This is a genomic window from Polynucleobacter sp. TSB-Sco08W16, from assembly GCF_018687455.1.
Taxonomy (GTDB): Bacteria; Pseudomonadota; Gammaproteobacteria; order Burkholderiales; family Burkholderiaceae; genus Polynucleobacter.
Genome location: NZ_CP061291.1, coordinates 57,672 through 171,743, shown reverse-complemented (window position 1 = coordinate 171,743; position 114,072 = coordinate 57,672). Strand labels below are relative to the sequence as shown.

The following is a 114,072-nucleotide window of genomic DNA, read 5'->3' as shown; positions in this document are numbered from 1 at the left end:
ACCTTGAGTTTATCACCCGCACCCCCATTTTTTTATGAACTTCACCCCTAAATCATCCCGCAAGCAAACAGCTCATGACTGGCTTGATTACCTGCGCGAGTCCAATGGACTTGGGGGGATTTTGGCTAAAACCGAAGATTTAGCCAAGCTCAAATCCACTCTAGGGCTAGCCTTAGAAAAACTGGGGTTGGAGCACCTAAACCCCAAGATTGAGGCTGGCTGGCGCTCCGGGACCCAAAATGAACTCTTTTTGCTCGTCAGTAGTGCCAGCATTGCTAGCCGCCTACAACAAAATTTACCTAGTCTAATCAATGAGTTAGGAAAACTTGGGCTGACTTGCAGCGCCATAAAGGTAAAAGTTAAGCCTGCCCCAGCCCAATGGGAAGTAAAACCACGCGCAGGTGACAAAGAGCAGCGTAAACCTCAAGGTTTTAATGCGATTGCCAAAAAGTCGTGGGAAGAATTGCTCGATAAGTTAGCGCCAGATTCTGATCTTCGCAAAACAGTAGAACGACTACTTCGGCATAAACCGAAATAATTCGCAGCAAATCTTAAAAAGCCCAGTTAGAAAAAGAGTGGTTGGTTTTCTTGCGAATAGGCTTCGGGGGCCTTGTTTTCGGCAAAAGAGCTAATTTCATAAGAACTTGGGTCTTCCAAGAGCTTACGTAAAAGAGCATTGTTTAGAGCATGACCTGATTTTTCAGCTACATAGGCCCCAACAATTGGATGGCCCACTAAGAAGAGATCCCCAATCGCATCCAAAATTTTGTGACGTACAAACTCATCCTCATAACGCAACTCTTCGTTATTCAAGATGCGATGCTCATCTAAAACAATTGCATTATCTAGACTTCCACCACGGGCCAATCCCATTTCTCGCAGCGCCTCTACTTCATGGGCAAATCCAAATGTCCGAGCGCGACCAATTTCACTGCGATAGGCATGCTCTGCAAAATCGACTACAAATCGTTGCCCTGTCTTATCTACTGCAGGATGCTTAAAGTCAATTGTGAAATCCAACTTAAAACCAAAGAAAGGTTCTAGTCGAGCTAGCTTATCGCCCTCTCGCACTTCCACAGGTTTTTTAATAACTACAAATTGGCGCGGTGCATCTTGCTCAACAATGCCAGCGGATTCAATTAAGAATAAGAATGAAGCGGCGCTGCCATCCATGATGGGCACTTCTTCGCCGTCGAGTTCGATCAATAGATTATCTAATCCCAGGCCAGCACAAGCAGACAGTAGATGCTCAACCGTTGATACCCGCACACCATCTTTTTGAATAACTGATGCCAGCCTTGTATCACATACAGCTAGAGCAGTTGCAGGCACCACTGACTGCTCTGGTGTATCAACACGCACAAACTGAACTCCTGAATTCACAGGCGCAGGCTTAATAGAGATCGTCACCTTGCGGCCAGAATGCAAACCAATTCCCACAGTTTTCACCGGAGTGGCTATGGTTCTTTGCTTCATCATGATGACGTCTCTAAATTCAGTAGATATTTATTATTGAATTACAGTTTTTTCAAAATTGAAGCAGCATCACTCACTTCAAATTTACCTGGAGCTTCACGATCTAAAGTTTTAATCACGCCGTCTTCAACAATCATGGCATAGCGGTCTGAGCGAACTCCTAAACCACGGGCTATCAAATCCAATTCCAGGCCCATTTTCTTAGTGAACTCAGCACTACCATCACCCATCATGCGAATTTTGTTACCTACTTTTTGATCACGTCCCCATGCACCCATTACAAATGGGTCGTTCACAGAAATACACCAAATCTCATCAACACCCTTTGCTTTAATTGCATCGTAATGCTCAACATATCCGGGGACATGCTTAGCAGAGCAAGTTGGCGTAAATGCACCAGGCAATGCAAAGATCACAATTTTTTTGCCTGCTACAAGCTTCTCAACTTCAAAAGCATTAGGTCCCAAGGTACAGCCTTCTGTCTCTTCATTCAAAAATTCATAAAGAGTGGCATTTGGTAGTTTTTGTCCAACAGCAATCATGGTGTCTCCAATAAGTGATTGTTAGTAAGCATGCCAACGCAAGCGCGGGATTCGTCGTCCGGAGGGGCGCCGCGCTGGCATTTCGCAATAACCTATTGTATTAAGCAGTCAATTAATCTGCTTGTTTACGTAAAAACGCAGGGATTTCATAGTAATCAGCCCCTTTATCAAGCAAGGTCTTTGCTTGAGGTGAGCTGTCTGCACCTAAAGTTGGCGCAGGAGTCGCCTCACGAGAGCTACGAAATACACGCGGTAAATCATACTGACTGTAATCAACCCCAGTGCTTGCTGCTTGCGCTGCTGCTGGTGCACTTGCAGAGCCAGTCAAGGCCATACCTGCACTAGTACTCAATGCAGAATCCAAACTCACCTTGCTAATAGCTGCAGATGCACTAGCCGGAGCAAAGCTATTGAGATCAGCCATAGTTGGCATTGCATCATGAGTACCAGTAGCCTGTCTCCATACTACTTCTGGTTGATGATTTTGACGCGCTTGTGGATTATTTAAACCAGTAGCAACAACAGTGACACGCAAGGCATCGCCCAAGCTCTCGTCGTACACGGTACCAAAGATGACAGTTGCATCATCAGCAGCATAACCACGAATAGCAGCCATCACTTCACGCGTTTCAGACAACTTCAATGAACGGCTAGCAGTAATGTTGACTAATACGCCACGTGCTCCTGATAAATCTACACCTTCGAGCAATGGTGAAGCAACTGCAGCTTCGGCAGCCAAGCGTGCGCGATCCATACCAGAAACTGTTGCAGTTCCCATCATCGCCTTACCTTGCTCGCCCATTACAGTCTTCACGTCCTCAAAGTCAACGTTAATCAAACCTTGAACATTGATAATTTCTGCAATACCAGAAACCGCGTTATGCAATACATCATCAGCGCATGCAAAAGCTTTATCAAACTCTGCATCTTCGCCCATGACTTCAAAGAGCTTCTCATTGAGAACCACAATCAATGAATCCACATAAGACTCGAGCTCAGCGGCACCATTCTCAGCAACCTTCAAGCGCTTTACACCCTCAAAATCAAATGGCTTGCTAATAACGCCAACAGTCAAGATGCCCATTTCTTTAGCCACTTGAGCAACAATTGGAGCTGCACCAGTACCAGTGCCCCCACCCATACCAGCAGTAATGAACACCATATGGGCGCCTTGCAGTGTGTCCGCAATTCGTGCGCGGGCTTCTTCAGCAGAAGCAGCGCCGATTTCTGGTTTAGCGCCAGCACCTAATCCGCTAGAGCCCAGTTGCAAATTCACAGATGCCTCAGAACGCTGTAAAGCGCCAGCATCGGTGTTCATGCAAATAAACTCTACGCCATTCACTCCGCGACGGATCATGTGTTGAACAGCATTACCACCAGCGCCACCAACTCCAACTACTTTGATGATGGTCTTACCAGCTGTTTCTTGATCTAACATTTCAAATTCCATATACCCTCCTAGGTAAAAAACGTACTACATTGACGACGACGAAAAAACTTAAAAATTTCCTGCAAACCATTCCTTCATGCGCGAGATCACACCTTGTAAAGCGCCTGACTGAGAAACACGACGACCACGCAACAATTGCGCCTGGCCTTCCATTAACAAACCAATGCTGGTAGCAAAACGAGGGCTGCGAAGGACCTCATGTAAATGACCGCGATATTCAGGTGTACCAATTCGCGCAGGTCGCAAGAAGACTTGCTCGGCCAACTCAACCATGCCTGGCATTAAAGCTGTGCCACCAGTCAAAACTATTCCTGAAGAGACCATATCTTCATAGCCAGAGTCTCTTACTACCCCTCTTACTAAAGTAAATAGCTCTTCAACACGCGGTTCGATCACTGCCGCTAAGGCTTGTTTAGACATTGGACGTGGCTCACGATCCCCCACTCCAGGTACATCGATCATGGCAGTTGGATCTGCCATTTCTTGACGGGCGATACCGTGCGCAATCTTCAAATCTTCCGCATCAATTGTTGGGGTACGCAATGCCATCGCAATGTCATTGGTAATTTGATCGCCTGCAATTGGGATTACTGCTGTATGACGAATAGACCCTTGGCAATAGATGGCAATATCGGTAGTGCCCCCACCAATATCAACCAAGACCACGCCTAATTCTTTTTCATCTTCAGTTAGTACAGCAAGACTGGATGCTAGAGGTTGCAAAATAAGGTCATTAACCTCAAGACCACAGCGACGCACACATTTCACAATATTTTGTGCAGCACTAACAGCGCCAGTAACAATGTGTACCTTTACCTCAAGGCGCAAACCACTCATCCCAATCGGCTCACGGACATCTTCTTGACCATCAATGATGAATTCCTGAACGAGAATGTGCAAAATCTGTTGATCAGTAGGAATATTGATTGCTTTTGCAGTCTCTAGTACACGCTCCACATCTCCAGAGCTCACCTCTTTATCGCGAATCGCAACCATGCCACTCGAGTTAAAACTCACAATGTGATTACCAGCAATACCGGTAAAAACTTGAACGATTTGGCGATCAGCCATGATCTCAGCTTCTTCTAAGGCCTTCTGAATCGACTGAACGGTTGCTTCAATATTGACAACTACGCCCTTCTTCAGGCCTTTAGAAGCAGTTTGTCCAACACCAACCACATTGAATTGGCCATCAGGTGCTAATTCTGCGACCAAAGCGACCACCTTGGATGTTCCAATATCTAATCCAACTAATAGATCGCGATTATCTTTACTCATACCCGTTCCTTCATTGCTTCAGCTCGCTTTTCTTACCATCGACATCGTTCTTTTTCACACTTGCAGCAGCAAGATGAACCGCAAAACCATTTGCATAACGCAAATCCACTGCATCAATTCTGTTCGACCACTTCTCTTGAACTTGTGGCCAATATTTGAAGAGACGCGCAACACGCTCTTCCGTTAATGTTTTGTCAGAACTTTCTTCATCCCGGCCAAACTCCACCTTCATGCCATTTGAAAGTTTGATATGCCAGGCATAACGTTCAGTTAACGCCAGGCTAGTGACTTCTGCGCCCCAGGGCTTGAACCAGTTATTCGCTTTTTCATAAAGACTCATCACTTCTTGACCTGAATCCTCGGGTCCATGGAAATCAATTAAATGCACATCGTCACCAACCTCAGAAACACGGCCAGCAAAGATTTCTCCATGAGTATTCATTAAAGCGCGGCTATCAGCACCGCCCCAGGTGCCAAATGGCTTTTGTTCTTCAATGCTTACTATCAAGCCATTGGGCCAAACTCGTCGCACATTGGCATGACGAACCCACGGCATCGTTTCAAATCCACGCTTGACATCTTCTAAGCGAACACTAAAGAAGTTCCCTTGCACTGTCTCTGAAACTTGCTGCTTCACGAGTGATTTGTTGATGTGCTTTAAAGTTTGGCCTGCGACTGGTTCAATCTGAATTTGCTTTAGGGCAAATACTGGGCGCTGACTTAACCAGACCAGTACCCCAATCACAAGCATGACTACAAAACAACGCATCAAGAAACGGCTAAGCTTCTGCATCCGCTCTGGATGATTCCAAAGTGGAGACATCAGCATGGCGAAGATTTCGCCGAACCGGTCCATGAAGTTACTCATGCAGTGGCAACCTCTTTATCTTGGAGGGTTTGGCTTAATAACCACAGTACTAAATCAGCATATTCAACCCCAGCAGCTTTTGCAGCCATAGGTACCAATGAATGTGAAGTCATGCCAGGAGAAGTATTCATCTCTAGTAAATAAGGCTTACCTGTTTTTTGATCGAGCATCACATCAGCGCGACCCCAAGTCTGACAGCCAAGCGCTTTATACGCAGCTAAAGCCAACTCTTGAACTCGCTCATTCACCTCAGCAGTAAGGCCTGTTGGGCACAAATACTGAGTCTCATCAGAGAAATATTTATTATGGAAATCGTAATTGGCCTGTGGTGGAATAATTTTGATGACAGGCAATGCTTCAGCAGTCTCACCTTGACCAACTAATGGGCAAGTTAACTCATCACCCACGATGCATGTTTCTGCAATCACTTTTTTATCGAGCCCAGCAGCTAATTGATAAGCAGCAGGTAACTCTTCGACAGACTTCACCTTAGTTAAACCTAATGAAGATCCTTCATGCGCAGGCTTCACAATTAAGGGTAAGCCAAGATGCTTAACCACTCCATTCCAGTCGCTGTTTGCAGTTAACTCTTCAAATTCAGGAGTAGAAAGTCCATTACTAATCCAAACTTGCTTAGTAACAATCTTGTCAATTGCTAATGCAGAAGCTAATACACCGCTACCGGTGTAAGGCAATTCAAGCAACTCTAGTAAGCCTTGAATCGTGCCATCCTCACCATAGCGACCATGCAATGAAATGAAGATCCGATCGAATTTTTCAGCAGCCAATTCAGTTGGGCTCCGCAAGCCTGTATCAAAGCTATGGGCATCCACTCCTTTGGATAGAAGGGCCTGTAACACACCATTACCCGACATCAAAGAAATCTCACGCTCGCCAGAGCGGCCACCCAGCAAAACACCTACCCGACCAAATGTTTTCACATCTAAGTTCGCTAAGCGCAATTTGACGCGGTCACCCCATAAAGTAGGGTCTTGCTTAGACATTCTTTGCCTCCGACAAGGTGTGAGGCAAAGCAGAAATTGAACCTGCGCCCATCGTAATCAATACATCTCCATCTTTTAATACTTGACTTAACATTTCAGGCATCTCAGCAACATTAGCTGCAAAAACTACAGCATCCGTATTGAGTAATCCTTTGAAATTTTTATCTTCTACTAAGGCCGCCTTCATCAGACTTTTTCCATCTGCCCCAGGAATCTTTGCTTCACCCGCTGGATAAACCTCAGTTAATACCAAGGCATCAAAATTTCTGAGAACTTGAACAAATTCACCGAAACAATCGCGAGTTCTTGTAAAGCGATGAGGCTGGAATGCCAACACTAAACGGCGATCAGGGAAAGCGCCCCGTGCAGCGGCCAATGTTGCTGCCATCTCTACAGGGTGATGACCATAATCATCAATCAAGGTGTAACTACCGCCTGCTGCCAGTGGAATGTCACCATAGCGTTGAAAGCGACGGCCCACACCATCAAACTCAGATAAGGCTTTAGCAATCGCTTCATCGCCGACACCTAACTCAGTTGCAATACCAATTGCAGCCAGCGCATTACGAACGTTATGTAAGCCAGGAAGATTTAATGTCACATTGAGTGGGCCTGGCTTATTGCCATGCCGACGAACAGTACGACGCTCAACAGTAAAGTGCATACGCGTTCCATCGGCACGGATATTGCTTGCCCGAATGTCAGCATCCTCAGAGAGGCCGTAACGTAATACTGGTTGAGATACAAAAGGAATGATGTCACGTACGTTTGCATCATCAATACACAAAACTGCTACGCCATAGAAAGGCATACGCTGAATAAATTGCACAAAGGCTTGCTTCAATCTCGCCATATCATGCTGATACGTATCCATATGATCAGCATCAATATTGGTCACCACTTCCATAGCTGGGAAGAGTTGCAAGAATGATGCATCAGACTCATCGGCCTCAACCACAATGAAATCACCGCGACCTAAACGCGCATTTGCGCCAGCTGAATTGAGCTTACCGCCAATAACAAAGGTAGGATCTAGACCGCCTTCCGCCAGAACTGAAGCCACTAGACTGGTAGTGGTTGTTTTACCGTGAGTTCCAGCGATAGCAATGCCTTGCTTTAAACGCATTAATTCACCAAGCATCACAGCGCGTTGGATTACTGGAATTTTTGCCGCACGAGCAGCCAATACTTCAGGATTATTGCCTGCAACTGCGGTAGAAATCACAACTGCTTCTGCAGTCCCTATATTTTTAGGATCATGCCCAATATGAATGACCGCGCCTAAGTCTTTTAAGCGCTTAGTAGTCACGCTCTCGGCCAAATCAGAGCCGGAAACTTGGTAGCCTAAGTTCAAAAGTACCTCTGCAATGCCGCTCATACCTGCGCCACCGATACCAATGAAGTGAATCTGCTGAACAATATGTTTCATACGCCTACTCCTGCACAATCAGCACACACTTCAGCTGCTCGCTGAGTTGCATTTGGCTTGGCTAACGCGTGTGCACGCACAGCCATATCTTTAAGATCATCCCGATTAAAGTTTTGAATCATCAACGCTAAATCGTGAGGGTTAAGAGACTGCTGAGGCAATAAAACTGCTGCGTCCGCATCCGATAAGAATTTGGCATTCGCTGTTTGATGATCATCAATCGCATAGGGAAATGGAATCAAGCAAGAGGCCACACCACATGCAGCCAATTCGGATACAGTCATTGCACCTGCACGGCAAATGACTAGATCTGCCTGTGAATAAGCCGTTGGCATATCGTCAATAAACGGACGAATATCTGCTTCAACCCCCAGATCGGCATAGCGTTTCTGTAAATCTGCTAAATGCTTATCTCCGGCCTGATGAATTACTTTGGGTCGCAGATCCTTAGGTATCAAAGCTAAAGCAGCGGGAATGTTTTCATTCAGTGCCACAGCACCTAAACTACCACCGACAACCAAAATAGATAAAAGACCTTGACGCTGTTCGTAACGCAAAGCAGGTGCTGGCATATTCTCGAACTCTTGACGAATAGGATTACCAACCCACTCTGCATTTGCCATCGTGTTAGGAAAGCCAGTTAAGGTACGCATCGCAATCTTGGCAAGCGCACGATTGGCGCTACCAGCTACAGAATTGGATTCATGAAGCACTAATGGACGTTTTAAGAATTTTGTTACCAGGCCGCCAGGAAAAGTAATGTATCCGCCCATACCCAGAACAACGCTTGGTTTTAAGCGACGCATGATCTTCCAACTCTGAAAACATGCTCGCGCCAAATTGATTGGCAGCATGAGTTTTGCCTTGAGACCTTTTCCACGTAAGCCACCAAACTCAACGGCTTCAAAAGGAAAGTTGCAAGATTTAACTAAGCGATATTCCATACCGCTTTGATTGCCTAACCAAGAGACATTCCAACCGCAAAGTCGTAAATATTCGGCGACGGCAAGTCCTGGGAAGATATGCCCACCAGTACCACCAGCCATTACTAATATTGAGGGTTTTGTCACAACTTCCCTCCGCGCATCAGAATACGATTTTCGTAATCAATACGAAGCAGCATTGCAATCGCAACGGCATTCATCAAGATGCCCGACCCACCATAACTTACCAATGGAAGAGTTAAGCCTTTTGTTGGTAACAAACCTAGGTTCACACCCATATTGATAAATGCTTGCCAGCCAATCCAGATGGCAACGCCTTTTGCTGCCAAGCCTGCAAAACTTCGATCCAATTGCAAAGCGGTACGACCGATGATGAATGCACGACGCACAATCCAGTAAAACAAAAAGATCATCACAACAACGCCAACAAAGCCAAGCTCTTCCCCAATCACGGCCATGATGAAATCGGTATGGGCTTCAGGCAAGTAGTGCAGCTTTTCGACACTCCCTCCAAGACCAGTACCAAACCACTCGCCACGACCAAAGGCCATTAGAGAGTGTGTTAATTGATAGCCTTTATTAGCTGCGTTATCCACTTGCCATGGATCCATGAATGCCAACATACGACCACGGCGGAATGGTGAAAGCGCAATCATCGCGGCACCACTGAGCAAGCCAACCACAATCAATCCACCAAATAATTTGGCATTGATGCCGCCTAAAAACAAGATACCGAATGCAATCAAGGCAACCACTACGAATGCACCCATATCAGGCTCTTTCATTAAGAGGCCACCAACGAGAGCAACTGCAATACCCATGGGTAACATTCCTTTAGAGAAGGAATGCAAATACTCTTGACGTTGCACTGTATAGCTTGCTGCAAAAATAACGGCGGCAAATTTCATTAACTCAGAAGGCTGGAAGTTCATTAAGCCCAGTGGAATCCAACGTTTAGCACCATTTACACCCTTACCAATGCCCGGAATTAATACGGCAATCAGCAATAGAACAGTGAAACCAAAAATAACTGGTGAATAGCGATCCCATACTTTAGTAGGAATCTTAAAAGCCCAAAAACCTACGGCAATTGCAATAGCTAATGAGATCAGATGGCGAATCAAGAAGAAGTTGCTACTGTAGTTGGCATACTTAGGGCCATCAGCCAAAGTAATTGAGGCTGAATACACCATCACCAAACCAATTAAGGCCAAAGATAAAACTGCCCATACTAATAACTGGTCATATTCCATCATGCGTGAACGAGTCTGCTCCACGCCAGAAACAGCATCTCTTAATCCACTACGGAAGTTATCAATCCCACCTCTTGAGAAATTCCAAAAGCGATCAAAGCCGAGGCGGTTTTGCGGGAATAGTTTTTCTTTTAAGCTCACGCTTGAACTCCCTCAAAACGCATTCCCAGCTCTTCTACCTCTGCAACGAATGCCTGCGCTCGCTCTTTGTAATCTCGGAACTGATCTAGGCTTGCACAAGCAGGTGACAATAAAACTAAGTCGCCTGATACCGCCTTTGAAGCGGCGGCTTGGACGGCCGCTGATAGAGTGCCACTAATTACGCAAGGGACATCCCCCATTGATTCGGCTATTTTTTCACCGTCTTTGCCAATCAAGAAAGCACCCTTAACAAAACGTAATGCAGGTTCACTTAATGGACTAAAGTCTTGTCCTTTTCCATCTCCGCCAGCAATCAACCAAATTCTTTTACCTGATTCATTGCTGCCCAAACCATTCAAGGCGGCTACTGTCGCACCAACATTAGTGCCTTTACTGTCGTCTACATACTCAACATCATTCACAATCGCAATGCTTTGTACACGATGAGGTTCGCCATGGTAATCACGCAAACCATGGAGTAAAACATTCATTGGTAAACCAGCAGCACGGGCTAATGCAAGTGCTGCTAAAGCATTTAACGCATTGTGACGACCACGAATACGCAGTGCATCAGCTGGAATCAAGCGCTTCAAGCGCAATGGCTCATCTTCTTCAATTGCCATAGACTTACGGCGACGCTTAGGTTTGGGTTCAAGATCTTCATCCACCTCTGCCCATACCAACCAATCAATTCCACCTGCGCGTAAATCATGCTCAATGCCAAAAGCGCCTTGCTCATCTGGCCGATTAGAGCCAAAGGTAACGATTGCCTTTTCTGCTTTTTGTTCATCGCTTAGCAAACCCATGACCAAAGGATCATCCCGATTTAAAACACAAATCGTCTCACCTCCAAAGATCTTCGATTTCGCCTCAACATATGCAGACATATCACCATGCCAATCCAAGTGATCCTGAGTGATATTTAAAACTGTAGCTGCTGTTGCATTCAAAGAATAGGTATAAACCAATTGGAAGCTAGATAGCTCTAATACCCAAACATCTGGCATATCTTCTAATTGATCTGCACCATCCAAACAAGTCATAAGTTTGTCGAGAGCTGCGGGGCTGATGTTCCCGGCAACCGCCACTTTCTTTCCAGCACGTTCACATAACTGTCCAGTTAAGGCAGTTGTAGTCGTTTTTCCATTAGTTCCAGTAATTGCCAATACTGTAGAGGTATAGACAGATTCTTTTGTCGCTGACATACGAGTCAAAGCATCTACAGCACGAGCGAAGAACTCAATTTCACTCCAAACATCTACTCTCGCCTTGCGAGCCGCAATCAAGAATGATTCGGTTGGCTCTTGGAATGGCGATAAACCAGGGCTAATACCAATCACATCAATATCATTTAGCAACTGATCGTTTAGAGGTCCAAACTGAACGTCTTTTAAGCCAGCAAATTCCAACTCTGCGAGTGAAGCAAGCTGATGCTCTGAGAATTTGGAGCGATCGCGAGTGTCTACTAAGCGTACTGCTGCGCCATTGCGTAAGCACCACTTTGCCATAGCAATACCAGACTCACCCAATCCTAATATCAAAAAGCGATGAGGAGCTTCATAGCCTGAATCGGCTACAGAGCTAGGATTGGCAAAAGTATTTTCTAAAGTCAGCATATTTATTCTTCGGCTTACCGTAATTTCAAGCTTGATAAACCAACTAAAACTAATAAGATGGTGATAATCCAGAAACGAACAACGACCTGTGTTTCTTTCCAGCCACCCAATTCAAAGTGGTGATGCAAGGGTGCCATCCGGAAAATGCGACGCCCCTCACCAAAATGCTTCTTAGTGAACTTGAACCAAAACACTTGTAACATCACAGAAACCGTTTCAGCCACAAAGATTCCACCCATCACAAAGAGCACAATCTCTTGACGCACAATTACGGCAATCGTTCCAAGCGCGCCACCTAGAGCAAGAGCGCCAACATCACCCATAAACACTTGGGCTGGATGCGTGTTGTACCAAAGGAAAGCAAGGCCAGCACCACCCATAGCTCCACAGAAAATCATGAGCTCGCCAGCACCGGGAATGTAGGGAAACAGTAAGTACTTGGCGTAAATAGCATTACCCATCACATAAGCAAAGGCACCTAAAGCCGCGCCTACCAAAATCACTGGCATGATCACTAAACCATCAAGACCATCCGTTAAATTCACAGCATTACTGCTACCAACAATCACTAAGTAGCTCAAAATGATGAAGCCCATCATTCCCAATGGGTAGCTGACCTCTTTAATAAATGGCAGAAGTAAATTGGTCTTAGCAGGAAGGTCTAATGCAAAACCGCTCTTTAGCCACTCATAGAACAATTGCAAGACCTTAAGGTTATTGACTTCAGATACTGAGAATGCCAAGTAAATAGCAGCAAACAAACCAATCAAGGTTTGCCAGAAGAATTTTTCTCGTGAAGGCATACCCTTTGGATCCTTGTATGCAACCTTACGATAGTCATCGACCCAACCTACTGCACCGAACCCAAAGGTCACAATCATCACAATCCAAATAAAGCGATTACTCAAATCAGCCCAGAGCATGCAAGAAACAAAAATGCCAATCAATATCAGGATGCCGCCCATTGTTGGTGTGCCCGATTTAACTAAATGGGTTTGAGGTCCATCCGTACGAACAGCCTGCCCCATCTTGAGTTCAGCCAGCTTACGAATCACCCAAGGGCCGGCAGCCAATCCAATCAATAAGGCAGTGACCGTTGCCATCACCGCCCTAAAAGTGATGTAATTAAAGACGCGGAAGAATCCGAAATCATCTTGCAGCCATTGGGCTAACATTAAGAGCATGTTTTAGCCTCCTCTAACAAGGCTTGCACTACACGCTCCATGCGCATAAATCGTGAACCCTTAACTAAAATATTCAAATGCTGATTGCTCCCTGTTGATTGCGCATGCAACGCATCTCGCAATTGGGAAATCAAACTATCCATATCCGAAAAATGAATTCCTTGTGATGAAGTATTGGCTTGCTTAACCCCATCAAAGCCTTGAATTGCAAATTGACATTGATCGCCAAGCGCAAATAATTTTGTAACACCCTGCTCAGCTGCATAAGCGCCTACTTCGCGGTGAAACTCAGGCCCTTGATTGCCAACCTCGCCCATGTCCCCCAAAATTAACCAAGAACTATTGCCAGACTGCTTTAATGCATCGATTGCAGCCCGCACAGAATCAGGATTTGCGTTGTAACTATCATCAATTAAGGTGTGATTGGAGTCGATCTTTTTAGCCTGCATACGTCCGTTAACGGGAGCAAATGCCTCCAGACCTTGTTTAATCTTTTCCAGACTAATGCCTGCAGCCACAGCAACTGCACTCGCTGCTAATGCATTGCGTACATTGTGACTACCTAATGTATTCAATTGAATCTCAACAGAGCCAATTTCAGTACTTACTACTACTCGTCCGGTATTTGAAAGATGCCCTTTTACTGCAGCAGATGAGCTGGCTTGACCAGTCATTAATGCAAAGTCAACTACTTTGCGCTGCTCTGCTGCTTCACGCCAAACATTAGTGAACTCTGAGTCCGCCGGGAAAACTGCAATACCATCTTTTGACAAGGAGTGAATCACATCAGCATGCTCTTGGGCAACTGCAGCAACAGTTGCCATGAACTCTTGGTGCTCTCGTTGAGCATTATTAATCAAGGCAATATTTGCTTGTGCGATCGCCGCCAATTGTGCAGTTTCACCTGGATGATTCATGCCTAGTTCGACTACCGCCAGCTGATCAGAGGAACGTAATTTCAATATAGTCAGTGGCAAGCCAATATCATTATTGAGATTACCTTTCGTCACCAAGGTATGCGCCTCACCGACTGCTGCTTTAAATATGGAAGCAATCATTTCCTTGACTGTGGTCTTGCCATTACTACCAGTAACCAAAGCCAATGGGATGTCATAATTTGCACGCCAGGCCTTTGCGAGCTGGCCTAAGCCAATACGAGTATCGGCAATACAAATTGCGGGTAAATTTCCTGGGCACTTCTCTTTCTTGCTGACTAATGCAGCGCCTGCACCACTCTTAGTGACATCCACCAGGAAATCTTGTGCATCAAAACGTTCGCCAGCCAAAGCGACAAATAGTTCGCCAGCTTCAATTTGACGACTATCTGTTCCAACCCTAGAAAGCATTAAGGTTTTTGCTGACTCTACTGTGACATTAAGCAAAGTGCTTCCAGGCAACATTGCGTGTACTTGGGCGAGTGTTGTCATTCCAGACATCAGACCAAACCTCCAGCGGCCAGACGAATATGCTCTTGATCAGAAAAATCAAAGCTTTTACCGCTAATTTCTTGCGAAGTTTCATGGCCTTTACCAGCTACCAACACAACATCTTGGGCATTTGCATGACGAACTGCCGCCATGATTGCTGAAGCACGGTCAACAATCATCTGTACTTTTTCTGATGCGTTCATACCGCTACGAATCATTTCCATGATTTGCTGAGGATCTTCTGATCTTGGGTTATCGCTGGTGATAATGACCTGGTCAGCACATTTCTCGGCTACTGCACCCATTTGTGGACGCTTACCGCTATCGCGATCTCCGCCACAACCAAATACGCACCACAGTATTCCTCCACGCTGCTCCGCAATTGGGCGTAAAGCCTGCAAAGTCTTTTGCAATGCATCTGGAGTGTGTGCGTAATCGACGACTGCTAAAGGACCGGCTAACTTTGGGTTATGTCCAAGGGGAATGAGTTCCATGCGACCAAGCACTGGCTGTAATTGACTTACTCGCTTACTTGCCTCATCTCCAGTAAGCCCCTGTGTGAGCAACACCGTCCAAACGGCGAGCGCATTACTTAAATTAAATTCACCTAACAAAGGAATATGTAAGGAATTTTCACCTACCCCTTCATAAGTAAATACAGAATCATATCCAGTGCTATTGAAAGCATTGCCTACTGCATAAATGCGCTGCAGACGATCACCAAATTTTTCAAAGCCTTTAAAGGCGGATTGATTTAATGCGTATGCCCAAACCTTAACTTCATCCTTAGCTAGTAGATTCATAGCTAGCTCACGGCCAAAAGGATCATCTAAGTTAATAACAGCATGCTCAAGGCCCGGCTGACTAAACAGACTCGCCTTGGCTTCTGCGTAGTTCGCCATACTGCCGTGATAGTCCAAATGATCTTGCGTCAGGTTGGTGAAGACTGCGCAATTGATCAAAGTTCCAGAAATGCGGTATTGATGAAGCGCATGAGAAGACACTTCCATTGCAATTTGTTTTGCGCCAGCATCTAACAACTCTTTTAACTGAGTCTGTAGTTTGGGTGCATCTGGAGTGGTGTATCCCGTCTTTTCTAAAGCACCAGGAAAGCCAGTACCCAAGGTACCCAATACTGCTGTGCGATGGTTAGGCTGATCTAGGGCTTTAGCTAACCACTGGGTAATACTGGTTTTACCGTTCGTACCAGTAACACCTATTATTTGTAATTGCTTACTTGGTTCGCCATACCATTGAGCGCAGAGTTTGCCAGCTTTTTCTGCAAGCTTTTCAACTGCGATACATTGAGCATGATCTAAGTAACCAGCATCTACCCCGGCAGGATCAAATACCACCACTGCTGCTCCGTTTTGTAAAGCGGCATCAATAAATTCACGGCCATCACGCAATGCATTACCGTGTCCGACTGGATATGCAAAAAAGATATCCCCAGGTTGGATCTGACGACTATCTGCACTCACTTTTGCAGATGGGCTTACTAAGGCTTGTAAGTGGTCAATCAAATGATTGGGGTCCAGATTCATCGTCACCCTCATCTTTTTGAAACCACATGCTGCGTCTGTGCACTAGCTGTGCGAACATCCGCAGGAATCTTTTCATCAAGCGCCGTTTGCTTCACTTTACTATCAGGGAGAACATTAAGCGTTCTCAAGGTCTCCCCAACAATAGTTGAAAATACCGGCGCCGCTACATCACCACCGTAGTGACTTCCACCGGTAGGCTCATCAATCATGACTGCCACCACAATTCGTGGAGCACTAATAGGGGCAAGTCCTGCAAAGTAAGCACGATAAGAATTACCGTAACCTTTTCCTACTAATTTATGCGCTGTACCTGTCTTACCACCTACACGATAGCCTTCAGTCTGAGCCTTGACAGCAGTACCGCCAGGCTCAGTCACCGTCTCCATCATTTCCCGCATTTCGGAGGCGGTCTTTGCTGAGAGCACTCGTGTACCAGGCTTAAATTCTGGACTACGTTCGATAGTCAGCGGCACCAACTCACCATCGCGAGCAAAGATTGTGTAAGCACGGGCTACTTGGAATAAGGAAGCAGAAATACCGTAACCAAATGCAATGCGGGCTTGATCAGTTGGCATCCATTTTTTAAATGGATGCACCGTACCTGCGACTGCACCAGGGAAACCAATCTTTGGTGATTGACCTAAACCGACAGAAGTATAAAAATCCCACATCTCTTCTGGTGAAAGATTATTCATTGCAATTTTTGCTGTACCAATATTGCTAGACTTTTGAATAACCTGTGCAACTGTCAAATTACCATAGGGGTGAGTATCAGTAATGGGTTTTGGGCCCACAAGATAAGAGGCGCCGATCACCATATTGGTATTAGGCGTGACGGCTCCTTTTTCTAAAGCGATGGATATCGTCAAAGGCTTCATCGTTGAGCCTGGCTCAAAAGTATCGGTCATCACGCGATTGCGTAACTGCTCGCCACTCAGATTTCTTCGATCGTTGGGGTTATAGCTTGGGTAGTTTGCAAGCGCCAAAATTTCGCCAGTTTGGGTATCTAACACTACAGCACCACCTGCTTTTGCATGATGTTGCTCAACCGCGTTCTTTACAGCGTTATAAGCGAGGAATTGGATTTTGCTATCGATGGAGAGCTGCAAGTCTTTACCATTTTGTGGCAACTGCTCAATCGCTACGTCTTCAACCACGCGACCAAGACGATCAACAACAACGCGTCTTTGACCGGGATGGGCTGCCAGCTCATTCTCGCGGGAGAGTTCCATACCCTCCTGACCTTTATCGTTCACATTAGTAAAGCCAACAACGTGAGCCATTGCTTCGCCTTCAGGATAGAAGCGGCGATATTCATTGTTTAGACCGATGCCAGGAATCTCTAGCTGTTTAATCTGTTGGGCGACTTCTGGATCTACTTGGCGCTTCAAGAAAATTTGTTTGCGCTCTTCCTTTAACTTCCTACGCAAATCAGACTCGCTAATTTGTAACAAGCTGGCGAGCTTTTGGACTTTATCGGCAGCTAAGTCATCTGGGACAGTATCGTTATAGGCAATAACAGACTTGGCCTCAAGACTAGTAGCAATGACCTGGCCATTGCGATCTAAAATTTTTCCGCGACTTGCAGGTAACTCCAACTCACGCTGGGTACCACGCACACCCTTTGCTTCATAAAATGCATTACCTGGACCCTGAATCCAGAATGCACGTAATAGCAACATCATGAAGACAAAGAACAAAAGGAATAGCATTAAGCGCGACCGCCACATTGGCAAGCGCAAGACTAAATTCGGCGTTGTAGAAAACCCAACCGGCCTCATTGAGCCTCCTTCAAGTACAAAGTACGTTCGGGAGAAATTGGCACCATGCGTAATTGGTTGCGTGCTACATCACGAATACGCGCAGACTTAGAGAGATTGCGCTGTTCATACTCCAGACGTAACCAGTCTTGATTCAACTTGCGCTCCTCAATCTGAGCACGTTCTTGGGCAACGAATAATTTACGGGCACGCTGCTGTGCAGCTACAAGCGATAGAGCGCATATTAATAACAGAGCCAATAAGGTCAAGGTGGCACGATTCATACCAATGCCCCCATACGCTTTTCTGCCACTCGCATAATTGCTGAACGTGCACGAGGATTTTCTGCAACTTCTAAATCACTAGGCTTAACGCGACCAATAATTTCAAGCGCACTTTGTGGTAAATCTTTTTCACGTACAGGCAAACCACGAGGAATTTCTACTTTTGCATGTGCTTGCAAAAATTGCTTAACAATACGATCTTCCAGGGAGTGGAAACTAATAACTGCCAGCCTGGCACCTGGCTTTAATAATCCCAGCGCCGCTTTAAGGCCTAGCTCTAAATCTTCCAATTCACGATTGATAAAAATACGGAGCGCTTGAAAGGTTCTTGTAGCCGGGTCTTGTCCTGCTTCACGGGTGCGCACTACGCTAGCAACCAAACTGGCCAATTGCATAGTTGTTTTTGGGGACAATCCTTCTTCTCGCTTAGCCACAATAGCTTTAGCGATTTGGAATGCAAAACGCTCTTCTCCGTAGGTCTTAATCACGTGCGTGATTTCCTCCTGGGGCGCTTGCTCCAACCACTCTGCTGCTGTTTGACCTTGATCCGTATTCATCCGCATATCGAGCGGACCATCGCGACGAAATGAAAATCCCCGATGAGCTTCGTCCACTTGCGGCGAGCTGATACCAAGGTCCAACAAAATTCCATCGACTGATTCTGCTTGAGCGTACTGATCCATTTGCGCAAAACTGTCGTGCACAATCGATAAACGTGGATCGTTGATTTTTTCTGCTACGGCTATCGCATCCAAATCTTTGTCGAAGGAAATCATGCGCGCGGAAGTCGGCAACTCTTTGAGCAGCGCCTGTGTATGGCCACCACGCCCAAAGGTTCCATCGATGACTAAAATATTTTTTGCTGCGTTTTGATTCTGAATGAGCGGGCCATTGGTTAGCGCCGTCACCGCCTCGGCCAGTAACACTGGGCGATGAGTTATGTTCATAGCACCCTGTCATCAAAAATTAAATTGCTTGAGTGCTTCAGGCATGCCTTGCGCAATCGCAGCCTGTTCTTTTGCAGCGTATGTTGCCGCATCCCACAACTCCAAGTGACTACCCATACCAAGCAAGATCACTGTTTTTTCTATTCCTGCTGCAGCACGTAATTCTGGACTCACCAAAACACGGCCTGCACTATCAAGATCCATCTCCGCTGCATTGCCAAGAAAAATTCTGCGCCACCAATGGGCGTCCATTGGAAGTTGCGCAACTCTGGCTCGAAAGCTCTCCCACTCAGGCCTTGGGAACAATAAAAGGCAGCCATCAGGGTGTTTTGTCAGCGTGATTCGCCCCTCACCCTGAACTAACAGGGCGTCACGATGCTTTGCCGGAATCGACATCCGACCTTTTGCATCTAAATTGAGAGCTGACGCACCTTGAAACACCATTTACCCCACTTTTTCACACTTCCTCCCACTTTAGAGGATCGCAATAGGAGGGTCAAGTGTTTTTGGCTATTTTTTTGGGAATTTCTCTAGTGTTTACAAACACTTAGCGTCATGTGTTCACAAAATGGTGATAATAAAATAGCTACTTGAAACAATGGCTTGGAAAATACACTTAAGAATAGATCTTAGCTATAAGGCCAGATAATGGGTAAATATACTGTATTTAAAACCAGTATTTACAGAAATAAAACCAAAAAATATTTACATATCTTCAGGAAACGATCAAAAGCTTAGATTTTGTAAGCAGTACTCGTCATCACCTTAGATAAGCCCTTCATCACTTTTTGAATTGGCTCTGGCAATGTCACTCCACCTGCATGCAAAGCTGCTCGTCCATGCTCTATTTCATCGATACGCATTTGATCAACAATGGCTCGCGAACGATGGTCTTCTAGCGGTAATTTTTCTAGATGACTCTCAAGATGATTTTCAACTTGCTTTTCTGTTTCTGCAACAAAACCTAAGCTCCACTTGTCACCCGCTAGGCCCGCAGCCAATCCAATTGCAAAAGAACCTGCATACCACAATGGATTGAGATAACTGGTATGAGAGCCTAGCTCTTGAAGGCGTGTTTCACACCATGCTAGGTGATCCATTTCTTCTTGGCCAGAGTGCTCCAACATCTCTTGAATTTGTGCATTTCTAGCGACCAATTTTTGAGACTGATAAAGTGCTTGCGCGCACACTTCGCCAACGTGATTGACGCGCATCAATCCAGCAGCATGATTACGTTCTGCTGCATCTAAAGAGAAATTTGATGATGTCGAGCCTGGCGTTGGTCTTGTAGCATTTGCCCCGCCAACAACAGATCGAAGCGCAGTATCAAACTCAGTAATGAGACGATCAATGGGTGACATAAGAACTAAAAAGGCCTAGACCAAAACCTCAGCTTTACAGCTTTGCTTTGTCTTTAAGCCCAGCTCAGATAAGAGCTCACGGTCTTGTTCTGCCTCGGGATTACCGGTAGTGAGTAGTTGCTCACCATAGAAAATTGAATTGGCGCCAGCCAAGAAGCACATAGCTTGTACGGCCCTTCCGAGCTCTTGTCGACCAGCAGATAAACGTACGCGTGCTTTTGGCATCGTGATGCGTGCAACTGCAATTGTTCTCACAAATTCAAGGGGATCTAAAGGCTTTTGATCTGCTAATGGAGTGCCAGCAACAGGTACCAAATGATTGATTGGAACGGATTCAGGATAAGGACTTAAGTTTGCTAAGCGCGCCAAAAATGCTGCTCGTTGTTCGCGTGATTCACCCATGCCAACAATTCCACCACAGCAAACCGACATGCCTGCTGAGCGAACATTAGAAATCGTATCCAAACGATCTTGATATCCACGGGTAGAAATTACTGAGCGATAAAAATCTTCACTGGTATCGAGATTGTGGTTATAAAAATCTAAGCCTGCATCCGATAAGGCCTGCGCCTGATCCGCTTCTAGCATTCCTAATGTTGCACAAGTCTCTAGACCCAGAGCTTTAACACCCTTAATCATGGCAGTGACTTTTTCAATATCACGGTCCTTAGGTTCGCGCCATGCAGCACCCATACAGAAACGGTTAGAGCCTGCTGCTTTAGCCGCTTTCGCAGCCTCTAAAACCTCTTCGAGGCCCATTAACTTCTCGGCCTTGACATCTGTGTCATACCGAGCAGCTTGAGGACAATATCCACAGTCTTCAGGGCACCCACCGGTCTTGATAGACAACAAAGTAGCTAGCTCGACATCACCCTCAGGGAAATTCAGCTTATGGGACTCTTGGGCCCTGAGCATGAGCTCATTGAAAGGAAGGGCGAATAGAGCCTCAATCTGAGACACGGTCCACTCACCAGAGGCATCCACCTCTTTGCGCAAATTAGCCTTAGATTTGACTAAGGTAAGGGGTTTTTCAGTGGTTTGGGCGTCCAACATAGGCAAATTCCAGAAAATAAGTGAATTCAAGGCATAAACATAACAGATACACGCCGAAATTAGGAAAAACTAGTGGTCAAATATCAAACATGAAGGTTATTTCTGATCTAAATCAACCCACCCTCGTTGATCGCAGCTTGGCTGCCGTTTGGCACCCCTGTACTCAGATGAAACATCATGAATCACTCCCCTTGATTGCTATAGCTAAAGGCAAGGGTGCCTGGCTGTACGATGAACAGGGAAATGCACTACTTGATTGCATCAGCTCTTGGTGGACAAATCTATTTGGCCACTCCAATGAGCGCATCAATCAAGCTATTACAGCTCAACTAGACCAAATTGAGCATGTGATGCTCGCTGGATTTACACATGCGCCAGTAGTTCAACTCTCTGAAAAACTCTCTGCCCTTACCAATGGAAATCTAGGGCATGTGTTTTATGCATCAGATGGTGCTTCTGCAGTTGAGATCGCCTTGAAAATGAGTCATCACTTTTGGCAACTCCACAATAAACCCAAGAAGAAAAAGTTTGTTTGTCTTGAAAATGGCTATCACGGTGAAACCCTTGGTGCGCTTGCAGTAACTGACGTTGCTATTTTTCGTGAAGCCTACGGATCCCTCTTACAAGATGTTCATACAGTCATGTCACCCGATGCACGCAATGCTGAAAATGGTGAAAGCGCAGAAGATGTTGCAAGACGAGCAGCCGGCGAACTTGAGAAGCTATTTATCAGAGAGCATGAGCAGATTGCCGCGATGATTGTTGAGCCCTTAGTTCAGTGCGCTGGTCAAATGGCAATGTATTCGCCTGTCTATTTGCGCCTGGTAAGGGAACTATGCACTCGTTATGAAATCCACCTTATTGCCGATGAGATTGCAGTGGGATGCGGGCGCAGCGGCAAGTTCTTTGCCTGTGAGCACGCTGAAATCTGGCCTGATTTTCTGACTCTCTCTAAAGGAATTAGTGGGGGCTATTTACCCCTCTCCCTTTGCATGACTACTGACAAAATTTATCGCACGTTTTATAGCGATCAAACCAAACAAGGTTTTTTGCATTCACATTCATATACCGGCAATCCGCTTGCTTGCGCAGCGGCATTAGCTTGTCTAGATATTTTTGAAACAGAAAATATTCTTGAAAAAAATATTACTCGCTCACAAGATTTAAAACATGCATTTGCATGGGCAGGAACAGATTCTCGTATTGAACACCTGCGTCAACAAGGGATGATTCTTGCGTTTGATGTCAAACAATCCGCATTAAGAAATGCCAGTGCATTTCCTCGCGAGATGTTTTCCAAGAGTTTGGATGAAGGTATTTTGATTCGCCCGATTGGCAATACGATTTATGTCATGCCTCCATATATTTTGACTATGCAAGAGACCGAAAAAATGGGTCAAGCTGTACAACGTGCATTGAATCAGGTTTTACATGACTAAGTCTTTCAGCGCACTCAAACTAGCAGAAGACCAAATTGCAGATTTAGACTTGCAATTACTCAAGCGCAAGCTACGCGTTACCCAATCCCCTTGCGACACTAAGGCCTTAGTGGAGAATCGTGAGCTAAAAGCATTTTGTAGCAATGATTACTTAGGCCTTGCCAGTCATCCCGAGATTGCCAGTGCCCTAGCTGAGGGCGCGAGAAAATATGGGGCTGGAAGCGGCGCTTCGCACCTTATCAGTGGTCATAGTATTGCGCACGAGCTACTGGAAAAACGTTTAGCCTCTTTTCAGAGCTCTCACATCCCAAATGCTCAAGCGCTATTTTTTAGCACTGGTTACCTTGCAAACTTAACTGCGATTACTGGTTTGACTAGGCTAGCGCCAAAAAGCAATGCCAGCCTCTATTCAGCCAAACTCAATCATGCCTCTCTCATAGATGGTATACGCTTAGCGAGCGCCCAGACTAATGCAACAGTGACACTCTTTGATCACAAGCAACTAGAGTCATTAGTTGAAGCGTTAAAACAAGATGCCAAACCTTTAAAACTGATTGTGATTGACGGTGTTTTTAGTATGGATGGCGATGTAGCCCCCTTTAAAGAATTGCTTGCGATTGCCGAACAATACGATGCACTGCTCCTAGTTGATGATGCCCATGGCTTTGGCGTCTTAGGCGAACGAGGACATGGATTATTAGAGCAAGAAAATATTTACTCTAATCGAATCATCTACATTGGTACTTTGGGTAAAGCAGCTGGAGTAAGTGGCGCCTTTATCTGCGCCCAAAACGCTTTCATTGAGTGGCTGATACAAAAGGGGCGTCCTTATATTTACAGTACAGCGACACCCCCTGCAATTGCACATGCCCTACTTAAAAGTCTGGACATTATTGAATCTGATGAGGGCAAAAAACGTCGCACCCAATTAAAGAGCTTGATTGATATCTGGCAAAAAGAAATGAACTTCTCAAGCTGGGAAAAATTTTCCTCAAACACACCCATTCAACCAGTCATTTTGGGTAGTAATGCCAATGCCTTGTTAGCAGCTAAATTACTTGATGAGGCGGGGTATTGGATTCCGGCGATTCGGCCGCCCACCGTCCCTGTCGGAAGCTCTCGTTTACGCATTACTTTGTCAGCAAATCATAGCGAAGAGGACCTGCGCGGACTCATCACAACACTGCAGTCAATTGAAGAACTAGCAATGAAGAATGTGTGTGATGAGTAAAACCTCTGGATTTTTTGTTACCGGAACAGATACTGAAGTTGGCAAAACTTTAGTCAGCGGTGCCTTGATTCTCAAACTTCGAGAACAGGGTAAACAAGTGCTTGGTTTTAAGCCTGTGGTTGCTGGTACCTACCACAGCAAAGATGGTCGATCACTCAACGAAGATTTAGAAACTCTACGTATTGCCTCAAATTTAGCCCCTGGACAATTGAATTTATGTCCTTATGTTTTAGATAGCCCTGCAGCACCTCACTTAGTGGCTAAAGCCAACAGTCTTCGCCTTGAACTAAGCACCATGCTGCTAGCCTATGACGCTATTCTTAGAGAAAGTGATGATGTTGTAGTCGAAGGCGCTGGTGGTTTTTTAACCCCCATCAATGAACAAGAAAATTTGAGTGACTTTGCGCAAGAAATTAACTTACCTGTCATTCTGGTTGTGGGTATGAAATTGGGCTGCATTAATCATGCGCTTCTCACAATAGAGGCCCTGAAAGTGCGCAAGCTAAACATTGCTGGCTGGATCGGCAATACCCTATCCCAAGAGATGCCCTTACTGACGGAAAACATTCAGACGCTTCAATCTAAAATTGCTGCGCCTTTTTTAGGTCTCATTCCTGAGCTAACACAGGCACTTAAAAAGCCCGAAAACAGTCCTTATTCACTTGAAGCACTTCAATTTGCTGCAAAGTACATTCAACTACCTAGTAATAACACTTAATTCATCGCTGTAATTCCCCTGTAAACGCCAACTAGAGTGCGTCTCAGGTTACTTTCAGATAAGATGAAGGTATGCATTTACTTCCAGAAATTATTGAATCCACAGAAGCGATCCAAGATATTCGACGCAATATTCATGCTCATCCTGAATTGCGTTTCGAAGAAAACCGTACAGCTGATTTAGTTGCGGAAGCACTATCAAGTTGGGGGATCTCTGTTTTTCGTGGCATGGGTAAAACGGGAGTTGTTGGTCGCCTAGATGGAGATTTAGGACCAGGCAAGATGATTGGCTTGCGGGCTGACATGGATGCGCTACCACTTCAAGAACACAATAACTTCGCACACGCATCACTTAATCCCGGAAAAATGCATGCTTGCGGGCATGATGGTCACACCGCAATGCTCTTGGGAGCTGCGCAGTATTTATCAAATAATCGTGACTTCAAGGGTACGGTGATTTTTATTTTTCAACCAGCTGAAGAAGGTGGTGCTGGAGCTCGCGAAATGATTAAAGATGGCCTCTTCACACAGTTTCCTTGCGATGCCGTATTTGGGCTCCATAACTGGCCAGGCTTAGGAGAGGGTCATTTTGGTGTGACAGCAGGCCCGATGATGGCATCGAGCAATGCTTTTGAAATCACCATTACCGGTAGAGGTGGTCACGCCGCCCTTCCCCACAACAGTGCTGATCCCGTATTAACTGGAGCACAAGTGGTGCTGGCACTGCAGAGCATCATTACACGCAATAAGCGTCCCGTAGATGCAGCTGTTCTCTCTGTTACTCAATTTCATGCGGGGGAGACCAGTAATGTTATCCCCGATAGTGCTTTTATTGGCGGTACCGTACGTACATTTACGCTTGAAGTATTGGACTTGATTGAACAACGCTTAAGAGAAATTGCCCACAGTGTTGCCAGTGCATTTGATTGCCAAGCGGACATTCGCTTTTCCAGAAACTATCCACCATTAATCAATCATGAAACTGAAGTTGAATTTGCCAGTGAAGTAATGAGTGAATTAGTTGGCAAGCAAAATGTTGACACCTCTATTGATCCAACTATGGGTGCGGAAGACTTTGCATTCATGTTGCTTGAAAAGCCTGGTTGTTATGTCTTTTTAGGCAATGGGGATGGAGATCATCGCTCGGTAGGTCACGGTATGGGGCCATGCCACCTACACAACCCCTCCTATGACTTCAATGATGCCTTGATACCGGTAGGCGTGAGCTACTGGGTCAAACTAGCTCAACGCTACCTAGAAAAAAATTAGGCAAATTAAGAGTTCGTAAATTTGGCAGGGCGTTTTTCCATAAATGCTGCCATACCCTCTTTTTGATCATTTGTAGCAAAGCAAGCATGAAACAAACGACGCTCGAAATGAATTCCTTCTGAGAGCGTAGTTTCGTAAGCGGTATTTACCGCTTCTTTTGTCATCATGGTAGTCAGTAAAGGCATATCTGCAATATCCTTAGCAATTGCTTTTACTTCCTTCAATAAATCTGCCTTTGGAAATATTCGCGCCACCAAGCCTGCGCGCTCTGCTTCTAAGGCATCCATCATGCGGCCCGTTAAAGCCAAATCCATTGCCTTCGCTTTCGATACTGCACGTGGCAAACGTTGGGTGCCTCCTGCGCCGGGAATGATGCCTAACTTTATTTCTGGTTGCGCAAACTTTGCGTTATCAGCCGCCATGATGGTGTCACACATCATTGCCAACTCACAGCCACCACCCAACGCATATCCTGAGACCGCAGCAATCACGGGCTTACGAACTTGCCGCATATGCTCCCAATTGCGAGAAATAAAATTATGGCGGTATACATCTTGCAAGCTACGCTTTGCCATTGATGCTATGTCAGCGCCTGCTGCAAATGCTTTCTCACTACCAGTAACGATGATGCAACCGATATTGTCATCAGCATCAAACGCTAGCAAGGCCGCACCGAGCTCATCCATTAATTCATCATTAAGTGCATTGAGCACCTCAGGACGATTCAAAGTGATAGTGGCAACCTTGCCCTCAACTTCAGTCAAAATTGTTTTGTAGCTCATAGATTTCTTTCTAATGTGTCGTTCATTAACGGGGCAGTAATAGCCACATCTTGCCATTTTGTTTCATCCGCCCCGCCATTTCCCCGGCAGCCTCACCTGATCCCCAATAGTAATCAGCTCTGACACCCCCCACAATGGCCTTGCCAGTATCTTGCGCCATAACGAGTTTCTGTAATGGCTGAGTACTTAATGGCTTAGTTGTGGCTAAAAATACTGGGGCACCCAAGGGCATTGCCTGTAGATCAATCGCAATACTGCGTTCAGCAGTCAAGGGCACGCCTAGTGCACCATTAGGACCTAAATCTGCCTCCACATTACCCGGCAGCTCTTTAAAAAATACAAAGCGAGGGTTGGCATTGAGCATCTCGTTGACGCGATCGGGATTACGCCTTGCCCATTGCGAAATACCTTGCATCGTAGCTTCACTTCGGGTGATCTCTTTATGATCTAGAAGCCACTGAGCAAATGATTTAAATGGTTGATCATTAGTTCCTGCAAAGCCTAAACGCATTACGCGCCCATCTTCAAGACGAATTTTTCCTGAGCCTTGTATTTGCATAAATGCAGCAGCTACAGGGTCTTGCACCCAGGCGATTTCAGACCCTTTCAGCATGCCCGAAGCTATTAAGTCAGCTCGGGTTGGGCCTGGGTTCGGTTTCATTTTTTTCCAAGCGTTTGGATAAGCGTAAAGCGGTACGCTGTAAACGCTTGAACGCATTAATGATCCATTCATCACAGGCTCGTAATAACCAGTGACCAACCCTGTCTCACTTCTAGAGTTATTTCGAATTTCATATGCCTGAAAATAATTCTCAAAATATCGGCGAATAGCCTGCTCATCACGACCTGAGAGGCTTGTGGCCTGCGCGCAGACCTGACGCCAATTCACTTCGCTACTACGCCTACGCAAGGCATCGCAACTCTTGAGCCACGCTGGCCATGCTTGGGTTAGATCATCCTCCTGCCAACCAGGTAGTGCCTGCCATGAGACGGCACTAAAACTGGCAATCGATGAGCTATAGGTAGAAGGTGCAGCGCCCGAGCTATTAGATCGATACCCCGTTCCGCGCGTGGGAGGAGTGGAACAGGCAGCAAGCAAGTTGGCAAAGACAATAGCGAATACACTTACTTGAAACAATTTAAATTTAGAAATCATGATTGCCAATTTACTCGATGAATACCCAATGCTACTGTTTGTCATTGAAGGCGCTATTGCCTTGGGGCTCTTATTGTTTATTGTCTTGTGGACCGGTAAAGGCAAAAAATAATTTCCAGCGCTTTGTCCACCACGCTTAGTGCAGTGTGCGCGGCATGACCAAGGCAAATTCTGGAATTGGGGCCTGAAAGAACTGCGCCTCTTCCGTGACACAAAAATACTCACCACGCATCGTGCCAGCCGGCGTTGGGAGGGTAGCCCAACTGGTGTACTCAAAATGCTCCCCGGAACGCAATAGGGGCTGCTGTCCAACCACCCCCAGACCTTTTACCTCTTGGACATCGTTATCCCCATCCGTAATGAACCAATGGCGGGCAATCAGCTGAATGCTGGCCGATCCTGTATTGCGGATCGTTACCGTATAGGCAAAGGAAAATTGGCGATTATCTGGGTCAGATTGGTCTGGAAGATACTGGGTCTTAACCGTAATGCTGATTTCATGGGGGTTCATGCTCGAATTCTGCTCCATCCTAAGGTCAACTGCAAGCTAGAATCTAGGGATGGAAAGCCAAAAAACACCATCAAATCGTCAATTTCTGATTGCCCCCTCCATTTTGTCAGCTGACTTTGCCTGTTTGGGCAAGGAAGTGCAGGATGTTTTAGTGGCCGGCGCAGACTGGATTCACTTCGATGTGATGGATAACCATTACGTCCCTAACCTCACAATTGGCCCCTTGGTTTGTGAGGCTATTCGCCCTTACGCGAGTAAAGACGGAAAACCTGCCGTCATTGATGTTCACTTAATGATTGAACCGGTGGATCGCATCGTTCCTGACTTTGCAAAAGCTGGCGCTAATCTCATTAGCTTTCATCCAGAGGCGAGTCCTCACGTGAATCGCACATTAAATTTAATTCGTGATCAAGGCTGTCAAGCCGGGTTGGTTTTCAATCCAGCAACCCCTCTTGATCATTTAGATCACACTCTTGAGTTGCTTGATTTAGTTCTGCTGATGTCTGTCAATCCTGGCTTTGGTGGTCAATCATTTATTCCTAGCACCTTGCAAAAGATTGCTCAAGTACGCGCTCGCTTAGATCGTTATGAAGCTGAAACTGGCCGTCATATTCGTCTTGAAGTTGATGGCGGAATTAAGGTCGACAACATTGCACAAGTTGCTCAAGCAGGCGCAGATACTTTTGTTGCAGGCTCGGCTATTTTCGGAAAAGAAAATTACACTCAAGTCATTGACGCAATGCGCACAGAGTTGGGAAGGTCAGGAAAAGCCTAATGCAGCGCGAAGAATTTAATGCACTAGCCAAACAAGGTTTCAATCGCATTCCTCTAGTGAAAGAGGTATTGGCCGACTTAGAAACCCCGCTGTCACTCTATGTGAAGTTGAGTCAAGCTTTTGGCAAAAAAAATACCTACCTTTTGGAATCAGTTCTTGGAGGCGAGCGGTTTGGGCGCTTCTCCTTTATTGGCCTGCCTGCTAGGACCATTATTCGTACCGTAGGAACTCCTACTAACCCCATCAATGAAGTGGTAACGGATGAAAAAGTAGTTGAGACTAACAACGATAATCCGCTCGACTTTGTAGACGCCTATTTCAAGCGTTTTCAGGTTGCAGTTGAGTCTGGTCTACCGCGTTTTTGTGGTGGCTTAGCTGGTTATTTTGGCTACGATACCGTTCGCTATATCGAATCTCGCCTTGCCAAACATGATCTACCAGATGAGCTAGGTGTACCTGATATTCAGCTCATGCTCACTGAAGAGTTAGCCGTCATTGATAACGTTGCAGGCAAAATTTATTTTATTGTCTATGCTGATCCAAGCATCTCTGATGGCTTTGAAAAAGCACAGGCGCGCTTAAAAGAATTACTCACATGCCTTAGCAAACCAGTCAGCATGCCGCCTTCATTAGCTAGCACTAAGACAGAGCTGATTCGTAAGTTTAAATCGGTAGATTTTGAGGATGCAGTTCGCAGAACCAAGGAATACATTTTGGCTGGCGATTGTATGCAGGTAGTCATTGGGCAGCGCATTAGCAAGCCGTTTACTGATTCACCGCTCGCCTTATACCGGGCTTTACGATCTTTGAATCCATCGCCCTATATGTACTTCTATGATTTTGGCGACCTACAGATTGTGGGCTCCTCCCCAGAAATCTTGGTGCGCCAAGAAAAACGGGCTGCTGAGAAAATTGTGACTATTCGTCCGCTGGCTGGCACGCGTCCCCGCGGTAGCAACCCAGAGGAAGATGAGCGTCTAGCTAAAGAACTCTTAGCGGACCCGAAAGAGATTGCTGAACACGTAATGCTGATTGACCTTGCCCGTAATGATGTAGGGCGCATCGCTAAAACAGGATCCGTCAAAGTGACTGACTCAATGTCCATTGAGAAATACTCTCACGTGCAACACATCGTGAGTTCAGTAGAAGGCGATCTTTTAGATAATATGAGTAATATGGACGTGCTACGCGCCACCTTCCCCGCAGGAACCCTCTCCGGAGCTCCAAAAATTCGGGCAATGGAAATCATTGATGAGATGGAAATTGTGAAGCGTGGCGTCTATGGTGGTGCAGTAGGCTACCTCTCTTTCTCAGGCGACATGGATGTGGCGATTGCTATTCGTACCGGTGTCATACGTAATGGCATATTGCACTCTCAGGCTGGTGCTGGTGTTGTTGCAGACTCAGATCCGACCGCAGAATGGAAAGAGACTGAGGTAAAAGCACGTGCAGTCTTAACCGCAGCTGAGTTAGTACAAGGAGGACTCGATGCTCCTAATGATTGATAACTACGACTCCTTTACCTATAACCTCGTGCAATACTTTGCAGAACTAGGTGAAGAGGTCAAAGTATTCCGAAATGATGAAATTACAGTTGCAGAAATTGCAAAACTGAATCCTGCGCGTATTTGTATTTCACCAGGTCCATGTAGCCCAGCTGAAGCAGGAATTTCTGTAGCAACCATTAAACAATATGCTGGCAAGATTCCAATTCTAGGAGTGTGTCTTGGACATCAAGCTATTGGTGAGGCCTTTGGCGGTAAAGTCATTCGAGCCCAGAAAGTGATGCATGGCAAGACGGATAGCATTCATCACACTGGTGTCGGCGTATTTAAAAGCTTGCCTGACCCATTTAAGGTTACGCGCTATCACTCTCTAGCCATTGAGAAAAGTTCTTTGCCAGACTGCTTGGAAGTCACTGCGACCTCCTCTGATGGTGAAATCATGGGCGTGCGCCATAAAGAGCTGGCAGTTGAAGGCGTTCAGTTCCACCCCGAATCGATTCTCTCCGAGCATGGCCATGCCCTACTCAAGAATTTTTTACAAAATAAGTAGTCAAGCTACCTAAAGCCACATGTCAATCACTCCTCAAGAAGCGCTACAGCGCTGCATAGAACATCGCGAACTCTTTCATGATGAAATGACGTCTATGATGCGCCTCATCATGAGCGGTGAAATGTCACCTGAGTTGGTGGCCGGCCTCTTGGTGGCATTGCGCACCAAGAAAGAAACTGTTGGCGAAATCGCAGCTGCCGCACAAGTGATGCGCGAGTTCGCAACTACCGTAGACGTCGAAGACCGTACTCATTTAGTTGATGTAGTGGGTACCGGTGGCGATGGTGCCCATACTTTTAATATCTCTACTGCGGCGATGTTTGTTGCTGCAGCAGCTGGCGCAAAAATTGCCAAACATGGTAATCGCAGCGTTAGCAGCAAGTCCGGAAGTGCTGACGTACTGGAAGCGTTAGGCGTCAATCTTGCGCTTTCGGCAGAACAAGTTGCCCAGTGCATCTCTACAGTGGGTGCTGGGTTCATGTTTGCCCCTAACCACCACCCGGCAATGAAAAATGTTGTGCCTATACGCAAGCAGCTGGGTGTACGCACTATTTTTAATATCTTGGGACCACTAACCAATCCGGCTGACGCTAAGCGTATTTTGATGGGCGTATTTCATCCTGATTTAGTTGGTATTCAGGCCCGTGTATTACAAGCGCTAGGCATGGAGCATGCTTTAGTGGTTTATGGACGTGACGGCCTCGATGAAATTTCGCTCGAAGGCTCCACGCTTGTTGGGGAACTCAAGGACGGCGCTGTTCATGAGTATGAAATTCATCCGAAAGACTTTGGTTTAAATACTGCCCCGACCATCAGCTTCAAGGTTGCTAATGCAGAAGAATCCAAGCAGATTGTTTTAGATGTGATTGATAACAAGCCCAGCGCTGCAAGTGACATTGTCTGTTTAAATGCAGGCGCTACCCTATACGTAGCAGGCGTAACCCCTGATATTGCCAGCGGTATTGCTAAGGCTAAAGCAGCTATTGCATCTGGGGCTGCCCGTCAAAAATTAAACGCTTTCGTTACCGCAACACAATCTAAATAAATTACCATTCATGAGCGATATTCTCGAAAAAATTGTTGCAACCAAAAAGATTGAAATTGCGCATAACCTGAAACAACTTTCTCTTGCAAATCAACGTGAGAACGCACAAGTAAATAATCAAGATCCCGCTCTAAAGCCGAGAGGCTTCATTCGCTCGATTGAGCAAAAAATTGCGGAAGGTAAACCGGGGGTTATTACCGAAATCAAAAAAGCTAGTCCAAGTAAGGGCATTCTTCGCGAGAATTTCATTCCCGCAGAAATTGCACGGTCCTATGAAAAACATGGCGCTGCTTGCTTATCGGTTCTAACTGACGTCGATTACTTTCAAGGTAGCAATGCCTATCTGCAACAAGCACGCGCTGCTTGCAGCATTCCTGTTTTACGTAAAGACTTCACCATAGACCCTTATCAAATCTATGAAGCGCGCGCCATTGGTGCGGATGCAATTTTATTAATCGTAGCCTGCCTAGAGCTCAATCAAATGAAAGAGCTTGAGGCTTGTGCTGACGAACTGGGCCTAGATGTATTGGTAGAAGTACATGATGGTGCTGAGTTAGAGCAAGCACTCGAACTCAAAACATCATTACTAGGCATTAATAATCGTAATCTCAAGACGTTTGAGGTGACATTGCAAACAACTCTTTCACTTCTATCTGCGGTGCCAAACAATAAAACTTTGGTTACCGAATCTGGAATATTGAATCGTGCCGATGTTCAACTCATGCGAGACAATCAGATCAATGCGTTCCTAGTTGGTGAGGCGTTCATGCGCTCTGCTGACCCTGGTGCCGCTCTTGGTCAGCTGTTTTTCTAAAGTAATTTGAAATTTACCAATAAAAAAGCTCTTGAAAAAGAGCTTTTTTATTGAGTTGCTAGCGAATGTTTGCTTTGTTAAACGTTGAATAAGAAATTCAACACATCCCCATCCTTCACTACATACTCTTTGCCTTCGGCGCGCATCTTGCCAGCTTCTTTAGCGCCTGACTCACCCTTAAATTGAATGAAGTCATCATAAGAAATGGTTTGCGCACGAATAAAGCCGCGCTCAAAGTCTGTATGAATTACACCGGCTGCCTGTGGAGCTGTATCACCTTGGTGGATAGTCCAAGCACGAACCTCTTTTACACCTGCAGTGAAATAAGTATGCAAACCTAATAAGGCATAACCTGCCCTAATCACGCGATCTAATCCTGGTTCAGCCATCCCTAGATCGGCCAAGAATTCTGTTTTATCAGCATCATCTAAATCTGCAATTTCCGCTTCAATGGCGGCACATACTGCAACTACAGGCGCATTCTCTTTGGCAGCATGCTGCTTAACTGCATCAAGATGAGGATTATTTTCAAAACCATCTTCTTTAACATTGGCTACGTACATTGCAGGCTTAGCAGTAATTAAGCAAAGAGGCTTAATAAGTAATTTTTCATCGTCACTTAAATTTAAGCTTCGCACTGGTAGGGCTGAGTCTAGATGGGCTTGCACTTTAGTCAACACCGCAACTAAGGCAGCAGCCTCTTTATCGTTTCCAGACTTTGCGGCCTTGCTAGAACGATTAAGCGTTTTCTCAACTGTCGCTAAATCCGATAAAGCCAACTCGGTGTCAATAACACCAATATCTGCAATAGGATCAATCTTCCCAGCAACGTGGATCACGTTCGGATCCTCAAAACAGCGCACCACATGGGTAATTGCGTCCGTTTCCCGAATATTGGCTAGGAATTGATTTCCAAGCCCCTCTCCTTTGGAGGCGCCAGCCACCAAGCCCGCAATATCGACAAATTCGACTGCAGCTGGCAGGACGCGCTCAGGCTTCACAATCTCAGCCAAGGCGGCTAGACGGGGGTCAGGAACCTCAACAACGCCCACATTAGGCTCGATCGTGCAGAAAGGATAGTTTTCCGCTGCGATCCCAGCCTTGGTAAGCGCATTAAAGAGGGTAGATTTGCCGACGTTAGGCAGGCCGACGATGCCACATTTCAAAGACATAACGATATTGTAAAGGGGCTGGTTTCGATATCATCGAGTTATGGCAGAAGCTCATTCAAACCCCCGCTCCATAAACCCCAGAAATCCCTCGCAAACTCGTCCTGTAGATGTCGTTGTTGTAGGGGGAGGCATAGTTGGCAAGGCTTGCGCGCTTGGTTTAGCCCAGCTGGGCTTAAACACGGTTGAGATCGCCCCCGATTTAGGTCTGGCAGTTCCTAGCCCTCAAGGTCATCAATGGGGTCAAAGAATTTATGCTTTTTCACCAAGCACTCAAAAACTACTGGCCCATTTGCAAATTTGGGATGCTCTTGACCACAGCCGTCTTCAGGCAGTGCGAGATATGCGTATCTATGGGGATCGCGGCGAAAAAAATGATCAGCTCCATCTATCTGCATTCGAGGCTGGCACACATCAACTTGCTTGGATTGGAGAGTCGAATTTAATTGAACATACACTTGACCAAGCTGCACGCTTCCAAAATAAATTAGAGCGTATTGCCGATGCTGTTGAAAAAATTGATGTTGATGCCAATGGAAATACTCTGCACTTAAAAAGTGGTGGCGCTATTCACGCGCAGCTCGTGATTGCTGCTGATGGTGCGAACTCACCAATCCGCGATTCGATTGGGATTTCTTTTAGCGAAGAGAGCTATTTACAAAGCGCAGTAGTAGCTAACTGGATGTGTACTTACCCTCACCTTGAAACTGCCTTCCAGTGGTTTCTACCAGGTGGAGATATTGTTGCAATGTTGCCTTTACCAAACAAGCAAGTCTCGATGGTATGGTCAACTTCGACTGAGCATGCAGCAGAACTATTAAAGCTTAATCAGTCGCAGTGGTTAGACCGCCTCTCCTCTATTGCCAATGGCGCAATAGAAAAGCAACTTGGCGAGCTCACACTGAATTCCACGCCTGCTGCATTTCCTTTAAGAAAAATTCGAGCTGCTCGCTTCATTGGTCCCGAGGCTAACCCAAAGGTTGCACTCATTGGGGATGCGGCCCATGTAATGCATCCCTTAGCAGGGCAAGGCCTGAACTTGGGTCTTCGGGATGTGGCTGTGCTACTCAATATCTTGAGTAAGCGTGAATCCTTTCGCCCATTAAGTGATCTCACCTTATTGCGCCGCTATGAACGCCAGCGACAAGGTGACACTAGTGCGCTTTTATGGGTCACTGATAAGCTGAAGAAATTATTTTCAGGCGGTAGCAACACAGAAAAACAGTTGCGTAATTGGGGGCTTGGACTGGTTAATAAAAGTCACTTCATTAAACAGCGCCTTATTGAACGGGCATTAGGAGAAATTGATTTTGACTAAATTTTTATCAGTAGCCTCATTTGTAGTTGGATTACTCTGCACTACCCTTCTTTTTACTGAAGCTGCACAAGCGCAAGCAGATCAACAACTCAAATTAGATATACAGAAAAAATTAGGTGGCAGCGCAAAAGTACGCAGCGTTACTCCGGCGCCGGTATCAGGGCTGTATGAGGTGCTAGTTGGTAATGAAATTTTTTACACCGATAGTTCAGCAAAATACTTAATTCAAGGCGAAATTATTGAGCTTGCTACCGGTAAAAACATGACTGAACAAAGGCAGGCAGATCTCAACCGAATTAAATGGAGCGACCTCAATCAGGCCAATGCTTTCAAGACTGTCCGTGGCAATGGTAATCGTCAATTAGCCATCTTTTCTGATCCGAACTGCGGCTACTGCAAGCGCCTCGAAAAATCGCTTCAGCAATTGGATAATGTCACCATTTATACCTATCTCATCCCCATACTATCTGCCGACTCAAGCCTCAAAGCGAAACAAATTTGGTGCTCCTCTGATCCCAATAAAACCTATATAGATTGGATGGTCAACGGTGTAGTCCCTAGCGGAAAATCTGACTGCAGCAATCCCTTAGATAAAAACCTAGCATTTGCAAAAAGCTATGGCATTACTGGTACTCCTACTCTCTTTTTTACTGACGGTAGCCGCTTTCCTGGTGCCGCTCAGATCGCCGATATTGAAAAGAAATTTGCCTCACTGAAATAAGCATATGAACACTACAGACCTGCCAGCAATTCAATACACAGTATGGCCTGCAGACTTGCATGGTCATCGCTTTGAAGTAAAGCTGCATATTGCCAATCCAGATCCTAAGGGGCAGATTGTTCAAATGCCGGCATGGATACCTGGCAGCTATCTGATTCGTGACTTTTCAAAACAGATTGAAAAGATTGAGGCCTTTACTGCAGGATCAACAAAGAAAAAAATTGCTTTAGATCGAATTGATAACGATCACTGGCAACTACCGCCAATAGAAGGTGGTGTGGACATTCTCACAACAATTTACGCTTTTGATAACTCTGTGCGTGCGGCCTATCTCGATACTGAGCGCGCATTCTTTAATGCAACTAGTCTTTGCCTCATCGTTAAGGGTCAAGAAGATCTTCCATGCTCTCTAGCAATTACTGCGCCAGAAACTGCATACTCAGATCACTGGTCAGTGCAAACTAGTCTAAGAGTAGTCAAAACAGACGCGCGCGGTTTTGGGTTTTATCTTGCTCAAAACTATGATGACCTCATTGACCATCCAGTAGCAATGGGTGAGTTTCAGGAGGTGCGCTGGACATCAAGCAATACGGCGCACAGCATGGCGGTTCAAGGATGTCTGCATCCAATCGATGTGGCACGTTTAGCCGCTGACTTACAGGCTATTTGTACTTGCACCATCAACCTTTTTGAACCTAAAACAAAACAGGCGCCATTTACCAGCTACCTCTTCTTAGTGAATGCCGTTTTAAATGGATATGGTGGCCTTGAACACCGCAATAGCACCGCATTGCTATGCCGTCGCGATCAAATTCCACAGAAAAACATCCCTTTAGATGAATCTAGTTATCGCGAATTCTTAGGCTTATGTAGCCATGAGTATTTCCACGCATGGTTGGTAAAGCGTATTCAACCTAAGGCTTTCCAGCCATATGATCTAGGCAACAGAAATCGCACACGCTTGCTATGGATCTTTGAAGGTTTCACTAGTTACTACGATGATCTACAACTCTTGCGTAGCAAACGGATTGATTTAAGCGCTTATCTCAAATTACTTGCTGATAATTGGAATGGTGTCTTACGTGGGCCAGGAAGATTAAAGCAGAGCATAGCTGATAGCTCTTTTGATGCTTGGACCAAGTATTACCAAGCGGATGAAAATACTCCCAATGCAGTCGTAAGCTATTACGGCAAAGGCGCCCTTATCGCCTTGGGTCTAGACTTACAAATCCGCACCTACTCAAAGAATAAAAAATCTTTGGACGATCTGATCCGCCTGGTTTGGCAAAAGCATGGGGTAACGCTTGATGGTATTACCGAGAATGGCTTAGATATTTTGATTAACGATTTACTTGGCGATGGCTTTAGCAAAATATGGAACGACTTCAAGTCTCGATATATCTTTGGTATTGAAGATATTCCAGTCCAAAAATGGATTGCCTCCAAACTCATTTCAGTAAAGCCAAAAACACAAACTAAACTTGAAAGAATCAAGCTGCAGTTAGGTTTGCGTCATACAGAAACCAATGGCTGGCTCAAAGTTACTCATGTATTGGATGGTGGAGCAGCACAAGCAGCAGGTCTCGCAGCAGGTGATTTACTTGCTAGCATCAATGGTCAACGCGTGACAAGCAATCGCTGGGATAAGGTCCTCGGCACCCTCTCAGAGGGTCAATCAATCAACCTCTCTTTCTATCGCGATGATCTTGAGCATGAGCGTATTTTGGTATTAGAGTCGGCTCAACTACCAATACAATTTGAGCTTACTGCAGTGGGCAGTAACTACAAGTAAATGCCTTCTTTCTCTAAAGACGATATCCCACAAGATTGGCGCAAACTATTAGGCGACTATTTTGATTCTCCTGCCTGGAGTAAATTAGAGAACAATATTCAAGCCGTCTTAAATTCTGACTTCGAAAGTGTCCGCCCTGAGCCACAGAATTTTTTCAAAGCACTTGCGTTAACCCCGGTTGATTCAGTGAAGGTGGTGATTATTGGGCAAGACCCCTATCACTCTCCAGGACTTGCGCAAGGCCTTGCATTTTCCATCCCCGCAAGCATTCCAATAAATTCTCGTGAGTTTCCAAGCTCACTACGCAACATCAGCAAAGCATTAGCTCTTGAGGGCTTTGGGCCCCTACCCCATGGTGACTTACATGATTGGGCCAATCAAGGAGCACTCCTACTTAACACTGCGCTCAGCGTCAGGTTAGGACAGGCTGGTAGTCATACCAATCTGGGGTGGAAAACCTTCATTGATCACCTTATCTCTAAGCTAGCGTTAAAGAAGCCATCCTTAGTTTGGCTACTTTGGGGAGGGCATGCCCAATCTAAGAAAGACCTGATAGAGCCAGGACAAGATCAACTGATCTTGACATCCTCACATCCATCTGGCTTAGGAGTCTATAAGACAGATAGGCCCTTTTTAGAACCCGGTACAGCGCGAAGTTGCATGCACTTCACGAAAACAAATGATTGGCTGCAAGCGCATGGCCGTGAACCCATTCAATGGGTTCGATCTTCTGAAAAGACCCCTATAAAAAACTCACAAGATGATTTATTTAGCTAAACCGGTATAGATCCACCCTATAGTGCAGGCAGCGAAGATGGCTACCAGCCACTCCAACATTTGGCCCGATTGAAAGAACCCCATATATTGGCCTAAATACGAACCTCCAGCTGCTGCGGCGAAGCCCAGCAATACGCTGATGAGCAATCCCCTGACGCTGGAGCTCTGAGAGCCTTTGGCTAACCCAGGGTAAAAGATCCAGGCAAAAGCCCCGGATGCACCCCCAATTAGCAGAAAAGCCAAAAACCCCATTCTCACCCCCATTAATGATGTCATCAAATCTATAATCACCATTATGAAGTTGTTGACACTCGGCATCAATCATCACACAGCGCCGGTCGCCATTCGGGAAAAGGTCGCCTTTGACCCTGAATTTCTTCAAGAAGCGTTGCACGATCTCCGCCAACATTTGCTGGGGGCGAATCAATCCGGCCTGCCTGAAGCGACCATCCTGTCAACCTGCAACCGCACCGAAGTCTACTGCGCAGCTAACGATGCTGATGCGGCCAGCATTTTGCATGAAGCGACTTTTGATTGGCTAGCAAAAACCCAGCAACTCGCTCCAAGCAGTCTTGAGCCACACATTTACTCCCTCCCACAATCGGATGCTGTTCGTCACGCTTTCAGAGTAGCGTGCGGCCTAGATTCAATGGTAATTGGTGAAACCCAAATCTTGGGACAGATGAAAGATGCAGTTCGCACCGCAAATGATGCGGGTGTTTTAGGAACCTACCTTAATCAGTTATTTCAGAAAACATTTGCAGTTGCGAAAGAAGTTCGCGGATCAACTGAAATTGGCGCGCATTCGATTTCCATGGCCGCAGCATCGGTGCGACTTTCTGAACGTATTTTTGAAAAAATTTCTAATCAAAAAATTCTGTTCATTGGCGCAGGTGAAATGATCGCCTTGTGTGCAACGCACTTTGTTGCCCGTAAACCAAAAAATGTTGCCATTGCTAATCGTACAATCGAGCGTGGCCAAGAGTTGGCAGATGCTATTGCTGATCAAGGAACTCAAGCAGAATCATTCAAGCTTTCTGAGCTTCCTGGCCGCTTACATGAATTTGACATCATCGTGTCGAGCACCGCCTCGTCCTTGCCGATCATTGGTCTTGGCATGGTGGAGAGCGCTCTGAAGCAGCGTCGACATAAACCGATGGTGATGATTGATTTAGCAGTCCCACGCGACTTCGAACCAGAAATTTCCAGGCTTGATGACGTGTATCTCTATACTGTTGACGATCTTGGCGTGATGATTCAAACAGGCGCAAGTTTGCGCCAAGCTGCTGTAAGTCAAGCTGAAGCAATCATTGAAGATCGAGTTGGTAATTTTATGCATTGGATGCAAGGTCGCAATGCGGTTCCGTTGATTCAGGATATTCAGCAACAAGGTGAACGCTTAAGACAACTTGAGTTAGAACGTGCGATGAAACGTTTGATGCGTGGCGATGATCCACAGGAAGTTCTAAATGCCATGGCACAAGGTCTTACCAATAAATTCTTACATGGCTCGCTCCATGCATTACAGCACTCCAACGGCGCAGAGCGCGATGCCTTAATCAAGTTATTACCTAAACTATTTGCCTCACACTCAAAATCAGAAGACCATTAGATGAAGCCCAGCATGCGGGCTAAGCTAGATCATCTAGACACGCGCTTAGCCGAACTTAATTCCCTTTTAACATCTGAAGAAGCAACCAAAGATATGGATGCTTATCGGAAACTCACGCGTGAGCACTCTGATATCGCTACCGTCGTTGAGCAATTTGGCTTGTATAAGCAGGCTGAGGCAGATGCACAAGCCGCAGAAGAGATGCGTAAAGATCCTGAAATGAAGGATTTTGCAGATGAAGAGCAAAAGCAGGCTCAGGCAACTATGGAAGAGCTTGAGAGTACTCTACAGAAACTGCTTCTACCCAAAGATGAAAACGACGAGCGCAATGTGTTCTTAGAGATTCGGGCGGGTACTGGTGGGGATGAAAGCGCGCTCTTTGCCGGCGATCTTCTACGCATGTATACCCGCTTTGCAGAGCGTCAAGGCTGGAAAGTAGAAATAGTCAGCGCTGCTGAATCAGACTTAGGGGGATACAAAGAGATTGTCCTTCGCCTAGTGGGTCAATCTGTTTATTCACGCCTGAAATTTGAGTCTGGGGGCCATCGCGTGCAACGCGTCCCTCAGACCGAAACCCAAGGTCGTATTCATACGTCAGCCTGCACTGTTGCAGTCATGCCGGAAGCAGATGAACTGGAGGCGGTGAAAATCAATCCCGCTGAATTACGTATCGACACCTTCCGTGCATCTGGTGCAGGGGGGCAGCATATCAATAAGACTGACTCTGCAGTACGCATCACCCACTTGCCAACCGGCACTGTAGTGGAATGTCAGGATGATCGCAGCCAACATCGGAACCGTGAACAGGCAATGAAAGTATTGGTCTCGCGAATCATGGACGCACGCGAACGTGAAAAACACCAGCTCGAAGCGCAAACTAGAAAATCTCTCATTGGTTCGGGCGATCGTAGCGACCGTATTCGAACGTACAACTTTCCACAGGGTCGCATCACTGATCACCGAATTAATCTCACACTCTATAAGATCGATGCCATGATGGATGGTGATATTAATGACCTCTGCAATGCCCTTGCATCCGAGCACCAAGCTGAATTACTCGCCGCTCTTGGCGATAATTAAGCAAGAAGTAAAATCTTCATGGGAATAGATGCAACTCTGCGCTCGTTAATGAGCGCCACCCTACTTCCACCCAATGAAGCTCGAATACTCATGGCTCAGGTACTCGATCAACACTACCAACTACCACGCTCTGCCCTGCTATCGCGTGACGATATGGAGCTTCATGCTCAAGCACTTGAGGAGTGGAAAACACTAGAATCCAGGCGACTTCAAGGTGAGCCGATTGCCTATCTCATTGGGAAACGTGGTTTTCATAATATTGAGCTGCAAGTTGCGCCGGGTGTTTTAATCCCGCGCCCAGAAACTGAACTACTTGTTGAAATTGGACTGCGTGAGATTAAGCAAATTGAAAAAGAGGTTATTACTCCCAAGGTCCTTGATCTAGGAACCGGCTCTGGAGCAATTGCACTAGCGATTGCAAATGAGGCTCCAAGTTCAATAGTGACCGCAACAGATCAATCTGCTGAAGCATTAGTCATTGCTAAGGCGAATGCCAAACAGCTAAACCTTGAGTCTTGTGTGCAATTTTTGCAAGGTAGTTGGTATGAGGCTTTGCACGAGAAGGCTTTATTTGACGTGATCCTAAGCAATCCCCCTTATATTGCTAGCCAAGATCCTCATCTGACTCAAGGTGACCTGCGTTTTGAACCCATTTCTGCCTTAACAGATCATGCCAGCGGGCTTACCTGCCTCAAAGTCATCATTCAAGGGGCTGTAAACCACTTAAAACCCATGGGCCTGATTGCAGTCGAGCATGGCTTTGATCAGTCAGAGGCTGTAGTCTGCCTGATGAAAGCAGGGGGATTTAGCGACGTTCAGGCCCATCAGGATTTGGCCGGCCATAACCGCGTGGTGTCCGCTAGGAAATAAGGCGTCAAGCCCCCCCTTTGTTGCATAAAGTCTTAAAATCGAAACAATAGTATTTCTAAACCATTTTTACCGCTTTATTGCTTTTCTAGAAAGAATTTATGGACACTCAAGCTCAAATTAAAGAAATCGTTACTAGCCACCCCGTTGTATTGTTTATGAAGGGAACTGCGCAGTTTCCTCAGTGCGGCTTCTCTGGCAATGCAGTCAATATTCTGCGCGCTAGTGGCGTTGAAAAACTTCATACCGTGAACGTATTAGAGGATGCAGGAATTCGCCAAGGTATTAAAGAATTTGCTAATTGGCCAACCATTCCTCAGCTCTATATCAATGGTGAATTCATTGGCGGATCAGACATCATGACTGAAATGTTTCAGTCTGGCGAGCTGCAAAAATTAGTTAAAGCGTAATTAGCCTTACCTTAGTGACTTTTGATCTAAGCTCTCTTCTGTTGTTTGGCCTACCGCTGGGATTGTGTGCAGGCCTCTTGGTTTATGCTCTCAATTTACGCTCGAGCCTGGCACGGGCAGAACTTCAAGTTGAAGCTGAGAGCGCATTAACCCTAGGGCTTAGGGCTGAACGTGATCAAGCGCTTCAAAATGCCATTCGTCTTGAAGCGGAACTCGATTCAGAACGCAAGCAAGGACTCGGACGCATTGAGTCGCTCAATGAAGCTAAAGAGGCGCTTACTAGCCAATTCAAAAACTTGGCCAATGAAATTCTGGAGGATAAATCCAAGCGCTTTACAGAACAAAATGCAGCTAGCCTCGATGCCCTTTTAAAGCCATTACAAACCAAGCTCACCGAATTCAAAGAGCAGGTCAATAATTCTTATGGGAATGAAGCGCGTGAGCGCTTTGCACTTAAAAGCGAAATTGAGCGTCTAGCCAATCTCAACCTACGAATGTCAGATGAAACACGCTCTTTAACGCAAGCATTAAAGGGCGACTCCAAAGTCCAGGGTAACTGGGGTGAGCTAGTGCTCGAGTCTATTCTTGAGTCATCAGGCCTGCGTAAAGGCGAAGAATATGTTGTGCAGGACAGCCATACGCAAACTGATGGTTCGCGCTTACAGCCTGACGTAGTCATTAAACTTCCCGAGGGTAGAAGTTTGGTGGTTGATAGCAAGGTATCCATAACAGCTTATGCCAGACACGCTGAAACAACCGACTCGGACATTGCTGAGCGTGAGTTAGCCGCCCATATCCAATCACTACGTCAACATATCCAAGGGTTATCAAGCAAGAACTACAGCTCTCTCTATGGCGTAGGTTCCGTGGACTTTGTTCTCATGTTCGTTCCGATTGAGCCCGCTTTCTTATTGGCCCTGAAAACTGCTCCGAATTTGTATCAAGAGGCGCTTGCTAAAAATATTGTGTTGGTTTGCCCAAGTACCTTGATGGCAACATTACGAACTGTCGCTCATTTATGGAGGCAGGATCACCAAAATCGGAATGCTTTAGAGATCGCAAAACAATGTGGCAATCTCTACGATAAATTTGTAGGTTTTGTAGATGATCTTGAAAAATTGGGTCAACGTTTAGATCAAGCCCAGACTAGCTATCACGATGCCTTTAGCAAACTGAAGACTGGCAAAGGCAATCTCATTCGCTCTGCTGAGAAGGTGCGTGAGCTTGGCGTTAAACCAAGTAAGAATTTATCTACTCCATTAATTGAGTCTTCTACAGATTTCGAATAAAAGGGCTCATTTGAAGCCCAAGAATGATGCGCAGGCCTATCGCAAAATAGCTATTGCTACTTGCTTTGGGACCTTCTTGGAGTGGTATGACTTTCTTACTTTCGCAAGCTTAGCGGTTGTTCTTGGTCCATTATTTTTTCCTTCAAGTGATCCCAATACAGGTCTTTTAGCAAGTCTTGCAACCTTTGGCGTTGGAATGGTGGTTAGGCCCATCGGATCGGCCCTATTTGGATCATTAGGTGACCATATAGGCCGCAAGCCCGTCTTTATGATCACGATTGCCTTAATGGGTCTGGCAACTGTCAGCGTAGGATTTTTGCCAACCTATGCACAGATCGGCATCTGGGCCCCCGCTTTTTTAGTTACCTTACGGTTAATCCAAGGCCTCTCTGCTGGAGGTGAAATTGGTGGTGGCGCTGTTTACCTCACAGAACATGCAGGCAACAAAAATAGAGGGTTCAAAACCAGCTTTCTTCAGCTAATGGGTCCGCTGGGCATTCTAGTTTCAACCTTACAAATTGCAGCCCTCCAAAGCTGCTTGTCTGCAGAAGAATTTCAGTCATGGGGATGGCGGGTACCTTTCTGGGTTTCGCTTCCGCTACTGTTGAGCGCTTTTTATATCCGAAGATCGCTTGAAGAAACACCGGTATTTCTAGAGCTATCAAACCAAACCGAGAAAAATGAATCTCAGTTAATCAATAACTTTAAAGATTCTGAAATTCGTAAGAGAATGTTTCTCCTCTTCTTTTGCATTTCATCTAGCGGAGCAATATTGTTCTTTTGCGTTCAGGTATATACGGCAGTCTTTTTAAAAACCTCGGTCCACTTGGAGTCTGCGCTGGTAGACAAACTGAGTATTTATGCCACTATCGCTCTCCTACCTCTCACCATATTTGCGGGTTGGCTCTCTGATAGGCTTGGGCGTAAACCAGTCGTTTTAGCTGGGATCATTCTTGGCTCAATTTTTATTCGCCCTGCATTTCAACTACTTCAAAAACTTGGTACTCACTACGTCGAATCTCCTTCAGGTAGCGCCCTCCTAAAAATAGGTTTGATATTGACGGCTCTCTCGCTTTCACTTGCACTGGTAGTGGGGCCACAAACTGCGCTTCTTGCAGAACTTTTTCCCGCCAAAGGTAGGAATAGCGCAGCCACACTTCCTCACAACTTAGCAGCTGGTTGGATTGGAGGAATGCTTCCACTCATCGTTACATGGCTCAATCAATCCTGGGGGAATGATCTGGCGGGCTTATGGTATCCAACCATATTTCTTAGTGCGGCAGGAATTACAGCGGCACTTTTCTTGCCAGAGACAAAAACTAAAAACTTATCTCAATGAGCCTATAAAGCTGCAATTCTATCTGCTATCTTTTTCTGAATAGCTAGCTTGTAATCTGACCACCAACCAATGCAGGGCTTCTATGCATCAAATATCAATCGGTCTTCTTGGCATTTATTGCCCTCTACCATCGTATACTTTATTTTCAAAAAGCTTCTTAGAATTAATAAAAATACGTCAATAAAAATAATATGGTCAATATATTCGAGTTTATTGAGACATCATCTTGGTGTCGTCGCGCAAATAGCGCGACAGATTTATATCAAAACGAAAACACATATTTACCCATGTTTTCCAAAGAATGCATCTCTTTAATTAATGAAAAAGATGCATTACTTCATCACAATGCATCCGAAGATAGTTTATTTTTTGAAACTCCATCAACTAATAGCGGCTTTAAGATCAATGATCTAATAGAAGGTGTTGAGGTTGGTGGATCAATCTTGGCTCACCTTACAAAAGTAATGATTAAAGATTCATCACTTTTAATTTTAGTGAGAAATAATCTTTCTCTTACTGAGGGCTATGGAAACAGGCGATGGGCTGAATACCAGCTTAACAAGTGGCCTAGTCAACATAACTATCCGCTTTGTATGATCCAAGGCGAGAACTTATTGACTCTTAAGCAAAGAATTAAAATTTACTCGATTGATAAAAAGATTCAAAAAATCCCTATACCTGCAATATATTTAAGTGTCAGACCCAATGACAAGAATATCTACCACTGGGTTATGGAAACTTTGATAAGACTTAAATGTTTAGATGATTTGCCTGAGCTGAAAAATATTCCTCTCATAGTACGGGATCAACTATCAGACTTTCAAAAATCAACTTTAAGACTTATGGGGGTTGACAATAAATTAATCATTACAAACGGAGAGTCATTTGAAATTGAGGATCTTTTCTTCCCATCAATTCCGTCTACTCCAACACAGCATCCTGGTGCCATGCACTGGCTTAGGGATAAGTTTCTAAATCGAATGATGAAGCCCGCCAATACTAAAAAGCGTTTATACATCTCAAGAATAGATAGCAATCGACAGGTTGCTAATGAGGATGAAATTTTCAGCTATCTAGAAGGGCTTGGCTACGAAAAGCTAATCATGAGTGAAATTTCTGCAGAAGACCAAATTAATTATTTTAGAGCGGCAGAATCTATTGTTATCCCACATGGCGCAGCAGGCACTCATCTTCTGTTTGTTCCGCCAACATGCAAAGTTATTGAACTCCATTCGCCGAAATGGGTGAATCATTGCTATCTAAGCCTATGTGCTAGCCTTGGGATATCGTATAAATGGATCTTAGGCTCTCAGCATGGGAACGACATGGATTATGTGGTTAATCTGAATGAATTGAAGGCTTTGATTTCTCACAACTCTTAGCTCAATCTTGGTAAACATATAATCTCACTATTGCTTAAAGGCTATCCAGCTCCACTGCCCCCGAAGATCGACCAATGAATGCTTCAAAAAAATAATCTCATGGTAAAAAATAATTTGGAAATTCATTTCTTCACGATCGTTTTAAATGGTCGCCCATTTATTGAACAACATATTGAAACTTTTTCTTCATTATCGATTAAATGGCATTGGCATATTATTGAAGGTGTTGCTGACCTTAAAAACGATACCTCTTGGTCTCTTAAAAATGGTGGCGCCATACCTGCCTCCCTTCACCTTAATGGACTGTCAAATGATGGCACAACTGACTATATTGATGAGCTGCAGAAAAAATATCCTAACAATATTTCCGTTTATAGAAAAGAAAATGGGGCATTTTGGAATGGCAAGCTAGAAATGATTAATGCTCCTCTAAAAAAAATAAAGAAGGAGTGTCTACTTTGGGAAATTGATGTTGATGAATTCTGGTCTAGAAATCAGATTCTTGAGACATTGTCCATGTTTGAAGAAAACCCAAACAAATATGGAGCTTTTTACTGGTGTAACTTTTATGTCGGTCCAGAATTAGTTATTGCAACCCGATTCGGATACGGAAATAACCCTCAATTTGAATGGCAGAGGACATGGCGCTATAAGCCCCACTTTATATGGTCATCACATGAGCCCCCAATGCTTATTGAGAGAGATTACAGTGGGAAAATTCGTCCTGTAATTGCACGCGGTTTTTTTTCACACGATGAAACAGAGGCTCGTGGCTTGATTTTTCAACATCGTGCCTATGTCAATGAAAAACAATTGGAATTTAAAGAAATCTACTATGGATATAAAGATGCCAAATCCCAGTGGAATGAATTACAAAATTGCAAAAAATTTCCAGTTAAATTAAGTAATTTTTTTTCCTGGGTCAATGATGACACTATCGTTGAAAAGGCTGCCTCGCTTGGATTACCACTACTTAATTAACAATTGGTTTTGGTCGAAATAGCTCGGTATGATCTATAAAATCGGCATTAATTAGGCTAGGATTAATGTAGATACCGAACCCTGATCTGGTAATTTCCTCATGTAATGAGACATGCTCGCAAACTTCAGAGCCAAATTTATCAAGTCCAATATAAGCCCCTCCTTGCAGCGCGTCCTTTCTATAAATTGCGAGACCACCGAAAGCAGATTGAACTTTTAACCAAGTTGAATTCTGGGGAACTTTTATCATTTTTGAATAAACGGCGGCAAATCTTGAGGCATCCTGAGGTAAGCCATGATTAATTAAAAAATGATATTGAGCCCAACAGTCGCCAGGAGACCATACTTCATGTCTTAGTGCCCAGATATCATAATATGGACCCTCCTGATTAGCAGCACATACTGCCCAACCTTCGTGAGACCAGCATGAATCTACTGCTTGACTACTAAGTAGGCGGTTTACACCGTCAAAGTCTGCCACAACCACATACTCGATATCTGCGTATTCTTGACTTTCTCTTATAGATTTTAAATATTGGTTACGGCAATAGGCAATTCTCTGCGTTCTAGACTTCATTAAGGGCTCTAAGCTGCCCATTGCTTTAAAATTAAATGATGGAATTTTATTCTTAAGGGCGCCCAATAATTCTCGTGTTTCATCAGAGCTGTCAGATTCAATGAGCAGCCACTGTATTTCTGAAAATCTTTGAAAGGCATTGCTAAGAATTAAAACTTGATCGTTGAGGTACTGCGCGCAATTTCTGACAACTCCAACAATCAATACTTTATTAGTGCCCATACATTCCTTTATTAATACTTATCGGTATGATGATTAAACCAAGCTGAATAAACAGATAATTACCAAAAATGATACCTCCATCAATTTCAATCGTAACGCCATCATTCAATCAAGCGCCTTATCTTGAGAAAACAATTCAATCTGTACTCCATCAAAATTATCCAAATCTAGAGTACGTGATCATTGATGGCGGAAGTACCGATGGATCTGTAGAGATTATTCAAAAGTATAGCGAAGATCTGCACTACTGGATTAGCGAACCCGATACCGGTCATGCGAATGCCTTGAACAAGGGGTTTGAAAAAACTTCTGGCGAAATAATGGGCTGGCTTAATAGTGACGATATGTATTTCCCCGGCTGCTTTAATACTATTTCTGAAATTTTTGACAAGTATCCAAATGTAAATTGGATATCAGGATTAACATCGGCGTGGAATAACGTCGGAAGCGTCATAAATGTTCAAGGAAGTCAAAAAAATATTTTTGACTTCCTACTTGGGAGATTTGGCTGGATTCAACAAGAGTCGACCTTTTGGAGGAGAAGTATCTGGAATAAGGCCGGTGCCAAAATGGATGAATCAACAAAACTAGCCATTGATGGCGAGCTTTGGACCAGATTCTTTTTGCATGACCAGCTCTACTCAGTATTCAGTACTCTGGGCGGCTATCGAGTTACAGGCTCTAATCGAGCCTTTTCGAATTCTGATGAAACCGTTAAAGAGACAATAGAAGCAATAAAAAAAATGAGGCTGAAGGTTGACTCTACCACTATGAACATCGTCTTAAAGCTTGAGGCTTATCTTAGTAAAAATATGGGTAGTGGATATCATCCAAATCTTGCTGCCATTTTGAACCCCGCCGAGATTGAGAAAATCTCCTATAGGGGCATTTATTACAACCTAGAAAATCTGGATGAAAGATGGATTATGGGGACTTTTCCATTTGTCCCCTGAAGGAGGGGTAACAATTTATCCAACTAACCTCAACCAGCACTTGATGGTAAAGAATAATTTTGCCTCGATCTAAACGGCATGCTTTAATGGCGCCTAGAAAAATGCCCCACTAAGTGAGGCATTTAAGAATTTTTGGTGCCCCTTGTCCGACTCGAACAGACCACCTACTGATTACAAATCAGTTGCTCTACCAGATGAGCTAAAGGGGCACGGATGTTATTTTAGCCTATTTCACAATAGTTAAGGATGGTCTACTAGTTTTAGGTTTTTCAGAAGCTTCATCTTGGGAATCGGCTATATGTAAATCTCGAATCTGAGTCGGATCAAATGGGAATGACATACCCTGACCGTTTTCCCTGGCGTAGATAGCCAATACATGGCTCACCGGAACCGTGATTTTCCTAGGAACCCCTCCAAACCTAGCCTGAAAACTGATCCAATCATTGCCCAGGTCAAGCTGATGACATGCCTCCAATGACAGATTAAGAACGATCTCATCATTCTTAACAAACTCCATGGGCACTTCGACCCTTAAATCCACAAAAACAGCGATAAAGGGCGTAAAACCAAAATCCGTGCACCACTGATGTAGAGCACGGATTAGGTAGGGTTTATTGCTTGGGACGTCAGACATGCCGACTATGAATGAACCGCTAGGATTGCTTAGCGGCGCATCACCTTCTCGGAAGGAGTTAACGCTTCGATATAAGCTGGTCTGCTGAAAATACGCTCAGCGTACTTCAAAAGAGCAGCAGCATTGCGTGAAAGATCGATGCCGTAATGCTCAAGACGCCATAACAATGGGGCAATTGCCACATCTAGCATCGAGAACTCATCGCCTAACATGTACTTGTTCTTAACGAAAATAGGGGCCAACTGAGTTAGACGATCGCGAATAGCCAAGCGCGCTTTCTCATGAACCTTCTCTGCAGCCTTGCCTTTTTCGTTCTCAAGAGCGGCTACGTGCACAAAGAGTTCTTTCTCAAAGTTAAAGAGGAACAAACGTGCGCGTGCGCGTGCAACTGGATCAGGCGGCATCAACTGTGGATGAGGAAAACGCTCATCAATGTATTCATTGATGATGTTGGATTCATACAAAATCAAATCACGCTCAACCAAGATGGGAACTTGACCATAAGGATTCATCACGGAGATGTCTTCTGGCTTATTAAACAAGTCAACATCGCGGATTTCAAAGTCCATGCCTTTTTCAAAAAGCACCAGACGGCAGCGTTGCGAGAATGGGCAATTAGTACCCGAGTACAACACCATCATAAATTTATTTCCTTAAATTTCTACTTCAATACAACAAACGCTAAACAGCGGCATTAAATCTTTTGCTAAATGAAGTCCTTCGCATGAAAGACCTCATTTGATACAAATTAGTGGATATCTTTCCAGTAGGCTTTATTCAAGCGCCAAGCTAAGAGTGTGAAGATAGCCAAGAATAAGAGAACCACAACACCAAGGCGCTTACGCTCTAACTGGACTGGCTCAGCCATCCAAGAGAGAAATGAAACGAGGTCAGCAATATTGTCGTCATATTCTTCTGGCTTCATGGTGCCTGGAGTGAGTTGCTCAAAGCCTACGAATACTTTTTCTGTTCTACCTTCTTCATGTGGATCTTTGCGTTCCTCAAATTTTGCAGCACGCTCCCCCTGGAGCTGCCATAAAACATGAGGCATGCCAACGTTTGGATATACCAAGTTATTCCAACCGGTTGGACGGTCATCATCCTTATAAAACGTGCGGAAATAGGTATAAAGCCAATCCGTTCCACGGGCGCGAGCTTCAACTGATAGATCTGGAGGTACCTTACCAAACCATGTCTTAGCATCCTTAGGTGACATTGAGATCGTCATCAAATCACCGACCTTAGCGTCATTCAAGATCAGGTTGTCTTTGATTTGTTGATCAGTCAAACCGATATCGCGCAAGCGGTTGTAGCGCATGCTAGAAGCTGCGTGGCAATTTAAGCAATAGTTCACAAAAATCTTAGCGCCATTTTGCAAGGAAGCATTTTTACTTACGCGATCAGGGGCTTTATCCAATGGAAAGCCGCCTTCATTTGCACTGGCATTCATACCAACACCAAGCGCAGCAACCACTGCTATTGCTTGGCATAGGCCCATCAAAGTTTGCAGAATTCGTTTCATACTAGTTCCTAATTTCTCTTTACTGATATCTCAGACTTAAATTAATGGGACTCAAAAGTAACGCGGCTTGGAACTGGCTTGAATGTACCAAGCTTGCTCCAGAACGGCATGGCCAAGAAAAAGCCCAGATAGTAAATAGTGCAAACCTGAGAAATCTTTTCAAATATTGGTGATGGTGGCTGAATACCCAAGTAACCCAAGATGATGAATGTCACTACGAATATTCCATAAATATATTTATGGAATTGTGGGCGATAGCGAATCGATTTCACTGGAGAGTTATCAAGCCAAGGCAAGAAGAACATGATCACAACTGAACCACCCATGATCACAACACCCCAGAACTTCGCATCAAACAAATAAAAACCACCGGCCAACACTAGAGCGATAGCCACACATAGACCTTTGATCTTGATGTCCTTAGCGCTCTTGGCAAACAATCCTAAAATCACCGCCAAGAATATCCACAAAGGCAATAAGAAGCTAGAGGTTGTAGCACGCAACATCGAGTAGAACGGCGTGAAATACCAAACAGGTGCGATATGTGGCGGAGTCTGGAATGGGTTGGCAGGCACGAAGTTGTTCGCTTCGAGGAAGTAACCACCCATTTCCGGGGCAAAGAATACGATACAAGCAAAAACCATCAAAAAGCCGCCTAAATACATCACATCGTGTACTGAGTAAAAGGGGTGGAATGGTATTCCATCAACCGGATGACCTTGCGCATCTAAGTTTTCTTTAATCTCAACGCCATCTGGATTGTTAGAGCCTACTTCGTGCAATGCAAGAATATGAGCTGCCACTAAACCAACCAACACCAATGGAATTGCGATCACGTGGAACGCGAAGAAACGATTGAGGGTGGCATCACCCACAACATAATCACCGCGCAACCACAAGGAAAGATCTGGTCCAATGAATGGAATCGCAGAGAACAAGTTCACAATAACTTGGGCACCCCAGTAAGACATTTGACCCCATGGGAGCAGGTAGCCAAAGAATGCTTCGCCCATTAAGCACAAGAAAATTGCGCAACCGAAGATCCAGATCAACTCACGTGGCTTGCGATAAGAACCATAGATCAGACCACGGAACATATGCATGTAAACCACTACAAAGAATAAAGAGGCTCCAGTGGAGTGCATGTAGCGAATTACCCAACCCCAAGGTACTTCACGCATGATGTACTCAACGGACTCAAAAGCCTTAGCAGCATCAGGCTTGTAGTTCATAGTCAAGAAAATACCGGTAACTATCTGGTTTACCAACACTACGATAGCTAATGCGCCAAAAATATAGAAAAAATTGAGGTTTTTTGGTGCGTAATACTCACTCATATGCCTCTTAAAGGCCTCTGTCACAGGTAAACGTGAGTCAACCCATGCCATAAGTTTTTGAGCTGCCGAAGCGTCCGCTGGGACTTCTTTTTCGTGGAATGCCATTTATCTCTCCTTAGGCCTTCTTATCATCGCCAATCAGAATCTTGGTATCGCTCAAATACATATGCGGCGGTACTTCAAGGTTATCTGGGGCTGGTTTATTTTTGTATACACGACCCGCCATATCAAAAGTAGAGCCATGGCATGGGCACAGGAAGCCACCAGGCCAAGTGTTTGGCAGAGAAGGCTGTGGGCCTGCTTCAAATTTAGCATTAGGAGAGCAGCCTAGATGAGTACAAATACCCACTACAACTAAATACTCAGGTTTAATCGAGCGCCATTGATTCTGGGCATAAGGAGGGGTGAATTGAGATGGATCACGCAAAGAATTCGGATCGGCCAATTCATTATCAATTTTGGATAATTCAGCAACTTGCTCAGGGGTGCGACGCACAACCCAAACTGGCTTTCCACGCCACTCAGCTGTTCTCATTTCATCTGGCTTCATGCCAGTGATATCAATTTCAACAGGTGCACCGGCGGCTTTAGCACGCTCAGAAGGCTCAAAACTGTCAATAAAAGGATAAAGGGCTGCGGCTGCACCTACGCCACCAACCGCCGATGTAGCGATCAACCAATTACGGCGATCCTTGTCCATACAGGGCTTGTCACTCATTTACAAAATTCCTAGAAGGGGTATTTATGGGTGGAAATTGCTTAAAGGTAGGATTTTAAAGTAAAAAGTGGGGTAAGCAAGAAAGTTATGGGGTTAATCTTGAGTAAATCGGGATTTAGACAAAAAAGGGGGTATCTGTGAGCGTTTTGAAGGAATTTCGGGACTTTGCGGTTAAGGGTAGTGTCATTGATCTAGCGGTGGGCGTGATTATTGGGGGTGCTTTCGGAAAAATCGTGGACTCCCTTGTCAATGACATTGTGATGCCAGTAATTTCGACTCTTTTTGGGGGTCATATTGACTTCACCAACCTCTTTGTTGTTCTTGGTCACGCTCCGGAGGGGGTGCCAAGAACTTTTGATGCCTTGAAAAAGGCTGGTGTACCCATTTTTGCCTACGGCAACTTCATCACCATTTCAATCAACTTTATCCTTCTAGCTTTTGTTATTTTTCAAATGGTGCGAGTAGTCAATAAAGTCCGCTTATTAGATACTCCACCGCCTCCACCAGCACCTGAGGACATTGTGCTTCTACGTGAAATTCGCGACAGTCTTAAGAAATAAAAAGTCTGAATTAATTTTGACGATTCTGCATTTGCAGATATAAGGACTCAAGATTTTTTACATAGGTGGCATTGTCAAACAAAGGGCTACTCGTACGAAGGAGTTGCAAACGCTCCTTAATCATATTTAGCATAGCTTTATCTGTGGCCAATTCGAAGGCCTTATTAAAATAATCCTCCTTAGAGTCTGCAATCAGCTCGGGTAGACCTAGAGTGAGAAGTTGGCTTGCAGCAACCCGCCCAGCAAATGTATTGCCAGATAGCGTTAATACTGGCACCCCTACTGATAAGAACTCGGCTGCTGTTGTGTGCGCATTGTAATTTGGTGTATCTAAAAAAATATCTGTGTTGCGAATGCGCTGAAGATGGTCCGCTTTACTGGAAACACGGTCAGCGAAAATTAACCGATCTGGCGCTACACCTTCTGCCTCGGCATACCTCCTGAAATTTTCAACCACCTCTGGACGCGAACTCGAAATCCAGAGAATGCTGTTGGGTACTGCTTTTAGTAACCTCATCCAAATTGCAAAGATAGAAGGAGAAATCTTAAAAACATTGTTGAAGCATGCAAAAACAAATGCATTTTCTGGAAGCCTTTGGCTTGCTCTACTTGGAATGTCGTTGACACTTTCACCCAACATGAATGAAGGTGGCGGGAAGAAGCAGTCCGGCATGCATGCCACAGCTTCAGAAAATTGAGCTTGTTTGTCTTCCGGAATTACATATCTATCAGCAACAATGTAATCAAAGAAATCACAGCCCATGGTGCCCGCATAGCCCAAGTAATTTACCTGTATTGGAGCTATCCTATTTGCAAAAAGCTGCATCTTATTGCCATCGGTATAACCATTTAAGTCAATCGCAATATCAATGGAGCGGCTATCAACTAATTTTTCTGCATCTGCATCAGAGAGATCGGAGATATGAATTGACTCATCAAATAGGCCCTCCAAGCTTCTCTCTACTGCATCTCCTGTTTTTTGATTTAAGAAAAAACCCATCACATAGAACTTTGAACGATCATGAAGTTCAATGATTTTCTGCACCAACTCACCAACAGGATGCTCTCGGAAGTCAGAAGAAAAATAAGCAAGGCGAATTTTTTCCTCAGCACCCTTCGTTCTAGCAAGAGTTCTTTGCGAAGTCGCCCCCAATTTATCCTTCACCCAGATTTGGGCGGCCAAGCTTTGAAGATCTGCAGAGTCATCAAAAACCAGCGTGCTGCAGGGCGGACAAACTTTTTTACCGAGCCTAATATCGCCGATCAATTGATCTGTTAATAAGTCCAAATTCTCCCAAGAGGCAATTTGCCGCTTTATATTGACAATGCGTCCCAATAAATATTCCTCGCCAGGATTAATTGAAAGGGCTTTCTCAAAAAGAGTTAATGCAATTTGGAACTGGTGCAATTCTGAATTTGCCATCCCCCCTACTATGTATGCCTCACAGCTTGTGGGATCAAGCTCAATCGCCCGTTCACTAGCAACGATTGCTTCACTATATCTATAAAGCCCCAATAAAACTCCGGCAAATTTAACCCAGGCCTCATATGAAGCAGGTTGCAGCTTAATAGACTGCTGACAGTATTCAAAAGCTTTTGAATACTCACCCTGCGTTAGTAATACCATCCCTAAATTAATGCAGGCCTCAAAATAATTGGGGTTTAGTCGCAAGCACTCCTCATTAGCTTTGATAGCTTCAGGATATTTTTTTAAAAAAGAGAGTGATCTTCCATAATTTAGCCAAGCTTCTGGATTCTGGGGGGCCAACTTGGTTGCTTGGACATGATGAGGCAGTGACTCGTGATGACGCTCGAGAGCGCCATAAGCTTTGGCCAAATTATATTGAAGGCCCGCATCTAATGAATTAATCTTTGCCGCCTTCTGAAGGTATTGAAGCGCCCCTAGATGATCTTCCGCCATTGCCCTACTCAGACCCATCACATGTAAGGCTGGATAATATTTAGGGCTAGATTTTAAAATTCCAAGCAAGATAGATTCGCCATATTTGGAATTACCATTTTGCAGCGCCTGTAATGCCTGCTGGAACATAAACTCAGTTTGTTGATTCATCGAACGCTTAGTTAATCAGTCACAATTTAATATCTAACTTAGAAAATAAAATATTTAGGGCAAGTGTTTGGAGCGCCACTCCAAAAGAAATTGCTCTAACTTTTGAATGACAGACGCATCCCTAAATAGGCAGTGTTTACGCCCCTCAATTTGACCCTTGATCTGCTTTAAATATTTCTCGTCCGTCACCAATTTAATAACTTGATTGACGTACCCTTGCACATTATTGACTACCAGCTCGGACATTTCCATCAATCTCAAAGGGGCCGCGGCCAAGTTTCCACGTAAATAGGGTGTTTTCATTGTGACAATTGGCAAATTACATTCAATTGCTTGCATAGCCGTATTAAATCCAGAAAATCCAATGGTGTCCAAGTAAACAGTTGCTTTGCTCATGAGGCCAAAAAACTCACTCCTATTAAGCCATGGAATAAATTTGACATGATCATCGAAGCTGATATTTTCGGCCTCAAATTTTTTTCGCAACCTAGCCTCTAGACCAAACGCACTCCAATGTGGGGCCGTAAAAAATACCAACTGACAGTCTTTAAGGTATTTCGCAATATCGACATAGACAGCATCATACTGTTCAATATATTTGTATGGTGTTCCGGGACATAACAAAATCGGCCTCTGCAAATCTAAACCTAACGCCTTTATGTCAATCTCAGTAGGCTTAATATCGAGCGGGAAATAGTAGCAACCTAAATTAGGCAACGGAATTACTTTTTCGACATAATGATTTTGTGCGTTTTCAGTTTCCATTAATTCGGCTGATAGATAGCAATCGATGGTTCCTAAGCCAGTTGTTTCCGGATGCCCCCAACTGGCTATCTGTAGCGGAGCTAACCTCAAGCTTGCTAGCTGTAAGGTTTCTGTATGCATCCCAATTTCCGGATAAATTAAAGCATCGATATTGCTATCTAAAATAGTCTTTACCCAAGCTAGAAGTGATTGCTTGGTATTAATAAAGCCCGCTACTTTTGAGCGAGCAAATGCAGTTTCCGCATCAAATACGTTACCCAGATAAAAAATGCTTATCTCAAATTGAGATGTATTTAGCTCGCTTACCCAGCCTTTAATAATGGCATTCCATACAGAGTGATCATGAATATGGTTGGTGACAATACCAATATGCATTTTTTTGTTTGGCTCTCTTTCAGCCAACTTTTGGCAATTTTTTTTCTGCCAAATACCCATCAAGCGAGTACAGATGTCTCCGTATTGCTCTAAAAGTTGTTTGTTATTTTGGTCCTGATAGGCTAAATAAAAAGGTTGTCTAGAGCCAACTACCTTATATCCTTCTTCTTCTCTGAGGTTGTTAAACCACGCGTCTAGTGCAGCCAATGCCTCCCGAAAATTTTTGCGGGAGGCATTCTGCTCAGCAAGAGAGTTTGTTACAGGCGGTACAGCAGAGATCGTAAGTGCCCATTTAGCTCTCGCATCTTCCGGGTCAAGCTCAAGAGCTCTTTTATAGTCTGCGATTGAGAGCGAGTAATTCCCCACTCGGTAATGAGTATTACCTCGATTAAAAATCGCATCAACATAGTCTGACTTTAACTCAATCGCCCTGCTGTAGGCAGCTAGAGCAGCTTCGTATTTTTGTAGTTTATGAAGAAGATATGCGTAGTTAAAATACACCTGGGGGGAATGATTAAAAAGATTGATCGATTTCTCGAAAGAGCTCAATGCCTCCGCATCACGATCTAATAACATTTGCATATGCCCAATGGCATTTAATATTTCGGGATCAAGCGGCTGAAGTAAAAGTGCTTTTTGGCAGCAATCGAGAGCCTCAGCAATCCGATCCATCTTTCCCAATACAAGACCTAGGTTATATAAACATTCGGCATATTCTGGTCGTAACTTAAGTGCATGCCGATAACTCTCAATTGCTTGCTCATAAAGGTGAATTTCATCTTGGGCATTACCGCGATTATTTAATGCCTCGACATAATCCGGTCTTAATACGAGCGCATAGTTAAAACCTGCAATCGCCGCCTGAAATTGGCCCATATTTTGCAATAAACATGCGCGGTTGTAGTGGGCCTCAACCCCCGAATCATTAATAGCGATGGCTTGATCGTAAGCGGCCAAAGCTTCATGTTGATGATTTAGACCCTGCAAGACCAAGCCTAAATTGTTATAGGCCCTCTCATCTTTTCCATTAACTAAAATCGCTTTTCTTAATAGCAATTCTGCCTTTGCCAATTGACCCTGCTGCGCTAATAAAATTCCTAAATAATGCAATGCATCGTAATGATGGTCATTTATGCTTAAGATTTGCTCGTAGATCAATTTAGCCAGCTCGAACTGGCCGCTCTGCTGCAAAGCAAGGCCTTGCGCTATCAAATCATCTACCTTCAGGGGGGAATTTGGTTTTTTCATAGGGCTTATTTGTTATATTAACCAATACAGAAACACAGCAATTTTTGCCCATAAAGATAAAAAATGAATCCGTTGTTGCGCCAAGCCGTTTTAGAACAACAACGTACTAATTTTACTCAAGCGTTTGATCTTTACACGCAATTTCTTGAGCAGAACCCTAACGATCCAGGGGGACTTTTTTTATTTGGTTTATTCGAGGCCCAAAGAGGTAACCTATTAAAAGGCCTCGATTTACTCACTCGGTCGATTCATGGAGATCCATACAACACTGATGCGCATTACAACCAAGCTGTTATCTACCTAAGATTATCGAAATTTGCCGAAGCCAAAGGGAGCCTCCAAAGAGCAATTCAATTAAACCCCCAGCTTGCTGAGGCGCACTTTAATCTAAGCGTTATTTACATGCTGGAGAATGATTTCGAGCAGGCACTTGAATATCTTAGCCAAACAATCAAAATTAAACCTCATTTCTTAGATGCCCTTCTTAGAAGGGGCTTAATTTATCTAGAAACTCAGAAATTTGATCTAGCCCTCCAAGATTTCAATGCAGTACTTGCAATAACTCCCCAAAACCTAGACGGCTTACTAAACTCAGGGGTTGCATTTCAAAAAAGTGGCCAACTCAATGAAGCTCTACAAAGATACCAAGCAGCACTTCAGATAAAGCCAGATTGGGTGGATGCCTTGTTGAATATGGGTGTAACACTTACAAAGCTTAACCACTTCGAAAAGGCTCTTATTTGCTATGAGAAAGCATTATTGCTCGCTCCAGATGCTCACGATCTTTGGTCGAACAAGGGAATTACACTGAGTAAACTCAGGAAGTATGATCAAGCCATTGCCTGCTTTGATAGGGCTATAGAGATCAACCCAAACTATGCGGAAGCCTGGTCCAACAAGGGAAATAGCCTTCACTCCTTATCTCAATTTTCGCAAGCTATTCAATGTTTTGATAGGGCTATAGAGATCAACCCAAACTATGCGGAAGCCTGGTCCAACAAGGGGGTATCGCTGAGTTTTCTAAAGCAATTTGATAAGGCAATAAAGTGTTACTTGAAGGCTATTGACCTTGATAAAACCTATATGGATTCTCATTGGAATCTTGCCATCAGTCAGCTTACAACTGGTGAGTTTTTTGAAGGCTGGAAAAATTATGAGTATCGCTGGCAAATTAGCAATCCCATTCCCCGACAATTTACCCATATTCCCAAACTAGATTCCCTTGAGCAGCTGATAGGGAAAAATATCCTGATTTGGTTTGAACAGGGTCTAGGGGATACCATTCAGTTCTGTCGATACATACCTCTTTTAAAAAAATATGCTGCAAGTATTAGCTTCGTTGTACAACCTCCCCTGGTGGAGATTTTAGAAAGTCTGAGAAGCTATTGTGACATCTACACCTATCAAAACCTACCCCCTGCAAAATTTGATTTGCAATGTCCTCTTTTGAGTCTGCCGCGCTTTTTTGTCAATTCTGCAGAAGCAATTCCTTCTGCAGCGCCCTATTTAAAGTCTGACCCCATTAAGTCTGCGATTTGGAAATCCCGCATCTGCAATTCTGATTCACTGAAGGTTGGTCTAGTCTGGAATGGCGGCTTTCGCGCCGACCAGCCAGAGGTATGGTCTATTAATGAAAGAAGAAATATCCCCTTCAAAATCATTGCTGACCTCAGGCAAACCCCGGGGGTAGACTTCTATAGCCTTCAAAAAGGTGATCCGGCAGAGTCAGAGCTCCTATCCCAAAAAAATCAATTCTGGCCTGAGACTAATTTCTTCAATTACGCATCAGAACTACATAATTTTTCAGATACGGCAGCCTTAATTGATAACCTAGATTTAGTGATATCGGTTGATACCTCGACCGCTCATTTAGCCGGGGCGATGGGTAAACCAGTTTGGATTCTTAATCGCTATGACGCTTGTTGGCGCTGGCAGCTTAATCGTAAAGATACCCCTTGGTACCAAACTGCAAAGTTATTTCATCAAACATTAGCCGGTAACTGGGAATCAGTTATTAAAGAGGTTCATGCAGAGCTGCTAACCACTGTAAATACAGTAGCCCTTACTAAACCGCAATAAATTTGAAGTATCGCAGAGCCAATCTTTTATCGCATCAAGCATCCTTCTGAAAAGAAAAAACCCGCTGTGTTTCCACAGCGGGTTTATTTGATGCCAAACTAATTATTCACTAGCCTAAGCTAGCTTCAAATTAGAAAGTGTGACGCAAGCCTAAAGCGTAGTTGCTTCCACCGTAGCTGTACTGTGTGCCAGAGATAGAAGTTACGTTTGAAGACTGTGACTGACCGTAGATAGCGTACAAGTTAGTGCGCTTGCTCAACCAGTAGTTAGAACCAAGCTGCCAAGCTGTGAAGCTTGTGTTTGGCTCGCCAGCGCCGTAGGCGTTAACTTTACCCATACCACCAGAAGCCCAAGCTTCGATTGTTGGAGTGATGTATGAACGAACACCAATTTGCTCAGCAGTACGCTTAGCGTAGTAGCCAGAGTTCAATGCAGCAGTTGCTTTACGGCCTACATACTGTGCGTATGCCTTCAAGATACCGAAGTCATAAGTAGCAGCAACATAAGTCTGTTGATCGTTTACGTTTGTACCGCCAGTTTGGCCGTAGAGAGTAACAGTAGTTGCACTTGAAGTAGGTGACAAGCTCTTGAATGACTGGTAGTTAGCTGTAACAAATAACTTGTTCCAAGTGTAGTTCAAGCCAAGACCCCAACCAGAGTTGTTTGTAGTGCCACCAGCAGAAGTGGTTGTCACTGTTTGGTTTTGGTTATTCAAAGTGTACAAAGCTGTAGCTTGGAAGCCAGCAAATGTATCGGAAGTAGCTGTCAAAGTGTTTGATACACGAGTTGTGTAAGCATCAGTTTGACCGGAACCAATTGATGGGCCGCTAGAGAATGGCGCTGTGTTGCCGTTAGCTTGTGGAGTAGTAGCGTAGATTACGTTACCAATCATGTTGTTCAATTGACCTGGATCAGTTAAACCAGCAGCGTTGTGGATTGGTGTGTACTGTGTACCAAAAGCTACGTTACCAATACCGTTCTTTTTGTAACCAGCAAATGCTTGACGTGTATTGAAAGCGGAGAGAGTGGAGTTATCAGCATTAAGGCCTGTTTCCAAAGTGAAGAATGCGCTAGAACCGCCGCCCAAATCTTCAGTACCTTTGAAGCCTAAACGGCTTGATTGCTCAGCACTGCTACCGAAAGTATTTACTGTACCTTTAGTAGTTGTGTTACCGGCTTGAGCACGCTCATTAATACCAATGTAACCAACGTCAACGATACCGTATACGGTTACGCTGGACTGAGCTTGAGCTGCGCCAGCGATAGCTGACAAAGCTGCAACTGCAAATAGCGATTTTTTCATTCTGTAAATCTCCATAAATTGAAAGTAATGCCCAAATAAGCTGGGACCTATGAATTTTCCGTCCTTTGCCTTGCTAGACTGAGGGTCAGGTTATCTAAGACCTCTTTTTGCTTGTCAAAAGGTAGTTTTTTGGTTTTCTTCGTTGTATCTCGGCAACAAGAAGGCTGTTTTCTGTCTTTTTACCCCTTTGAATGCCAAAATTGTCAGATGGCAAGTCGCGAATTCTTAAAAATCCTCAGTTCAGCCCGTTTGGGTGATGCATTTTCACAACAGAAGCTGGGAGAGGCCTATCTTACCGGCGCCTTCAAAACCCCAATTCAACCTTCTAACGCATTGATTTGGCTAGAAAAATCGTATTTATCTCTTAAAAATCAGCTGTCTGATGCAGAAACCTCTAATAGCCCTCAAATTTTCAGCATATTGAGTCATGTATCGAACATCCCTTTGGCTCAGACTGTAGATACACCTGCTTTTCAGTTTGGCTGGGAGTCCTTTTGGCGACTTGCTGATTCAAATACTGATTCCGAGACAACTATTGCAGCTAGATGGCAGTTGGTAGATTTACTGATCAATCCGAGCAACCTGGAAACTCAAACGAAGCTCACAGATTGGTTAAAGAGAAATCCACCAATAGCTCTTAGCGAAAAAACATTCGCTACCGATTTCAATAATCTTCAAAGAGTTGCCCGACAATATTTACAGGATCTTGCGGATGGAAGCTCTCTCTTTGCCAACCAAGCAAAAGAACTTTTGATTAAGCTGCAACCCAAAAATGAAGCGCTCTCGTCACTTTGGAATGTTTGGCTCACAGATCAAAATGAAGAGGCACTGATTCAAGCCGCTGAATTAGGCCTCACTCTTGCAAAGCTAACATTAGGTTTACGTTTGGCACAGCTTGACGGTAATGTAGAAAGCAAATCGAATGCATCCCTCAAAAAAGCCGCTCACTGGCTAGAGCTTGCCGCTAAAGATGGTGATCGCGATGCCTGGTATGCACTTGGTGAAATTTACCGTCGCCCACAATTTTCTGGATATAGCGCTTCTGAGAGTGATCGCTGTTTTGATCGCGCCGCTGATCTTGGTCATGCACAAGCACAATTACGCAAAGGCGCAAATCTTTGGCGTAAGCGCGAAAAGATCGAAGAAAAAGTGCGTGGCCTGCAAGCATCCTACTGGGTTTGGCAAGCTCATCAGCAGGGCATTCCTGAAGCCACTGAATTACTCAGCAAAATATTGGCAAGCTGCCCTGATCCTAAGAAAAATGAATGGTACGAGCTTGCCCAGAGCGCAGACAAAGCCATTAACCATCATGCCGAACATAAATTAGATGAAGACTGGCTACTACTTTGTCATCGCATCATCATTGCGAATCAATTTAACTTTAGCAAAGCAGAGTTATTACTTTCTGAAGTCGGACAACTGCAACATGAGCATTGTGTTGCAGTGGATATTCGTTGGGAGCTACCGAAGATTTTGCCAAGACTGATTCAGATAGAGACTATACAACAACGCCGAGCCCTTTTAGCCGCAGGAAAAGTCTTCGCAGGCACTGATATTGAGATTGAGGGAAATTTACGTCAGAGACGCTATCGCTTTGACCAAGTGACTCATTGGCTGATGTCTACTTTTTCGAAGAGCCTCAATCAGACTGATACAGAACCAGCTTAGGTGGTAGAGCCACTCTCTTCGGCTTCGGATGACTTTGGCACATAAAGACGCGCTACTAATAGCCCCAACTCATAAAGTAAAGTCATTGGCACTGCTAAAAGAAGTTGAGATAAGACGTCTGGTGGGGTGACAACGGCCGAGATAACAAAGGCGCCCACAATGACGTATGGTCGTATTTCTTTTAGCTTGGCTAAGGAAACCATTCCCATACGCACCAGCACAACTACGACCACTGGCACTTCAAATGTGATGCCGAAAGCCAAGAAGGTGGTCATTGCAAAGCTTAAGTAGTTATCGATGTCAGTGGACATCTCTGCACCCAATGGCGCGTTATAGCTCGCCATAAACTTAAAGACTGTTGGGAAAACCAAGAAATAAGCAAAGGCCATACCAATGATGAACAAGGTATAGCTACTCACTACCAGCGGCAGAATCAACTTGCGCTCATGAAGATAGAGTCCTGGAGCAATAAATGCCCAGAGCTGATACATCACTACTGGAAGGGCGATGATGAAGGCAACCAACATGGTGACTTTCATCGGCACAAAAAAGGAGCCTGTGACATCGGTCACAATCATTTTTCCACCTGCAGGCAAGGCACTGAGTAGCGGCTGCGCAAAGAGATGAAAAATATCTGGGGCCCAGTAAACCAAGCCTACAAAGACGATGATGATCGCCAGAGATGCCTTAATAATGCGATCACGCAACTCAAATAGATGAGAAAGAAAAGATTCTTGCAGTCCCGAATCTTCGGTGGAGTTATTTTCTGTCATGCCAATCTATTTTTATTTAGCAGCGCTGTGATGAAAACGTTTCATTCTGGCGGCACCAGACTGCACTCGAGTACGTAGGCCAGAAGAACGCTTAAACCAAATTGGTCTAGCAGCACGTCTGACGCCCCAGCTATTGCGACCCTGGCGCTTAGTCTTGCGTAATACTTCTTTTTCATCCAGAGGTGGCTTTTCAAAACTCGTTTCGAAAATATCCGCTTGATCAGTTAGATTGGCATTTGCTTCGCTGGCAACGGAGTGAATACTGTTTTCAACCTCCTTGAGGGCGGAAACACTCTCTTCTCGGAACTTTTTAAATTCCTCAATCTCCATTTGACGATTGACTTCAGATTTAACGTCAGCCATGTAGCGCTGCGCACGACCAAATAAGTTACCAGCCATGCGGGCTACTTTAGGCAAGCGCTCTGGACCAACTACGACCAAAGCAACAACTGCAATCAGCGCAAGTTTTGAAACCCCTAAATCAATCATCTTAGGGAACTAAATGAGGACCGCACGAGTTTCAATTGCGCCTTGTGCAAATTATTTATTAAGGTCTTTGGCTTGTACATCAACCGTTTTATCCGCTGCGCCCGTGCCTTGAGAAATCTGTTCTTTTGGTTCATCAGCAGCTTTCATGCCGTCTTTAAACCCTTTAACAGCACCGCCCAAGTCTTGACCTATGTTACGTAATTTCTTGGTACCGAATACCAACATCACGATGACCAAAACAATTAACCAATGCCAAATGCTAAATGAACCCATCTCTAATCTCCTTGGATTATTTTTTCCAGGGGCGCGGACCGCCCATCACGTGCAGATGCAAGTGATAAACCTCCTGCCCACCATCTACCCCGTTGTTTACCATCAATCTAAAGCCACCATCTCTTCCGGGACGACAGCCTTGCTCTTTGGCAAGACGGGGTGCTAATTCCATCATTCTACCTAGCAAAGGGGTATCTTCGCTTTCTGCTGACTCCAGCATGGGAATGTGCTTCTTTGGGATTACCAAGAAATGCACTGGCGCAGCTGGATTGATATCTTTAAAGGCGTAGATTTCTTCATCCTCATAAACCTTTTGGGATGGAATCAAACCTTGAGAAATCTTACAAAACAAGCAATTAGGATCGTGTGACATCACTTTTGAGACTTATTCTTTATTGGCTGCTTTTCTGGCAGCTTTTTCTTCAATCCCCGAGGTACCCAAACGACGGTCGAGTTCCGCAATGACATCTTCTGGCCGCAAATTAAATTGAGAGAGCGCAATCAAGCAGTGAAACCAAAGATCCGCCATCTCACCAATCAAGAGCTTTTTTTGCTCAGGGGCTAAATTAGAGCTACGTACATCTTTGGCGGCCATTACAGCCTCAGTAGCTTCTTCGCCAATCTTTTTCAAGATGCCATCATCACCCTTAGAGAATAGCAAAGCGGTATAGGAGGTCTTTGGGTCAGCATTGCCTGCTTTAAAGGCATCCCGGCGCTGATCCACTACATCAGCCAAATGGGCCAGTCCAGAATCTAAATTAGAAGGTTTATTTGCTGAGTTACTCATGGGATCATTTTATGTCTTTTATTTCTTTGATGAGGACTCATCTACCCAAGTCGACTTACTTGAATCCCATTGCTGGAAAAAACAGCTGTGTTCACCAGTGTGGCAAGCAATCCCATCTTTTTGCTCGACGATAAGCAAAATCGTATCCCCATCGCAATCCAAACGAATTTCTTTCACCTTCTGGATATGACCTGATTCTTCACCCTTATGCCAAAGCTTTTGCCGCGAGCGAGTCCAATACACCGCCTCACCTAAACGTAAAGTTGCCAATAAGGCATCACGATTCATCCAAGCCATCATCAGAATGTCCTGGCTACCAAATTCTTGGGCAATGACTGGAACTAAGCCCTGCTCATTCCAAGAAACTGAGTCAAGCCAAGGGCCTGCTTGAATCGACTCTATTGGGGTAAATGTGCTCTGGGCTTTGCTCATACCTAAACTTTACAGCGAATCCTAGAAATTTTGAAAAAGTTGCTGTGCAGCTTAGATGCGAACTGGAATTCCTTGGGCCGCCATATATTCTTTTGCCTGCTGCACAGTGTATTCACCATAGTGGAAGATGCTGGCTGCTAATACAGCGTCAGCATGTCCTTTGGTGATGCCATCAACCAAGTGCTGCAAATTACCCACGCCACCTGAGGCAATCACTGGGACTGAAACGGCATCACTCACGGCAGCGGTAAGCGCCAAATCAAAGCCATCTTTGCTGCCATCACGGTTCATGCTAGTTAAAAGAATCTCGCCTGCACCCCGCTTAGCAACCTCAGTAGCCCAGGTAACCACATCCATTCCGGTCGCAGTTCTGCCGCCATGGGTAAACACTTCCCAATTACCTGTCTCAGTTTGCTTGGCATCAATTGCCACCACAATACATTGAGAGCCGTAATAGGCGGCTGCATCAGAAACTAAATCTGGATTGGCAACTGCAGAAGAATTCATGCTTACTTTATCGGCGCCAGCATTGAGCAAGCGACGGACGTCAGCAACTGCACGCACACCACCACCAACAGTTAAGGGAATAAATACTTGTGACGCCACATCTTCAATGATGTGCAGAATTAAGTCACGCCCATCAGATGTTGCGGTGATATCTAAGAATGTCAGTTCGTCCGCACCTTGTGTGTCATAACGTTTAGCGATTTCTACGGGGTCGCCAGCATCGCGCAAACCTACAAAGTTCACACCCTTAACAACGCGCCCTGCCGTAACATCCAAACAAGGAATAATTCGCTTCGTTAACACTAGATAATTTTCTTTGCGTATTTGAGAGTTAACTCATCAGCATATTTTTGAGCGGCCGCAAGATCAAGGTCGCCAGCGTAAATAGAGCGTCCTGCGATCACGCCCATGACACCCTCTTCTTCAGCTTTGCAAAGCGCTTCAATATCTTGATTATTAGAGAGGCCCCCACTAGCAATAACCGGAATGCGAATGGCTTGAGCCAGCTTAATCGTGGCTTCAATATTAACGCCCTTGAGCATGCCGTCACGACCGATGTCTGTATAGATAATGGCTTCTACGCCCCAATCTTCAAACTTCTTAGCGAGATCAATCACTTCATGGCCGGTAATCTTGCTCCAACCATCAGTAGCCACTTTGCCATCACGTGCATCCAGGCCAACCATCACATGACCAGGAAATGCTGTGCAGGCATCTTGCACAAAGCCAGGATTTTTCACTGCTGCAGTACCAATAATGACGGTACTGATGCCATCATCTAATAAACGTTCAATCGTTTCTAGATCACGAATACCACCACCGAGCTGAACAGGGATTTCATCTCCAACTGCCTTCAAAATAGATTTGATCGCTGATTCGTTTTTCAGCTTCCCTGCAAACGCGCCATTGAGATCTACTAAATGTAATCGGCGTGCGCCCTTGTTAATCCAATGCGCAGCCATAGCGCCCGGGTCTTCAGAAAACACGGTAGCCTTGTCCATATCACCTTGTTCAAGTCGAACACAGTGACCGTCTTTAAGATCAATTGCAGGAATGAGCAGCATAGTGAGGCGCTAATAAATATTTAAGGTTGCCAAGAAACAAAATTTTGATAAAGCTTTAATCCGTATTCTGCACTTTTTTCTGGATGAAATTGAGTTGCAAAAATATTATCCCGTGCAACTGCAGAAGTAAACCAATCGCCATATTCCGTAGATCCCGAAGTATCTTCTTTGCGTTGCGGCACTACATAGTAGCTATGCACAAAGTAAAAACTTGTTAAATCTGGAATTCCATCCCAAATTGGATGCCGACAGTCTTGGCGTACTTGGTTCCAGCCCATATGCGGAACTTTATAAGCTGAGCCGTCAGCCTGCTTTTTGCCAGCCAATTCAAAACGACGCACTTCACCTGGAATAAGGCCTAAACAAGAAGTCCATTGCTCATTGGGGCGAACTTCAGCGCTTTTATCAAATAGCATTTGCTCGCCCACACAAACCCCTAATAAAGGTTTATTTTTGGAAGCTTCTAGTAATGCCTCCAAAAGGCCAGACTCTTCTAGGTGTTTCATGCAATCTGGCATAGCACCTTGGCCAGGTAGCACCACCCTGTCAGCAGAACGAATTTCTTCTGGCTTATGCGCAATCAATACATTGTCATCAGGCGCAACATGATGAAATGCCTGATACACGGAACGGAGGTTACCCATTCCATAATCCACGATCGCAATGGTTTGCGCCAAAATTTAGCCTATCTTTGCTTTTATCGAACGGGCAACTAGAAGATCTAGATTAGAGGCTGCCTTTGGTTGAAGGAACGACACCTGAGGCCCGTGGATCAATTGCCAGAGCCATGCGCAAAGCACGACCAAAAGCCTTGAATACCGTTTCAATCTGGTGGTGCGCGTTAATGCCGCGCAGATTATCAATATGCAAAGTCACTCCCGCATGGTTTACAAAACCACGGAAGAACTCAATACTGAGATCAACATCAAAGTCGCCTACACGAGCGCGAGTAAAAGGAACATTGAATTCCAGGCCTGGGCGACCAGAAAAATCGATCACTACACGGGAAAGGGTTTCATCCAAAGGAACATAAGAATGGCCATAACGATTGATACCCGCCTTGTCACCAACCGCCTTTGAAAATGCCTGCCCCAATGTAATGCCCACATCCTCAACAGTGTGATGATCATCAATATGGGTATCGCCTTGAGCAACGACCTTGAGATCAATCATGCCGTGACGGGCTATCTGATCGAGCATATGGTCCAAGAAAGGCACACCTGAGGCTAGCTCAGCCTTACCAGTGCCATCTAAATTGATGGAAATTTGAATTTTGGTTTCCGAAGTGTTTCGGGTAACGTCGGCTTGCCGCATGCTTCATTGCGCCGCGAGGCGAAGTGTTGATTGAAGCCTCATAATATCATTCCTAGAAGATATATAAATGCTGAAATTGCTTCACTTTCTTTCTGTTTTTTGACCCGAGTACCCTCATGAGCCGTTTTTGGAGCCCTGTTGTTCAAACTTTGACCCCCTATGTTCCTGGGGAGCAACCGCAAATGCAGCGGTTGGTTAAGCTCAACACCAACGAGAGCCCCTATGGCCCATCGCCTAAAGCGCTCGCAGCTATCAGCAGCCAAACCAACGAGGATTTACGCCTGTATCCAGATCCAGAGGGTGCCGCCTTAAAACAAGTGATTGCCAAATTACATGGCCTAAACCCAAACCAAGTATTTTTAGGAAACGGTTCGGATGAAGTTCTAGCCCATGTCTTTGCTGGATTGTTGAAACAAAGTAAGCCAGTACATTTTCCAGATATCACCTACAGTTTCTATCCGGTCTACTGCAAGCTCTTTGGTATCGAATACAAAACTGTCCCGCTAGGAACAGAGTTCGAAATCAACACGATTGATTACTTCGCACCAAACGGTGGAATCATTTTCCCCAATCCCAATGCCCCAACTGGCAGATCAATTCCTCGCTCAGAAATTGAAAAGCTTCTCGCAAAAAATACGGATTCAGTAGTTGTCATTGATGAAGCCTACGTTGATTACGGAACAGAATCTTGCATTCCACTATTGCGCGGTAGCAACTGCCCAGAAAATCTCTTAGTAGTACATACGCTTTCTAAATCCAGGGCGCTGGCCGCTCTACGTGTTGGCTTTGCAGTTGGTCACCCCGCCTTGATTGAAGGCCTGGAGCGTGTCAAGAATAGCTTCAACTCTTATCCATTGGGACGTCTTGCCCAAGCGGGTGCCATTACTGCGATTGAAGATCAAGCGCACTTAGAGGCAACTAGCGCCAAGGTAATCAAGACGCGCTCAAAACTAGTTGAAGAACTAAAAACTTTAGGTTTTGACACATTGCCTTCAACGGCAAACTTTATTTTCACTCGCCACCCAAAACATGCTGGTGCAGAAATTTATCAAGCCTTAAGAGATCGCGGCATCATCGTGCGCCACTTCAAGTCACCACGTATTGAAGAATTCTTACGCATTACGATCGGCACAGATGAACAAAGCGGCGAACTCGTCGCCGCTCTAAAAGAAATACTAGCTTAAGTTCGTTTTCGTTTATTTCTTTAGACGCATCTCAGCAGCACGTGCATGCGCTTGCAAGCCTTCACCACGGGCCAGGGTGCTCGCTACAGCACCTAAACTCTGTGCGCCGGCCTCGCTCACCTCAATCATGCTCGAACGCTTAATGAAATCATAAACACCCAAGGGCGATGAAAAACGAGCTGTTCGGGCTGTAGGCAGTACATGGTTTGGGCCAGCGCAATAATCACCTAAGGACTCGCTAGTGTAATTTCCCATAAAAATAGCGCCGGCATGACGAATCTGCTCTGCCCACTTCCGCGGATCTTCGGCACAGATTTCTAAGTGTTCTGCGGCAATGGCATTCGCTATCTCACAGGCCTCAGTCATGTCTTTAACCTGAATCAGCAGCGCGCGATTGGTCAAGGAAGCTTCAATTACTTTTGCCCTTGGCATCTCAGGCAGCAACTTATTGATACTTATCTGAACTTGCTCAATAAAGGCCGCATCAGGACACAATAGAATCGATTGCGCTTGCTCATCATGTTCCGCTTGAGAGAACAAGTCCATAGCAATCCAATCTGGATTGGTAGTGCCATCACATAAAACCAAAATTTCTGAAGGGCCGGCGATCATATCGATGCCCACTGTGCCAAATACTCTGCGCTTTGCAGCAGCTACATATGCATTACCTGGACCAACAATCTTATCTACCGATGGGATAGTCTTAGTGCCATAAGCCAATGCACCTACAGCTTGAGCGCCGCCAATCGTAAAGACGCGATCTACACCCGATAAATAAGCAGCAGCTAATACCAAAGGATTCCGAGCACCATCTGGAGTAGGCACCACCATAATGACTTCAGTCACGCCAGCAACCTTTGCAGGAATCGCGTTCATCAATACAGAGGATGGGTAGGCTGCCTTACCGCCAGGCACATAAATGCCCACGCGGTCTAAAGCGGTAACTTTTTGACCGAGACGCGTGCCATCTGCCTCTTCATATTCCCAAGAGTGGCAGCCCGCTTCAATTTTTTGTTTCTCGTGATATGCACGCACTCTTTTTGCCGCAATATCTAAAGCATTCTTTTGCTCGGCAGATAAAGAGCTGTAGGCTTGCTCTAGTTCCTGATGAGCAATTTCCAATTCAGAAACATTGGAGATATTTAGACGATCAAATTGCTTAGTAAAAGAGATTACTGCTTCGTCACCCTGCTTCTGAACAGCTGACAAAATTTTGACAACTGCAGCATCAATCGCAACATCATCGGCGGCAGGCAAGGAAAGGCTAGAAAGCAGGGTTTCTTTGAAACCTGCATCTTTACTGTTGAGACGCTTAACCTGTACTTGTGCAGACATTGATTGATTATTTCAATAAATCAAAAATAGGTTGCAACTGTGCACGCTTACGTTTGTACGAAGCTTGATTGACTACCAAACGGGCACTGATATCGGCAATGGGTTCAACTTCCACCAAGCCGTTCGCTTTGAGCGTATTTCCGGTAGAGACTAAGTCCACAATGGCATCAGCTAAACCTACCAAAGGTGCAAGCTCCATGGAACCATAGAGCTGAATCGTATCGATATGTACGCCTTTATTAGCAAAGTGCTCGCGCGCGCAATTGACATATTTGGTGGCGACTTTTAAACGGGAGCCTTGCTTGACAGCTGCTGCGTAATCAAACCCTTCGCGAACCGCAACGGACATACGGCACTTAGCAATATTCAAATCAAAAGGCACATATAAACCATCCGTGCCTTTTTCCATCAATACGTCTAAACCTGCAACACCGAAATCAGCACCGCCAAATTGAACATAGGTTGGCACATCTGAGGCACGCACAATAATCAAACGAACATCTGGATTGGATGTCTCAATAATGAGTTTGCGAGACTTCTCAGGATCCTCTTTCGGCACAATACCGACCTTAGATAGGATCTCTGCGGTTTCTTCGAAGATGCGGCCCTTAGAGAGGGCTAAAGTCAATTTCATGACTTAATTATCTCTCAGCCTCACTTGATGCGCTCGATCTTGGCACCCAGGAGGGTCAACTTTTGCTCCATACGGTCATATCCGCGGTCTAAGTGATAAATCCGATCCACCTGGGTTTCACCTTGAGCGGCCAGTCCAGCAATGACTAAGCTGGCAGAAGCGCGCAGGTCAGTTGCCATGACAATCGCGCCCGAGAGCTTATCTACACCTTGTGCAATGGCAGTATTCCCTTCAATAGCAATATCAGCACCCAAGCGATTGAGCTCTTGAACGTGCATAAAGCGATTCTCAAAAATAGTTTCGGTAATCATTGCACTGCCACTAGCCACTGCATTTACAGCCATCAATTGGGCCTGCATATCCGTTGGAAATGCTGGGTACTCTGAGGTACGAAAACTCACTGCCTTTGGGCGCTCATGCATAGAGGCTTTGATCCAATCAGGGCCCACTTCCATTTGCAAGCCAGCTTCTTTGAGCTTGACCATCACCGCATCTAAAGTGTCGGGACGACAGTGCTTTACTAGCACTTCACCGCCAACAGCAGCTACAGCGCAAAGAAAGGTGCCCGCCTCAATCCGATCTGAAATCACGGAGTGCTCAGCACCATGAAGTTTCTCAACCCCTTCAATCACCAAGCGATCGCTTCCAATCCCCGAAATTTTGGCGCCCATCTTCACGAGCAATTCGGCTAAGTCACCTACCTCGGGTTCACGTGCAGCGTTTTCTAAAATAGTTGTGCCAGATGCCAATGTGGCAGCCATCAATAAATTTTCTGTACCGGTCACGGTAATCATGTCGGTCAAAATCGAAGCACCCTTGAGGCGATCGGTTTGTGGCTTTGTTTCGGCTTGGATATAACCACTCTTAATTTTGATATTGGCACCCATGGCCTTTAGGCCCTTGATGTGCTGATCAACTGGTCTTGCGCCAATTGCACAACCGCCTGGCAATGAAACCTTGGCGCTATGCATTCTGGCCAATAGAGGGCCAAGCACCAAGATAGAGGCGCGCATGGTTTTCACCATCTCATAGGTAGCTTCTGAACTCTTAATCACGGCGGCATTGAGAACTACATGATTGCGATCGCTAGCATCGGGAAAACTCACAACCACGCCAATTTCCTGTAGAAGCTTGAGCATTGTGCGCACATCTTGCAGGTCTGGAAGATTTCGCAAAACTACTGGTTGATCGGTCAAGAGACAAGCACACAAAATGGGTAGGGCAGCGTTCTTTGCACCAGCGATAACGACCTCACCCTTGAGTGGGGTTCCGCCAACCATTCGTAATTTATCCATGAAACGATTCCAGTAAAAACTTTTTAATATGATTTAAATCTTGCTGTTATGCGCCTGAGTTCTGAGCAAATTCTTCGGGCGTAAATGCCTTGATAGATAAAGCATGAACTTCCGCCTTCATACGATCACCCATCGCACCGTAGACCAATTGATGACGCTGTACGAGACGCTTGCCATCAAACTCTGGACTGACAATCGTTGCAAAGAAATGCTGTCCATCACCCTCTACCTCAATATGGGTACAGTTAATTCCCTGCTTGATATAGCCCTCAATTTGCTCGGGGGTTGGCAACATACTTCTCTCCTAATAAGACTAGATAGTGCAAATCATTAATGCCGCAGCTTATAGCCCTTTTGCAATAGGCGTAAAGCAATAGCTGAAACAATTACAAAGAAACAGAGCACGATTGCAAGGCTGCTCCACGGGGACGCATCAGAAACCCCAAAGAAGCCATAACGGAAACCGTCAATCATGTAAAAGAATGGGTTGAAATGCGATACAACTTGCCAGGCAGGAGGCAAAGAGTGAATCGAATAAAAGACTCCCGATAACATTGTGGCAGGCATCACGATGAAGTTTTGGAAAGCAGCCAACTGATCATATTTATCTGCCCAGATACCTGCTATTAATCCCAAACTACCGAGTATGGCAGCGCCTAAAAAGGCAAATGCCAAAATCCAAAGTGGGTACTCTAAGGCCGGTATTCCGAACCAAAGGGTAATTAAAAATACGCCCAGGCCAACAACGATGCCGCGAAAGACTGCAGCCAAAATATAGGCTGCATAAAACTCAACATGACTCAATGGAGCAAGCAATACAAATACCAGATTGCCAGTCACTTTTGACTGGATGAGTGACGAAGAGGTATTTGCGAATGCGTTTTGCAATACGCTCATCATGACCAAGCCTGGGATGAGGAAGGCCGTATAGCTCAAGCGCCCATATACTTCCCGACCTTCCAATACATGACCAAAAATCATCAGATAAAGGACGGCCGTTAAGACGGGGGCTGCAACCGTCTGAAAGGCCACCTTATAAAAACGCTTCACCTCTTTCAATAAGAGTGTTGGAAAGCCACTGCCATATTCAAGTGTGGGCTTGTTCAGAGCTTTACTTGTAGCCTTGCTCACAGTCCACCCCCAGACATAATGTTGACAAACACCTCTTCTAAATCAGTCTTGCCTTCGCCATCTTTTTTCACTGAACCATAACGACTGAGCAGATTGGCGGTAGTATCTAGTGCAACAATCTTGCCCTGCTTGAGCATCGCAATGCGCTGACACAATGCTTCGGCTTCTTCTAAGTAATGGGTAGTTAACACAATCGTGTGGCCATCTTGATTGAGTCTGCTAATGAATTGCCACAAAGACTGACGCAACTCGACATCAACGCCAGCGGTTGGCTCATCTAAAATAATGACAGGTGGACGATGTACTAAAGCTTGGGCAACCAATACCCGGCGCTTCATCCCACCAGACAAAGAGCGCATATTGCTATCCGCTTTTGAAGTGAGATCTAGATTAGCCATGATCTCGTCAATCCAAGCATCGTTATTGCGGATGCCGAAGTAGCCCGACTGAAATTGCAAGGTCTCACGAACAGTAAAGAATGGATCGAAGACCAGCTCTTGTGGAACAACGCCCAACATGCGACGTGCATCACGGGATGACTTTTGAACATCTGCACCTAAGATAGCAGCATGTCCTCTATCGGCCCTGACCAAACCAGCCAAGATAGAGATCAGCGTGGTCTTACCAGCCCCATTGGGACCTAGAAGTCCAAAAAATTCACCTGGCTCAATTGCTAATGAAACATCGTCAAGGGCTTGCAGGGCTCCATAATGCTTTGAAATGTTTTTAATTGAAATTGCTGAGTGCATGCTCTTATAAACCCAGCAATGCGGAGACGCCATAGACGTTAGCTAGTACTTTGAGTTTATCTGGGGAATGCTCAATAGATAAGACTTTTCCATCTGCCTGTAACTTTTTTTGCCAAGCCAATAAAACAGTCAACACGGTAGAGTCAAAATCTTTAAGCGCAGAGCAATCTACTGTTTGCAACGTGGCAGCATTTAACAAACCCTCTTTGTGCAACTGAAGAGCATTTTCTTGTGTAACTGTCTTAGGTAAAAGAAAGGGCATGGTCTAAAGGCTTAAATTAATTTGCTGGTTTAGCAGTAGCCAATTGCTTATTACGGTCTTGTAAGAATTTTACGAGGCCCTCAACACCATTTTGACTTATCTGATTAGCGAACTGATTGCGATAAGCTTCTACCAACCAAACACCCATGATGTTCATGTCGTAAACCTTCCAGCCCTTATCAGTACTCTCCAGGCGGTAATCTAGGGGGACTGGATCGCCGCGACCAAGCACGACAGTTTTCACAATCACTTCTTTGTCATCGGGCGCAGCTCGTAAGGCTTTAAATTGCACAGTTTGATCACGCAACTGACTTAATGCACCAGAGTAAGTGCGAATCAGCAGATTCTTAAATTCAGAAGTGAGCTGAGCCTGTTGTTCGGGGGTCGCTTTTTTCCAATTCGGGCCCATAGCCATTTCGGTAGTACGGCGCATATCGGTATAAGGAACAATTTTCTTGTCGACCAAGTCGACGATTTTAGGAATATTTCCCTTTTGAATTTCTGGATCCGCTTTCACGGAGACCATTACGTCTGTAACAACCATTTTGATCAAAGCGTCTGGCGGGGTAGATTGATCAGGCACTTGAGCAAACAAGGCGCTGGAAAACAGAAACAGACCCATTGCTAGGTATTTAGAAATCGTTTTGCAACTTGTCATATATCCGTCCGCTTTTATTTACTACATTGATTTCAACTGAGAGCTAATTTTAGCCCTCTAAGCCTTACTCATAGCCATTCTCATAAGCTGGCATCAAAGGCTCTTCGTCATCACGACCCTCATTAATTTGATACGCACGCCTTTGAATATAAGCATCACGCATAAAACTGTACTTATCGATGGCGGCACCATCTAATAAGTCACCCGCTTCGTAATAAGTATTACGTGTATTGACTACACGTAAGCCAGTAATACTATTTCGGAGGGCAACGTCGGGCAGCAACCTAAATAAGTAATCAGACTCCAAGTCGGCAACCGTACCAAAGGAATCGCGCACATTGCTAGGACCAAAGAAAGGTAGCACCACATATGGCCCTGCAGGCACGCCCCACACGCCAAGTGTTTGACCCCAATCCTCTTTGTGCTTTTCAAGGCCGCCTGGCGTTGCTAGATCTAGGAAACCACCCAAACCCATGGTGGTATTCACAACCACTCGCATGAAGTCATTAAATGCAAAGTCTGGCTTGCCCTGTAACAAGTTATACAAAGCGGTATAGATATCGTTGTAGTTACTAAAGAAGTTGTAAATGCCTTCGCGGACAAACTCGGGCAACACAAACCGATATCCCGCCACTACTGGCTTCAGTAAATAAGCATCTAAACCTTCATTGAACTCAAATACTGAGCGATTGAATGGCTCCCACGGATCATTTGGGGAGCGCTCAACCCCTGCAGGAATAGACGCGCAGCCCACTAACGCAACAGCCATACAAAGCAAGATGCATTGCTTCATCTTGCCAATGAACTTGACTGCAAAAAACATTATTTTGCTGCGCCTTTTTCTTGACCGCTATCAGCCGCCTTGTTATACAAGAACTGACTAATTAAATTTTCAAGAACAATGGCAGACTGGGTTTGAGAAATCTTTTCACCATTTGTCAACATCTCGTCCGAACCACCAGCCTCTAGGCCAATGTACTGTTCACCCAATAAGCCTGAAGTCAAAATCTTTGCAGATGAATCTTTAGGGAACTTATAAGAATCCTCAATAGTCATCACCACTGTGGCTTGATACGTTTTGTCATCAAAAGAAATGTTGGCAATACGACCAACCACTACGCCTGCACTCTTTACCGGAGCTCGGGGCTTCAACCCGCCAATATTGTCAAAGCGTGCAGAAATTTTGTAGGTTGGCGCAAAAGACACGGCGTTCATATTGCCAACCTTCAATGCAAGAAATAATGCTGCCAGCAAACCTATGGCAACAAAAATTCCTACCCAGATATCAATTGCACTTTTTCTCATAAGAGCCTCAGTTTATTCTTTCTAATTCGAGAACATCATTGCGGTTAGCAGGAAATCTAAGGCTAATACCGACAAAGAAGAAATCACCACAGTACGTGTAGTTGCCTGTGATACCCCTTCAGGCGTTGGTTTGGCTTCATAACCTTGATAGAGAGCAATAAAAGTCACCGCCACACCGAAAACTACGCTTTTTATTAGGCCATTACCAATATCAGAAAACAGATCCACGCCACCTTGCATTTGAGACCAAAAAGCCCCGGAATCGACTCCAATTAAGGGGACTCCGACAAAGTAGCCACCCATGACGCCTACTGCCGTAAAAATCGTTGCCAAAATTGGCATGGAAATAATGCCGGCCCAAAGTCGAGGAGCAATCACGCGACTCAGTGGGTCTACAGCCATCATCTCCATAGCGCTTAGCTGCTCACCAGCCTTCATCAGGCCAATTTCTGCAGTCAAAGAAGTGCCGGCACGACCCGCAAACAATAAGGCGGTAATGACTGGGCCTAATTCACGAGTAAGAGATAAAGCAACCAAGAGACCTAAAGCTTGTTCTGAGCCATAACGATTTAAGGTGTAGTAACCCTGCAGCCCCAAAACAAATCCAACAAACAAACCAGAGACCGCAATAATCACAAAAGAGTGATTGCCTACAAATAAAATTTGATCCAGGACCAAGCGCGGTCTTTTTAGCAAAAAACCTGAGCGCCAAATAACCGCAGCAAACATACGTGCAGCAAGACCAAGGCTGGCTAAATTGCGGCGAATAAAAAATCCAAGGTCGCCCAATAAATCTAATAACTTGTGAAGCGCAGTCATTAAGCCCTCACTCCAAAATCTTCTTCCAAGCTTTGACCTGGGTAATGGAATGGCACAGGGCCATCTGGAGCGGCATCTAAAAACTGTCTTACGAAAGGATCAGTAGAGCGACTCAGCTCTTCAGGAGTGCCTTGTGCGCCAATCTTTCCATTTGCAATGAAATACACGTAATCCGCGATTTCAAATGTTTCCTCGACATCGTGAGTCACCAATAAGCTCGTGGCTCCCAAGGCGTTATTCAGATCACGAATCAACCTTGCAGTAATTCCTAATGAGATTGGGTCCAGACCAGCAAAGGGCTCGTCGTACATGATGAGAGGAGGGTCTAGTGCAATCGCTCTAGCCAAGGCAACACGTCTTGCCATACCGCCAGAAATTTGTGAAGGCATTAAATCACGTGCACCACGCAAGCCTACAGCATTCAATTTCATAAGTACGAGTGAGCGCAAAAGCTCTTCGCTCAAATGAGTATGTTCACGCAATGGGAATGCAACGTTTTCAAAAACGCTCAAGTCAGTAAATAAAGCACCGAACTGAAAAAGCATGCCCATGCGACGACGAGCCGCCATCAATTGTTCACCGCTCATCTTGCCAATATCTTGGCCCTCGAATAAGACTTGTCCCGCTTGAGCAGTAAATTGACCGCCGATTAAACGCAGGATAGTTGTTTTTCCACAGCCAGACCCACCCATCACCGCAACTACCTGACCGCGACGAAACTCCATATTGAGTCCCGACAAAATTTGTCGCTCACCAGGCGCATAGGAAAAGTTGACGTCTTTGATAGAGACGACAACTTCACCTAGGGGTTTTTGGACATCCAATGAGCTTGGCTGAGGACTATTCATATCCCCGATATTATCGGGGTAAAACAGATGACCCCATTAAATACTGGTCTACTGCTTGGGCGCATTGGCGACCTTCGCGAATTGCCCAAACCACCAAAGACTGTCCTCGACGCACATCACCCGCCGCAAACACCTTAGGAACATTAGTTTGGTAGGCATTCTGACCCTCAACAGTAGCTTTAGCATTGCCCCGTGTATCTTTCTCAACTCCAAAGGCACTCAGCATTTGCTGAACCGGGGATACAAAGCCCATAGCCAAGAGTACCAAATCTGCCTTGATCTCAAATTCGGAATTAGGGACTTCAGCCATCTTGCCGTCTTTCCACTCCAAACGAACGCCGATTAGCTTCTCAACTTTGCCATTTTTACCTTCAAAACGCTTGGTTCCAACAGACCAGTCGCGATCACAACCTTCTTCATGTGAAGAGGAGGTGCGCAACTTTGTTGGCCAATAAGGCCAAACCAAAGGTTTGTTTTCTACTTCTGGTGGCTGTGGGAGCAATTCAAATTGGGTAATCTTGGTAGCACCATGACGGTTTGAGGTGCCTACGCAATCAGAGCCTGTATCACCACCACCAATTACGACAACATGCTTATCTGTTGCGCGAATTTCATTTTTGAAATCGCCAGCATTTTCTTTGTTTTGTGGAATTAAAAATTCCAATGCAAAATGCACGCCCGCCAACTCACGGCCCGGAACAGGTAAATCACGTGGCTGCTCTGCACCGCCAGTAACTACTACCGCATCAAAATCTTTCATCAACTGTTCTGGCGCAACGGTTTTAGTGGAGTAATTTTTTACTTCAGGGCCAAAAGCTTCTTTACCAACAAAAACACCCGTTTCAAATTTCACACCTTCTGCTTGCATTTGCTCAACACGGCGGTCGATCAACCACTTTTCCATCTTGAAATCAGGAATGCCGTAGCGGAGTAATCCGCCAACGCGATCGTTCTTTTCAAATACAGTCACATCGTGACCAACGCGAGCCAATTGCTGTGCAGCTGCCATGCCTGCTGGGCCACCACCAACTACTGCTACTTTTTTCCCAGTCTTAGTCTTGGATGGTTGCGGCTTAACCCAGCCATTTTCCCAACCCTTATCAATGATGGCGTGCTCAATGGACTTAATGCCAACCGCTTCACTATTAATACCTAAAGTACAAGCAGCCTCACAAGGAGCAGGGCAAATCCGGCCAGTAAATTCTGGGAAGTTATTGGTCGATTGCAAAACATCCAATGCATTCTTCCAGTCACTATGAAATACCAAATCATTAAAGTCGGGGATGATGTTGTTTACTGGGCAACCGCTATTACAAAACGGGATACCGCAATCCATGCAACGTGCACCTTGAACCTTGGCCTCTTCATCAGTTAAAACGGCAACGAACTCTTTGTAATGATGGAGGCGTTTAACTGGCACTTCGTATGTTTCATCGACGCGCTCAAACTCCATAAATCCAGTGACCTTACCCATATCTAATCCTTAGTATCTTTTCTTAATGTCTTTATTAATTAAGCAGCAACAGTTTTGTTTTGAGCTTTTTCCCACAACTCACCGAGTGCACGTTTGTACTCAGTTGGAAGCACCTTCACAAAATGACCGCGGGCATTTTCCCAGTCAGCCAAAATTGCCTTAGCGCGCTCAGAGCCGGTATGACGGAAGTGCCGCTCAATCAAGCCCTTTAAGATTTGCTCATCTGTTAAACGCTCGCCACCATCTTTTACATCGACAGGGGCATGCCATTGAGACTGCGGCATCTTGGCAATCTGTTCAGAAGAAGGCAATACTTTTTCCAAGCTTGCCATCGTCGTATTGCAGCGCTTGTCGAACAAGCCATCCTCGTCATAAACATAAGCAATACCGCCGCTCATGCCTGCTGCAAAGTTACGGCCTGTAGCACCCAAGACAACAACAGTTCCACCAGTCATGTATTCACAACCATGGTCGCCAGTACCCTCTACAACAGTAGTTGCGCCAGAATTACGAACCGCGAAACGTTCGCCAGCTACGCCATTAAAGAATGCTTCACCAGCAATCGCACCATAGAGAACGGTATTGCCAACAATGATGTTCTTAGCCGTATCACCACGGAACTCGTGTGGGGCACGAACAATAACGCGGCCGCCTGATAAACCTTTGCCAACGTAGTCATTACCATCACCCACCAAATCTAAGGTGATGCCGCGTGCCAAGAAAGCAGCAAAGCTTTGGCCAGCCGTACCATTCAACTGAATATGAATGGTGTCATCGGGCAAACCTGCATGACCATAACGTTGAGCAACTTCACCTGAAAGCATTGCGCCTACAGTACGGTTGACGTTTTTCACAGGAACAATAAAGGAGACTTTTTCACCACGCTCTAATGCAGGCTCACTCTTCTCAATCAAAATATTGTCGAGTGCGCTAGCTAGGCCATGATCTTGTGTCAAGACTTGATAACGTGGAACTTCAGCGGCAACTTCTGGCTCAGCAAAGATTTTGCTGAAATCCAAGCCATGAACTTTCCAATTTTCAATCCCTTTACGGGTATCTAACAAATCAACGCGCCCAATTAAGTCATCAAACTTACGAATACCTAATTGCGCCATGAGTTCACGGGCTTCTTCAGCAATAAAGAAGAAGAAGTTCACAACATGCTCTGGCTTGCCAGAAAATTTCTTACGCAGTTCTGGGTCTTGGGTAGCTACGCCAACTGGGCAAGTGTTCAAATGACACTTACGCATCATGATGCAACCCTCAACCACCAGTGGGGCGGTTGCAAAACCAAACTCATCTGCACCCAACAAAGCGCCGATCACGACGTCACGGCCGGTTTTCATCTGGCCGTCAGCCTGAACTCGAATACGGCTACGCAGGCCATTGAGAACCAATGTCTGCTGTGTTTCAGCCAAACCAAGCTCCCATGGGGATCCAGCGTGCTTGATAGAAGATAGTGGTGATGCACCAGTACCGCCATCATGACCAGCGATCACCACATGGTCTGCTTTTGCTTTTGCGACACCAGCAGCAACAGTACCAACACCGACTTCAGAAACCAATTTCACAGAAACATCTGCTTTTGGATTGACGTTCTTGAGATCATGAATCAACTGAGCGATATCTTCAATCGAATAAATATCGTGGTGTGGAGGAGGTGAAATCAAACCTACGCCTGGAACTGAGAAGCGTAACTTACCAATGTAGTCAGAAACCTTGCCACCAGGCAATTGACCGCCTTCACCGGGCTTAGCACCTTGCGCCATCTTGATTTGAATCTGATCAGCAGAGCGCAAATACTCTGTTGTTACACCAAAACGGCCAGAGGCAACCTGCTTAATCTTGGATCGTAATGAGTCCCCATCTTGCAATGGAATATTAGCCTCGACTACATCGCTACCCAAGATGCTGGCTAAAGTCTCACCCTTCTTGATTGGAATGCCTTTGAGCTCATTCACATAACGATTTGGATCTTCGCCACCTTCACCAGTATTTGATTTACCGCCAATACGATTCATTGCAATCGCTAAAGTGGCATGAGCCTCAGTAGAGATGGAACCCAAAGACATCGCGCCAGTAGCAAAACGCTTGACGATTTCCTTTGCAGATTCAACCTCATCCAATGGAATTGCCTTGGCCGGATCGATCTTAAATTCGAACAAACCACGCAAAGTCATTTGACGCTTGGTTTGATCATTGATGATGTTGGCGTACTCTTTATAAGTCTGATAGCCCTTATCTGCACCGATACGTGTGGAATGCTGAAGCTTCGCAATCGTGTCTGGCGTCCACATATGATTCTCGCCACGAATACGGAATGCATATTCACCGCCAGCATCGAGCATATTAGTTAAGACTGGGTCATTGCTAAATGCAGCTGTATGCATACGCAATGCTTCTTCAGCCACTTCAAACACGCCAATACCGCCCACATTTGATGGAGTGCCCTTGAAGTATTGGTCAATGATGTCGTGATTTAAACCAATTGCTTCAAAAATCTGCGAACCGGTGTAGGACATGTAAGTAGAAATGCCCATTTTGGACATAACTTTTTGCAGACCCTTACCAACTGCTTTAACAAAGTTTTTCACTGCTTTTTCAGCAGATAAATCGCCTGACAATCCTTTAGCCATTTCCGCCAAAGTTTCCATTGCGAGGTATGGATGAACGGCTTCTGCGCCGTAACCTGCCAAGAGTGCAAAGTGATGAGTCTCACGAGCACTGCCGGTCTCAACTACTAATCCAACGCTGGTACGTAACCCTTTTTGTACCAAGTGTTGATGAATTGCTGAAGTAGCCAGCAATGCAGGAATTGCTACATGATTCTCATCAACTTGACGATCGCTCACGATCAAGATGTTGTAACCAGAACGAACTGCATCAGCAGCCTCAGCACACAAAGAAGCTAAGCGCGCCTCAATGCCAGCCTTGCCCCATGATGCTGGATAGCAGATATCTAACTCATAAGAGCGGAACTTGCCGTTGGTGTAGTGGCCAATATGACGAATCTTAGTCATGTCATCAAAATCCAAAATTGGCTGACTGACTTCCAGACGCATTGGTGGATTGATGTTATTGGTATCAAGCAAGTTCGGCTTTGGACCAATGAACGAAACCAAGGACATCACCATGTTTTCACGAATTGGATCAATCGGAGGATTGGTTACTTGAGCAAACAACTGCTTGAAGTAGTTATAAAGCGGCTTATTCTTGTTGGAAAGAACTGCCAACGGACTATCGTTGCCCATTGAGCCAATTGCCTCTTCACCATTCATAGCCATTGGAGCCATCAAGAATTTAATATCTTCCTGGGTGTAACCAAACGCTTGTTGGCGATCTAACAATTTTGCTGCTGGGCGAATATTGGTTTTCTCATCGATCAAGTCCGCTTTACTAGCGTCGACTTCATCCAACTTCACGCGCACTGCATCAATCCAGCTCTTATATGGCTTGGCCTTAGATACAGCATTCTTGAGCTCAACGTCGTCAATGATGCGGCCTTGCTCCATATCAATCATGAACATCTTGCCTGGCTGCAAACGCCATTTTTGAACAATCTTGCTCTCAGGAATTGGCAATACACCAGCCTCTGAGCCCATGATGACGAGGTCATCATCGGTAACGTAATAACGTGCTGGACGCAAACCGTTACGGTCTAAGGTAGCGCCAATTTGGCGACCATCTGTAAATGCCATAGCAGCCGGACCATCCCATGGCTCCATCATTGCTGCATGATATTCATAGAAAGCGCGACGATTGTCATCCATCAATGCATGCTGTTCCCATGCCTCAGGAATCATCATCATCATTGCTTGGGCTAGCGGATAACCCGCCATTACTAATAACTCTAAACAGTTATCAAAACAGGCAGTATCTGACTGACCTGGATAAATCAATGGCCACAGTTTTTGTAAATCATCTCCAAGTACTGGAGAGCTAATTGCGCCTTCACGAGCATTCACCCAATTCACGTTGCCTTTAACAGTGTTGATCTCACCGTTGTGCGCAATCATCCGATATGGGTGAGCTAATTCCCAAGCTGGGAATGTGTTGGTGGAGAATCGTTGATGCACTAAAGCAAGAGCGGACACAGTGCGCTTATCTTGCAAATCTTGGTAATAAGCACCCACCTGGTTCGCTAACAGCAAACCCTTATAGACAATGGTTCTAGCAGACATCGAGGCAACGAAATATTCTTTGCCATGCTTGAGATGTAAATCTTGAATTGCATGACTTGCTGTCTTACGAATCACATACAACTTGCGCTCCAGCGCATCGGTTGTCATGATGTCGCGCCCACGGCCGATAAAAATCTGGCGAATGAATGGCTCCGTCATTTGTACTGTCGGAGACATTGGCAACTTCACGTCTACCGGAACATCTCTCCAACCCAAAACAACTTGACCTTCTAAACGCACGGTGCGCTCTAATTCTTGTTCGCAAGCCAAACGTGAAGCATGCTCTTTTGGCAAGAAAATCATTCCAACGCCATATTCACCCAATGGTGGCAATGTGATTCCTTGCTTGGCCATTTCTTCGCGATACAAAGTATCGGGGATCTGAATCAAAATTCCAGCGCCGTCACCCATCAATGGATCCGCACCAACGGCACCCCGGTGATCTAAGTTCTCAAGGATCTTCAATCCTTGAGAAACGATCTCGTGAGATTTCTTACCCTTGATATGCGCAACGAATCCTACGCCGCAAGCGTCATGCTCATTACGTGGGTCATATAGACCTTGAGCGATAGGGCGAAGATCTGAATTTATTTGTGTAGTCATAGTATTTCCGAGGGGCAACAAAGGCCCGATAACTTTTGGAAGATCAAATATAGGTGAATACCCATACCGATGCAATAGAAATAAAATGAGTCTGTCCCATTTATTTAACAGTCGCACCAAATTGAATTTTCAAATTGGGGACAGAGTCATTGTGTCCAGCACTCTGAATAAGGCTAAATGATACTTATCTTATTGAATTTAAAGAGTTTATTTTCTTTGGTCGCCCTCGATGGCGTATTTGTGCCAGCTCAGGGGTATCTTTGAATAACTTTTTGGCGTAGATATCACTTACCCAAGGCTTGGAGCGAATCAAAGATTCTGTGATTTGGCGGTCTTCCCAATGGGGGGCGCCCTCTTTCACAAAATCCGCCCACCTCATTTGTCGCTCAAAGGGGGTATTACCCAGCTTCCAAAAATGCTGGTGATCAACCAACCAGGGCTCAGCATTCCCGCCAATATGAGTCGCAAAGCTAGTCCACCCAGATTCTTGAGGGCTCGACTCATAGCCAGCCCGAACTGGATTTAATTCGATATAGCGCTGGCAGCGTAAAAAATAATCAGGATCGATGAGGGATGAACGATAGCGCCCTTCCCATATAGTTCCTGAGCGATGATGCTGTTGGTTGAAGTATTGGGCGTAACGTCTGCCCAAAGATTGCATGGTCTTCGCAAGTGAATCATTGTTTTGCGGCGTCAACAGTATGTGAACATGATTAGGCATTAATGCAAATGCATGAACAGCGCAGCCAAATTGCCTTGCTGCTTCGCGTAACCACTCTAGATAAACACGACGGTCTTCATCACTAAAGAAAAGTGTTTCACGATTATTTCCGCGAACCATGACATGCATTACTTGGCCAGGTATAACAGTGCGCGCTTGCCGAGCCATGTTGATTACGAACTACTGCAGTTCGCGAACTCCACCATTGGGGGCAAATTCTGGAATAAACCAATCGCCATCGACTTGCGTTACTCCACTAGGCACTTCACGGGAGATCTGTGGGCTATCTTTGAGAGCGGTCGTCATGTATGAAATCCACATAGGCAAAGCAAGACCACCACCAGTCTCGCGATCACCCAAGCTGGTTGGTTTATCAAAGCCAATCCAGGCAATTGCTACCACCTTAGGGTTGTAACCAGCAAACCAGGCATCATGAGATTCATTAGTAGTGCCGGTCTTACCAGCAATGTCATTGCGTCCGAGCTTAGCCCGCGCAGAGGCTGCGGTGCCTGTCTTGGTCACTTCTTGCAAGAGACTATCCATGACAAATGCAGTACGCGCATCCAATACCCTAGGGGCACCGTCACCAACGGTAGCAGGCTTAGCTTCAAAAAGAACGGCCCCTTTTGAATCAATCATCTTCTCAATTAAGAAAGGATCAACTCGATAACCGCCATTTGCAAAGACACTATATGCGGATGCCATTTGCAATGGGGTTACAGATCCTGCGCCCAAGGCCATTGTGAGATAAGGCGGATGCTTCTCTGGCTCAAATCCAAAGCGTTGAATATATTCCTGGGCATAAGACGGGCCGATGGCACGAATAATGCGAACCGAGACTAAGTTCTTGGACTTAGCTAGGGCATTACGCAAACGCATCATGCCGTCATATTTGCCGTCATAGTTTTTAGGTTCCCATGCTTGGCTGCCTGTTTCCATACTGCCAATAGACAATGGCGCGTCGTTCACCATGGTGCTTGGGGTAAAGCCTTTTTCAATAGCGGCCGCATATATAAAAGGCTTGAATGAAGAGCCAGGCTGACGCAAGGCTTGGGTCACGTGATTGAATTGATTGCGACGGAAGTCAAATCCACCAACTAAGGACAAAATCGCGCCCGTTTCCGGATTCATAGAAACAAAGGCTGCCTCTACTTGTGGCAACTGCGCCAACTTCCAAACACCGCCATCCGAGAGCAGTCTCACAACAGCACCCGGACGTAAGCGCTTCTTGGGTTGCGTGCTGTCCGTTAAGGATGCAGCGGCCAATTTCATACCCTCACCTTTAATAGTGATGGTGTCGCCAGTAGAAATCATGACCTGCATCTCTTTGGGTTTAACGTCAAGCACCACGCCAGACTGCAAGTCATCTAATTGAGGATATGCGAGCAATGCCTCATCTATGGCGCGCTGACGTTTGACATGATCTTCTGGTAAATCAATAAATCCCTCTGGTCCACGATAAGCATGACGTAAGTCGTACTCAAAAATACCGCGACGCACTGCTTTATAAGCAGCATCTTGATCGGCCTTCAAAATGGTTGTGTATACATCGATCCCCTGAGAGTAAATAGCCTCGCCATACTGGGCAAAAAGTAACTGGCGCACCATTTCGGCGGGGAAGTCTGCACGGACCGCGAATTCGTTGCCAAGGCCGCGAATGTGCAACTCTTCGAGCATGGCTTTTTGATATTCCTCAGTATTGATATAACCAAGGTCTCGCATCCGCTGCAAGATGTACTCTTGGCGAATCTTAGCGCGTCGATAGTTAGTAACTGGATTGTAGGCAGACGGTGCTTTTGGTAGGCCAGCCAACATCGCAGCTTGAGCAACTGATATATCTTTTAATTCAATTCCGAAATAGATTTGCGCTGCACTGGCAAATCCAAACGCGCGTTGACCCAGGAAAATCTGGTTCATATAAATTTCCAGAATTTTGTCTTTAGTTAATTCAGACTCAATTTCCCAGGCCAGCAAAATTTCATAAATCTTTCTGCTAAATGTTTTTTCATTACTCAAAAAGAAATTGCGCGCCACTTGCATCGTAATTGTGGATGCGCCCTGAGCTAAGTGCCCACGAAGGTTAGCCATGCCTGCTCTGAGCACGCCAATATAGTCAACACCACCGTGGGAATAAAAGCGGTCATCTTCAGTAGCAATGACTGCGTTGCGCATTACCAAAGGAATGTCATTTAAGGGGATGACTTTGCGACGCTCTTCGCCAAACTCACCGATCAGCACCTTATCGGCTGAATAAATACGTAAAGGCGTTTTTGGGTTGTAATCAGTTAAAGCCGAAATCTTTGGCAAATTCGGTTTCGCAATCAAGAAGGCATAGCCCAATAAAAGCGTCACCACTAAAGCAACTGCCACACCAATAATGAGCAATGCCTTGATTAAGGGGCTACCTGAAGACTGATGAGACGAGCCCGGATCTACTCGAGGTTGACGAGGACGTCTGTCGGGCTGACGAATTGGACGCTGATTGAACGTCGGCTTGTCTTTTGGGGGGAGCGCCATATATCCAAATTATAGGGTGCTTAGGTAATTTCACCGAAAGCTCCAAAACCCTTGTTTTCCCATTTATATAGAGGCCTTTCTTACAACAGCATCTATTTTTGCTGATGGCTTTTGCTTCTGTGTATTTTCAAAATAATGGGATGCCATCTCGCCAAATCTCCCCACAGTCTTTCGATGACATTTTGAGTGAGCTGGGTGATGATCCCGCCATCCCAGACCCGCATGGAATTCGAAAAAAACATCCTCAAAAGCACCCCTCCTTCAGCGAACAAAATAACTCTGGATCTCAGCCCAAAGTTAGCGCTTTGAAGCCAATTCTTCAGATGGGAGAACTCAAGCAATTAGGGTTATTTCTTGGATTAGCTATTGGCTTTATTGGCATTGCGATAGTTGGATTGATGGCGTTTGAGCATCTAAATGCAGCTCAGCAAACCAAGTTAGAAAGTTCAGATAGGCATATTGCTGAGCTCAAAAAGGAGGTGTCACTTCTAAGAGAGGAGATGCTAGATATTGAAGAGTCCTTATATGGATCAATTGATTTAATAGAAGTGAGTATTCACTCTTTAAAGAAAAATAAGCCTTCTTTTGGCAACAAACCAAGGTCTCAAGAGCCTTCTTTTGAATCAGAGCTTCGCCACTGGCGATATTTGGGGGTCAGTCAAATAGGTGGAGTGCTGCGTGCTTTTTTTCATAACGGCAAAAGCGCTGTGATGTTTGAAAAGGGTGCGATTTTGCTGGGTGATTGGAGGCTTGGCAATGCCGATAAAGAAGTAGCGACCCTCACCCATTCCAATGGCAAATCGATGATTCTCAAACCATCAAAATCCGAATGATCCTTGACCCCAAAAATCTGTTGAAATGGCTTGTCATATTTGCTGTTTTTTTATCCATTCCAACTAAAGCTACAGGCTCAATTAATGCCCATTTAGACTCGCCTATTAGTTTGCAATTTACTGAGATTGAAGTGTCGGAACTTTTGCAAATTCTTGCAAAACTGGGAGGCACTAACTTTTTATTGAGCGAATCCATCAAAGGCAAGATCACAGTCGATTTAAACAACACCCCATGGCAAACTGCGCTGCATTCTATTTTGGCCAGCCGAGGTTTACGTCTGGTCAGAAATGGGGATATCTACTGGATCGGCCCTCATGCAGAAATTGCTGCATTTCAAAAGCACCGTCGCGAAGATGCTGCACTTCCCTTTGGCGGGGATCACATCAATAGCCCAAGACAAATCTTGATAGAGGCCAGAATTGTTGAGGCAGATGAACGATTTGCACGAGAGCTTGGAGTCAAGCTAAGCCATCAAGCAAAGAATATTGGTGGAATCCCAGATAGAAACGTGAGTAGCAACCTTGATTTAGGAGGGGCAGGTCTGAATGGGTTTAGCCCTGCCACCGTTGCCGCAACTCTGGTTTCCAGAAGTGCGAGTCGCCTCTTGCAAATCGAACTCTCAGCGCTTGAGTCAGAAGGGCAAGGCAAAATTCTCTCGAATCCACGCATCATGACGGGAGATCAAGTTAAAGCCACCATTGAACAGGGCACTGAGCTACCCTATCAAACGACTACGCAAAATGGCAGCAAACTGCAGTTCAGAAAAGCCAATCTCCGTTTGGAGGTTTTGCCAAAAATTCATCCAGATGGGAAGATTTCGATGCTGGTGGGGATCAATAAAGACACCATTGGCATGAAAACAGAGCAGGGATATGCCATTGACACAAAGAGTCTTAGCTCCGAAGTCACGGTTGAAAATGGTGGCACAGCGATTATTGGCGGCATCTTTCAAACTACTGAGCGAGAAGATGAGGTCAAAGTTCCTTTATTGGGGGATATCCCCCTAATTGGCCATTTATTTCGCCATAAATCCAAATTACAAGATAAAACTGAACTCTTAGTCTTCTTAACCCCAACTGTTCTAGATAAACCCTAATAAAATCGAAGGGTGAACTCTTCGACAAACAATATCTTTCTGATCGGCCTGATGGGCGCTGGGAAGTCGACCGTCGGTAAAGTTCTAGCCAAGAAATTGGGTCGTCGGTTTTTAGATGCCGACCATGTCATTGAAGAACGATGTGGCGTAAAAATTCCCGTTATCTTTGAAATGGAAGGTGAAGACGGATTTCGCAAACGGGAAGCACAAGCCATTCGCGAAGTAACTAGCGAGCACAACATTGTCCTAGCTACTGGCGGTGGCGCGGTACTGCTTCCGGAGAATCGGAATGCGCTAAGTGAACAAGGCACCGTTATCTACCTGCACGCCAATCCAACCGAGCTTTGGCATCGAACTAAAGGTGGTGAAGGACGCCCACTACTTCGCAATGGTGATGCCAAAAAAATTCTAGAAAATTTATATGCAGTTCGCGACCCTCTTTATCGCGAGATTGCCGATCATGTGATTGAAACTGGTAAACCCAGCGTTAATCAACTGGTTAATACTTTAATCATGCAGCTTGAACTCTCCGCTTGAAAACTATGATGAAAACACTTGAAGTTGATCTTGGCAATCGCAGCTACCCTATTTATATTGGCACTGACTTAATCGATCAGCCCAAGCTATTTAATGCCTGCGAAAAATCAACTTCGATTTATATCGTTACAAACACCACGGTAGCACCGCTATATGCGCAGCGCCTAACTAAAACTTTAGAAACTTTTGGTAAGCCAGTCAGAGTCATTGTTCTTCCCGATGGTGAATCTTATAAGGATTGGAAAAATCTACAACTCATCTTTGATGATCTCTTGAAATTTGGTGCTGATCGTCAAACCATGTTGGTTGCTCTCGGTGGCGGCGTTATTGGTGATATGACTGGCTTTGCAGCTGCTAGCTTCATGCGGGGCATTCACTTTATTCAAGTTCCAACTACGCTTTTAGCTCAAGTCGATTCTTCTGTAGGCGGCAAAACGGGTATCAATCATCCGTTAGGCAAAAATATGATTGGGGCCTTTCATCAGCCCCTTGCTGTCATTGCCGATCTCAATACATTAAAGACCTTGCCTCCGCGCGAACTCTCGGCTGGCCTTGCTGAAGTAGTCAAACACGGCGCTATTGCTGACTCTCAGTTCTTAGATTGGATTGAAGCAAATGCTCAGCCTTTATTGGCATGCGACACAGATGCGATGGGTCATGCAGTATTGCGCTCTTGTGAAATTAAGTCAGCAGTAGTTTCTGCTGATGAAAGAGAAGGTGGCATTCGCGCTACCCTGAACTTTGGTCACACATTTGGTCATGCTATTGAGGCTGGCATGGGCTATGGAGAGTGGTTGCATGGTGAAGCGGTGGGGTGCGGAATGGTGCTTGGCGCAGATTTATCTTGTCGGCTCAATCAGATCACACAGGCCGAAGCAGAGCGATTAACTAGCATCATTCAGTCTATGAACCTACCCATAGTTCCGCCAAAATTTGGTGCGGCACGCTACATGGAACTGATGCAGGTAGATAAGAAAACTGAGGGCGGTCAAATCCGCTACGTGATCTTAGAAAAAATAGGGAAGGCCCAAATTAAGAGTGTTCCCGATGCCCAGGTGATCGAAACCTTAATTGCTACTGGCGCAGCTTAAGCAGCGCATTAGGATTTGATCAATCCGATCTTCAATGTCTGCCCAGCTTGGGCACTAGCAAATTCTGATAAGTCACTTAAGAGCTCTTTACCAGTTTTGGTATCAAGCCACAGGGGTTGAGCTACTGTGCCAGCCCAGCGATAGTGGTAACCGCCTGATTTAGCAGCCACCCAAATTTCATGAAGTGGTGGCTGGGTATTGACCACAATGACGCTTTTATCCCGAAAGCGAATATTGATGACATTTCCGCCCTGGCGCTCCACATCCAAATCAAGATCTAATGCGTCGTCTGCAGCTTCCAGCGCAACTTCAATCGACTGCAACAGATTGCTACCCAATTGGTAGAACTGCTTGTCATCAATGGTTTCTACGCCTGAATTATTTGGATTCATAACAGAGTCCTGCATGCTATATTCAATCATTCGTTTTAGAGACATTCATGATAGCGATTCTTAATAGAGCCCTCGGTATTAGCCTCCTAATATCCCTTGTAGGATGTGGGGTTAGGGGGCCTCTATATATGCCAAATGTACCCCCTGCTCCTACACCGCCTACCGATCCTGAGCCTAAGGGTAAGTTGTATCCGCCCCAGACTCCTGCTAGCACCAACCCCTCTTCCCCGGCTAATTAATGACTAGTAAAGCAATTCCTATTCCTCACTTATCTGGCTTTACTGAACGCAATGGCAATTGGTATGCCGAAGAAATTCCATTAGCAGATTTGGCAAAAGAGTTTGGTACGCCACTTTATGTCTACAGTAAAAAAGCGTTGACTGAGGCTTACCAGGCCTATGACAAAGCTTGTATTGATTCCAAAGGTAAGCGTCGTGCGCGTGTGCACTACGCCATGAAAGCCAATAGCAATTTAGCAGTCATCGATTGCTTTAAAAATTTGGGCGCTGGTTTTGACTTAGTTAGCGGCGGTGAATTAGCCCGTGCCCTAGCTATTGGCGCTGATCCCAAAAGCCTTGTGTTTGCTGGCGTTGGTAAATCTTCTGCAGAAATCGCAACCGCTTTGCAGGCTGGCGTTAAATGCATCAATGTTGAATCAATTGCTGAACTACACAACATTAATCGTGTTGCTACGAAATTAAACTGCCGTGCCCCAATTTCTTTACGCGTGAATCCTGATGTAGATGCACAAACTCACCCCTATATTTCTACGGGTTTAAAAGGAAATAAATTTGGTATCGCGTATCACGAAGTTTTAAAAACCTATCGTGAAGCATCGCAACTTTCACAGATTGATGTAGTCGGAATTGACTGTCATATTGGGTCGCAGATCACTACTACCGCACCTTACTTAGATGCCCTGGATAAGGTATTAGATCTAGTAGAACACCTCAAAAGAGAAGGCATTGTGATTCATCATCTGGATCTTGGCGGCGGACTCGGTATTTCTTATAGTGATGAAACTCCACCTGACATTACTGAGTTCACCAATACCCTGCTAAACCATGTAGCTGAACGCGGCTTTGACCATCTAGACGTAGTACTCGAGCCTGGGCGCTCACTAGTAGGCAATGCTGGCGTGCTTTTGACAACCGTCGAATATCTTAAGCCAGGCGCCGAGAAAAACTTCTGCATTGTCGATGCCGCGATGACTGAGCTCATGCGTCCAGCTCTTTATGAAGCTCACCATGGCATCGTGCCGGTGCAAGCCAAGCAAACAAAGAGCCTGACTTATGACATCGTTGGTCCAGTTTGCGAATCAGGCGACTGGCTTGGAAGAGATCGTCATCTTGCAGTTGAAGAAGGCGATCTATTAGCAATCCTCTCGGCTGGTGCTTATGGATTTGTGATGGCATCGAACTACAATACTCGCCCAAAGCCGGCAGAGATTATGGTTGATGGAAAAAATGCGTATGTTATTCGTGCGCGCGAAAAAACAGCTGACTTATTCGCTACTGAAACAGTTTTGCCAAAATAATCTCAAACAGATTTAGACAAATAAAAACCCCGCTTCTTGAGCGGGGTTTTTATTTGAAGATCTATCAATACTTAATGTAATCCAGCCATGTAGTCAGAAACGGCTTTCATTTCTGCATCTGAAAGCTTGCCAGCAATGGTAGTCATCATTGGGCCATTCTTACGCGTACCGTTACCAAATGCCACTAACTGGGCGTATGTATAGTCAGCCCACTGACCACCTAAGCGTGGATATTGAGCAGGAATGCCAGCACCGTTTGGACTATGACAAGCAGCACAAGCAGGAACGCCTTTAGCAGCGATACCGCCGCGATAAATGCTTTGACCCAACTCGATAGTGTCTTTATTTTGAGCAACGCCTTGTGAGACTGGTTGCTTTACCAAGAACGCTGAAATATTAATCATGTCTTGCTCTGTCAAAGTAGCAGCCATACCCATCATGATTGCATTGGCACGAGTACCTTCTTTGAAGTTTTTCAATTGCTTAGTGAGGTAAGCGGCATGCTGAGCAGAAAGTTTCGGCCATGTACCCACTGCACTTTGTCCTTTGGGACCGTGGCAGGTAATACAAGCAGTTACACCCCGAGTTGCATCACCAGCTGAATACAATGCTTCACCAGCGGCTAAATCAGCCTTTGGCTTGCCTGGAACTGCCACCTTTACTTCGGCAGCAGGTGCTGCCTCTGCTGCAGGCGCCATAGGAGCAGCATCAGCCGCATTAGCTGGAACAGAAACACCGATCAGGGCGAAAATAGAGAGGACTGCAAATCCAGCACGCAAGCTAGTGAATTTGGAGATTTGAGAGGTTTGACGCATTATGTTTACCTTGGCAAAAATTCCTAAAAGTGTTTGGGCCCTACATTTACAACCTTTTACCCAACACCATGAGATATTTCATGATTTTGCGTGATTTTACAATAGCTTCAGGACATGTCTAAACTCTTTCAAGCCCGATTCGCCACTACAGTCAATGACACCCATTGCCTGCCTGCTACCCCCTTGCGGGAGGTGGCCTTTGCTGGTCGCTCAAATGCGGGTAAATCCAGCGCCCTGAATGTCCTTTGCAACCAAAAAAGACTCGCTTTTGCTAGTAAAACCCCAGGACGCACCCAACATATCAATTATTTTGGAATCTTTGCAAAAGATGACCTTTTGGCTTACTTAGTCGATTTACCAGGCTATGGCTACGCTGCGGTCAATCATGAGACCAAATATCACTGGAATGCCCTTCTAAGCGACTATTTACAGGAGCGTGAGCAATTGGTCGGCATGGTACTGATCGTGGACTCTCGCCGGGGAATAACCGATCTGGATGAACAAATGATTCAATGGTTCGTGCCAACCGGTAAGCCGATCCATATTTTGCTCAGCAAATGCGACAAACTCAATAAGAGTGAATGTAAACATGCTCTTGAAGCTGTGCGCAAGCAACTACAACAATATGACCCTGCTTTGCCTGATGGCACGGGAGAATCAAAGCAACTTACGGCACAATTATTCTCTAGCACCAAACGCATTGGTCTTGAAGAGGCAGATAATTTAATTATTAAATGGCTATTTGAAGCAGAAACCCATGAAGATGAAATCACCAGTTAACGCTTTGCTCAACTTTCCAAGTCATCGCCCGCGTCGCATGCGACGTGATGGTTGGTCGCGTCGTCTAATGCAGGAAAACTCGGTTTCAGCAAGCGATCTCATTTATCCAGTTTTTCTTCTAGAGGGTCAAGGCAAGTCGGAGGCTGTTGCCTCAATGCCTGGCGTAAATCGTGTTTCATTAGATCTTCTCATTCCAGTTGCAAAAGAATGTGTCGAGCTCAGAATCCCAGTCTTAGCACTCTTTCCGGTCATCGATGCATCCTTAAAGACCCCCGATGGGAAAGAAGCCTTTAATCCATCCGGGCTTATTCCAACGGCTGTTCGTGAACTCAAAAAACGCTTTCCAACTTTAGGCATCATGACCGACGTTGCGCTCGATCCGTATACAAGCCATGGCCAAGATGGCGTACTAGATGATCAAGGTCGCATTCTCAATGATGAGACCACTGCAATCTTAGTGAAGCAAGCTCTTGTACAGGCAGAAGCTGGGGTTGATATCGTTGCGCCATCAGACATGATGGATGGTCGTATTGGAAAAATTCGGGAAGCGCTTGAGCAGAAGAATTTAATTCATACTCGCATCATGGCTTATTCCGCCAAATATGCATCTGCTTTTTATGGTCCATTTAGAGACGCGGTTGGCTCGGCAAAAAACTTAGGTAAGGCAGATAAAAAAACTTATCAGATGGATTGCGCCAATGGTGACGAGGCTTTGCGAGAGGTTGCACTTGATATCAGCGAAGGTGCGGATATGGTCATGGTGAAGCCTGGCATGCCCTATTTAGACATCGTGCGCCGTGTTAGAGAAGAATTTAATTACCCCACTTACGCTTATCAAGTAAGCGGAGAATATGCCATGCTCAAAGCTGCCGCCCAAAATGGTTGGCTTGATCATGACGCCGTCATGATGGAATCTTTACTCGCATTTAAACGTGCCGGCGCTAATGGTGTTCTCACTTACTTTGCTCTAGAGGCGGCTAGACTCATTCAGTCAAATCAATAATATTCAGTAAGTAGGTCGCCAAGCTTGATCTCGCCTGCCTCTAATATTTGAGCCCTAATTCCGCCTCTACCCTCAAACGCCTTAAGAAAATCTTTTTTCTTGGAGAGTTTGGATGGGCGCTCGCATGGAATGCATAACTCAGTAGCCCTCAGTTTAAGCTTGCCCAAATAAAATTCTTTGCCAACTAAGTTATTTAAGAGTTGCGAGCTTAAGCCCTCAATAACAATATTTCTTCTGGTTTCATAGTCCAGAAATGGATCTAGGCCCAGCAACTTTAATTCCTGATTTGCCGCATCGATTCCCGCTCGCGTAATCAGCGAGATATCCCTTATCTTTGTTGGTAATCCCTTTGAATATGCCCCCAAGCCAAGCGCATACCGATCACCGTCAATCCCAACATTGGGAAGCATCTTCACAAAGCTCTTTTGAAGCATTGACTCACCAGCGCTCGATGCAATGAAAATACCGGAGACTTTTGCCATCGCTTTAGTAGCGAACTATTCTACGCAATTGCTCTAGAAAGCGCTGTGGCGGCATATAACCAATCACGCGTTGATCTTTTTGTTCACCCGAGCTTTGATCGAAGAACAAAATACCGGGCGGGCCATACAAACCAAACCGCTTCAATAGTGCTTGATTCTCAGGGCTATTTGCTGTCACATCGGCTTGCAATAAAACAAATTGCTTTAGCTCTTTGCTCACTTCAGTGTTTGTAAAAGTATTCACTTCCATTTCTTTGCAACTGATACACCAATCGGCATAAAAATCGAGTAATACTATTTTTTGCTCTTGCTTTGCATTTGTGAGTTGAGCATCTAACTCTGCCGGCGAATGAATGACGACAAAAGATAAATCCCCTACTTGATGAATACTCTGCCCATTAATGGTCTTCACAGAGCCAATAGGCTCATTTTTTTGAGTTAAAGGAGAGGCAATCCAGGCAGCGGTGGCAACCAATAAAACACCTAAGGTACGCTGTAACCAAACCATCCAAATACCGGTAGATGGAATTAATATGCGCGCCTCAATTGCAATGAAGAGGAGCGGTAAGCCCATTCCCAGCGCCATGACAAAGAGCAATCCTGCGCCCAGACTGATCGAGCCTGTTTGAGCAATAAAAGCTAAAACACCTGCCAATGGAGCGGTAATACAAGGGCTAGCTACCAAAGTAGAAATGCCCCCCAAGGCAAACGCTCCAAAGACACTACCTCCCTTTTGACGACCAGCAAGCCGGTCTACATGCTGATGCCATGCTTGGGGTAAGCGTAAGTCATACAAGCCGAATAAGCTGCCAGATAAGGCCAACAGTAATAGCGCAAAAGTAGCCAGTGCAAATGGGCTTTGTAATGCTCTTTGTACGCTCCCTCCAAGGGCTGCCATGAGTACGCCAGCCATGGCATAGACCAGCGCCATACCCAAGACATAGGACGCCGCCAAGACACTGGCACGCCTCTTGGATACAGCTTGCCCGCCCTGCGTGCCAAAGATCACACTAGAGAGAATTGGCAACATTGGTAAAACGCAAGGCGTAAATGCCAATGCTAAGCCTAAGACAAAGAACGCCAAGAATAAATAAGCTGTGGAGGTACTTTGTAGAAACCGGCCAATGGCATTGACGTCATCGCGCTCACGCCATAAATCCGTCAAGCTAAATTCTGCTTGAGAACCTGATGAAACTTGTGCACCGTCCAGAACCTCGGGTATTGGTGCGGCCTTAACACCAGGCGCAGCTAATAAGAATTTCAGCGTCATAGGTGGATAGCAAATGCCCGCCTCGGCACAACCCTGCAAAGTGACTTCAACATGAGTCGGTTTTCCAGCAACGGGTTTGATATCCAGCAAAACCATAAAGGGCTGCTTATAAATCTGCAGTTTTTTCTGAAAAGTTTCATCAAACTTTTCAACACCATTAGGTAATTGAGGTCTGATGTTATATAGCTTCCCAGCTTGCGTGCCAGCATCAAATTTCAGTGATTCTTGGTAGATGTAGTAACCCTTGGCAGGCAAGAACTCAAGCTCTACTTGATTTGAATTTTCCAACCAAGTAGCTTCTAGTCGGAACGCCTTTTCTGGTGGCAAGAAATCCGTAGTCGCAAATACTTGTGCTGATAGCAGCACAATTAAGGCAAAAACGATTTTCAGAAACGATGGAATTCTCATGCCTTTGAATTTACCTCAGCTTGAACCCATTCGCCGTATTGCTGCGCATATTGCTCGGGTGAAAAAGCCAGAATCTCTGGAATATCATATGGATGCTCCGCTTGAATAAAGCGGGAGATTTGTGGCCACTTGCTTGCAGTAGTTTTTGCGGACAATAGAACCTCATATTCCTCGCAAAGCTTGCCTTCCCAGCGATAAACCGACTTCATACCACCCATCAATTGGACGCAGGCAGCCATTTTCCCCTCTACCAGAGCGTGAGCTAAGCCTTTAGCAGCCTCCATATTGGGAAGGCTAGTAATGACCATCAGGAGCCGATCGGGATTGACTGAGGGGTTTTGAGACATACCGTATTTATAAACCTATAAATAAAAAAGCCAGACCGAAGCCTGGCTTTTAGATGCAACTGGGAGACTTAAGCCTCTTCAGCTACTGTTGTTTCTTCAACTTCTGGACGATCAACCAACTCAACCAATGCCATTGGGGCATTGTCGCCATGACGGAAGCCGAACTTCAAAATACGAAGGTAGCCACCTGGACGGGTTGCGTAACGTGGGCCGAGCTCTGTAAAGAGCTTGGTCACGATATCGCGATCACGAGTGCGATTGAATGCCAAGCGACGGTTTGCCAAGTTGTCTTTTTTACCAAGGGTAATCAAGGGCTCAACAACCATGCGCAATTCTTTTGCTTTTGGCAAAGTGGTTTTAATCACTTCGTGCTCCAAAAGAGAATTGGACATGTTGCGCAGCATCGCCAAGCGATGTGAAGATGTTCTGTTTAGTTTGCGTAAGCCGTTTCCGTGACGCATGATGCTTCCTTTCTAATTATTTCTCGAGGTTAGCTGGAGGCCAGCTTTCGAGTTTCATGCCAAGACTTAAACCACGAGCAGCCAATACATCTTTGATTTCATTCAAAGACTTACGACCCAAATTAGGCGTCTTCAACAATTCATTCTCTGTACGTTGAATCAAGTCACCGATGTAGTAAATGTTCTCAGCCTTCAAGCAGTTTGCAGAGCGAACTGTGAGCTCGAGATCATCAACCGGACGCATCAACATAGGATCAACCATTGAAGAGCGACTTGGTGCGAGATCACCAGAAACTTCGCTGCTCTCAAGAGCTGCGAATACTACTAACTGATCAACCAAGATGCTAGCAGCCTGGCGAATTGCTTCTTCAGGAGACAACACACCGTTGGTTTCGATTGTCATTACGAGACGATCAAGGTCGGTACGTTGCTCAACACGAGCAGACTCAACGGCATAGCTAACACGGCTAACCGGGCTAAATGAAGCATCCAATACGATGCGGCCAATGATCTTAGTAGTTTCGTCGTTGTATTGACGAACGTTACCTGGAACGTAGCCACGACCTTTTTCAACCTTGATCTGCATGTCTAACTTGCCACCAGCGGACAAGTGAGCGATCACGTGATCAGGATTGATGATTTCTACATCGTGTGGCAAATCGATATCTTTTGCAGTAACAACGCCTGGGCCTTCTTTACGCAAATTGATAGTGACTTCATCACGGGACTGCAATTTAAATACGATACCTTTGAGGTTCAACAAGAGATTGACAACATCTTCTTGCACTCCATCTAAAGTGGAGTATTCATGAACTACACCTGCAATAGCTACTTCAGTTGGTGCATAACCAACCATCGAGGACAAGAGTACGCGACGTAATGCATTTCCGAGTGTGTGGCCATAGCCACGCTCGAACGGCTCCATAACAACCTTAGCTTGGTTGGCGGTAAGCGCTTCAACAGAAATAATTTTTGGCTTGAGCAAATTTGTTTGCATATTTTTTCCTTGAGAGTGCCTAATTAGCGTGAATACAATTCGACGATCAAACTTTCATTAATTTCACCGCTGATGTCTTCACGGTCAGGCACTTGCTTAAATGTTCCCTCGAGCTTAGCTGCGTCAACTGAAACCCAAGTAACAGCTGCCATTTGTCCAACTAAATTGAGTGATTCAGTAATACGCGCTTGCTTTTTCGCTTTTTCACGAATCGCAACAACATCACCAGGCTTTACCTGAATTGATGGGATATTCACAGGGCTGCCATTGAGCAAAATTGCACAATGGGAAACCAACTGACGCGCTTCAGCGCGAGTAGAACCAAAACCCATACGATAGACTACGTTATCGAGACGTGACTCTAACAACTGAAGCAATGTTTCACCAGTATTGCCCTTACGACGCTCAGCTTCTGCGAAGTAACGACGGAACTGACGCTCTAATACGCCATAGATACGCTTGACCTTTTGCTTTTCACGCAATTGATTGCCGTAATCAGATGTTCTTGAGCCGGATGTACGACCATGTTGACCAGGCTTAGTATCTAACTTGCACTTGTCTGACAGGGCGCGACGAGCGCTCTTTAAAAATAAGTCGGTACCTTCCCGACGTGCTAATTTGGCCTTAGGCCCTAAGTAACGTGCCACGATGCTTTCCTTTCTTTGCCGCAGCCTTACGACCGGCGGTGAGTTCGCCCTTTAAATCAGGCGAACAGTGGGCTTTAATAAAAAACTACTAAAACTTGTACTGCCAACTTCCTAGCTTAGATACGACGACGCTTAGGAGGACGGCAACCATTGTGTGGAACTGGAGTTACGTCCTGAATCTCAGTGATCTTGATGCCCAATGAGTTCAATGCACGAACTGCTGATTCACGACCCGGGCCTGGGCCCTTGATCTGAACTTCTAAATTCTTGATACCGCATTCAATAGCTGTCTTACCAGCAACTTCTGCAGCTACCTGAGCGGCAAAAGGTGTTGATTTACGTGAGCCCTTGAAGCCCTGGCCGCCAGAAGTTGCCCATGAAAGCGCATTTCCTTGACGATCAGTGATCGTAATAATGGTGTTATTAAAAGAAGCATGAACGTGTGCAATACCGTCAGCAACGTTCTTTTTAACCTTCTTACGAGCGCGCTGTGAGGCTGCGGAAGCGGATTGTTGTTTTGCCATGTCAATAAACTTTCTTGATTATTTCTTCAGTTGCACGCCAGACTTACGCGGGCCCTTACGGGTACGAGCGTTAGTCTTAGTACGTTGACCACGTACAGGCAAGCCCTTGCGATGACGTACGCCACGGTAGCAACCTAAGTCCATCAAACGCTTGATGCTCATAGTTACTTCACGACGAAGGTCACCTTCGGTAATGAACTTACCTACTTCATCACGTAACTTTTCCAAGTCAGCGTCAGTAAGATCTTTAACTTTTTTATTGATTGCAACACCTGTTGTTTGACAAATTTTGTTAGCACGAGTTGTGCCAATGCCAAAAATTGCTGTTAAACCGATAACAGTATGTTGATGATTTGGGATATTTACCCCAGCGATACGTGCCATGAGATTTCCTCTTAATTAACCAGATCAGCCTTGACGCTGCTTATGACGTGCGTCTGAAGAACAGATCACGCGCACAACGCGTTTGCGCTTAATGATCTTGCAATTTCTGCAAATACACTTAACGGATGCTAAAACTTTCATAACTCACCTCTTAAAAATAGGTACAACTTAATCTTTACTTCGCCCGGAATATGATTCTGGCGCGCGTCAGGTCGTAAGGAGTCATCTCCACCGTCACCTTATCTCCCGGCAAAATACGGATGTAGTGCATCCGCATCTTTCCGGAAATGTGCCCTAAAACCACATGACCGTTTTCTAGCTTCACGCGAAACATCGCATTCGGCAAATTCTCTACAACTTCTCCCGCCATCTGAATTACATCGTCTTTAGACATTCAGTTAAGCGCCCATCTTAAAGTTAGCTTTTTTCATCAAAGAGCCGTACTGCTGCTGCATGACAAATGACTGAACTTGAGCCATAAAATCCATTGCAACAACAACAATAATCAACAATGAAGTACCGCCGAAATAGAACGGCACGTTGTACTTCAACACTAAAAATTCTGGCAACAAGCAAACCAAAACCATATAAATTGCACCGGCCAAAGTTAAGCGCACCAAGATCTTATCGATGTAACGCGCTGTTTGGTCACCCGGACGGATGCCAGGAACAAATGCGCCACTCTTCTTCAAATTCTCAGCAGTCTCGCGGCTGTTAAATACCAGAGCGGTATAGAAGAAACAGAAGAAAATGATCGCAGCTGCATACAAAATTGTGTAAACAGGTTGGCCTGGAGCCAATGTTGCAGCCAAGTCTTTAATGATTCTGCTGAACATGTTGGTGGGTTCACCGGATGTAAACCAGCCAGCAATCGTTGCAGGGAACAAAATAATTGATGATGCAAAGATTGGAGGGATTACACCTGCCATGTTTAACTTCAATGGGAAGTATGAAGACTGGCCACCATAAACTTTGTTGCCAACTTGACGTTTAGCGTAATTCACCAAGATACGGCGTTGGCCACGCTCTACAAACACCACAAAGTAAGTAACTGCTGCAACGATCACTACGATCAAAAGTGCAGAAATAATATTCATTGAGCCAGTGCGAACCAACTCTAACAAACTAGCTAAAGCATTTGGCAAGCCAGATACAATGCCGCCAAAAATAATAATAGAAATACCGTTACCTAAACCACGTTCTGTAATTTGCTCACCAAGCCACATTAAGAACATGGTACCAGTTACCAAAGTAACGACGGTGTTCAATTCAAACATGAGGCCAGGGTTAATGACCAAGCCTGGCTGCGCTTGCAATGCCACTGAAATCCCTAATGCTTGGAAAGTAGCCAAGAATACAGTGCCATAACGGGTGTACTGAGTAATCTTGCGTTGACCGGCTTGGCCTTCTTTCTTCAAAGACTCTAATGCTGGAACAACAATCGTCATCAACTGCATGATGATCGATGCAGAGATGTACGGCATGATTCCGAGAGCGAAGACAGTAAAGCGAGATAAAGCACCACCTGAGAACAAATTAAACATACCCAGGATGCCATCTTTTTGACCTGCAAAGAGCTGGCCTAACTGATCCGGATCAATGCCCGGCACAGGAATATGTGCACCCAAACGATAAACAAGCAAAGCCAGCACCAGGAAAACCAAGCGACGACGTAAATCGCCGAACTTGCCTCCTGCTGTTGCAGTGTTTGCGTTATTGGTAGGTGCTAATGCCATATCTTCTGAAAAGACCTATTAAGCCAACTCAACCAATTTGCCGCCAGCCGCTTCGATAGCTGCTTTTGCACCGGCTGTTGCTGTAATGCCCTTGAGGGTTACAGCAATCTTGATTTCACCAGTCTTGATCACCTTCATTGCATTGATTTGCTCGCCAGCAAAGCCGTGAGCCTTCAATACCAAGAGATCCACTTCTGGCAAATTGATCTTTGCTAAGTCGTTCAAGGTAATCTGTCCAACGTGACGACGTGTCAAAGACACGAAACCACGCTTTGGCAAACGACGGTACATAGGCATCTGACCGCCTTCGAATCCAACTTTATGGAATCCGCCGGAACGGGACTTTTGACCTTTGTGACCACGGCCAGCAGTTTTACCAAGACCAGAACCAATGCCGCGACCTACGCGACGACGGTTTTTCTTGGAGCCTTCTGCAGGTTTAATTGTGTTGAGTTGCATATTCTTCGCCTATTTACTTGCTAGTTATTAGCCAATGACTTTAACTAGATAAGAAACTTTATTAATCATGCCGCGAACAGCTGGTGTGTCTTCCAATTCAGATACTGAATTGATACGACCAAGGCCTAAGCCACGTACAGTTGCACGATGGCTTTCGCGTGTACCGATCAAGCTGCGTACTAATTGCAGTTTGACTTTGGAGTTTGATTTTGTCATTTGTAGATTCCTAATCTTTTGGTCTTAGCCGAGAATCTCTTCAACTGACTTACCGCGCTTAGCAGCAATCTCAGCAGGAGTACTCATCTTGCTCAAACCATCAATTGTTGCGCGAACCAAGTTGTACGGGTTTGTAGAACCGAGTGACTTAGCAACCACGTTGGTTACACCCATTACATCGAAAATAGCGCGCATTGGGCCGCCAGCAATAATTCCAGTACCGTCTTTAGCTGGAGAAATCAAAACGCGTGATGCGCCGTGCTGACCAGTAACAGTGTGCTGCAAAGTACCCTTGCGTAAGGAAACTTTGATCATCTTGCGACGAGCTTCGTCCATTGCCTTTTGAACAGCAACTGGAACTTCCTTTGACTTGCCTTTTCCCATGCCGATGCGGCCATCGCCATCGCCAACTACAGTGAGTGCAGCGAAGCCGAGAATACGACCACCCTTAACCACTTTTGTTACACGATTAACAGCAATCATCTTCTCGCGAAGACCATCATCACGCTCTTCGTTTTGCATCTTAGTTTGCATTTTTGCCATGTTTTTTCCTAAACCCTATTAGAACTTCAGGCCGGCTTCACGCGCAGCTTCAGCTAAGGCCTTAATACGGCCGTGGTAACGATGACCGGAACGATCAAAAGCAACATCAACAACACCTGCTTTAACAGCACGCTCAGCAACTAACTTACCGATTTGTGCAGCTGCGTCAGCATTGCCGCCGTTTTTGATCGCTTGGCGCAAATCTTTTTCCATCGTTGAAGCAGCTGCTACAACTTTGGTTCCACATGGGCTATAAACCTGTGCAGAAATATGAGTATTGCTACGGATAACTGTTAAGCGATTTGCCATTGCTTCGGCAATGCGAATACGAGTCTGCCGAGCACGTCTTTGTCTGGATTCGTCTTTATTCATTTTCTAATCTCGCTTACTTCTTCTTAGTTTCTTTCAGATGCACAACCTCATCCACGTAGCGAACGCCCTTGCCTTTGTATGGCTCTGGTGAACGGTATGCGCGAACTTCGGCTGCGACCTGGCCAACTTGCTGCTTGTTGGAGCCTTTAATAATGATTTCAGTTTGAGTTGGAGTCTCTGCTTTTACACCCTTTGGAAGGTTGTAAATAATGTCGTGTGAGAAACCTAACTGCAATTTCAATGTTTCGCCTTGAGCAGCAGCACGGTAACCAACACCTACCAAGCTGAGCTTGCGCTCAAAGCCAGCAGTTACGCCAACAACCATGTTGTTAACCAAAGCACGTGCAGTACCTGACTGTGCACCAGCTTCTGGTGAGTCGTTATTTAAAACAACTGTCAGTACGCCATCTTCTTGTTTCAAACCAACAGAAGGATGCAAGTTGTGTGTCAAAGTACCCAATGGGCCCTTAACAGTAATATTTGCACCGTTGATGCTGATTTCAGCTCCCTTTGGAACTGTAATTGGTGATTTGCCTACGCGGGACATATTTCGCTCCTTAAGCTACGTAGCAAATAACTTCGCCGCCCACGCCTGTTGCACGTGCTTTACGGTCTGTCATTACGCCTTGAGGGGTTGAAATAATTGCAATGCCCAAGCCATTCATTACTTCTGGAATGTCATGGCGGCCTTTATAGATACGTAGACTTGGTGTTGAAACACGGTCAATACGCTCGATAACAGGGCGACCTGCATAGTATTTGAGATCAATGTGTAGCACTGGCTTAGCTGCTTCACCTTTGATTTCGAAATTCTCGATGTAGCCTTCATCTTGCAACACTTTTGCGATAGCTACTTTTACTTTTGACGACGGCATAGTGACTAGTGGTTTCTGCACTGCTTGCGCATTGCGGATCCGGGTCAACATGTCGGCGATTGGATCGCTGATACTCATGAGTTCTCCTAATTCTTTCGCCGCTTACCAGCTGGCCTTGGTTAAACCGGGGATTTCGCCACGGAAGGCGATTTCACGAATCTTGCTACGAGCCAAACCGAATTTACGGAATGTGCCACGTGGTCGACCGGTTAATGAACAACGATTTCTTTGACGAATCGGGCTTGCGTTACGTGGAAGTGCCTGTAGCTTCAAGCGAGCTTCATAGCGCTCTTCATCGCTGCGTGATTGATCAGCAATGATCGCTTTGAGTTCAGCACGCTTTGCAGCGTACTTCTCTACAGTTTTTGCGCGCTTATTCTCGCGCTCAATTAGGGATAGTTTTGCCACGTTAGCCTCTTAATTGCGGAAAGGGAATTTGAATGCTGCCAACAAAGCTTTTGCTTCTTCGTCAGTTTTAGCAGTCGTCGTAATACTGATATTGAGACCACGGAGGGCATCAATCTTGTCGTATTCGATTTCAGGGAAAATGATCTGTTCTTTAACGCCGATGTTGTAGTTACCACGGCCATCAAATGCCTTACCAGAGATACCGCGGAAATCACGTACGCGTGGTAATGCAACAGTAACGAAACGATCCAAGAATTCGTACATGCGTGCACCACGCAATGTCACCATGGCGCCGATTGGGTAGCCTTGACGAATCTTGAAACCTGCAATCGCTTTTTTAGCTTTAGTTACAACTGGCTTTTGGCCTGCAACTTTAGTTAAATCACCAACTGCATTTTCGATAATCTTTTTGTCGTTCACTGCATCACCCAAGCCCATGTTCAGGGTTACCTTAGTGATACGTGGAACTTCCATTACAGACTTGTAACCAAACTTGGCAATCAAATCTGCAACAACTTTAGCTTGATAGTGTTCTTGAAAACGTGTGCTCATAATTTCTCCGTGCCCCTTATGCGCTTAAAGTTGCGCCAGTGGTTTTGAGGAAACGTTGCTTTTTACCGTCTACGAGTTTGATACCAACACGTGATGGTTTGCCGTTACCGTCAACCACAGCCACATTAGAAATGTGAACAGGCATCGTCTTGTCAATCATGCCGCCGGTTACACCAGCAGCTGGATTTGGCTTAACGCTCTTTTTATAAATATTTACGCCCTCGATAACCAATTTGTTCTCGAGAACAGCCGTTACAGTTCCTTGCTTGCCTTTATCTCGGCCAGTCAACAAAACTACGGAATCACCTTTACGAATCTTTTTCATGTCAGCCTCTTAAATAACTTCGGGGGCGAGAGAAACGATCTTCATGAACTTCTCAGTACGCAATTCGCGTGTGACAGGTCCAAAGATACGTGTGCCAATTGGCTCTAACTTAGCGTTGAGCAATACCGCAGCGTTTGCATCGAACTTAATCAATGAACCGTCTGGACGGCGAACACCCTTAGCTGTTCTTACTACAACAGCGTTATAAATATCACCTTTTTTTACACGGCCACGTGGAGCAGCTGACTTAACGCTGACTTTGATGACATCACCGATACTGGCGTAACGACGCTTAGAGCCGCCCAATACCTTGATGCACAAAACTTCACTGGCGCCTGTGTTATCAGCGACCTGTAATCTACTTTCGGTTTGTATCATTTCTAATCCCCAACTTATTGGCCAAAGGCAAACAGTCTTGGTTCCGTCTATGGGCTTTAACGAAAGTTAAAACCCGGAATTAATGAAAAACACTGCTTCTCCAATAAAACCAGAGAAGCCTTCTATTCTACTACGTAAAACTGGGATTTGGGAAGATATTTCACCAAAATCCCATAAAAATAACTTAAATACCCTTTGAAGCCTCAACTAAACGGGTCACAACCCAAGATTTAGTACGTGAAATTGGCTTAGATTCAGCAATTTCAACGGTATCACCCATCTTGTATGTGCCAGCTTCATCATGGGCATGGTATTTTTTGGACTGGCCAACGTACTTACCAATCACTGGATGCTTTACTTGACGCTCTACCAAGACCGTCACAGTTTTTTGCATTTTGTCGCTAACAACGCGGCCCACTAGGGTGCGGCGCAAGGGTTTAGATAATTCTGTCATATCCCTTTTTCCTTATTTCTGTGCAGTCTTTTGGGCGATAAAAGTCTTTACACGAGCGATGTCGCGCTTATTTTTACCCAATTGGCTGGTATTTGTGAGTTGCTGAGTGCCCTTTTGCATACGGAGCTTGAAACCGGTCTTAAGTAACTCGGTTAACTCTGTATTCAAAGCATTCAGATCTTTTGAGGCTAATTCTGTATTTTTCATAATCTCTATCCCGATCAACCTAAGTGGCGAATCACGAAAGTGGTCTGTAAAGGCAACTTAGCAGCAGCAAGCTTGAAAGCTTCGCGCGCCAATGTCTCATCAACACCATCCATCTCGTAAAGCACTTTGCCTGGTTGAATTTCAGCTACGTAGTACTCTGGATTACCTTTACCGTTACCCATACGTACTTCAGCAGGTTTTTGTGAAATTGGCTTATCTGGGAAAATGCGAATCCAAATACGGCCACCACGTTTAATGTGACGAGTCATCGCACGACGTGCTGACTCGATTTGGCGAGCAGTCAAACGACCACGGCCAACGGCCTTCAATCCAAAGTCCCCAAAGGCTACTGAACTACCGCGTGTTGCCACGCCAGTGTTACGACCTTTTTGTTCTTTGCGATACTTGCGACGCTTTGGTTGTAGCATGCTTACTCTCCTGACTTCTGCGTATCTGCGGCCGGTGTTTCAACCTTACGCACACGCTTTACTGCTGGCTTAGCAGCAACTAATGGCTTGTCAGCACCAGCAGCTGGCTTACGAGCAGCTGTTTTGCTTGGAGCACGACGAGTTTTCTTTTCTTCGGCAGCTGGTTCAGCGGATGGAGCAGCTACTTGAGCTTCTGCACCACGACCTAGTGTGTCGCCTTTGTAAACCCAAACTTTTACGCCAATAATGCCGTATGTTGTTTCAGCTTCTGATGTTGCGTAATCAATATCAGCCTTCAATGTATGAAGTGGAACGCGACCTTCACGGTACCATTCGCGACGAGCAATCTCTGCACCATTCAAACGACCGGAAGACATGATCTTGATGCCTTGAGCGCCGAGACGCATTGCGTTTTGCATTGCGCGCTTCATTGCACGACGGAACATGATTCGCTTTTCAAGCTGCTGAGTAATAGAGTCAGCAATCAATTGCGCATCCACTTCTGGCTTACGAATTTCTTCGATATTCACGTGCACTGGAACACCCATGCGCTTTTGCAATTCGCGGCGGAGAACTTCAATGTCTTCACCTTTTTTACCAATCACAACGCCTGGACGTGAGCTATAGATTGTGATGCGTGCATTCTTAGCAGGACGCTCGATCACGACTTTGCTAACGGATGCATTCTTCAACTTCTTTTTCAAATAGATGCGGACATCTACGTCTTCTTTCAGCATCTTTGCAAAATCAGTATTGTTTGCATACCAACGTGATGTCCAATTCTTCGTTACCGCGAGTCGGAATCCGGTTGGGTTTATCTTTTGTCCCATATCTTTCCTTAGTTACTCAAGGTCACGGTGATGTGACATGTTTGTTTTTCGATTTGATTTCCACGACCCTTGGCGCGTGCTGTGAAGCGCTTCAAGGAAGTGCCTTTATCAACAATAATTGTTGATACCTTGAGCTCATCAATATCAGCACCTTTATTGTGTTCAGCGTTGGCCATTGCAGACTCAACCACTTTCTTCACAATGAAGGCAGCTTTTTTGGGGCTGAAATTCAAAATGTTCATTGCGCGTGCAATCGGCAAACCACGGATCTGGTCAGCGACCAAACGTGTTTTTTGCGCAGAAATGCGGGCGCTCTTGTGAATAGCTTTAACTTCCATCATCATCCCCTTACTTCTTCGTTACTTTCTTGTCAGCAGCGTGACCTTTGAAAGTACGGGTCAAGGCAAATTCGCCTAACTTATGACCCACCATGTTTTCTGATACATAAACCGGAACGTGTTGACGACCGTTGTGTACAGCAATTGTCAGACCAATAAAGTCTGGAAGAATTGTTGAACGGCGTGACCAAGTTTTGATCGGCTTTTTGTCCTTGTTGGCTTGTGCGACCTCAACCTTGTTTACCAAGCTGGCTTCGCAAAATGGGCCTTTTTTAGCTGAACGTGTCATATCTATTTTTCCTTAATCGCTTAACGCTTTTGACGACGTTGAACGATCATCGATGTTGTACGCTTATTACGACGTGTACGATAACCTTTGGTTGGAGTGCCCCATGGAGATACTGGTACACGGCCTTCGCCAGTCTTACCTTCACCACCACCATGTGGGTGATCTACTGGGTTCATTGCCACACCGCGAACGGTTGGGCGAATACCACGCCAGCGATTTGCACCTGCTTTACCAATAACGCGCAAGCTGTGCTCTTCATTACCAACTTCACCGATAGTTGCACGGCATTCAATCAGAACACGGCGAACTTCGCCAGAGCGCAAACGAACCTGAGCATATACGCCTTCACGTGCTAGCAATACTGCTGAACCACCAGCTGAACGGGCTACTTGAGCACCTTTGCCAGGCATGATTTCTACACAGTGAATTGTGCTACCAACGGGAATATTACGAATTGGCAAATTGTTACCAGATTTGATTGGAGCTTCTGAGCCACTCATCAAAGATTGGCCAACAGTCATGCCCTTAGCAGCAGGAATATAGCGACGCTCACCATCCGCAAACACGATCAATGCAATATTGGCACTGCGGTTTGGATCGTATTCCAAGCGCTCAACTTTTGCTGGAATACCATCTTTGTCGTTGCGCTTAAAGTCAACAACACGGTAATGATGCTTGTGACCACCACCTTTATGACGGGTAGTGATGTGGCCGTTATTATTACGTCCCGCTTTTTGAAACTGTGGCTCTAACAATGGTGCAAAAGGCTTGCCTTTATGGAGGTCGGGATTGACCACCTTGACCATTGAGCGACGACCTGGTGAGGTCGGTTTTGTCTTCATCAAAGGCATGATTAATTCGCCTCCGCTTCAAAGTTAATTTCTTGACCTGGTTTCAAATTCACATAGGCCTTCTTAGTGTGGTCACGACGACCTTCAAAACGGCCATAGCGCTTAGGCTTACCCTTTTGATTCACGATTTGAACAGAGTCAACTTGCACTTTGAAGAGCAATTCAACTGCTTGTTTTACATCGAGCTTATTTGCGTCGCGAGCAACTTGGAACACTACTTGTTCGTTCTTCTCTGCAACCATTGTGGCTTTTTCAGAGATAACCGGTCCAAGCAGAACCTTCATTAGGTTGTGATCGTTTTTACGGACTTGGCTCATTTCAGCAACTCCTCAATTTTTGCGATCGCTGATTTGCTGACCAATACTTTTTTGTATTGAACCAAAGCTAATGGATCGGCGTGCTGTGGCTCACATACAGCAACTTTATGCAAGTTACGTGATGCCAAGTACAAATTCTCGCTAACCTGATCAACAATGATCAAGACTGAATCCAAACCCATTGCCTTAACTTTGTCAGCTAAAACCTTAGTTTTTGGAGCATCAAGATTGAATTGATCAACAACATTCAAACGACCTTCGCGAGCCAACTGAGACAAAATTGATCTCATACCAGCACGGTACATTTTCTTGTTTACTTTTTGGCTGAAATTCTCTTCTGGAGAATTTGGGAATATACGACCACCTCCACGCCACAGCGGGGAAGAGCTCATACCAGCACGTGCACGACCAGTACCTTTTTGACGCCAAGGTTTCTTGGTTGTGTGCTTAACTTGCTCACGGTCTTTTTGTGCACGGTTACCGCTGCGTGCATTTGCTTGGTAGGCCACTACAACCTGGTGTACCAATGCTTCGTTATATTCACGCTCGAATACTTCTGGTGAAGCTTGAACGCCTGCACCTAAAGTACCGTTGTCTTGGAGAAGCTTAAGTTCCATATTCGCTCTCCTTATTTCTTCTTCAACGGTGTTTTCACCGCTGGAGTAACAATAACTTTACCGCCTGGGGCACCTGGAATAGCGCCTTTAACCATGATGAGATTACGTTCTGCATCAATGCGTGCGATGACTAAATTTTGAACTGTACGTGTAACGTCACCCAAGTGACCGGTCATACGCTTACCAGGGAAAACACGGCCTGGATCTTGCGCCATACCGATAGAGCCTGGTACGTTATGTGAACGTGAGTTACCGTGGGATGCACGACCAGAAGCGAAGTGATAACGCTTGATGGTACCTGCGTAGCCCTTACCGATAGACACACCTTGTACGTCCACTTTTTGACCAGCAGTAAATGCAGCTTCAGCAGGAATTACTTGTCCTGGCGTCATTTCTGCAATTTTTGCTGCGTCTAATTGGAATTCGTTGAGACCGTTACCAGCCATCACTCCAGCTTTGGCGAAGTGACCAGCCATTGCTTTAGTAACGCGTGTAGCTCTACGTGTGCCATGTGCCAACTGGATAGCATCATAGCCATCAGTTGCCTGGGTCTTGATTTGAGCGATTCTGTTGTCGCTCACGTCAATTACGGTTACAGGGATTGAATCCCCTTCGTCCGTAAATAGACGGGTCATGCCGACCTTGCGGCCGATTAAGCCTAAGCTCATATTCATGCTCCACGCCGACTTCGATTGGTCGGCAAAATTAATTTAAGTGATTTACAAGTAAAAGTACTTCTAAATCAATAACTTACAGCGTTTTTAATACTGATAAAACTAAGATTGTCGCTCAA

At 45.3% G+C, this 114,072-nt stretch carries 126 protein-coding genes and 1 tRNA gene; 35 read left to right on the top strand and 92 right to left on the bottom strand.

Translation table 11 applies throughout. From position 1 onward, the window contains the following. Window positions 1–34 precede the first annotated feature (34 nt). The gene (locus tag FD961_RS00935) at window positions 35–538 is read left to right on the top strand and encodes a hypothetical protein (protein ID WP_215393725.1); all 504 of its coding nucleotides are present in this window, start codon (window positions 35–37) and stop codon (window positions 536–538) included. Between the two features lie 26 nt (window positions 539–564). Here FD961_RS00935 and lpxC read toward each other — a convergent pair whose 3' ends face one another. The 19 genes from lpxC to bioB form a co-directional block, all read right to left on the bottom strand. Next, entirely contained in the window at window positions 565–1,479 is a 915-nt protein-coding gene (gene lpxC / locus FD961_RS00930) for a UDP-3-O-acyl-N-acetylglucosamine deacetylase (RefSeq protein ID WP_215393724.1), read from the bottom strand. 38 nt (window positions 1,480–1,517) lie between these two features. Next, window positions 1,518–2,018 (bottom strand): peroxiredoxin, encoded by a 501-nt coding sequence (locus tag FD961_RS00925; RefSeq protein WP_071464538.1) that lies wholly within the window; start codon window positions 2,016–2,018, stop codon window positions 1,518–1,520. A 112-nt stretch (window positions 2,019–2,130) separates the two neighbouring features. After that, on the bottom strand, window positions 2,131–3,468 hold the full coding sequence (ftsZ, locus tag FD961_RS00920) for a cell division protein FtsZ (protein ID WP_071464537.1): 1,338 nt from the start codon (window positions 3,466–3,468) through the stop codon (window positions 2,131–2,133). A gap of 48 nt (window positions 3,469–3,516) precedes the next feature. Continuing rightward, window positions 3,517–4,746, bottom strand: coding sequence for a cell division protein FtsA (ftsA, locus tag FD961_RS00915; RefSeq protein ID WP_071464536.1), 1,230 nt, complete (start codon window positions 4,744–4,746; stop codon window positions 3,517–3,519). A 10-nt stretch (window positions 4,747–4,756) separates the two neighbouring features. Next, the gene (locus tag FD961_RS00910; protein WP_215393723.1) at window positions 4,757–5,614 is read right to left on the bottom strand and encodes a cell division protein FtsQ/DivIB; all 858 of its coding nucleotides are present in this window, start codon (window positions 5,612–5,614) and stop codon (window positions 4,757–4,759) included. Then, on the bottom strand, window positions 5,611–6,618 hold the full coding sequence (locus FD961_RS00905; protein ID WP_215393722.1) for a D-alanine--D-alanine ligase: 1,008 nt from the start codon (window positions 6,616–6,618) through the stop codon (window positions 5,611–5,613). The genes FD961_RS00910 and FD961_RS00905 overlap by 4 nt, the downstream gene beginning before the upstream one ends. Then, the gene (gene murC, locus FD961_RS00900) at window positions 6,611–8,047 is read right to left on the bottom strand and encodes a UDP-N-acetylmuramate--L-alanine ligase (protein ID WP_215393721.1); all 1,437 of its coding nucleotides are present in this window, start codon (window positions 8,045–8,047) and stop codon (window positions 6,611–6,613) included. The genes FD961_RS00905 and murC overlap by 8 nt, the downstream gene beginning before the upstream one ends. Beyond that, window positions 8,044–9,117, bottom strand: coding sequence for an undecaprenyldiphospho-muramoylpentapeptide beta-N-acetylglucosaminyltransferase (murG, locus tag FD961_RS00895; RefSeq protein WP_256438053.1), 1,074 nt, complete (start codon window positions 9,115–9,117; stop codon window positions 8,044–8,046). The genes murC and murG overlap by 4 nt, the downstream gene beginning before the upstream one ends. Continuing rightward, window positions 9,114–10,310 carry a putative lipid II flippase FtsW gene (gene ftsW, locus FD961_RS00890; protein WP_251371338.1) on the bottom strand — a complete coding sequence of 399 codons (1,197 nt, stop codon included), beginning with the start codon at window positions 10,308–10,310 and terminating at the stop codon, window positions 9,114–9,116. The genes murG and ftsW overlap by 4 nt, the downstream gene beginning before the upstream one ends. Window positions 10,311–10,381: 71 nt before the next feature. Next, entirely contained in the window at window positions 10,382–12,001 is a 1,620-nt protein-coding gene (murD, locus tag FD961_RS00885) for a UDP-N-acetylmuramoyl-L-alanine--D-glutamate ligase (RefSeq protein ID WP_215393719.1), read from the bottom strand. A 14-nt stretch (window positions 12,002–12,015) separates the two neighbouring features. Then, window positions 12,016–13,185, bottom strand: coding sequence for a phospho-N-acetylmuramoyl-pentapeptide-transferase (mraY, locus tag FD961_RS00880; protein WP_215393718.1), 1,170 nt, complete (start codon window positions 13,183–13,185; stop codon window positions 12,016–12,018). Then, window positions 13,176–14,621, bottom strand: coding sequence for a UDP-N-acetylmuramoyl-tripeptide--D-alanyl-D-alanine ligase (gene murF / locus FD961_RS00875; protein ID WP_215393717.1), 1,446 nt, complete (start codon window positions 14,619–14,621; stop codon window positions 13,176–13,178). Before murF ends, mraY begins: the two co-directional genes overlap by 10 nt. Next, entirely contained in the window at window positions 14,621–16,156 is a 1,536-nt protein-coding gene (locus FD961_RS00870) for a UDP-N-acetylmuramoyl-L-alanyl-D-glutamate--2,6-diaminopimelate ligase (protein ID WP_251371284.1), read from the bottom strand. Before FD961_RS00870 ends, murF begins: the two co-directional genes overlap by 1 nt. Before the next feature lie 8 nt (window positions 16,157–16,164). Further along, complete coding sequence (locus FD961_RS00865) at window positions 16,165–17,937, bottom strand: penicillin-binding protein 2 (RefSeq protein WP_215393715.1); 1,773 nt, start codon at window positions 17,935–17,937, stop codon at window positions 16,165–16,167. Next, on the bottom strand, window positions 17,934–18,200 hold the full coding sequence (gene ftsL / locus FD961_RS00860; protein WP_071464526.1) for a cell division protein FtsL: 267 nt from the start codon (window positions 18,198–18,200) through the stop codon (window positions 17,934–17,936). The genes FD961_RS00865 and ftsL overlap by 4 nt, the downstream gene beginning before the upstream one ends. After that, window positions 18,197–19,147, bottom strand: coding sequence for a 16S rRNA (cytosine(1402)-N(4))-methyltransferase RsmH (rsmH, locus tag FD961_RS00855; RefSeq protein WP_215393714.1), 951 nt, complete (start codon window positions 19,145–19,147; stop codon window positions 18,197–18,199). The genes ftsL and rsmH overlap by 4 nt, the downstream gene beginning before the upstream one ends. Before the next feature lie 12 nt (window positions 19,148–19,159). Continuing rightward, window positions 19,160–19,588 (bottom strand): division/cell wall cluster transcriptional repressor MraZ, encoded by a 429-nt coding sequence (mraZ, locus tag FD961_RS00850; RefSeq protein WP_215394297.1) that lies wholly within the window; start codon window positions 19,586–19,588, stop codon window positions 19,160–19,162. 293 nt (window positions 19,589–19,881) lie between these two features. Further along, window positions 19,882–20,508 carry a 2-polyprenyl-3-methyl-6-methoxy-1,4-benzoquinone monooxygenase gene (gene coq7 / locus FD961_RS00845; protein WP_371817155.1) on the bottom strand — a complete coding sequence of 209 codons (627 nt, stop codon included), beginning with the start codon at window positions 20,506–20,508 and terminating at the stop codon, window positions 19,882–19,884. Between the two features lie 15 nt (window positions 20,509–20,523). Further along, a complete protein-coding gene (gene bioB / locus FD961_RS00840) occupies window positions 20,524–21,561 on the bottom strand; it encodes a biotin synthase BioB (RefSeq protein ID WP_215393713.1) in 1,038 nt (345 codons plus the stop codon). An 89-nt stretch (window positions 21,562–21,650) separates the two neighbouring features. Between bioB and bioA the strand changes: the two genes are divergently transcribed. From bioA to FD961_RS00820, 4 genes are all read left to right on the top strand, one after another. After that, on the top strand, window positions 21,651–23,000 hold the full coding sequence (gene bioA, locus FD961_RS00835; protein WP_215393712.1) for an adenosylmethionine--8-amino-7-oxononanoate transaminase: 1,350 nt from the start codon (window positions 21,651–21,653) through the stop codon (window positions 22,998–23,000). Beyond that, complete coding sequence (locus FD961_RS00830) at window positions 22,993–24,231, top strand: 8-amino-7-oxononanoate synthase (protein WP_215393711.1); 1,239 nt, start codon at window positions 22,993–22,995, stop codon at window positions 24,229–24,231. Before bioA ends, FD961_RS00830 begins: the two co-directional genes overlap by 8 nt. Next, window positions 24,224–24,949: a dethiobiotin synthase gene (gene bioD / locus FD961_RS00825; protein WP_215393710.1), complete on the top strand. Its 726-nt coding sequence runs from the start codon at window positions 24,224–24,226 to the stop codon at window positions 24,947–24,949. Before FD961_RS00830 ends, bioD begins: the two co-directional genes overlap by 8 nt. A 71-nt stretch (window positions 24,950–25,020) precedes the next feature. After that, on the top strand, window positions 25,021–26,217 hold the full coding sequence (locus tag FD961_RS00820; RefSeq protein WP_215393709.1) for a M20 aminoacylase family protein: 1,197 nt from the start codon (window positions 25,021–25,023) through the stop codon (window positions 26,215–26,217). Window positions 26,218–26,222: 5 nt separating this feature from the next. Here the strand turns inward: FD961_RS00820 and FD961_RS00815 are convergent, their stop codons facing one another. From FD961_RS00815 to apaG, 3 genes are all read right to left on the bottom strand, one after another. Further along, the gene (locus FD961_RS00815) at window positions 26,223–26,999 is read right to left on the bottom strand and encodes an enoyl-CoA hydratase (protein WP_215393708.1); all 777 of its coding nucleotides are present in this window, start codon (window positions 26,997–26,999) and stop codon (window positions 26,223–26,225) included. Window positions 27,000–27,024: 25 nt separating this feature from the next. After that, window positions 27,025–28,155 (bottom strand): murein transglycosylase A, encoded by a 1,131-nt coding sequence (locus FD961_RS00810; protein WP_215393707.1) that lies wholly within the window; start codon window positions 28,153–28,155, stop codon window positions 27,025–27,027. 136 nt (window positions 28,156–28,291) lie between these two features. After that, the gene (gene apaG / locus FD961_RS00805; protein ID WP_215393706.1) at window positions 28,292–28,666 is read right to left on the bottom strand and encodes a Co2+/Mg2+ efflux protein ApaG; all 375 of its coding nucleotides are present in this window, start codon (window positions 28,664–28,666) and stop codon (window positions 28,292–28,294) included. Window positions 28,667–28,715: 49 nt separating this feature from the next. Here apaG and rpe point away from each other — a divergent pair, with 49 nt between their 5' ends. Genes rpe through trpC form a run of 5 tightly spaced genes read left to right on the top strand, consistent with a single transcriptional unit; the run spans window position 28,716 to window position 33,355 of the window. Then, a complete protein-coding gene (rpe, locus tag FD961_RS00800) occupies window positions 28,716–29,441 on the top strand; it encodes a ribulose-phosphate 3-epimerase (protein WP_215393705.1) in 726 nt (241 codons plus the stop codon). Continuing rightward, a complete protein-coding gene (gene trpE, locus FD961_RS00795; RefSeq protein ID WP_215393704.1) occupies window positions 29,441–30,946 on the top strand; it encodes an anthranilate synthase component I in 1,506 nt (501 codons plus the stop codon). The genes rpe and trpE overlap by 1 nt, the downstream gene beginning before the upstream one ends. Continuing rightward, window positions 30,930–31,496 (top strand): aminodeoxychorismate/anthranilate synthase component II, encoded by a 567-nt coding sequence (locus tag FD961_RS00790; protein WP_071464515.1) that lies wholly within the window; start codon window positions 30,930–30,932, stop codon window positions 31,494–31,496. Before trpE ends, FD961_RS00790 begins: the two co-directional genes overlap by 17 nt. 19 nt (window positions 31,497–31,515) lie before the next feature. Then, complete coding sequence (gene trpD, locus FD961_RS00785) at window positions 31,516–32,541, top strand: anthranilate phosphoribosyltransferase (RefSeq protein ID WP_215393703.1); 1,026 nt, start codon at window positions 31,516–31,518, stop codon at window positions 32,539–32,541. A gap of 10 nt (window positions 32,542–32,551) precedes the next feature. Beyond that, a complete protein-coding gene (gene trpC, locus FD961_RS00780; RefSeq protein WP_215393702.1) occupies window positions 32,552–33,355 on the top strand; it encodes an indole-3-glycerol phosphate synthase TrpC in 804 nt (267 codons plus the stop codon). A gap of 77 nt (window positions 33,356–33,432) precedes the next feature. Here the strand turns inward: trpC and ychF are convergent, their stop codons facing one another. Further along, complete coding sequence (gene ychF / locus FD961_RS00775; RefSeq protein WP_215393701.1) at window positions 33,433–34,527, bottom strand: redox-regulated ATPase YchF; 1,095 nt, start codon at window positions 34,525–34,527, stop codon at window positions 33,433–33,435. A 40-nt stretch (window positions 34,528–34,567) separates the two neighbouring features. Here ychF and FD961_RS00770 point away from each other — a divergent pair, with 40 nt between their 5' ends. The 12 genes from FD961_RS00770 to FD961_RS00715 all read left to right on the top strand — a co-directional run bounded on the left by FD961_RS00770 (window position 34,568) and on the right by FD961_RS00715 (window position 48,092). Beyond that, window positions 34,568–35,842, top strand: a complete 1,275-nt coding sequence (locus FD961_RS00770) for an FAD-dependent monooxygenase (RefSeq protein WP_215393700.1) — start codon at window positions 34,568–34,570, stop codon at window positions 35,840–35,842. Further along, complete coding sequence (locus FD961_RS00765; RefSeq protein ID WP_215393699.1) at window positions 35,835–36,563, top strand: DsbC family protein; 729 nt, start codon at window positions 35,835–35,837, stop codon at window positions 36,561–36,563. Before FD961_RS00770 ends, FD961_RS00765 begins: the two co-directional genes overlap by 8 nt. Window positions 36,564–36,567: 4 nt before the next feature. Continuing rightward, on the top strand, window positions 36,568–38,355 hold the full coding sequence (locus FD961_RS00760) for a M61 family metallopeptidase (RefSeq protein WP_215393698.1): 1,788 nt from the start codon (window positions 36,568–36,570) through the stop codon (window positions 38,353–38,355). After that, entirely contained in the window at window positions 38,356–39,132 is a 777-nt protein-coding gene (locus tag FD961_RS00755; protein WP_215393697.1) for a uracil-DNA glycosylase, read from the top strand. A 295-nt stretch (window positions 39,133–39,427) separates the two neighbouring features. After that, entirely contained in the window at window positions 39,428–40,744 is a 1,317-nt protein-coding gene (gene hemA / locus FD961_RS00750; RefSeq protein WP_071464509.1) for a glutamyl-tRNA reductase, read from the top strand. After that, entirely contained in the window at window positions 40,745–41,824 is a 1,080-nt protein-coding gene (gene prfA / locus FD961_RS00745) for a peptide chain release factor 1 (protein ID WP_071464508.1), read from the top strand. A gap of 48 nt (window positions 41,825–41,872) precedes the next feature. Beyond that, complete coding sequence (gene prmC / locus FD961_RS00740) at window positions 41,873–42,694, top strand: peptide chain release factor N(5)-glutamine methyltransferase (protein ID WP_251371283.1); 822 nt, start codon at window positions 41,873–41,875, stop codon at window positions 42,692–42,694. Window positions 42,695–42,792: 98 nt separating this feature from the next. After that, window positions 42,793–43,101, top strand: coding sequence for a Grx4 family monothiol glutaredoxin (grxD, locus tag FD961_RS00735; RefSeq protein ID WP_071464506.1), 309 nt, complete (start codon window positions 42,793–42,795; stop codon window positions 43,099–43,101). 14 nt (window positions 43,102–43,115) lie between these two features. Continuing rightward, window positions 43,116–44,390, top strand: coding sequence for a DNA recombination protein RmuC (gene rmuC / locus FD961_RS00730; RefSeq protein ID WP_215393695.1), 1,275 nt, complete (start codon window positions 43,116–43,118; stop codon window positions 44,388–44,390). A 10-nt stretch (window positions 44,391–44,400) separates the two neighbouring features. After that, a complete protein-coding gene (locus FD961_RS00725; RefSeq protein WP_215393694.1) occupies window positions 44,401–45,729 on the top strand; it encodes an MFS transporter in 1,329 nt (442 codons plus the stop codon). A 287-nt stretch (window positions 45,730–46,016) separates the two neighbouring features. Beyond that, window positions 46,017–47,111: a DUF563 domain-containing protein gene (locus tag FD961_RS00720; protein ID WP_215393693.1), complete on the top strand. Its 1,095-nt coding sequence runs from the start codon at window positions 46,017–46,019 to the stop codon at window positions 47,109–47,111. Window positions 47,112–47,189: 78 nt separating this feature from the next. Continuing rightward, window positions 47,190–48,092, top strand: a complete 903-nt coding sequence (locus FD961_RS00715) for a glycosyltransferase family 2 protein (RefSeq protein WP_215393692.1) — start codon at window positions 47,190–47,192, stop codon at window positions 48,090–48,092. Here FD961_RS00715 and FD961_RS00710 read toward each other — a convergent pair. Then, the gene (locus FD961_RS00710) at window positions 48,085–48,891 is read right to left on the bottom strand and encodes a hypothetical protein (RefSeq protein ID WP_215393691.1); all 807 of its coding nucleotides are present in this window, start codon (window positions 48,889–48,891) and stop codon (window positions 48,085–48,087) included. The genes FD961_RS00715 and FD961_RS00710 overlap by 8 nt on opposite strands. A 68-nt stretch (window positions 48,892–48,959) precedes the next feature. Here FD961_RS00710 and FD961_RS00705 point away from each other — a divergent pair, with 68 nt between their 5' ends. After that, a complete protein-coding gene (locus FD961_RS00705) occupies window positions 48,960–49,844 on the top strand; it encodes a glycosyltransferase family 2 protein (RefSeq protein WP_215393690.1) in 885 nt (294 codons plus the stop codon). A 133-nt stretch (window positions 49,845–49,977) separates the two neighbouring features. Here FD961_RS00705 and FD961_RS00700 read toward each other — a convergent pair. The 6 genes from FD961_RS00700 to petA all read right to left on the bottom strand — a co-directional run bounded on the left by FD961_RS00700 (window position 49,978) and on the right by petA (window position 54,055). Next, window positions 49,978–50,053, bottom strand: a tRNA-Thr gene (locus tag FD961_RS00700). A gap of 17 nt (window positions 50,054–50,070) precedes the next feature. Next, window positions 50,071–50,478 carry a ClpXP protease specificity-enhancing factor gene (locus tag FD961_RS00695; protein ID WP_071464498.1) on the bottom strand — a complete coding sequence of 136 codons (408 nt, stop codon included), beginning with the start codon at window positions 50,476–50,478 and terminating at the stop codon, window positions 50,071–50,073. Between the two features lie 29 nt (window positions 50,479–50,507). After that, the gene (locus FD961_RS00690; RefSeq protein ID WP_068320223.1) at window positions 50,508–51,119 is read right to left on the bottom strand and encodes a glutathione S-transferase N-terminal domain-containing protein; all 612 of its coding nucleotides are present in this window, start codon (window positions 51,117–51,119) and stop codon (window positions 50,508–50,510) included. A 107-nt stretch (window positions 51,120–51,226) separates the two neighbouring features. Beyond that, window positions 51,227–52,000, bottom strand: coding sequence for a cytochrome c1 (locus FD961_RS00685; protein ID WP_071464497.1), 774 nt, complete (start codon window positions 51,998–52,000; stop codon window positions 51,227–51,229). Window positions 52,001–52,041: 41 nt separating this feature from the next. Then, complete coding sequence (locus FD961_RS00680; protein WP_215393689.1) at window positions 52,042–53,442, bottom strand: cytochrome bc complex cytochrome b subunit; 1,401 nt, start codon at window positions 53,440–53,442, stop codon at window positions 52,042–52,044. 10 nt (window positions 53,443–53,452) lie between these two features. Beyond that, a complete protein-coding gene (gene petA / locus FD961_RS00675) occupies window positions 53,453–54,055 on the bottom strand; it encodes a ubiquinol-cytochrome c reductase iron-sulfur subunit (protein ID WP_215393688.1) in 603 nt (200 codons plus the stop codon). 137 nt (window positions 54,056–54,192) lie between these two features. Here petA and mscL point away from each other — a divergent pair, with 137 nt between their 5' ends. Continuing rightward, a complete protein-coding gene (mscL, locus tag FD961_RS00670; protein WP_215393687.1) occupies window positions 54,193–54,615 on the top strand; it encodes a large conductance mechanosensitive channel protein MscL in 423 nt (140 codons plus the stop codon). Window positions 54,616–54,625: 10 nt separating this feature from the next. On the opposite strand, the gene FD961_RS00665 is transcribed toward mscL, so the two are convergent. Both FD961_RS00665 and FD961_RS00660 read right to left on the bottom strand, forming a co-directional pair. Further along, on the bottom strand, window positions 54,626–56,686 hold the full coding sequence (locus tag FD961_RS00665) for a tetratricopeptide repeat protein (protein WP_215393686.1): 2,061 nt from the start codon (window positions 56,684–56,686) through the stop codon (window positions 54,626–54,628). Window positions 56,687–56,740: 54 nt separating this feature from the next. Further along, the gene (locus FD961_RS00660) at window positions 56,741–59,074 is read right to left on the bottom strand and encodes a tetratricopeptide repeat protein (protein ID WP_215393685.1); all 2,334 of its coding nucleotides are present in this window, start codon (window positions 59,072–59,074) and stop codon (window positions 56,741–56,743) included. Between the two features lie 63 nt (window positions 59,075–59,137). On the opposite strand from FD961_RS00660, the gene FD961_RS00655 reads away from it, so the two are divergent. After that, on the top strand, window positions 59,138–61,153 hold the full coding sequence (locus tag FD961_RS00655) for a tetratricopeptide repeat protein (RefSeq protein WP_215393684.1): 2,016 nt from the start codon (window positions 59,138–59,140) through the stop codon (window positions 61,151–61,153). A gap of 130 nt (window positions 61,154–61,283) precedes the next feature. Here FD961_RS00655 and FD961_RS00650 read toward each other — a convergent pair whose 3' ends face one another. After that, the gene (locus FD961_RS00650; RefSeq protein ID WP_215393683.1) at window positions 61,284–62,456 is read right to left on the bottom strand and encodes a porin; all 1,173 of its coding nucleotides are present in this window, start codon (window positions 62,454–62,456) and stop codon (window positions 61,284–61,286) included. A 207-nt stretch (window positions 62,457–62,663) separates the two neighbouring features. Between FD961_RS00650 and FD961_RS00645 the strand changes: the two genes are divergently transcribed. Continuing rightward, window positions 62,664–64,124: a tetratricopeptide repeat protein gene (locus FD961_RS00645; protein WP_215393682.1), complete on the top strand. Its 1,461-nt coding sequence runs from the start codon at window positions 62,664–62,666 to the stop codon at window positions 64,122–64,124. On the opposite strand, the gene tatC is transcribed toward FD961_RS00645, so the two are convergent. Genes tatC through hisB form a run of 10 tightly spaced genes read right to left on the bottom strand, consistent with a single transcriptional unit; the run spans window position 64,121 to window position 69,763 of the window. After that, window positions 64,121–64,897, bottom strand: a complete 777-nt coding sequence (gene tatC, locus FD961_RS00640; RefSeq protein WP_215393681.1) for a twin-arginine translocase subunit TatC — start codon at window positions 64,895–64,897, stop codon at window positions 64,121–64,123. The two genes, FD961_RS00645 and tatC, sit on opposite strands and share 4 nt — an antisense overlap. A gap of 12 nt (window positions 64,898–64,909) precedes the next feature. Further along, window positions 64,910–65,386, bottom strand: coding sequence for a Sec-independent protein translocase protein TatB (gene tatB, locus FD961_RS00635; protein ID WP_215393680.1), 477 nt, complete (start codon window positions 65,384–65,386; stop codon window positions 64,910–64,912). A gap of 51 nt (window positions 65,387–65,437) precedes the next feature. Further along, window positions 65,438–65,659, bottom strand: a complete 222-nt coding sequence (gene tatA, locus FD961_RS00630) for a Sec-independent protein translocase subunit TatA (protein WP_215393679.1) — start codon at window positions 65,657–65,659, stop codon at window positions 65,438–65,440. Window positions 65,660–65,675: 16 nt separating this feature from the next. Beyond that, entirely contained in the window at window positions 65,676–66,032 is a 357-nt protein-coding gene (locus FD961_RS00625; RefSeq protein WP_071464485.1) for a histidine triad nucleotide-binding protein, read from the bottom strand. Window positions 66,033–66,044: 12 nt separating this feature from the next. Beyond that, window positions 66,045–66,446: a phosphoribosyl-ATP diphosphatase gene (locus tag FD961_RS00620; protein WP_215393678.1), complete on the bottom strand. Its 402-nt coding sequence runs from the start codon at window positions 66,444–66,446 to the stop codon at window positions 66,045–66,047. Window positions 66,447–66,464: 18 nt separating this feature from the next. After that, window positions 66,465–66,878 carry a phosphoribosyl-AMP cyclohydrolase gene (hisI, locus tag FD961_RS00615; RefSeq protein ID WP_215393677.1) on the bottom strand — a complete coding sequence of 138 codons (414 nt, stop codon included), beginning with the start codon at window positions 66,876–66,878 and terminating at the stop codon, window positions 66,465–66,467. A gap of 51 nt (window positions 66,879–66,929) precedes the next feature. Beyond that, window positions 66,930–67,688, bottom strand: a complete 759-nt coding sequence (gene hisF / locus FD961_RS00610; protein ID WP_215393676.1) for an imidazole glycerol phosphate synthase subunit HisF — start codon at window positions 67,686–67,688, stop codon at window positions 66,930–66,932. After that, a complete protein-coding gene (gene hisA, locus FD961_RS00605) occupies window positions 67,688–68,449 on the bottom strand; it encodes a 1-(5-phosphoribosyl)-5-[(5-phosphoribosylamino)methylideneamino]imidazole-4-carboxamide isomerase (RefSeq protein WP_215393675.1) in 762 nt (253 codons plus the stop codon). The genes hisF and hisA overlap by 1 nt, the downstream gene beginning before the upstream one ends. Before the next feature lie 20 nt (window positions 68,450–68,469). Further along, a complete protein-coding gene (hisH, locus tag FD961_RS00600; RefSeq protein ID WP_215393674.1) occupies window positions 68,470–69,126 on the bottom strand; it encodes an imidazole glycerol phosphate synthase subunit HisH in 657 nt (218 codons plus the stop codon). Between the two features lie 49 nt (window positions 69,127–69,175). Beyond that, complete coding sequence (gene hisB, locus FD961_RS00595) at window positions 69,176–69,763, bottom strand: imidazoleglycerol-phosphate dehydratase HisB (RefSeq protein ID WP_215393673.1); 588 nt, start codon at window positions 69,761–69,763, stop codon at window positions 69,176–69,178. Between the two features lie 116 nt (window positions 69,764–69,879). On the opposite strand from hisB, the gene hisC reads away from it, so the two are divergent. Then, window positions 69,880–70,947 (top strand): histidinol-phosphate transaminase, encoded by a 1,068-nt coding sequence (gene hisC, locus FD961_RS00590; RefSeq protein WP_215393672.1) that lies wholly within the window; start codon window positions 69,880–69,882, stop codon window positions 70,945–70,947. 12 nt (window positions 70,948–70,959) lie between these two features. Here hisC and hisD read toward each other — a convergent pair whose 3' ends face one another. From hisD to FD961_RS00510, 16 genes are all read right to left on the bottom strand, one after another. Next, window positions 70,960–72,282 (bottom strand): histidinol dehydrogenase, encoded by a 1,323-nt coding sequence (gene hisD / locus FD961_RS00585; RefSeq protein ID WP_215393671.1) that lies wholly within the window; start codon window positions 72,280–72,282, stop codon window positions 70,960–70,962. A gap of 7 nt (window positions 72,283–72,289) precedes the next feature. Further along, entirely contained in the window at window positions 72,290–72,916 is a 627-nt protein-coding gene (hisG, locus tag FD961_RS00580) for an ATP phosphoribosyltransferase (protein WP_071464476.1), read from the bottom strand. Window positions 72,917–72,936: 20 nt separating this feature from the next. Further along, window positions 72,937–74,211, bottom strand: a complete 1,275-nt coding sequence (gene murA / locus FD961_RS00575) for a UDP-N-acetylglucosamine 1-carboxyvinyltransferase (protein ID WP_215393670.1) — start codon at window positions 74,209–74,211, stop codon at window positions 72,937–72,939. A gap of 46 nt (window positions 74,212–74,257) precedes the next feature. Then, window positions 74,258–74,506: a BolA family protein gene (locus tag FD961_RS00570; protein WP_071464474.1), complete on the bottom strand. Its 249-nt coding sequence runs from the start codon at window positions 74,504–74,506 to the stop codon at window positions 74,258–74,260. A gap of 35 nt (window positions 74,507–74,541) precedes the next feature. Continuing rightward, on the bottom strand, window positions 74,542–75,342 hold the full coding sequence (locus FD961_RS00565) for an ABC transporter permease (RefSeq protein WP_251371282.1): 801 nt from the start codon (window positions 75,340–75,342) through the stop codon (window positions 74,542–74,544). Beyond that, window positions 75,339–76,091: an ABC transporter ATP-binding protein gene (locus tag FD961_RS00560; protein ID WP_215393669.1), complete on the bottom strand. Its 753-nt coding sequence runs from the start codon at window positions 76,089–76,091 to the stop codon at window positions 75,339–75,341. Before FD961_RS00560 ends, FD961_RS00565 begins: the two co-directional genes overlap by 4 nt. Window positions 76,092–76,095: 4 nt before the next feature. Beyond that, entirely contained in the window at window positions 76,096–76,353 is a 258-nt protein-coding gene (locus FD961_RS00555; protein WP_215393668.1) for a lipid asymmetry maintenance protein MlaB, read from the bottom strand. A gap of 16 nt (window positions 76,354–76,369) precedes the next feature. Next, a complete protein-coding gene (locus tag FD961_RS00550; protein WP_215393667.1) occupies window positions 76,370–77,011 on the bottom strand; it encodes a phospholipid-binding protein MlaC in 642 nt (213 codons plus the stop codon). A gap of 64 nt (window positions 77,012–77,075) precedes the next feature. Then, the gene (locus tag FD961_RS00545; protein WP_215393666.1) at window positions 77,076–77,834 is read right to left on the bottom strand and encodes a VacJ family lipoprotein; all 759 of its coding nucleotides are present in this window, start codon (window positions 77,832–77,834) and stop codon (window positions 77,076–77,078) included. Further along, entirely contained in the window at window positions 77,834–78,316 is a 483-nt protein-coding gene (mlaD, locus tag FD961_RS00540; RefSeq protein WP_071464468.1) for an outer membrane lipid asymmetry maintenance protein MlaD, read from the bottom strand. The genes FD961_RS00545 and mlaD overlap by 1 nt, the downstream gene beginning before the upstream one ends. Window positions 78,317–78,337: 21 nt before the next feature. Then, complete coding sequence (mlaE, locus tag FD961_RS00535) at window positions 78,338–79,135, bottom strand: lipid asymmetry maintenance ABC transporter permease subunit MlaE (protein WP_215393665.1); 798 nt, start codon at window positions 79,133–79,135, stop codon at window positions 78,338–78,340. Next, the gene (locus FD961_RS00530; RefSeq protein ID WP_215393664.1) at window positions 79,135–79,983 is read right to left on the bottom strand and encodes an ABC transporter ATP-binding protein; all 849 of its coding nucleotides are present in this window, start codon (window positions 79,981–79,983) and stop codon (window positions 79,135–79,137) included. The genes mlaE and FD961_RS00530 overlap by 1 nt, the downstream gene beginning before the upstream one ends. Before the next feature lie 10 nt (window positions 79,984–79,993). Continuing rightward, window positions 79,994–81,457, bottom strand: a complete 1,464-nt coding sequence (locus FD961_RS00525) for a glutamate synthase subunit beta (RefSeq protein ID WP_215393663.1) — start codon at window positions 81,455–81,457, stop codon at window positions 79,994–79,996. A gap of 38 nt (window positions 81,458–81,495) precedes the next feature. Then, window positions 81,496–86,241 carry a glutamate synthase-related protein gene (locus FD961_RS00520; protein ID WP_215393662.1) on the bottom strand — a complete coding sequence of 1,582 codons (4,746 nt, stop codon included), beginning with the start codon at window positions 86,239–86,241 and terminating at the stop codon, window positions 81,496–81,498. Window positions 86,242–86,425: 184 nt separating this feature from the next. Continuing rightward, entirely contained in the window at window positions 86,426–87,130 is a 705-nt protein-coding gene (locus FD961_RS00515; protein ID WP_215393661.1) for a transposase, read from the bottom strand. 12 nt (window positions 87,131–87,142) lie between these two features. Continuing rightward, entirely contained in the window at window positions 87,143–89,479 is a 2,337-nt protein-coding gene (locus FD961_RS00510) for a penicillin-binding protein 1A (protein ID WP_215393660.1), read from the bottom strand. 140 nt (window positions 89,480–89,619) lie between these two features. On the opposite strand from FD961_RS00510, the gene FD961_RS00505 reads away from it, so the two are divergent. The 4 genes from FD961_RS00505 to aroB are packed head-to-tail and all read left to right on the top strand — an operon-like array spanning window position 89,620 to window position 93,037. Then, window positions 89,620–90,312 carry a hypothetical protein gene (locus tag FD961_RS00505; RefSeq protein WP_215393659.1) on the top strand — a complete coding sequence of 231 codons (693 nt, stop codon included), beginning with the start codon at window positions 89,620–89,622 and terminating at the stop codon, window positions 90,310–90,312. Continuing rightward, on the top strand, window positions 90,309–91,409 hold the full coding sequence (locus FD961_RS00500) for a secretin and TonB N-terminal domain-containing protein (RefSeq protein ID WP_215393658.1): 1,101 nt from the start codon (window positions 90,309–90,311) through the stop codon (window positions 91,407–91,409). The genes FD961_RS00505 and FD961_RS00500 overlap by 4 nt, the downstream gene beginning before the upstream one ends. A gap of 12 nt (window positions 91,410–91,421) precedes the next feature. Then, window positions 91,422–91,946 carry a shikimate kinase gene (locus FD961_RS00495; protein WP_143070583.1) on the top strand — a complete coding sequence of 175 codons (525 nt, stop codon included), beginning with the start codon at window positions 91,422–91,424 and terminating at the stop codon, window positions 91,944–91,946. 8 nt (window positions 91,947–91,954) lie between these two features. Next, window positions 91,955–93,037 (top strand): 3-dehydroquinate synthase, encoded by a 1,083-nt coding sequence (gene aroB, locus FD961_RS00490; protein WP_215394294.1) that lies wholly within the window; start codon window positions 91,955–91,957, stop codon window positions 93,035–93,037. Between the two features lie 8 nt (window positions 93,038–93,045). On the opposite strand, the gene cyaY is transcribed toward aroB, so the two are convergent. Next, complete coding sequence (gene cyaY / locus FD961_RS00485; protein WP_371817154.1) at window positions 93,046–93,444, bottom strand: iron donor protein CyaY; 399 nt, start codon at window positions 93,442–93,444, stop codon at window positions 93,046–93,048. A 32-nt stretch (window positions 93,445–93,476) separates the two neighbouring features. Here cyaY and FD961_RS00480 point away from each other — a divergent pair, with 32 nt between their 5' ends. Together FD961_RS00480 and lysA are read left to right on the top strand one after the other, a co-directional pair. Then, a complete protein-coding gene (locus tag FD961_RS00480) occupies window positions 93,477–93,668 on the top strand; it encodes a lipoprotein (protein ID WP_215393657.1) in 192 nt (63 codons plus the stop codon). Further along, window positions 93,668–94,966 carry a diaminopimelate decarboxylase gene (lysA, locus tag FD961_RS00475; protein ID WP_215393656.1) on the top strand — a complete coding sequence of 433 codons (1,299 nt, stop codon included), beginning with the start codon at window positions 93,668–93,670 and terminating at the stop codon, window positions 94,964–94,966. The genes FD961_RS00480 and lysA overlap by 1 nt, the downstream gene beginning before the upstream one ends. 71 nt (window positions 94,967–95,037) lie before the next feature. Here the strand turns inward: lysA and FD961_RS00470 are convergent, their stop codons facing one another. Next, window positions 95,038–95,781: a cytochrome c gene (locus FD961_RS00470; protein ID WP_215393655.1), complete on the bottom strand. Its 744-nt coding sequence runs from the start codon at window positions 95,779–95,781 to the stop codon at window positions 95,038–95,040. Window positions 95,782–95,895: 114 nt separating this feature from the next. Between FD961_RS00470 and yihA the strand changes: the two genes are divergently transcribed. Together yihA and hemB are read left to right on the top strand one after the other, a co-directional pair. After that, window positions 95,896–96,561, top strand: coding sequence for a ribosome biogenesis GTP-binding protein YihA/YsxC (gene yihA, locus FD961_RS00465; protein WP_071464456.1), 666 nt, complete (start codon window positions 95,896–95,898; stop codon window positions 96,559–96,561). Next, window positions 96,545–97,564, top strand: coding sequence for a porphobilinogen synthase (gene hemB, locus FD961_RS00460; RefSeq protein ID WP_215394292.1), 1,020 nt, complete (start codon window positions 96,545–96,547; stop codon window positions 97,562–97,564). The genes yihA and hemB overlap by 17 nt, the downstream gene beginning before the upstream one ends. On the opposite strand, the gene FD961_RS00455 is transcribed toward hemB, so the two are convergent. From FD961_RS00455 to rplC, 31 genes are all read right to left on the bottom strand, one after another. Next, window positions 97,558–98,046 (bottom strand): MOSC domain-containing protein, encoded by a 489-nt coding sequence (locus tag FD961_RS00455; protein ID WP_215393654.1) that lies wholly within the window; start codon window positions 98,044–98,046, stop codon window positions 97,558–97,560. The genes hemB and FD961_RS00455 overlap by 7 nt on opposite strands. A gap of 4 nt (window positions 98,047–98,050) precedes the next feature. Continuing rightward, window positions 98,051–99,724: a protein-disulfide reductase DsbD gene (dsbD, locus tag FD961_RS00450; protein WP_215393653.1), complete on the bottom strand. Its 1,674-nt coding sequence runs from the start codon at window positions 99,722–99,724 to the stop codon at window positions 98,051–98,053. Then, a complete protein-coding gene (gene cutA / locus FD961_RS00445; protein WP_215393652.1) occupies window positions 99,721–100,071 on the bottom strand; it encodes a divalent-cation tolerance protein CutA in 351 nt (116 codons plus the stop codon). Before cutA ends, dsbD begins: the two co-directional genes overlap by 4 nt. A 68-nt stretch (window positions 100,072–100,139) precedes the next feature. Continuing rightward, a complete protein-coding gene (gene rplQ, locus FD961_RS00440; protein WP_071464452.1) occupies window positions 100,140–100,532 on the bottom strand; it encodes a 50S ribosomal protein L17 in 393 nt (130 codons plus the stop codon). 16 nt (window positions 100,533–100,548) lie between these two features. Beyond that, the gene (rpoA, locus tag FD961_RS00435) at window positions 100,549–101,529 is read right to left on the bottom strand and encodes a DNA-directed RNA polymerase subunit alpha (RefSeq protein ID WP_071464451.1); all 981 of its coding nucleotides are present in this window, start codon (window positions 101,527–101,529) and stop codon (window positions 100,549–100,551) included. A gap of 23 nt (window positions 101,530–101,552) precedes the next feature. After that, a complete protein-coding gene (gene rpsD, locus FD961_RS00430) occupies window positions 101,553–102,176 on the bottom strand; it encodes a 30S ribosomal protein S4 (RefSeq protein WP_011901924.1) in 624 nt (207 codons plus the stop codon). Between the two features lie 116 nt (window positions 102,177–102,292). Next, entirely contained in the window at window positions 102,293–102,700 is a 408-nt protein-coding gene (gene rpsK / locus FD961_RS00425; RefSeq protein ID WP_015420254.1) for a 30S ribosomal protein S11, read from the bottom strand. 18 nt (window positions 102,701–102,718) lie between these two features. Continuing rightward, window positions 102,719–103,084, bottom strand: a complete 366-nt coding sequence (gene rpsM, locus FD961_RS00420) for a 30S ribosomal protein S13 (RefSeq protein ID WP_071464450.1) — start codon at window positions 103,082–103,084, stop codon at window positions 102,719–102,721. 24 nt (window positions 103,085–103,108) lie between these two features. Further along, the gene (gene rpmJ / locus FD961_RS00415; RefSeq protein ID WP_012357167.1) at window positions 103,109–103,225 is read right to left on the bottom strand and encodes a 50S ribosomal protein L36; all 117 of its coding nucleotides are present in this window, start codon (window positions 103,223–103,225) and stop codon (window positions 103,109–103,111) included. Window positions 103,226–103,259: 34 nt separating this feature from the next. After that, on the bottom strand, window positions 103,260–103,478 hold the full coding sequence (gene infA / locus FD961_RS00410; RefSeq protein ID WP_068320132.1) for a translation initiation factor IF-1: 219 nt from the start codon (window positions 103,476–103,478) through the stop codon (window positions 103,260–103,262). A 4-nt stretch (window positions 103,479–103,482) separates the two neighbouring features. Beyond that, the gene (gene secY / locus FD961_RS00405) at window positions 103,483–104,820 is read right to left on the bottom strand and encodes a preprotein translocase subunit SecY (RefSeq protein ID WP_215393651.1); all 1,338 of its coding nucleotides are present in this window, start codon (window positions 104,818–104,820) and stop codon (window positions 103,483–103,485) included. Window positions 104,821–104,838: 18 nt separating this feature from the next. Beyond that, window positions 104,839–105,279: a 50S ribosomal protein L15 gene (rplO, locus tag FD961_RS00400; RefSeq protein ID WP_215393650.1), complete on the bottom strand. Its 441-nt coding sequence runs from the start codon at window positions 105,277–105,279 to the stop codon at window positions 104,839–104,841. Window positions 105,280–105,306: 27 nt separating this feature from the next. Beyond that, a complete protein-coding gene (gene rpmD, locus FD961_RS00395) occupies window positions 105,307–105,495 on the bottom strand; it encodes a 50S ribosomal protein L30 (protein WP_068947704.1) in 189 nt (62 codons plus the stop codon). Window positions 105,496–105,519: 24 nt separating this feature from the next. After that, entirely contained in the window at window positions 105,520–106,038 is a 519-nt protein-coding gene (gene rpsE, locus FD961_RS00390) for a 30S ribosomal protein S5 (protein WP_068947703.1), read from the bottom strand. An 18-nt stretch (window positions 106,039–106,056) separates the two neighbouring features. Further along, window positions 106,057–106,410 (bottom strand): 50S ribosomal protein L18, encoded by a 354-nt coding sequence (gene rplR, locus FD961_RS00385; protein ID WP_215393649.1) that lies wholly within the window; start codon window positions 106,408–106,410, stop codon window positions 106,057–106,059. Window positions 106,411–106,423: 13 nt separating this feature from the next. Next, window positions 106,424–106,957: a 50S ribosomal protein L6 gene (gene rplF, locus FD961_RS00380; protein ID WP_215360614.1), complete on the bottom strand. Its 534-nt coding sequence runs from the start codon at window positions 106,955–106,957 to the stop codon at window positions 106,424–106,426. Between the two features lie 10 nt (window positions 106,958–106,967). Beyond that, on the bottom strand, window positions 106,968–107,363 hold the full coding sequence (gene rpsH, locus FD961_RS00375) for a 30S ribosomal protein S8 (RefSeq protein WP_071464446.1): 396 nt from the start codon (window positions 107,361–107,363) through the stop codon (window positions 106,968–106,970). 24 nt (window positions 107,364–107,387) lie between these two features. Beyond that, window positions 107,388–107,693: a 30S ribosomal protein S14 gene (gene rpsN / locus FD961_RS00370; RefSeq protein ID WP_071464445.1), complete on the bottom strand. Its 306-nt coding sequence runs from the start codon at window positions 107,691–107,693 to the stop codon at window positions 107,388–107,390. A 9-nt stretch (window positions 107,694–107,702) separates the two neighbouring features. Further along, on the bottom strand, window positions 107,703–108,245 hold the full coding sequence (gene rplE / locus FD961_RS00365) for a 50S ribosomal protein L5 (protein ID WP_046329383.1): 543 nt from the start codon (window positions 108,243–108,245) through the stop codon (window positions 107,703–107,705). Window positions 108,246–108,261: 16 nt separating this feature from the next. Further along, window positions 108,262–108,570 (bottom strand): 50S ribosomal protein L24, encoded by a 309-nt coding sequence (rplX, locus tag FD961_RS00360; protein ID WP_011901911.1) that lies wholly within the window; start codon window positions 108,568–108,570, stop codon window positions 108,262–108,264. Window positions 108,571–108,579: 9 nt separating this feature from the next. Continuing rightward, window positions 108,580–108,948 carry a 50S ribosomal protein L14 gene (gene rplN / locus FD961_RS00355; protein ID WP_011901910.1) on the bottom strand — a complete coding sequence of 123 codons (369 nt, stop codon included), beginning with the start codon at window positions 108,946–108,948 and terminating at the stop codon, window positions 108,580–108,582. Window positions 108,949–109,132: 184 nt separating this feature from the next. Then, entirely contained in the window at window positions 109,133–109,402 is a 270-nt protein-coding gene (gene rpsQ / locus FD961_RS00350; protein WP_011901909.1) for a 30S ribosomal protein S17, read from the bottom strand. Window positions 109,403–109,414: 12 nt separating this feature from the next. Further along, window positions 109,415–109,609 (bottom strand): 50S ribosomal protein L29, encoded by a 195-nt coding sequence (rpmC, locus tag FD961_RS00345; RefSeq protein ID WP_071464444.1) that lies wholly within the window; start codon window positions 109,607–109,609, stop codon window positions 109,415–109,417. Window positions 109,610–109,623: 14 nt separating this feature from the next. Further along, complete coding sequence (rplP, locus tag FD961_RS00340) at window positions 109,624–110,037, bottom strand: 50S ribosomal protein L16 (RefSeq protein WP_071464443.1); 414 nt, start codon at window positions 110,035–110,037, stop codon at window positions 109,624–109,626. Between the two features lie 2 nt (window positions 110,038–110,039). After that, window positions 110,040–110,867: a 30S ribosomal protein S3 gene (rpsC, locus tag FD961_RS00335; protein WP_071464442.1), complete on the bottom strand. Its 828-nt coding sequence runs from the start codon at window positions 110,865–110,867 to the stop codon at window positions 110,040–110,042. Between the two features lie 8 nt (window positions 110,868–110,875). Next, window positions 110,876–111,208, bottom strand: a complete 333-nt coding sequence (rplV, locus tag FD961_RS00330; protein ID WP_201721740.1) for a 50S ribosomal protein L22 — start codon at window positions 111,206–111,208, stop codon at window positions 110,876–110,878. Between the two features lie 7 nt (window positions 111,209–111,215). Then, the gene (gene rpsS, locus FD961_RS00325; RefSeq protein ID WP_046329379.1) at window positions 111,216–111,494 is read right to left on the bottom strand and encodes a 30S ribosomal protein S19; all 279 of its coding nucleotides are present in this window, start codon (window positions 111,492–111,494) and stop codon (window positions 111,216–111,218) included. 20 nt (window positions 111,495–111,514) lie between these two features. Continuing rightward, window positions 111,515–112,345: a 50S ribosomal protein L2 gene (rplB, locus tag FD961_RS00320; RefSeq protein WP_011901903.1), complete on the bottom strand. Its 831-nt coding sequence runs from the start codon at window positions 112,343–112,345 to the stop codon at window positions 111,515–111,517. Window positions 112,346–112,347: 2 nt separating this feature from the next. Continuing rightward, window positions 112,348–112,662 carry a 50S ribosomal protein L23 gene (gene rplW, locus FD961_RS00315; RefSeq protein ID WP_071464440.1) on the bottom strand — a complete coding sequence of 105 codons (315 nt, stop codon included), beginning with the start codon at window positions 112,660–112,662 and terminating at the stop codon, window positions 112,348–112,350. After that, entirely contained in the window at window positions 112,659–113,279 is a 621-nt protein-coding gene (rplD, locus tag FD961_RS00310) for a 50S ribosomal protein L4 (protein ID WP_071464439.1), read from the bottom strand. The genes rplW and rplD overlap by 4 nt, the downstream gene beginning before the upstream one ends. Before the next feature lie 11 nt (window positions 113,280–113,290). After that, entirely contained in the window at window positions 113,291–113,947 is a 657-nt protein-coding gene (gene rplC / locus FD961_RS00305) for a 50S ribosomal protein L3 (protein ID WP_071465078.1), read from the bottom strand. Window positions 113,948–114,072 lie beyond the last annotated feature (125 nt).

Excerpts from the sequence above, each read along its gene's own strand:
- rplO (WP_215393650.1), bottom strand. The coding sequence starts at position 105,279 with ATGCAACTCAACACAATTAAACCTGCAGAAGGCTCCAAGAAAAACCGT.
- cyaY (WP_371817154.1), bottom strand. The coding sequence starts at position 93,444 with ATGCAGGACTCTGTTATGAATCCAAATAATTCAGGCGTAGAAACCATT.
- FD961_RS00655 (WP_215393684.1), top strand. The coding sequence starts at position 59,138 with ATGAATCCGTTGTTGCGCCAAGCCGTTTTAGAACAACAACGTACTAAT.
- coq7 (WP_371817155.1), bottom strand. The coding sequence starts at position 20,508 with ATGTCACCCATTGATCGTCTCATTACTGAGTTTGATACTGCGCTTCGA.
- dsbD (WP_215393653.1), bottom strand. The coding sequence starts at position 99,724 with ATGAGAATTCCATCGTTTCTGAAAATCGTTTTTGCCTTAATTGTGCTG.
- FD961_RS00470 (WP_215393655.1), bottom strand. The coding sequence starts at position 95,781 with ATGCGTCAAACCTCTCAAATCTCCAAATTCACTAGCTTGCGTGCTGGA.
- secY (WP_215393651.1), bottom strand. The coding sequence starts at position 104,820 with ATGGCATTAGCACCTACCAATAACGCAAACACTGCAACAGCAGGAGGC.
- bioB (WP_215393713.1), bottom strand. The coding sequence starts at position 21,561 with ATGTTGGACGCCCAAACCACTGAAAAACCCCTTACCTTAGTCAAATCT.
- FD961_RS00550 (WP_215393667.1), bottom strand. The coding sequence starts at position 77,011 with ATGACAAGTTGCAAAACGATTTCTAAATACCTAGCAATGGGTCTGTTT.
- FD961_RS00560 (WP_215393669.1), bottom strand. The coding sequence starts at position 76,091 with ATGCACTCAGCAATTTCAATTAAAAACATTTCAAAGCATTATGGAGCC.
- FD961_RS00525 (WP_215393663.1), bottom strand. The coding sequence starts at position 81,457 with ATGGGTAAGGTCACTGGATTTATGGAGTTTGAGCGCGTCGATGAAACA.
- FD961_RS00815 (WP_215393708.1), bottom strand. The coding sequence starts at position 26,999 with ATGAGCTACAAAACAATTTTGACTGAAGTTGAGGGCAAGGTTGCCACT.
- FD961_RS00530 (WP_215393664.1), bottom strand. The coding sequence starts at position 79,983 with ATGAATAGTCCTCAGCCAAGCTCATTGGATGTCCAAAAACCCCTAGGT.
- FD961_RS00755 (WP_215393697.1), top strand. The coding sequence starts at position 38,356 with ATGCCTTCTTTCTCTAAAGACGATATCCCACAAGATTGGCGCAAACTA.
- hemA (WP_071464509.1), top strand. The coding sequence starts at position 39,428 with ATGAAGTTGTTGACACTCGGCATCAATCATCACACAGCGCCGGTCGCC.
- apaG (WP_215393706.1), bottom strand. The coding sequence starts at position 28,666 with ATGAACCCCCATGAAATCAGCATTACGGTTAAGACCCAGTATCTTCCA.
- hisB (WP_215393673.1), bottom strand. The coding sequence starts at position 69,763 with ATGCGGCAAGCCGACGTTACCCGAAACACTTCGGAAACCAAAATTCAA.
- FD961_RS00870 (WP_251371284.1), bottom strand. The coding sequence starts at position 16,156 with ATGAATCTGGACCCCAATCATTTGATTGACCACTTACAAGCCTTAGTA.
- rpoA (WP_071464451.1), bottom strand. The coding sequence starts at position 101,529 with ATGCAAACAAATTTGCTCAAGCCAAAAATTATTTCTGTTGAAGCGCTT.
- infA (WP_068320132.1), bottom strand. The coding sequence starts at position 103,478 with ATGTCTAAAGACGATGTAATTCAGATGGCGGGAGAAGTTGTAGAGAAT.
- rpsH (WP_071464446.1), bottom strand. The coding sequence starts at position 107,363 with ATGAGTATCAGCGATCCAATCGCCGACATGTTGACCCGGATCCGCAAT.
- murD (WP_215393719.1), bottom strand. The coding sequence starts at position 12,001 with ATGCTGACTTTAGAAAATACTTTTGCCAATCCTAGCTCTGTAGCCGAT.
- FD961_RS00770 (WP_215393700.1), top strand. The coding sequence starts at position 34,568 with ATGGCAGAAGCTCATTCAAACCCCCGCTCCATAAACCCCAGAAATCCC.
- FD961_RS00455 (WP_215393654.1), bottom strand. The coding sequence starts at position 98,046 with ATGGCAAAAGTCTCCGGTATTTTCATTGCATCGAGCGCTGGTGAGTCA.
- FD961_RS00935 (WP_215393725.1), top strand. The coding sequence starts at position 35 with ATGAACTTCACCCCTAAATCATCCCGCAAGCAAACAGCTCATGACTGG.
- FD961_RS00545 (WP_215393666.1), bottom strand. The coding sequence starts at position 77,834 with ATGTTTTTTGCAGTCAAGTTCATTGGCAAGATGAAGCAATGCATCTTG.
- trpC (WP_215393702.1), top strand. The coding sequence starts at position 32,552 with ATGAGCGATATTCTCGAAAAAATTGTTGCAACCAAAAAGATTGAAATT.
- hisI (WP_215393677.1), bottom strand. The coding sequence starts at position 66,878 with ATGAGCAAAGCCCAGAGCACATTTACCCCAATAGAGTCGATTCAAGCA.
- ftsZ (WP_071464537.1), bottom strand. The coding sequence starts at position 3,468 with ATGGAATTTGAAATGTTAGATCAAGAAACAGCTGGTAAGACCATCATC.
- rplC (WP_071465078.1), bottom strand. The coding sequence starts at position 113,947 with ATGAGCTTAGGCTTAATCGGCCGCAAGGTCGGCATGACCCGTCTATTT.
- rpsK (WP_015420254.1), bottom strand. The coding sequence starts at position 102,700 with ATGGCAAAACAACAATCCGCTTCCGCAGCCTCACAGCGCGCTCGTAAG.
- lysA (WP_215393656.1), top strand. The coding sequence starts at position 93,668 with ATGACTAGTAAAGCAATTCCTATTCCTCACTTATCTGGCTTTACTGAA.
- FD961_RS00820 (WP_215393709.1), top strand. The coding sequence starts at position 25,021 with ATGCATTTACTTCCAGAAATTATTGAATCCACAGAAGCGATCCAAGAT.
- hisD (WP_215393671.1), bottom strand. The coding sequence starts at position 72,282 with ATGTCTGCACAAGTACAGGTTAAGCGTCTCAACAGTAAAGATGCAGGT.
- FD961_RS00910 (WP_215393723.1), bottom strand. The coding sequence starts at position 5,614 with ATGAGTAACTTCATGGACCGGTTCGGCGAAATCTTCGCCATGCTGATG.
- hisA (WP_215393675.1), bottom strand. The coding sequence starts at position 68,449 with ATGCTGCTCATTCCTGCAATTGATCTTAAAGACGGTCACTGTGTTCGA.
- rpsC (WP_071464442.1), bottom strand. The coding sequence starts at position 110,867 with ATGGGACAAAAGATAAACCCAACCGGATTCCGACTCGCGGTAACGAAG.
- mlaD (WP_071464468.1), bottom strand. The coding sequence starts at position 78,316 with ATGAGAAAAAGTGCAATTGATATCTGGGTAGGAATTTTTGTTGCCATA.
- FD961_RS00790 (WP_071464515.1), top strand. The coding sequence starts at position 30,930 with ATGCTCCTAATGATTGATAACTACGACTCCTTTACCTATAACCTCGTG.
- rplW (WP_071464440.1), bottom strand. The coding sequence starts at position 112,662 with ATGAGCCAAGTCCGTAAAAACGATCACAACCTAATGAAGGTTCTGCTT.
- rpmD (WP_068947704.1), bottom strand. The coding sequence starts at position 105,495 with ATGACAAAATCAAACTCCAAAGTCAAACTGCAATTAGTACGCAGCTTG.
- FD961_RS00650 (WP_215393683.1), bottom strand. The coding sequence starts at position 62,456 with ATGAAAAAATCGCTATTTGCAGTTGCAGCTTTGTCAGCTATCGCTGGC.
- FD961_RS00505 (WP_215393659.1), top strand. The coding sequence starts at position 89,620 with ATGCCATCTCGCCAAATCTCCCCACAGTCTTTCGATGACATTTTGAGT.
- FD961_RS00520 (WP_215393662.1), bottom strand. The coding sequence starts at position 86,241 with ATGACTACACAAATAAATTCAGATCTTCGCCCTATCGCTCAAGGTCTA.
- rpmJ (WP_012357167.1), bottom strand. The coding sequence starts at position 103,225 with ATGAAAGTTTTAGCATCCGTTAAGTGTATTTGCAGAAATTGCAAGATC.
- FD961_RS00710 (WP_215393691.1), bottom strand. The coding sequence starts at position 48,891 with ATGGGCACTAATAAAGTATTGATTGTTGGAGTTGTCAGAAATTGCGCG.
- rpsE (WP_068947703.1), bottom strand. The coding sequence starts at position 106,038 with ATGGCAAAAATGCAAACTAAGATGCAAAACGAAGAGCGTGATGATGGT.
- murF (WP_215393717.1), bottom strand. The coding sequence starts at position 14,621 with ATGTCTGGAATGACAACACTCGCCCAAGTACACGCAATGTTGCCTGGA.
- hisC (WP_215393672.1), top strand. The coding sequence starts at position 69,880 with ATGAGCCGTTTTTGGAGCCCTGTTGTTCAAACTTTGACCCCCTATGTT.
- murA (WP_215393670.1), bottom strand. The coding sequence starts at position 74,211 with ATGGATAAATTACGAATGGTTGGCGGAACCCCACTCAAGGGTGAGGTC.
- ychF (WP_215393701.1), bottom strand. The coding sequence starts at position 34,527 with ATGTCTTTGAAATGTGGCATCGTCGGCCTGCCTAACGTCGGCAAATCT.
- lpxC (WP_215393724.1), bottom strand. The coding sequence starts at position 1,479 with ATGATGAAGCAAAGAACCATAGCCACTCCGGTGAAAACTGTGGGAATT.
- rpsS (WP_046329379.1), bottom strand. The coding sequence starts at position 111,494 with ATGACACGTTCAGCTAAAAAAGGCCCATTTTGCGAAGCCAGCTTGGTA.
- trpD (WP_215393703.1), top strand. The coding sequence starts at position 31,516 with ATGTCAATCACTCCTCAAGAAGCGCTACAGCGCTGCATAGAACATCGC.
- rplB (WP_011901903.1), bottom strand. The coding sequence starts at position 112,345 with ATGCCTTTGATGAAGACAAAACCGACCTCACCAGGTCGTCGCTCAATG.
- FD961_RS00760 (WP_215393698.1), top strand. The coding sequence starts at position 36,568 with ATGAACACTACAGACCTGCCAGCAATTCAATACACAGTATGGCCTGCA.
- rplP (WP_071464443.1), bottom strand. The coding sequence starts at position 110,037 with ATGCTACAACCAAAGCGTCGCAAGTATCGCAAAGAACAAAAAGGTCGT.
- FD961_RS00865 (WP_215393715.1), bottom strand. The coding sequence starts at position 17,937 with ATGAGGCCGGTTGGGTTTTCTACAACGCCGAATTTAGTCTTGCGCTTG.
- rplF (WP_215360614.1), bottom strand. The coding sequence starts at position 106,957 with ATGTCCCGCGTAGGCAAATCACCAATTACAGTTCCAAAGGGAGCTGAA.
- FD961_RS00715 (WP_215393692.1), top strand. The coding sequence starts at position 47,190 with ATGCTTCAAAAAAATAATCTCATGGTAAAAAATAATTTGGAAATTCAT.
- cutA (WP_215393652.1), bottom strand. The coding sequence starts at position 100,071 with ATGTCTCAAAACCCCTCAGTCAATCCCGATCGGCTCCTGATGGTCATT.
- FD961_RS00830 (WP_215393711.1), top strand. The coding sequence starts at position 22,993 with ATGACTAAGTCTTTCAGCGCACTCAAACTAGCAGAAGACCAAATTGCA.
- rpsQ (WP_011901909.1), bottom strand. The coding sequence starts at position 109,402 with ATGACAGAATTATCTAAACCCTTGCGCCGCACCCTAGTGGGCCGCGTT.
- FD961_RS00695 (WP_071464498.1), bottom strand. The coding sequence starts at position 50,478 with ATGTCTGACGTCCCAAGCAATAAACCCTACCTAATCCGTGCTCTACAT.
- FD961_RS00480 (WP_215393657.1), top strand. The coding sequence starts at position 93,477 with ATGATAGCGATTCTTAATAGAGCCCTCGGTATTAGCCTCCTAATATCC.
- rplV (WP_201721740.1), bottom strand. The coding sequence starts at position 111,208 with ATGATGGAAGTTAAAGCTATTCACAAGAGCGCCCGCATTTCTGCGCAA.
- tatA (WP_215393679.1), bottom strand. The coding sequence starts at position 65,659 with ATGGGTTCATTTAGCATTTGGCATTGGTTAATTGTTTTGGTCATCGTG.
- rplE (WP_046329383.1), bottom strand. The coding sequence starts at position 108,245 with ATGAGCACACGTTTTCAAGAACACTATCAAGCTAAAGTTGTTGCAGAT.
- rplD (WP_071464439.1), bottom strand. The coding sequence starts at position 113,279 with ATGGAACTTAAGCTTCTCCAAGACAACGGTACTTTAGGTGCAGGCGTT.
- FD961_RS00620 (WP_215393678.1), bottom strand. The coding sequence starts at position 66,446 with ATGAGTAACTCAGCAAATAAACCTTCTAATTTAGATTCTGGACTGGCC.
- rpmC (WP_071464444.1), bottom strand. The coding sequence starts at position 109,609 with ATGAAAAATACAGAATTAGCCTCAAAAGATCTGAATGCTTTGAATACA.
- ftsA (WP_071464536.1), bottom strand. The coding sequence starts at position 4,746 with ATGAGTAAAGATAATCGCGATCTATTAGTTGGATTAGATATTGGAACA.
- prmC (WP_251371283.1), top strand. The coding sequence starts at position 41,873 with ATGAGCGCCACCCTACTTCCACCCAATGAAGCTCGAATACTCATGGCT.
- bioD (WP_215393710.1), top strand. The coding sequence starts at position 24,224 with ATGAGTAAAACCTCTGGATTTTTTGTTACCGGAACAGATACTGAAGTT.
- rplN (WP_011901910.1), bottom strand. The coding sequence starts at position 108,948 with ATGATACAAACCGAAAGTAGATTACAGGTCGCTGATAACACAGGCGCC.
- prfA (WP_071464508.1), top strand. The coding sequence starts at position 40,745 with ATGAAGCCCAGCATGCGGGCTAAGCTAGATCATCTAGACACGCGCTTA.
- rpe (WP_215393705.1), top strand. The coding sequence starts at position 28,716 with ATGGAAAGCCAAAAAACACCATCAAATCGTCAATTTCTGATTGCCCCC.
- FD961_RS00555 (WP_215393668.1), bottom strand. The coding sequence starts at position 76,353 with ATGCCCTTTCTTTTACCTAAGACAGTTACACAAGAAAATGCTCTTCAG.
- FD961_RS00690 (WP_068320223.1), bottom strand. The coding sequence starts at position 51,119 with ATGATGGTGTTGTACTCGGGTACTAATTGCCCATTCTCGCAACGCTGC.
- bioA (WP_215393712.1), top strand. The coding sequence starts at position 21,651 with ATGAAGGTTATTTCTGATCTAAATCAACCCACCCTCGTTGATCGCAGC.
- FD961_RS00905 (WP_215393722.1), bottom strand. The coding sequence starts at position 6,618 with ATGTCTAAGCAAGACCCTACTTTATGGGGTGACCGCGTCAAATTGCGC.
- mlaE (WP_215393665.1), bottom strand. The coding sequence starts at position 79,135 with ATGACTGCGCTTCACAAGTTATTAGATTTATTGGGCGACCTTGGATTT.
- FD961_RS00660 (WP_215393685.1), bottom strand. The coding sequence starts at position 59,074 with ATGAAAAAACCAAATTCCCCCCTGAAGGTAGATGATTTGATAGCGCAA.
- tatB (WP_215393680.1), bottom strand. The coding sequence starts at position 65,386 with ATGATTGATTTAGGGGTTTCAAAACTTGCGCTGATTGCAGTTGTTGCT.
- FD961_RS00570 (WP_071464474.1), bottom strand. The coding sequence starts at position 74,506 with ATGTTGCCAACCCCCGAGCAAATTGAGGGCTATATCAAGCAGGGAATT.
- yihA (WP_071464456.1), top strand. The coding sequence starts at position 95,896 with ATGTCTAAACTCTTTCAAGCCCGATTCGCCACTACAGTCAATGACACC.
- FD961_RS00680 (WP_215393689.1), bottom strand. The coding sequence starts at position 53,442 with ATGGCATTCCACGAAAAAGAAGTCCCAGCGGACGCTTCGGCAGCTCAA.
- FD961_RS00925 (WP_071464538.1), bottom strand. The coding sequence starts at position 2,018 with ATGATTGCTGTTGGACAAAAACTACCAAATGCCACTCTTTATGAATTT.
- ftsL (WP_071464526.1), bottom strand. The coding sequence starts at position 18,200 with ATGAATCGTGCCACCTTGACCTTATTGGCTCTGTTATTAATATGCGCT.
- FD961_RS00720 (WP_215393693.1), top strand. The coding sequence starts at position 46,017 with ATGTTTTCCAAAGAATGCATCTCTTTAATTAATGAAAAAGATGCATTA.
- hisG (WP_071464476.1), bottom strand. The coding sequence starts at position 72,916 with ATGAAATTGACTTTAGCCCTCTCTAAGGGCCGCATCTTCGAAGAAACC.
- hemB (WP_215394292.1), top strand. The coding sequence starts at position 96,545 with ATGAAATCACCAGTTAACGCTTTGCTCAACTTTCCAAGTCATCGCCCG.
- trpE (WP_215393704.1), top strand. The coding sequence starts at position 29,441 with ATGCAGCGCGAAGAATTTAATGCACTAGCCAAACAAGGTTTCAATCGC.
- petA (WP_215393688.1), bottom strand. The coding sequence starts at position 54,055 with ATGAGTGACAAGCCCTGTATGGACAAGGATCGCCGTAATTGGTTGATC.
- murC (WP_215393721.1), bottom strand. The coding sequence starts at position 8,047 with ATGAAACATATTGTTCAGCAGATTCACTTCATTGGTATCGGTGGCGCA.
- FD961_RS00510 (WP_215393660.1), bottom strand. The coding sequence starts at position 89,479 with ATGGCGCTCCCCCCAAAAGACAAGCCGACGTTCAATCAGCGTCCAATT.
- FD961_RS00665 (WP_215393686.1), bottom strand. The coding sequence starts at position 56,686 with ATGAATCAACAAACTGAGTTTATGTTCCAGCAGGCATTACAGGCGCTG.
- FD961_RS00705 (WP_215393690.1), top strand. The coding sequence starts at position 48,960 with ATGATACCTCCATCAATTTCAATCGTAACGCCATCATTCAATCAAGCG.
- rpsM (WP_071464450.1), bottom strand. The coding sequence starts at position 103,084 with ATGGCACGTATCGCTGGGGTAAATATCCCAAATCATCAACATACTGTT.
- mraY (WP_215393718.1), bottom strand. The coding sequence starts at position 13,185 with ATGCTCTTAATGTTAGCCCAATGGCTGCAAGATGATTTCGGATTCTTC.
- rplX (WP_011901911.1), bottom strand. The coding sequence starts at position 108,570 with ATGAAAAAGATTCGTAAAGGTGATTCCGTAGTTTTGTTGACTGGCCGA.
- FD961_RS00500 (WP_215393658.1), top strand. The coding sequence starts at position 90,309 with ATGATCCTTGACCCCAAAAATCTGTTGAAATGGCTTGTCATATTTGCT.
- FD961_RS00625 (WP_071464485.1), bottom strand. The coding sequence starts at position 66,032 with ATGTCACACGATCCTAATTGCTTGTTTTGTAAGATTTCTCAAGGTTTG.
- grxD (WP_071464506.1), top strand. The coding sequence starts at position 42,793 with ATGGACACTCAAGCTCAAATTAAAGAAATCGTTACTAGCCACCCCGTT.
- rplQ (WP_071464452.1), bottom strand. The coding sequence starts at position 100,532 with ATGCGTCACGGAAACGGCTTACGCAAACTAAACAGAACATCTTCACAT.
- tatC (WP_215393681.1), bottom strand. The coding sequence starts at position 64,897 with ATGACAGAAAATAACTCCACCGAAGATTCGGGACTGCAAGAATCTTTT.
- aroB (WP_215394294.1), top strand. The coding sequence starts at position 91,955 with ATGAAAACACTTGAAGTTGATCTTGGCAATCGCAGCTACCCTATTTAT.
- rsmH (WP_215393714.1), bottom strand. The coding sequence starts at position 19,147 with ATGAACATAACTCATCGCCCAGTGTTACTGGCCGAGGCGGTGACGGCG.
- FD961_RS00685 (WP_071464497.1), bottom strand. The coding sequence starts at position 52,000 with ATGAAACGAATTCTGCAAACTTTGATGGGCCTATGCCAAGCAATAGCA.
- FD961_RS00645 (WP_215393682.1), top strand. The coding sequence starts at position 62,664 with ATGGCAAGTCGCGAATTCTTAAAAATCCTCAGTTCAGCCCGTTTGGGT.
- FD961_RS00810 (WP_215393707.1), bottom strand. The coding sequence starts at position 28,155 with ATGATTTCTAAATTTAAATTGTTTCAAGTAAGTGTATTCGCTATTGTC.
- rplR (WP_215393649.1), bottom strand. The coding sequence starts at position 106,410 with ATGAATAAAGACGAATCCAGACAAAGACGTGCTCGGCAGACTCGTATT.
- FD961_RS00515 (WP_215393661.1), bottom strand. The coding sequence starts at position 87,130 with ATGGCTCGGCAAGCGCGCACTGTTATACCTGGCCAAGTAATGCATGTC.